Origin of the sequence: Methylobacterium organophilum (assembly GCF_022179465.1) — a bacterium.
Taxonomy (GTDB): domain Bacteria; phylum Pseudomonadota; class Alphaproteobacteria; order Rhizobiales; family Beijerinckiaceae; genus Methylobacterium; species Methylobacterium organophilum.
Genome location: NZ_BPQV01000002.1, coordinates 223,767 through 336,940 on the forward strand (window position 1 = coordinate 223,767; position 113,174 = coordinate 336,940).

A 113,174-nucleotide genomic window follows, 5' to 3' on the forward strand; every position below is an offset into this window, starting at 1 on the left:
GCGCCATCCGCGGGCCGGGATCCCGATCTGCTGCTTGAGGATCATCCCCGGCAGGGAGCGGCTGCGCAGGCACCGCACGGGATGGGGCGCCAGCCGCTCCGGGGCGAACAGGTCAAGGGCGACGCGCTCGAGTCCCGTCACGTGCCCGCGCACATGGCTGAGATCGAGCAGGACGGGCCGGGGCGGGGGCGCCGCGCTCATGGGGCCCCCGTCAGCCGCCGCCGCGCCAGGGCGGCGAGGTAGAGCCCGCGGCGCAGGGGCAGGGGCAGGCGCTCGCCGAACAGCCGGCGCTTGAGGCCGCGCAGGCGGCGCAGCGGGGCCGGGGAGGGGGCATCGACGGTGCCGGTCGCCCCCGGATCCCGCTCCGCGGCGAAGGCGAAGCGGGCGAGCAGCTCCGGCCCGAACACGAGCCGCCCGTCCCGGGTCAGAGCCGGTCCCGCGCCCCAGTCCCGCAGGGCCTCGTGCAGGGAGAGCACGGCCGCGGCGTGGCTGTGCCGGCTCTCGAACAGCAGGCGCGCCGTGGCCCCGTAGCGCGCCCGCGCCGCCCCGTCGGCGATCAGGGCGTTCAGCGCCCGCGCCAGCGCCCCGGGCAGGGGCTCGGCGCAGAGCCCCGTCACCTCGTGCAGGACGGCGGAGGTCAGCCCCGTCGCCCGGTAGGCGACACTGGGCAACCCGCACAGGCCGGCCTCGATCGCGGTCTGGCCGAGGGTCTCCAGCCGGCTCGCGGTGAGGTGGATGTCGCAGGCGGCCATCCATTGCGCGAGGCGGCCCTCGTCCGCCACCGGCCCGGCGAGATGCAGGTTGGCGACGCCCAGCGCCGCCGGATCGTCGAGCCGGCCGAGGGCGACGAAGCCCACGCCCGGCCGGGCGCAGGCCTGCAAGGTCGCGGCGAGGTCGGCAAACCCCTTCTCCGGCGCGTCCGCGATCACGGCGCCGAACACCACCAGCACGTCGTCCGGCGGCAGGCCGAGCGCCCGGCGCAGGGCCGCCCGGTCCTGGGGGCGGAACACCCCGGTGGGCAGGGCGAGCCGCAGGGGCGCGCTCACGGCGCCGGGGGGCGCCAGCGCCTTGGCCCGGCCGAGGGTCCAGTCGGAATTGGCAAGCAGCAGCAGCCGCTCGCCCCGGGCCAGCACGGCGCGCTTGCGGGCATGGATCCCGGCGATGCGCCGCCGGCCGAGCTGCGGATACTGGTCCGGGGAGGGGCAGCGCGCGTCGCAGCCCGTCGCGATCAGGCCGCATGCCTTGGGATGGGCGCAGCGCCCGGTCAGCGCGAACAGGTCGTGCAGCACCAGGGCGGTGGGCACGCGCTCCACCACGCGGCCGAGGGCGTCGAGGCTGCGCGTCGCCCCGTGCAGGTTGCCGGCGAGGACGAGGTCGTAGGCCGGGGCGCGCCCGGCGATCCGCGCCTCGGCCCGCGGGAAGACATCCGTCCATTCCGCCGCGGCGCTCGCGGAGTCCTCGTCCAGGCGGACGGGTTCGGCCGCGTGGCCGCAGAGGGCCAGCGCCTCGGCGAGGCGCCTTTGGGCGATGCCCGCCCCGCCGCGGGGGCCGGAATCGGTGAGGATGGCCAGGGCGAGGGCCGGCCCCGGCTCCGGCGGCCGGGCCGGCGTGATCCGCACCGGGCGGCCGATCCGCGTGGAGGGCGCACCGGACACGGCGAGGCGGGCGATCAGGGCCGGGAGATCGCGGGGCGCGGGCTTGTCCCCGCCGAGCGCCGAGCGGAGGGCGCGCCGGTCGACGAGGCAGCCGCTGCCGTCGCCGGGCCCGGCCAGGGCCGGCTCCGCCAGCAGGCAGAGGGCGCGCGGCGCCGTGTCCGCGTGCAGGGTCAGGCCGAAGGTCAGGGCGGCCCCGGTCATCGCCCGCGCGAGCACCAGGGCCGCGAGCGCCCCCGGCACCAGGGATTCCCCGGCTTCGAGTAGCAGGAGGGCCTCGGCCCGCTCGTCCGCCAGCAGCGCGGAAAGCTGCGGCGCGTCGCCGGGGGCGAGCCGGATCAGGCGCAGCTCCGGATAGGCCTCGGCGGCGACCGAGGCGGCGGCCGCCTCGCCGCCGGGACCGGCCGGGACGAGGACGGCGAGGCAGGGCCAGGCGCGTCCGCCCGGCAGGCGATCGGGCCGGGGATCGCAGTGGACGGCCTCGGTCCGGGGCCAGCCGCCGAGGCCATGGCCCGACCGCCCGTGCTGGCCGTCCGGACCGATCGAGGAGGAGGAAGGGATCTGCAAGGAGCGCCGCCGTGACCGCCTGGGACCACGCCACGATTTCTCGTGACGGCGCAAGCCGTCGCGCTCGACGCCTCGTGATCGCCCGCGACGCGCCCCGATCCACACGACAACGAGATCGGAAAAACAGGAATTTTAGATCTAAGTAACAGAGAGCGATTAGCGTTCCTATTCAGTGAAAAAGAAAAGAGCCTGATAAGAACAGGCTCCATACCTCACCCGTGCAATGGCATCGGACTACTTACCTTAAGTTGTGTCGAACCGATCCGGTACTTCGTCCGATGAGCAAGACCACCCTCGGCCATCGACTTCTGAGCGGGCTTCGCGCCCCCAGGCCCGGCGACCGGATCGCCGCCCAGCAGCTGGCGGGGCTGCAGAAGCAGGTTCAGTCGCTCTACGCCCTGCTCTGCATCAACGCCCTCGTCCTGGCCTTCACCCATCGAGACGTCGCGCCGACGATGCTGACCCTCTGGGTTCCGGTCGCGCTCGTGATGTTCTGTGGCCTGCGCGCCTTCAAGTGGTGGCGCCTGCGCCCCGAAACTCTGACCGAGGCGGAGGCCGTGCGTCACCTGCGCCACACGAGCCTGCTGAGCGTCGTGATGGCGCTCGCCTTCGTGAGCTGGGCCCTGCTCCTCGACGTCTATGGCGGTCCCTACGAGCGCTCGCACGTGACGATCTTCGCGGCCGTCACGATCATGGCCTGCATCTTCTGCCTGACGCACCTGCCGGTCGCCGCATTCGCCGCCACCGGGATCGTCGTCAGCATCTACTTGATCCATTGCTTCGCGAGCGAGAACGAAGTGTTCATCGCCATGGGCCTGAACATCGCCTTCGTCACGGCGGTGATGGTGCGCGTGCTCACCACCAACTTCCTGGTCTTCATTCGCCTGATCGAATCGCAGGCCGAGACGCAGCGGCTCCTGGAAGAGAACGCCCATCTCGCTCATACCGACAGCCTGACCGGCCTGCCCAACCGCCGCTTCTTCTTTCAGCGCCTCGACACGCTGATCGCGGCCTCCGCCCGGGACGGCAGCACCTTCGCGCTAGCCATCTTCGATCTCGATCGGTTCAAGCCGATCAACGACACCTACGGCCACAATATCGGCGACCGGGTGCTGGCCGAGACCGGCCGCCGGCTCGCCACGTTCGCCGGGCCCGAGGCGATCGTGACGCGGCTCGGCGGTGACGAGTTCGGCCTCCTCCTCCGCAAGTGCGGATCGGCCGCCCAGGTCACCGGCTTCTGCAACCGCATCTGCGAGGCGCTGCATGCGCCGATCCGTCTCGGGGAGATCCAGGTCTTCACGGGCTGCTCCGGCGGCCTCGCCCTCTATCCGAGCGGAGGGCGCCAAGCCGATGCCCTGTTCGACCGGGCCGATTACGCGCTCTATCACTCCAAGGAGCATCAGCGCGGGGTCACGACCCTGTTCTCGCACGAGCACGAGGACGCGATCCGCGCCGAACGCGCGGTGGAGACCACGCTTCAGAGCGCCGATCTCGAGGCCGAGATGAGCGTGCACTACCAGCCGATCCTGGACGCGGCGAACGGCACGGTCGCCCTGGTGGAGGGGCTCGCCCGCTGGACGAGCCCCTCCCTCGGCCCGGTGCCGCCCGACCGCTTCATCGCCGCCGCGGAACGCTGCGGCATGATTCACACCCTGACCACCCTGCTCCTGCGCAAGGCGCTGCGCGAGGCCGCGCGACTGCCGCCGGGCGTCGGCCTGTCGTTCAACCTGTCCTCGCAGGATCTCGTCTCACCCGAGACGGTGCTCGCGATCCTCGCCATCGTGCGCAACAGCGGGATCGATCCGCAGCGATTGACCCTGGAACTGACGGAGACGGCGGTGATGGGCGATTTCGAGCGGGCTCGGCAATCGATCGCCACGCTGCGGACGCTCGGCATCAAGATCGCGCTCGACGATTTCGGAACCGGCTATTCCAGCCTCGGCTACGTGCATCGCCTGCCGTTGGACAAGATCAAGATCGACCGCAGCTTCATGGCGGACCTCGATTCCGAGCTCGGCCGCAGCGTGGTCACCACGATCATCGACCTGTGCCAGAATCTCGGGGTCGACGGCATCGCCGAGGGGATCGAGACACAGGATCAGTTCCAGGCGGTGCGCCGCTACGGCTGCCGCTACATCCAGGGCTACCTGATCGGCGCCCCGATGCCGATCGACGCGCTGCTCGAGCGGATCGAGGCTATCACCGCCGCCCCCCCCCAGCGCGCGGCGCTCGGTGGAGTCCTCTGAGGCGCACCCGACGAAGGGGGCCGGTTCGTCGAAAGAACCCTTGCCGAAAGGCGGGCATGGAGGTGCCGGCCCCAGCAGCCGGGGCGGACACGGCGCGGCGCCCCGCCCCGGTTTCCGGGACGAGGGGCCGGGCTTTCGTTGCGATCAGGCCTCGCCGGGCTCGAGATCGTCCTCGGTGGGCTGCGCGTTCTCCAGGATCCGGTCGGCGACGAGGCCGGAATTCTGGCGGATCGAGGCCTCGATCTTGGCCGCGATGTCCGGGTTGTCGCGCAGGAAGCCCTTGGCGTTCTCGCGGCCCTGGCCGAGGCGCTGGCTCGAATAGGAGAACCAGGCGCCCGACTTCTCGACGATGCCGGCCTTGACGCCGAGATCGATCAGCTCGCCGACCTTGGACACGCCCTCGCCGAACATGATGTCGAACTCGACCTGCTTGAAGGGCGGCGCGACCTTGTTCTTGACGACCTTGACGCGGACCTGGTTGCCGATGGCCTCGTCCCGGTCCTTGAGCGTCGAGACGCGGCGGATGTCGAGGCGCACCGAGGCGTAGAACTTGAGCGCGTTGCCGCCGGTGGTCGTCTCCGGGCTGCCATACATCACGCCGATCTTCATCCGGATCTGGTTGATGAAGATCACCATGCAGTTCGAGCGGGAGATCGAGCCGGTGAGCTTGCGCAGGGCCTGGCTCATCAGGCGGGCCTGGAGGCCGGGCTGGCTCTCGCCCATCTCGCCCTCGATCTCGGCCCGGGGCGTCAGCGCCGCCACGGAATCGACCACGAGCACGTCGATCGCGCCGGAGCGGACCAGGGTGTCGGTGATCTCGAGGGCCTGCTCGCCGGTATCGGGCTGGGAGATCAGCAGGTCGTCGAGATTGACGCCGAGCTTGCGCGCATAGACCGGATCGAGGGCGTGCTCCGCATCGACGAAGGCGCAGACGCCGCCCTTCTTCTGCGCTTCCGCGATGGTGTGGAGCGCGAGCGTGGTCTTGCCGGAGGATTCGGGGCCGTAGATCTCGATGACGCGGCCGCGGGGCAGGCCGCCGACGCCGAGGGCGATGTCGAGGCCGAGCGAGCCGGTCGAGATCGTCTCGACCTCCTGCACCTTGTCGGCCTTGCCGAGGCGCATGATCGAGCCCTTGCCGAAGGCCCGCTCGATCTGCGTCAGCGCCGCTTCGATCGCCTTCGACTTGTCCTTGTCCATGGTCGAAGGTTCCACCATCTTGAGCGCGGCCTGGGCCATCCGGGGCTCCTTATGCATGGGGTGGGCGCCGTTCTCAACGCCCCTGTCTCCGGATTTTTGTACGCCTTTTGTTCTCGTTTTGCAAGCGTTCCGTTCGCATTTTCCGTGGCGGCTCGACTCCTCAAGCCGCCTCGAAGCCTTCGGCCCGGGGCTTCGGAGCCGAAGGCCAGCGGCCTCGGAGCCCCGCGGTGGGGACAGCCGCCAGCCTTTCCCGGAGAGGGGCGCGGAACGGACCGGGTCAGCCGGCCCGGATCAGCCGGCCATGGTCTTCTTCACGGTCTCGACGAGCTGCTTCAGGCTGAAGGGCTTGGGCAGGAAGTTGAAGGTCTCGCCCTCGGGCAGGTTCTTGCGGAACGCGTCTTCCGCATAGCCGGAGACGAAGATCATCTTCAGGTCGGGCCGGCTCTTGCGCATCTCCCGAAGCAGAGTCGGGCCGTCCATCTCGGGCATGACCACATCCGACACGACGACATCGATGACGACGTCCTCCTGTTGGATCAGCTTCAGCGCCTCTATTCCGGAGGCCGCCTCGAGAACCGTATAGCCGCGGGCGGACAACGCACGGGAATTGACCGCGCGCACCGGATCCTCGTCCTCCACCAGCAGCACGGTGGCCTGGCCGGTATGGTCGGCTCCGACCTTGACCGGGGGCGGGGCGGGGGGTGCCGGGGCGGCCTCGGCCCCTGTGGGCGTAAGCGCTTGATCCGGAACGGCTTCCAGCGCCGGATCGGCCCGCAGCAGCACCGCCTGGGCCGGCTTCTGCGCCGACCGGCCGGCCTCGCCGGCAGGCTCCTCCGCCGGCTCGTGCCGGGGCAGGTAGATGCGGAAGGCCGTGCCCTCGCCGACCTTGGACTGGACGTCGATGGTGCCGCCCGACTGCTTGACGATGCCGAACACCGTCGAGAGCCCGAGTCCGGTGCCTTTGCCGATTTCTTTCGTCGTAAAGAACGGCTCGAAGATCTTCTCCATGACGTCCGGCGGAATACCTTCGCCGGTGTCGAGGACTTCGATCAACACGTGATCCCCTTCGGGCACGCCGACCGGGCGCTCGCTTCCCTTGGCGACATTTGCGGTGCGGATCACCAGGCGGCCGCCCGAGGGCATCGCGTCCCGGGCATTGACCGCGAGGTTCACGATCACCTGCTCGAACTGGTTCACGTCGGCCTTGATCGGCCAGATGTCGCGCCCGTGCTTCAGGTCGAGATCGACCCGCTCGCCGAGCAGCCGCTTCAGGAGCAGGGTCAGGTCGGAGAGCGCCTCCCCGACATTCATCACCTCCGGTCGCAGGGTCTGGCGCCGGGAGAAGGCGAGCAGCTGGCGCACCAGGCCCGCGGCCCGGTTCGCGTTCTGCTTGATCTGCATGATGTCCTGAAAGACGTGGTCCGTCGGCTTGTGGCTCGCGATGAGCAGGTCCGAATAGCCGATGATCGCCTGCAGCACGTTGTTGAAATCGTGGGCGATTCCGCCGGCGAGCTGGCCGACCGTGTCCATCTTCTGGGTCTGGGCGATCTGCTGCTCGAGCTGGCGCTGGGCGGTGGTGTCCAGGGCGTAGAGGATCACCCGCTCGCGGTCGCCGAGCCCGTCCTCGGCGGAGCCGGAGGAGCCCTCCGAACCGGCGGCGCTCAGCCAGACCCGGGCGGAGCGGTTGCCGGCCCCGACGAGGCCGACCTCGATCGGCTCGGCCTCGCCGAAGCCCCCCGTCGCCCGGGCGAGGGCCGCGTCCACGGTGCCCCGGTCGCGCTCGATCACCGCCTCGCGCATCACCGGCTCGGCGAAGCCGTCGCCGTCCTCCGTGGGCTGGCGCGGCATGCCGCCGAACAGGCGCACGAAGGAGGCGTTGGCCCGGGCGATCCGCCCGGTCTGGTCGAGGGTGGCGATGGCGATCGGGCTGTTGTTGAGGAAGCGCGCGAGCCGCACCTCGGCCGCCCGCTGCGGCTCGTCGCTCTCGGCGCCGGCGGAGCGGTTGAGCACGAAGGTACGCGACGGCCCGGGCTTGCCGTCCTGGCCGAAGGCGACCCGGTGATAGAGCCGTGCGGGGAGGGGATGGCCGTTGCGCCGGCGCAGGTCGACGTCGAAGCGGTCGGTGCGCACCTCGCCCGCAAGCCCGGCGGCGCCGATGAACACGTCGGCGCCGGGCGCGATCTCGGTGAGGCGCAGGCCGCCCGAGCCCACCGTGGCGAGGTCGTAGCCGAGCCAGGAGGCCAGCGTCGCATTCATGTAGACGATCGACCCGGCCGGATCGATCGAGAGGAAGCCGGCCGGGGCGTGGTCGAGATAGTCGATCGCGTGCTGGAGCTCCTGGAAGACGTTCTCCTGGCGCTCGCGCTCGTGGGTGATGTCGCTCACCGTCCAGAGCACCGCCGCCCGCCGCGTCCGGGCGATCGGGCGCACGGAGATGCGGTACCAGGCGAAGTCGCGCTCCGGCGCGCCGCCGGGCGGGGGCGACATCCGGATCTCCTCCGTATGCGCGCGGTCGTCCCGGGCGGCCTGGGCGAGGCGATAGACCGCCTCCGACACCTCCGGCGCGCCCACGAAGATGCGCTCCACGGAGCGCAGGGTGCTGAAGCTGTCGCCGCCGGAGAGGCGCATATAGGCCTCGTTGGCGTAGATCAGCCGGCCGCCCTCCTCGACGACGACGGTGCCCTCGGGGGCCGCGTCGACGATGCCGCGGGTGATGTCGTCGCGGGCCGAGGGGCCGGCAAGCTGAAGCGCGCCGATCGCCAGGGCGAAGAGGAAGAACACGCCCGCCATGGCGAGCAGCGCCAGAAGCCCCAGGATGAGGGGCTGCGCCTGCTCGTTGGCAACGAAGGACAGGCCGACGGCGGCGCCGACCAGCAGCCCGGCCAGCATCAGCAGCAGGCCGACCCGGCCCGGCCGCTCGGATCGATCGATAGAGCCCACCGCCGGAACCGGCGCTCCGCCCGCCTCAGCCATCAGTCATCATCCATCCGGCGCGCCGTCCGGCCGGCCCGCACCCTGTCGCGTCCCGGCCCGAGGGGGGCAAAGCGCCCGATATCGCTCGCAAAAAAAGGTGCATAAACCGTGGCGTCCGGCCGTTCCGGCCTCACGCGGCCCGGCGACGCAGGCGAAGCACGAAACCAATCACCTCCGCAACCGCACGGTAGTGTTCCGCCGGGATCTCCTCGCCGACCTCGACGGTGGCATGCAGGGCGCGGGCGAGGGGCGGGTTCTCCATCACCGGCACGTCGTGGTCCTTGGCGAGGGCCCGGATGCGCAGCGCCAAGGAATCGACGCCCTTGGCGACGCAGATCGGTGCGGGCATGCCGGGCTCGTAGCGCAGGGCCACGGCGAAGTGGGTCGGGTTGGTCACGACCACGGTGGCGGTCGGCACGGCGGCCATCATCCGCTTCTTCACCCGCGCATTGCGCAGCTGCCGCAGGCGTCCCTTCACCTCGGGATTGCCCTCGCTCTCCTTGTGCTCCTGCTTCAACTCCTCCTTGGACATGCGCAGGCGCTGGCGCCAGCGGTAGCGCTGGTAGAAGGCATCCCCGAGCACGATCGCGAGATAGGCCGCGAGCATGCCGCCCATCATCCGCAGGCTCAAGGACAGGACCGCCTGGAGCAGGCCGCCGGGTTCGAGATGGGCGAAGGATTCGAGCCGGTCCCGTTCGCTCCAGAGCAGCGTCCCGGCCACCGCGCCGACGACGATGAGCTTGGCGAGGCCCTTGCCGAACTGGAACCAGGCCTCCATCCCGAAGATGCGCTTGATACCCGAGAGCGGCGAGATCCGCTCGAATTTCGGCATCAGGGTCTCGGCGGTGAAGACCGGGCGATGCTGGAGGAAACCCGCCGCCAGCGCCGCCACGCCGGCCACGCCCGCCGGAATCGCCAGCGCCTGCAGCACGATCAGGAAGGTGCGGCCGGCGATGCCGGCATAGGCATGCTCGTCCGAGGGCACGGCATGGGCATTGGCCAGGAAGCCCCGCATGTCGAAGAGCAGCCGCCGCGCCACGGGCGAGGCGGCGACCAGCAGCACCAGGGTGAAGGCGCCGAGGATCGCGAAGGTGTTGATCTCGACGCTGGTGGCGACGTCGCCGCGCTCGATCGCCTGTTCCAGACGCCGCGGGGTCGGGTCTTCGGTCTTGTCTTCCTGCTCGGCGCCCTCGGCCACGACTCACACCTCCCCGACGGGGCGTGTCAGCGCCCGAGGAAATCGCCGAGATAGCGGCCGAGATCGTCCAGGAAAACGCCCATCACCACCCCCAGCGCCCCGAGCAGGATCAGCATGCCGATCAGGATCGAGGCGGGGACGGCGACGAAGAACACCTGCAATTGCGGCATCAGCCGCGACAACACGCCGAGCCCGAGATTGAACAGGATCGCGAAGGCGATGAAGGGCGCCGAGATCTGCAGGGCGAGGGCGAAGCCCCGCGCCATGGCCCTGAGGGCGAGCTGCGCCGCCTCCCCCAAGCCCGGCACCCCCTCGGGCGGGAGCAGGGTGTAGCTGCGCCCGACCGCCTCCAGGGCGAGATGGTGCAGGTCGGTGGCGAAGATCAGCGTCACCCCGAGCAGCGTCAGGAAGTTGCCGAGCGCCGCCTGCTGGCCGCCCATGGTCGGGTCGACGGTCATGGCATAGGACAGGCCGAGCGCCTGCGAGATCACGATGCCCGCCGTCTGCAGGGCGGCGAGCACCATGCGCACCGCGAGCCCCAGCACGAGCCCGACCACCAGCTCGCCGAAGAGCAGCGCGATCAGCCCGGGGCCCGCCAGGGCGCCGTTCGTCGCCGGCAGGAGCGGCCGGACCATGGGGAAGAGCAGGAGCGCCACCAGCAGGGCGAAGGCGAGCCGGATCCGCGCCGAGACGAGCTGCTCGCCGATTCCCGGCATCAGCATGATGAGGGTGCCGACCCGCGCGAAGGTGAGCAGGTAGGCCGCCGCGATTCCCGGCAGGAGCAGGTTCATGGCCCGTCATAGCAGGGGACCGGCCAAGGTTAACCGCCGGATGCGATCCGGGCGGCGATGCGGGTCATGTAGCCGGCCAGCGCGTCGCCCATGAACGGCAGCATCAGCAGCATGGCGCCGAACACCGCGACGATCTTGGGCACGTAGATCAGCGTCTGTTCCTGGATCTGGGTGAGCGCCTGGAACAGGGAGACGGCGAGGCCCACGAGGAGGGCCACGATCATGAGCGGTCCGGCGACCTTCAGGAAGGTGAAGATGCCGTCGCGGGCGATGTCGAGGATGGCGAGGCCGGTCACGGGCGAAGTCCTCAGATCGGCATCCGCATGATCTCTTCGTAAGCCGAGATCACGCGGTCGCGCACGGCGACGAGGGTCTGGAGGGCGGTCTCGCTCTCCGCGACGGCGGTGACGACGTCGACGACGTTCGCCTTGCCCCCGGCGACGGCGAGCGCCTGCCCGTCCGCCTTGGCGCCGGCCTGGGCGATGTTGTCGAGGGTCTGGGTCAGGAGGGCCGAGAAGCCGCCGTCCGAGCCGCTGGTCTGAAGCGGCTTCTGGACGGCGCCCGTGCGCCCGACGGACTGGGCGGCGGCGTAGGCGCCGGCGGCGAAAGCGGAGGTGGCCATGCGCGTCACGCCTTCAGGATTTCGAGGGTGCGGGAGATCATCCGCCGCGTCGCGGTGACCATGTTCAGGTTCGCCTCGTAGGAGCGCTGGGCCTCGCGCATGTCCATGTTCTCGACGAGCGCGTTCACGTTGGGCAGGCGCACCTCGCCGCGGGCGTCGGCGGAGGGGTTGTTGGGATCGTACTTCGTGCGGAACGGGCTCTGGTCGCGGCGCACGCGGCCGGTCTCGAGCACGTTCGCGCCGAGCTCGCGGTCGAAATGCTGGCTGAAGGTCGGGATCTTGCGCCGATAGGGCTCGCCGCCGGCATTCGGGGAGACCGAATCCGCGTTGGCGATGTTCTCGGCGATGACCCGCATGCGGCCGGACTGGGCCTTGAGGCCCGAAGCGGCGATCGCCAGCGTCTTGATGAAATCCATGGCCGCCTCGCGTCAGGATCGTCAGCGCTTGCCGACGGCGATCTTCAGGGCCTCAAGGCTCTTCTGGTAGAGCGAGGCGGCGAGCTGATAGTCCGACTGGTTGTCGCCGGCCTTCAGCATCTCCTCCTCGAGATTCACGCCGTTCCCGCTCGGCCGCACCTCGAAGCCCTGAAAGCGGCGGGGATCGGCCCCCGCGCCGGAGGCCGCCGCCAGCCCGATATGGTTCGGGCTCGTCCGGGCGAGGCCGTCGCTGCCGATCTCGGCGGAGGCGGGCGCGGCGAGCCCGCGGATCTCGTTGGGACTCGGCATCGACAGATCGCGGGGCTTGAAGCCCGGCATGTCGGCATTGGCCACGTTCTCGGCGAGGAGCGACTGGCGCGCCTGGTGCCAGTGCATCTTGGTGCGCAGCATCCCGAGGATGGGCAGGTCGGTCAGAGACATCGGATCCAGAGCCCTCGGCGCGGTCAGGGCCGCTCCCCGCCGGCCGCCCCCTCGGGGAGCGGGGCCGGTGGGCAAAATCTGCCGCCTGCATGGTTAATGGAGCGTTAAGCGATCCGACCGCGGGACGCGTCTCGGCGTGCCGGCCGCTGGGGCGCCCGGGGAAACTGTTAACGAAATCCTTCCCTTGATTGCCCAGGCCGCTTCGGGCGGCGATACTGTTCCAGGTGTAATGCGTAGGGCCTTTCTGCGGCCCTGAACCGAGAGTGTCGGGTCTTGCAGTCCTTTTTCAGTTCGGACGGCTCGTTCCTCCTTCAGTTTCTGGTCGTCTTCCTCGTCATTCTCGTCCTGTTGATGGGCGCGGTCTTCCTGTTCCGGCGGCTCGTCGGGCGGGGGATGTCGCTCTCGTCCAAGACGACCCAGCGCGGGCGCCAGCCGCGGCTCGGCATCGTCGACATCTACGAGCTCGACCGGGCCCGCCAGCTCATCCTGCTGCGCCGGGACAATGTCGAGCACCTGCTCCTCGTCGGCGGCCCGAACGACGTGGTGATCGAGCGCAACATCCAGCGGGGCGCCGGCACCCGGCTCGGCCCGGAGCTGATACGGCCCGAGCTCGCCCCCGACGCCGCGCCCGGCGCGGAGGGAGAAGGGCCGAGCCTGGATTCGCCGCAGGCGGAACAGTCGCTGTTCGCGGAGCCGGTCTTCGCGATGCCGACCGTCGTGGAGACCCCGCCGCCTTCGCTCGCGCCGAAGGCCGCGCAACCCGAGCCGTCGCTTCCGGATCAGGGGCTCTTCGTTCCCGAGCCTCCCGCGGAGGAGGCGTCGACGCCGCAGAGCCGCACCAGGGCCGCCCTCTCGACGGCGAGCCGGGTCGTGATGCGGCGGACCCCGCCGCCGCTGGTCACGCCCAAGCTCGAACCGGCCTCCGAGCGCCAGCGCGACAAGCCCGACCTGTCCGCTGCGGAATCCTTCGGGCCGCCCCCCGTGCTGCCGCCGGGCGAGACGCGCCCGGTCGACCCGGCGGTGCTCTCGGACATGGCGCGCCAGCTCCAGGATGCCCTGCGCCGGCCGTCCTCCGCCGTGACCCCGGCCCCGGCCCGGCAGGCCGGGCTCGGGCCCGTCCTCCCCACCGGCATTCCGCCCGCGCCGGATTCCAGCGCCTCCGCCTCGCTCCCCGGACCGGATCCGATCGCGGCCGGCATGGCGGCCTCCCAGGCTCTGAACCCGACGCCATCGCCCGAGGACGCGCCCGCCCGTCCGAACGCACCGGAGAGCACGGAGAATCCGGCGGCGCCCGTCGCCGCTTCGAAGCCGGCACCGCCTCTGCCTCCGAAGCCGGCGCCCCTGGCTTCGAAGCCGGAGCCGGGGACGCTTCGAAGCCCCCCGATCCCCGTTCCGCCGCCGGCCGCCGTCGCCGGGCCGGAAAAGCCCGCCGAGCTTGCCGCCGATCCGAAGCCCGCCGCCCCCCAGCCCGGCGCGGCGCCGGCCTCGCCCAATCCCTTCTCGGTGGAGGAGATCGAGGCCGAATTCGCGCGTCTGCTGGGGCGTCCGATCGACAAGAAGAACTGAGACCTGCGGGCGCATTCGGCGGAGGGGCGTGGCTTCGCGCCGCTTGCCGGAGGCGGAGCCCCGACGCAGGTTGCCCGCGCCATGAGCCGGCCGAATCACTTCCTTTCCAGACGTCTCGCCGGCCTCGGCCTGGGCTTCCTGCTCCTGGTGGGCGGTCCGAGCCTCGCCGTCGCGCAGAGCCTGACCGTCGATCTCGGCACGGGCGGAGCGACCGAGCGGGCGCTCCAGCTTGTCGCGCTGATCACGGTGCTGGCGCTCGCGCCCTCCGTGCTGGTGATGGCCACCTCCTTCACGCGGATCGTGGTGGTGCTGTCGATCCTGCGCTCGGCGCTCGGCACGCAGACCGCGCCGCCCAATGCCGTCATCGTGAGCCTGGCGCTGTTCCTCACCGCCTTCGTCATGGCCCCGACGGGCCGGGAGGCCTACCGCGCGGGAATCGAGCCCCTGGTGGCGGGGCAGATCAGCCAGTCGCAGGCCTTCGAGCGGGCCTCGGCCCCCTTCAAGACCTTCATGCTGCGCAATGTGCGGGAGAAGGACCTGAAGCTCTTCCTCGACATGGCGAAGGTGCCCACGCCCTCCGGGCCGGAGGCGGTGGGGCTGGAGATCGTGACGCCCGCCTTTATGATCTCGGAGCTGCGCCGGGCCTTCGAGATCGGCTTCCTCCTGTTCATCCCCTTCCTGATCATCGATCTGGTGGTCGCCTCGGTGCTGATGGCGGTCGGCATGATGATGGTGCCGCCCGCCACCGTGGCGCTCCCGTTCAAGCTGATCTTCTTCGTGCTCGTCGACGGCTGGACGCTGGTGGCGGGCTCGCTGATCCAGAGCTACGGCGCCTGAGCGCCGCGGCCCTGCCCAACCAGGAATTGACTCCGCCGCGCCGTTGCAGGCGCAGTGACGCTGCGGCGCGACAATCGGCGGCCGCGGGAAGACGAGGACGATGGCATCATGGGCGTCGAGACGATCACTGCGACCTGGGGTCCGCGCATGCTCAGCATCCTGCGGATCGTCTCGGGGCTCGTCTTCATGGCGCACGGCACCCAGAAGATCCTGGGCTTCCCGGCGAGCGCCATGAACCCGCCGATCCTGTCGATGCCGGGCATCGCTGGCCTGCTCGAGCTTGTCGGCGGCGCCCTGCTGATCGTCGGCTTCCTCAGCCGCCCGGTCGCCTTCATCCTGTCGGGCGAGATGGCGGTCGCCTATTTCCTCGCCCATGCGCCGAAGAGCTTCTTCCCGGCGCTGAACGGGGGCGATGCCGCGATCCTGTTCTGCTTCGTCTTCCTCTACATCGCAGTGGCCGGCCCCGGCCCCTGGAGCGTCGATGCGCAGCTGCGGCGCGGCACCGCTGCCGTCTGATCGTCAGCCCGGCGGCGGGGGCTGGGGCGCCTCGGCTCTGGTCTCCGGCGCAGGCTGCGCCGGAGACCCGGCGCCCGCCTCGGGCTTGCCGCGCTCGGGCACGGCACTGTCCGGATAGCGCTTGCGGTACTCGGCCAGGAAGGAGGCCAGCGTCTCGGCCGAGGTGGCGCGGCGGGCGATGTCCCGGAAGGCGGTGGTACGCGGTGCGTCGCTCCGGGTCAGGAGAGTGAAGGTTCGCGCATCCGACGTCTCCGCCATGCCGGCCGAGAACTTCGCCTTCAGGCGCTCGAGCCCGAGGCTTTCACCGGACAGGCCGTAGGCGATCGCCGCGCGGATCACGTCGCCCCGGGCCGCGTCGTCGAGGGGACGGCCGCTGCGCCAAGCCTCGCCGAGGAGCCCCTCATGCGCCTCGCCCGCCTCACGCCAGCGCCGGGCGGACCACAGGATGTCGGCGCGCAGGCGGTCGATATCCGGCCCCGTCTCCCCTTCGATGGATTCCAGGGCGAGGTCCGTCCGCGTCAGATCGGAGAGGGCACGGGCGCGCAGCAGGGAGCGGGCCCGCCGCAGATCCTCCGGCAATTCGGGGAGATAGGTTGCATCCAGCGTCTGAAGGGCATCGAGGGGCTTGCCCTCCATCAGCCGCACCGTCGCGAGACGCGCGGCGACGCTCGACCGGGCAGGGCCGGTCAGACGATGGTTGACCTGATGATCCAGGAGCTCGTCGGCGGAATCGAGCAGGTCGAGGGAGACGAGCCGGTCGGCCAGGCGGCGTACGATCTCGTCCGCCCGGCGGCCGGCGGGGGCGAAGTCCTTGAAATCGAAGTAGAGAGACAGCGCCTCGATCGCGCCGAGCTTGTCGGCGCGTTCTCCGAGATAGAGATCCTCGAAAAGCTTCAAGGCGGCATCGTTGAGGGTCCTCGTCGCCGGCGCGTCCGGAGCGAGGGCATTGGCCCGCCGTGTCATGGTGAAGACGGCGCGCCACCGCCCGACCTCGGTATAGAGGCGGCCGAGCGCCCCCATGGTCTCGATCTCGGTATTGCCCCCGTGCCAGGTCAGGACCAGCACCTCCAGCCGCTCGATCACCTCGGCGGCCGCCATCTTGCCCATGGCATTGGCGACGAGCGCCGCACGCAGGGCGGCGGCGGCGGCGACCGGCCGCACGGCGTTCGCACTCAGGGCTTCGTAGGATTCCAAGGCCGCCGCCGTACGGCCGGTCGCCTCGTCGACCTTGGCGCGCAGATAGGCCATCCGATCGCGGATCTCCGGGGTGGCTTCGCGGAGGGCGGCCTCGGAGGCCTGGGCGGCGGCGTCCCAATCGGCGATCTCGACCGCCGCCTCCGCCGACGCCGCCTGCAGAACGGAAACCAGATCCTCGGGATAGCGGGCGAGGACGGATTCGCCGGCGCGCAGATCCGCGTCCGCATCCTTCCAGCGGGACGCCTGAACCTCCGCGAAGCCGCGCCAGAGACGCGCTTCCGGGTTGATGAGGAGGGACGGTTGCGACAGCAGCTTCACCGCCTCCTCGGCACGCCCGAGGCGCGCGGCGAGGATACCGCGCATCAGCACGGTCATCTTGTCGTTGTCGAGAACGGGGTCTTCGGCCGTCGCGGCCGCGAGGACGCCGACCGCCTCGGCATCGAGCCCATTGGCCATCATCGCCTTCGCAAGGGCGACCCGCGCCGCCGGCCGGTCCGTGCGCTCCGCCGCCACTACGGTCGCGAACCGCTCGCGCAGGGTGCTGCGCACGGCGCCGCGCCGCGCAGCGTTCCAGGCGGCGCTGTCGATCACCAGATCGGCAACGGGCCCGACGGCCGCGTCGGCCGGGCGCGAGACCGAGGACAGGGCGAGTCCACCGATCCGCCCGATCGTGACCCCGTCGAGATCCGGCCGCACGTTGAGATCATCCGCAACAGCCAGGACCGCGAGCCCGACGCGGCTCGGGAGCAGCTCAAAATCGACGAAGCGCTGCGCCTTCGGGATCCCCATCTGCCGGCCCGCACCGGCGGTCACGACCGCGACACGCTCACCATCGAGCGTGAGCCAGTGGGCCCCTCCGGGAGCCGGCAGGGGCACGGTGATGCCCATGCGTCCTCCGGAGCCGGCCTGACGCTCCGGGATCAGCGATTCGCTGGGCGTCAGGTCGTCTCCCGCCACGATCTCCCAGCCGTCCGGCTCGCGCACGGGAACGAGATCGACCAGTCTCCCGGGCTGTTTGGCGTAGCGCACCAGGGCGAAACGGCCCGATCGTTCGACGCCGCCGATCGCCGACAATCCGGCCAGCTGCTTCTGCGGCGCGATGACGGGCTCGTCCGTCTCGAAAACCGCCGTGAGAATGCCCGCCCGCTCGAAGAAAGCCGCCTTGACCGGGGCTTTGAAGGGAAAGACGAGGCCCGTCCCGGCGCGCCGTCGCGGCGTCGCCGAGGCAGGCGGTTCGGCGGTTCTGACGGTAGGAGGGGGGCCTTTGGTACTCGGGTTCGGCGGTGATCGTCCCGCGGCGCCGGCAGGGTCCGCGGCCGCCTCGTTCTTCGTCGCCTTGTCGAGGATGGTCTGGGCAAGCGTCTCTGCGGCCTTTTCGGGGGCCGGACCGGGCGGCTTGGTCAGCAGGTCGATCGCCAGATCGGCCTCATCCCGCACGATTTTCGTGGAGACGCCTTGAGCCGGCGTCGCGACGAGGCGAGCCCCCTTCTCGTCGTTCTCGACCGATATCTTTCCGATCTTGGCATCGAGGCGCCCGCGGATCGCACGATCGTCGATGTGCCAGGCGCCGGGCAGCGAGAGGCTCGTCGCGCCGCCGTTCTCCGTGACGTTCGGTACGGCTTCCGAAGGCAGCTTCAGGCTGAGTCGAGCCCGGCCGGGCGTCAGGGCGAGTTCGACGGCGAGCGTCTTCGGTGGCGGAGCGGCGTTGCGCGCCTTCAGGGCGGCCTCGGCGCGCTCGGCACGGCGGGCCAGCTCGGCGACGACCTCGGGGGGCAGGGGCGGCGGAAAACCGGTCCAGCTTTCCGGAAGCAGATCGATATAGACCTGCTCACCGGCCTCCTGGACGCTGATGCGATAGGGTTTCTGCAGGGCGAGCCGCAGCGCCGATCCGTCCGGGTCTCGGCGGACCGCTGTGACGAAGTCGGGCATGCCCGTGGCGATCCGCTCGGGCCCGGCGGAGACGCGCTCCCCGTAACTGAGCACCAGCACCGTGCCGGAGATTCGTCCCTTGACCGGGACCGGTGTGTCGAAGCTCAGGATGATCCGGCCGAAGCCTTGGGGCTGACTTCCGATGGCGGAGAGGAGCTTCGCGGCTTGGGCGGAAATAGGGGCGGCGACCATGCCGGCCGCCAGAAGAACGAGCATACGCGCGGCCCGTCGGACGCGCCGTAGCGGCTTCCCTGTCTCGGCCCCGACTTTCATCGCGCCCGTTCGAACCTCCTGCCGCCGAGATCGGGGCGGCATCGGCCCCACGCCTCATCAGGCCCCGAGTCTTGCAGAATGGGGTGAACGTGGATTTAACCTCCTCTCCCCCAGTTCAGCGACGCGTGCGCCGATGCGCCATGCCTCCGATCGCCTCTGGCGAGCCCGCGGCATATCAGGTTGCTTCTGTGGATCGGTTCCCTTACTGCCGCATTCCAGCGGCGCGACTGGTGAAATGGTAGCCACGCGAGACTCAAAATCTCGTGCTCGTGAGAGCGTCCCGGTTCGAGTCCGGGGTCGCGCACCAGTTCGGGGCAGGCTGCCTGCTTGGTCCACGGACCGGTTTCGCTCCGTCGTCCTGACGAGATCGGCGGAGGCTATCGGCGCGATCCTCAGATTCGCCTCTTTTCTAAGGCTCGAAAGGGCCGTGCCCGCCCGTGCAGCGGTCGGGCATGGGGCGGCGTGGCACTCACCATCCATGGCACGGGGCAGCGGTTCTTGATCCGGTTCGAGAACGTCACGAAGATCTATCGGGTCATGGGCCAGCGCCGCACGGTGCTGGAGCGGGTATCCTTCACCCTCAGGCCGGGCATCAGCTACGGAATCCTCGGCATCAACGGTGCCGGCAAATCCACGACGATGCGGATCATCGCGGGTACCGAGGAGGCGAGTCGGGGACGCGTTCATCGCGGCCTCCGCGTGTCCTGGCCCCTCGGCTTCGGTGGCGGCTTCAGCCCCAAGATGACCGGCCGCGACAACGTCGTCTTCGTCGCCCGGATCTATGGCGAGGATCCCCGCCGGGTTCTCGATTTCGTCGCCGACTTCTCCGAGCTCGGCAGCTATCTCGACATGCCGGTGGGCACCTACTCCTCCGGCATGAGCGCGCGGCTCGCCTACGGCATGAGCATGGCGATCCCCTTCGACACCTACCTGATCGACGAGACGCTGGCCGTGGGCGATGCGCGTTTCGCCAAGCGCTGCCGGGACGTGTTCGACAAGCGGCGTGAGAATGCCGACGTGATCCTGATCTCCCACTCCATGGAGACGATCCGGGAATATTGCAGCCAGGCGATCATCCTCGTGAACGGCCACGCCATCGTCTACGAGCAGGTCGACGAGGCGATCGAGGCCTATCGCCGCCTGAATCAGTGAGACACGCGTCGGTCCGGTCCTGATCGGACACGCTTTTGCCGCGCGAACAGGCGAGAGAAAGGGCAGCACGGACGATCGGGCATGGCCGAACGTCCTGACCGAACGGAACCGCGGACAGCATGTCGATCGAGACCCCCGTTCCCCAGGGACAGCCGCTGACCACGGCGGATCGCTCCAGTGCCGTCGCGGAATCCTTGCGGCAGATCGCGCGCGTGACGCGCTACGTCGACCGCAAGAAGGGCATTCGCTCCTACCAGACGCACGTGAAGCGGGACCCCTGGATCGGGATCCTCTTCGCCCTGCTGTTCGTGCTGCCCTCGGCGACGAGCCTCGTCTATTTCGGCCTGATCGCATCCGACCGCTACGTGACCGAGTTCCGTTTCGCGATACGCCCGGCGATCGGCGGCGCGGACAAGGCGGCCGGCGGCGACAAGGAGGATGTCGGCACGAATTCCGGCGTGTCCCAGGCCATGCTGACGCAGGATACCCTGATCGCTTCGGAGTACATCAGCAGCCGGCCGATGATCGAGGCGCTCGAGAAGCAGATGCCGGTGCGGGAGATGTTCTCGCGCTCCGACATCGACTGGTTCTCGCGCTTCAACCCGGAAAAGCCGATGGAGCGCTTCGTCAAGTATTGGCGCTGGCGCATCAAGCCGACCATCGACAGCAGCTCGGGCATCATCGCGGTGACGGTCGAGGCCTTCACTCCCGAGGAATCCTACGCCCTGGCCAAGGCGATCCTCGCCGAGGCCGAGCGCATGACCAATGACCTGAGCATGCGTTCCCGCGAGGATGCCCTGGCCGAGAGCCGGCGAGAACTCGGATACGCCGAGGAGCGGATGGCGAAGGCCCGCGTGGCGATGCGGGATCTGCGCAACCGCGAGGGCGTCCTTGATGCCGACAAGGCGAACGAGGCCAATCTCACCGTCATCAGCAAGCTGCGCGAGACCAAGATCAACCTCGTCGTCCAGCTGAACCTGATCGCGAAGGACCTCTCCCCGGACAATCGCCGGATCCTCGATCTGAAGGCTCAGATCCGGGATCTCGACGAGAACATCGACCGGCTCGAGCACGAACTGGCGAGCCAGACGCCGGAGCGCCGCAAGGTGCTGGCCAATGCGATGACCCAGTTCGAGGCGCTGACCAACGAACGCAAGGACGCCGAACTCTACTACGTGAAGGTGCTGGCGGCCTCCGAGAAGGCGCGCATCATCGCAGCCCGCAACATCGAGTTCTTCAGCCCGATCGTGGTGCCGATCATGCCGAACTCCGCGGATCAGCCGAAGAGCCTGCTCTGGATCAGCACGACGATCGGCGGCTCCGCCCTGGCTTTCGCCCTGGCCTACGCGCTGCGCAAATTCTCGACCTGATCCGGGGCGCGTGTCCTCCCGGCCCTAAGGCCGGAAGCCCTCGAACACTATCTGATCCGCATGCGCGGCCGCGAGGGCCCGCTGCGACTCCGTGCGCACGGTCCAGGTCATCACCGGCATCTTGCCGAGATGGCGGCACAGATACGGGACGGCTCCGGGCAGATCGTCCACCCGCCAGGACAGGAAGGTCGGCCGGCTCTCGTGCAGGTGCAGCAGGTCCGAGAGCGCAAGCCGCTCGCGGGGCGGCAGCTTGGCGTAGGACGGGTCGTCCTGCCGCTTCTCGGCGACGATCCCCCGGGGTAGCTCCGGTGCGAGTTCGGCCAGCGCACCGACGATCCCGGGATCGAAGGACTTCAGCGCGATCGGCCCTCGATAGGCGTTCGCGATCTCGGCCACGCGCCGCGTCAGCGTGAGGTCCCCGTTGAACTGCGTCTTGATCTCGACGATCAGCGGCGTGCGACCGGTGATGCACGCCAGGAACGCCGACAGGGTCGGGATCCGCTCCTGCGTGCCGGCGACTTGCAGGGCGGTCAGCTCGGCGGTGGTCCGCGAGGCGGTCGGCTCGCTGATCTCGGTCAGCCGGCCGAGGGCCTCGTCGTGGAACACCAGCGCCTCGCCCTCGGCGCTCGGCTGCACGTCGCACTCGATGGCGTAGCCCCCGGCGATCGCCGCCTCCGCGGCGGCGATCGTGTTCTCCGGGATGCCGGCCGCGTGGTCGTGCAGGCCGCGATGGGCGATCGGCCGGGCGGTGAGCCAGCCCGGGACGCCCACCCTCAGCGCACCTCGAACATCGCTTCGACCTCGACCGCCGCGTCGAGGGGAAGCTCGGCGACGCCCACGGTGGAGCGGGCATGGCGGCCGCGATTGCCGAGGATCTCGACCATCAGGTCGGACGCGCCGTTCATGATGGGCGCGAGGCCGGCGAAGCTCGGCACCGCATTGATGAATCCGCCCAGGCGCAGGCAGCGCTCGACGCCATGATCGAGATCGCCCACCGCGGCCTCGACCTGGGCGAGCACGTTGAGGGCACAGAGGCGGGCCGCCTCGATGCCCGCTTCGTTGGAAACCTCGGCGCCGAGCTTGCCCTTGTGGCGCTCGGCGAGCTTGCCGTCCGCCCCGAAGCAGATCTGGCCGGAGATGATGACGAGATTGCCCGCGCGGACGAAGGGCACGTAATTGGCCACGGGCGCGGCCGCCTTCGGCAGGCTGAGCCCGAGGGCCTGCAGCCGCTCCTTCACCGAACTCATCGCATATTCCCCTGATTGGCCTCGACGGGCGGCCTCAGAGCACGCCGGGGGGAGTCGTGCAAGCGGCGCAGGGGCGCCAGCCCGGCCCAGATTGACAGGGCAGCGGCAATCCATGGTAATCGCGCGCATGCCGCCCGACGCAATCGAGGCGGCACTTTCGTTTCTGGCAGGCGCGAAGGGAAGCCGGCTTCCTTTTTCGCCGCCGCACTTGAAGGGATCGCGCCCGCCGTGACCTCCGCTCTTCTGCCGACCTACGCCCGTGCCCCGCTCTCCTTCGAGCGCGGCGAGGGGGCCTGGCTCGTCGCGAGCGACGGGCAGCGATATCTCGATTTCGGCGCCGGCATCGCCGTGAACGCCCTCGGCCACGCGCATCCGCATCTCGTCTCGGCGCTGACCGAGCAGGCGGGCAAGATCTGGCACACCTCGAACCTGTTCCAGATCCCGGAGGGCGAGCGGCTCGGACGCCGGCTCGTGGACGCGACCTTCGCCGACGTCGCCTTCTTCGCCAATTCCGGCGCCGAGGCGAACGAGGCCGCGATCAAGATGGCGCGCAAGTACCATGCGGCCGGCGGCCAGCCGGAGCGCTACCGGATCGTGACCTTCGAGGGCGCCTTCCACGGACGCACCCTCGCGACGATCGCGGCCGGCGGCCAGCAGAAATACATCGAGGGCTTCGGCCCGAAGGTCGACGGCTTCGATCAGGTGCCGGTGGGCGACTTCGAGGCGCTGGAGAAGGCGATCACGTCCGAGACCGCGGCCTTGATGATCGAGCCGATCCAGGGGGAGGGCGGCATCCGCATCATCCCCGGCGAGATCCTGCGGCGCCTGCGCGCGATCTGCGACGAGAAGGGGCTCCTCCTGATCATGGACGAGATCCAGACCGGGGTCGGGCGCACCGGCAAGCTGTTCGCGCATGAATGGTCGGGCATCGCGCCCGACATCCTGAGCGCGGCCAAGGGGATCGGCGGGGGCTTCCCCTTGGGCGTCTGCCTGGCCACGGCCGAGGCCGCCCGGGGCATGACCGCGGGCACCCATGGCACGACCTTCGGCGGCAACCCCCTCGCCATGGCAGTGGGCAATGCCGTGCTCGACGTGGTGCTCGCCGACGGTTTCCTGGAGCATGTCCAGAAGGTCGCCCTGGCGCTGCGCCAGAAGCTCGCCGAACTCGTCGACCGCCATCCCGGCGTCTTCATGGAACTGCGCGGGCAGGGTCTGATGCTCGGCCTGAAGCTCAACGTGCCGAATACCGACTTCGTCGCTGCCGCACGGGGCGAGCATCTCATCGTGATTCCGGCGGGCGATAACGTGATCCGCCTGCTGCCACCGCTGATCGCGAGTGAGGCGGAGGCGGCGCAGGCCGTGGACCGCCTCGACGCCACCGCCTCGGCGCTCGAAGCGCAGATCCGCGGCGCGGCCTGAGCCTGCGCGACCCGCTATCCGGGCGGGTCCGCGAAATGTGTCGTAAAGTCTTGTCGCGGCGCGATTTGTTCAGGACGAACTGTTGCTACCTCGCTGGAAATTGCCCTAAGCCACAAGATAATTGCAAAGTAAGAATCGATGACGGTGACAGCCAACGGTGCCGGCCCGGGTGTTCGGCATTTTCTCGATCTGAAGGATTTCTCCGGCGAGCAGCTGCGCCGCGTGCTGGACTCCGCCGCCGCGATCAAGGCGCGCCGCGTGAAGGGTCAGCTCGCATCTGAGCGTCCGCTGACCGGCAAGATGCTGGCGATGGTGTTCGACCGGCCCTCCACCCGCACCCGCGTCTCCTTCGACGTGGCTATGCGCGAGCTCGGCGGCGAGACGCTGATGCTGACCGGCAAGGAGATGCAGCTCGGACGCGGCGAGACGGTCGGCGACACCGCGAAGGTCCTGTCGCGCTACGTCGATGCGATCATGATCCGCATCCTCGACCATCAGCTCATGCTGGATCTCGCGCAGAGCGCCGAGATCCCGGTGATCAACGCGCTGACCAAGGTCTCGCATCCCTGCCAGATCATGGCCGACATCATGACCTTCGAGGAGCATCGCGGGCCGATCCGGGGCCGCACGGTGGCCTGGTCGGGTGACGCGAACAACGTTCTGGCGAGCTGGGTGCACGCAGCCGCGAAGTTCGATTTCACCCTCAACGTCGCCGCCCCCCGCGAACTTTCCATGCCGCCCTATCTCGTCGACTGGGCCGCGCGCGAGGGCGCACGCGTCAACGCCACCACGGATGCCTATGCGGCCGTGGAAGGCGCGGACGTGGTGGTGACGGATTGCTGGGTCTCGATGGGCGACGACGACGAGCATTACCGTCACAACCTGCTCTCGCCCTATCGGGTCGATTCCAAGCTGATGAAGGCCGCCGCCAAGGACGCGATCTTCATGCATTGCCTGCCCGCGCATCGCGGCGAGGAGGTCACGGCGGAGGTGATCGACGGGCCCCAGTCGGTGGTGTTCGACGAGGCGGAGAACCGCCTGCATGCCCAGAAGGGCATTCTCGCCTGGTGCCTCGGCGCCGAGGCCGCTTGAGGCCGCACCAACCCGCTCGTCTCGAAGCGTTTTCGCCAGGGCTGCGCGCTGCTCGATGCAGACTCGCAGCCCTGGATCAGAGCCCGTGACCTCCTGGGGCGTTGTGGCGGCCTCAGGCCTCGCTCAGCGACTGGTTCATCGCCAAGAGGACGCCGAACGGGTCGCGTAGCTGGCCATACAGATCGCCCCAGAACATCTTGGCGACGGGGACGACCGGCTCGGCCCCGGCAGCCACGGCCCGATCCCACCAGGCGGCGATGTCGTCGACGGGGAGCATCAGGTTGAAGGCCTGGGGCTTCACCAGCGGGAAGCCGTGCTCGGGGTAGGGGTCGCCGAGCATCAACGATGTGCCGTTGAGATGCAGGTGCACATGCATGGTGCGGCCCTGCTCGTCTGGAGGTATCGTCCTGACCACCGTCGCCCCGAAGGCGCGCTCATAGAACGCGGCGGCCTTCATTGCCCCATCGACCTGAAGATAGGCGACGATGCCGCCCTTGGTCTCCGGGGACGTACCCACTTCGCTTTCACGCGACATCCACTTCTCTCCTCGCCAGGGGCGCTCTGCCCGTGCCTCCGGAAGGACGAACCCGTGTGGAGCCTGCCGACAGGGCAGTGGACATTTTTTGTGATGCCGGGGCGATCGATCCTCTCGATCCAGGCTTCACGGGGCCGGCTGGCCGGCAAGTGATCAACGTTTGTCCCGCGTCTCGCCCGGTCCCACCCCGGAACCTTCCGCTCTACGCTCCCGTTCGGCATCCACTTCAAGCAGCAGCATGTCGAGAAGGACCCGAAGCCTGAAGGATCCGCTCTGTCCAACTTTACCGCGGAGCAGGCTGCACAATTCAGCCAGCTCCTCAAGGCCGTCATCCGTAGGCTCCAACATCGATCAGCCTCTGATTGTCGGATCAGGGATTAGACTGAGACTGTCAATCGAGACAAAGCATTGTCACTCTGGCAAAACTTTTCGGCCCTAACTTGCGGCCGCTAGAAATAGTCCGACTTGTGTCTTATTTTGGATCTAGCGCATTTGCTCTTGATGATATAAACACATCTGCAAACCAAGCCTCTGGTGGACGTTTTATTGATTATACAAATATAGTTGCAATAAAAAACTAGCGCAAATTAATTTATTAAGAAATTCTCCGCTATAAATTAAGCAAGATATTTTGTCTGTTTTATGTAAAATTTAAATTTTATTATTCTGATCATTGCGGGATGTCACCTTCTCAGTCATCGCTTGCGCAATTATTATATTGTTTGATTAAATCATTTGCAGATTGATTTATAGTAACGGAGCGAATTCATGATGCACGGCCAAGTGGCACGAACGTTGCGGGCAATCCGAGGGCGAACGCATTCCGGGGACCTCCCGACCACCTGAAGATCAACGCTACCCGCGACCCTCGAGGCATGCCGCTCTTCTATTTCAACATTCATCGGCCGGAAGTGTCCTTGCAGGACCAAGAAGGAGCCGATTGCCCCGATTGCGGCATGGCTTTTCGCAAGGCCAAGCAGATCATCGGCCGCATTCGTGACGAGGAGCAGCTTTCTGACGACGTCGTGGCCAAGACGTTTCTTCAGGTCACCTATGTCGACGGCAGCGAGCTTTTCTTTCTACCCTTCAATTTGAGACTCTAACTTTTCAGATCGCTTCAGATGAGGCGGAGCCGGACTGATTTGATCTGATCGGATCAGACTCCTCGGAGGAGGTCTGTTGTTTTTCGGCCCGATCTTCATCCCCTGCAAGATCGTCGCACCGCCCGGAAGACGGAACGATACCGGGGCGGTCGGGTTGGGACGCCAGCCGATCGCGCCGCGGACCGCCCAGGCCCCGCGATCCTGGAGAGGACGACGATGGATCTTGGAATCAGGGGGCGGATCGCCGTGGTGACAGGCGGCGATTCCGGGATGGGTTTCGTCAGCGCGCAATATCTTCTGCGCGAAGGCGTGAAGGTTGTCTTGTCCGATGTGAAGGAGGACGAGTTGCGCAGGGCGGCCGCGGAGCTGGCCGAGCTCGGTCCGGTCGAGGCCTGTCAGGCCGATCTGAGCAGCGAGGCCGGAGCGCTCAAGCTGCGCGACTTTGCCGATGCCGCCTTCGACGCCAAGCCCTCGATCCTGGTCAATGCCGCCGGCGTCACGGGGGCGACGGGGGATTTCCTGGAGATCGACGACGCGGGTTGGCTCTCGACGATCCAGGCCGACCTGATGGCGGCGGTGCGGGTGGCCCGCGCTTTCCTCCCCGGCATGCGCGCCCAGAAATGGGGACGGATCGTGTTCTTCACCTCCGAAGACGCCGTTCAGCCCTATGTGGAGGAACTGCCCTACTGCGCGGCCAAGGCGGGCCTGATGAACCTCGCCAAGGGTCTGTCCAAGGCCTACGGCGCCGATGGCGTGCTCGTGAACTCGGTGGCTCCCGCCTTCGTGGCGACGCCGATGACCGACGCGATGATGGAGAAGCGCGCGAAAGAGCTCGGCGTGTCGTTCGACGAGGCCGTCGAAAGTTTCCTCGACGAGAAGCGCCCAGGGATCGTCGCCAGGAGGCGGGGACGGCCGGAAGAGGTGGCCGCGGCCGTCGCCTTCCTCTGCTCGGAGCAGGCGAGCTTCATCACCGGGGAGAACCTGCGGGTCGACGGGGGTGCCGTGATGACCATGGCGGCCTGATCGACGCCGGCAGGAAGGGCGGGAAGGAGGAACGATGCGCGAGGCGGTGTTCGACGTCGCTGTGATCGGAGCGGGCACGGCCGGCATCGCCGCCCACCGCGCCGCGCTCGCCGCGGGCGTCCGATCGATCCTGATCGAGCGGGGGCCGGGCGGCACCACCTGCGCCCGGGTCGGTTGCATGCCCTCCAAGCTGCTCATCACCGCCGCCGACACGGCCCGACAGGTGCGCGATGCCGGGCGATTCGGGATCACGGCCGGTCAGGTCGGCATTGACGGGGGCGCCGTGCTCCGCCGGGTGCGATCGGAGCGCGACCGCTTCGTCGGCGGCGTCTTCGATGCCCTCGACGCCTTGCCCGACGAGTCCCGGATGGCCGGCCATGCCGTGTTCGAGGCGTCCGACCTGATCCGGGTCGACGACCACACGCGCATCCGGTTCAAGGCCGCCGTGATCGCCACGGGGTCGAGCCCGAGCCTACCCCCGCCGCTGCGGGGATTGGAGGATCGCGTGCTCACCACGGACACGCTCTTCGAGATTCCCGATCTGCCCGAGAGCCTCGCGGTGCTCGGCGGCGGCCCGGTCGGTCTCGAACTGGCGCAGGCCATGGCACGGCTCGGCGTGAGGACGAGCCTGATCGAGGCCGGTGACGCCGTCGGTGGCTTGAGCGCGCCGGATCTGGCGGAGGCCGCCCGCGACATCTTCGCCGGTGAACTCGACCTCCATCTCGGGACCCGGCTCGACTCGGCGGGGGCGGCCGATGACGGTCTGGTGCTGCACTGGACGAAGGGGGACCGCAAAGAATCCGGCCATTTCGCGCGCTGTCTCGTGGCGGCGGGCCGACCGCCGAACCTGAGCGGCCTCGGGCTCGAGAGCACGGGCCTGCATCTCGACGACAAGGGCAGCCCGGATTTCGATCCGCGCTCCCTTCTCTGCCGCGGCGTTCCGATCCTGATCGCGGGCGATGCCAACCAGGACCGTCCAGTGCTGCACGAGGCGAGCCGGCAGGGGCGCATCGCCGGGCGCAACGCGGCACGCCTCGCGCAAGACGGGCCGGAAGCGATCGAGCGACCCGGGCGCTGGGTCGATCTCGCGATGGTGTTCAGCGATCCTCAGATCGCGCTGGTCGGGGGCGGTTATCGGGCGGCATCTGAGGATGCGGTCGTCGGTTCCGCGGATTTCGGCGACCAGGGCCGCGCCCGCGTTGCTGGGCGCAATCGGGGCGGGTTGCGCCTCTATGCCGATCGGACGGGGCGGTTGACGGGTGCGGAGATGATCGGCCCAGGGATGGAGCATCTGGCCCATCTCGTCGCCTATGCCGTTCAGGACGGGCTGACCGCTGCACAGTTGCGCGATCGCCCTTTCTATCATCCGACTCTGGAGGAGGGCCTCGAGACGGCCCTGTCCGACATCGAGAGCAAGCTAGGCTGAGTTCAGCAGCGTAGCAGTATCACCGATTGTATCAGTTTAGACACTTTTCCTCAGAAGATTGCGATGAAGGCCGAACGATGCGAGGGCCTATACTCACTTCAGGAAAACCAGGGATTGCGGATCCGGTGATGCGCCTTCATACCGATCCTGCATGAGCGATCCGCCTCATATGGAAGTCCGGGAACCGACCCTAGGCCTTGCCAACCTCGACGCTCTGGCCGCGGAAGCGCTCGACCGCCTCGATCAGGGGGTGATCCAGCTCGACGCGATGGGGATGGTCCACGGATTCAACGTGGCCGCCTCGAAGCTTCTCGAGATGGCCTCCGAAGCTGCGATCGGCCGAAACTTCTTCCGCGATCTGTTCCCCAGCACGGCGGTTCCGGCTTTCTATGGGCGCTTCCTGCATGGGGTGCGTGGGAAGGTCGCGAGCGAAACCTTCGAGTTCGTGTTCGGCCGCATCCCGCGGGCGATGCGGACGCGCGTCCACCTTCAGAGGGCCGCCGACGCCCAGAGTTGGTGGCTCGTGATCCAGCCGATGGAGACGATCGGTGCGGGGGCGCCCCGCGACGCGGTCCTGGCGGCGATCGATCAGCGCACCCGCGCCGAGCCGGTCGATCCCAGCCTGTGCGAGCGCGAGCCGATCCACATTCCCGGGTCGATCCAGCCCAATGCCGTGATGATCGCGGCCGACGTGGCGAGCCTCGCCGTGATCGCTTTCAGCGCCAATGTCGCAGAGATCCTGCCGCCACAGATCCTGCCCCTCGACGGCACGCCGCTGTCGGCCATCCTGCCGTCGGCCTTCCTCGCGGCCTTGCGCGGCGCCCTCGCGGCCGGGACGCTGACCGACGGGCGCTCGATGCGCCAGACCCTGCGCTTGCCGGGTCGTGACGAGCAGGCTCTCTACGCCACTGCCCACGCGCATCTCGGCCGGCTCATCCTCGAATTCGAATTGGCGCCCGAGCGGCCCGAGGATTTCCGCGCGGCGAGCCCCCTTGACACCGAGCTGGCGGCGACCCGCCTGCGTGGAGCGGAGACGCTCACGGAGGTCGCGCAGATCGCTGCGCTCGAGATCCGTGCCCTGACTGGCTTCGATTCCGTACTCGTCTATCGCTTCGATACCGATTGGAACGGCGAGGCCATCGCCGAGGACATGACGCCGGACTGGCAGCGCCCGCTGATCGGGCTGCGCTTTCCCGCTTCCGACATCCCGGCCCAGGCTAGGGCCCTCTACACCAAGGCCAAGAGCCGCTTCGTGATCGACCGGGACTGCGTGCCAGTGCCGCTCGTCTCGAGTCGGGAAGCCGGAAACGGGCCGATCGACCTCACCTTCGCCCAGAACCGCACGCTCTCGCCGATCCATCTGGAGTATCAGCGCAACCTCGGCGTCGACGGCTCGATGTCGATCTCGATCATGGTCGAGGAACGTCTCTGGGGCCTCATGATCGGGCATCACCGCCGCCCGCATTACGTGGCGCCGGAGACTCGGGCCGCGGCCACCATCCTGACCGATGCCTTCGCCATGCGGGTGCAGGAGGTCGAGACCCGCGGACGCTGGGCCGAACAGCAGATGCATCTCGACGTCGAGGGGCGTCTCGTCCGGCGCCTCACTCGCTCCGACGATTTCGTACAGGCGCTGACCTCCGGCGACACGACGCTGCTCGACCTGTTCGGCGTGACGGGCGCCGGCATCGTCTCGGGCCAGGGGGTGCATCTGATCGGGACGACGCCCGATGCGCAGCAGGTCCTCGCCATCGCCGAATGGGTGCGGGGCTTCCTCCCGGCGGATCGGACAAGCTTCGTCACCGACGCGCTCTCCCTCCACCATCCGCCGGCCGCGGCCTATGCGGACTCGGCCAGCGGCCTGCTCGCGGCCTTCGTCGATCGGCAGCGGCGGCACCTGCTCCTGTGGTTCAAGCCGGAGGTGCCGAGCACGGTGACCTGGGGCGGCGACCCGCGCAAACCCGTGCTGTCCGGTGGTGGTCCCGTCGCCGTGCTGCCACGCCGCTCCTTCGAACGCTGGGTCGAGGAGCGCAGCGGGTTCTCGATGCCCTGGGCCCCCTGGAAGGTCGCACTTGCCGAGCAACTGGCGGATGCCGTCGAGGGCGTCGTGCTGCGCCAGCGCCGCAAGATCGACGAGCTGACCGGGCTCCTGGCCGACAAGGAACTGCTCCTGGCGCAGAAGGATCTGCTGACCCGGGAGATCGACCACCGGGTCAAGAACTCGCTCCAGATCGTGTCGGCGTTCCTGCAGATGCAGCGCCGGCAGGTCACAGACCCGGCCGCGCGCCAAGCTTTCGCCGACACCTCGGCCCGCGTCATGAGCGTCGCCCGGGTGCATGACAACCTGTACCAGGCCGATAGCCCGGAGGAGGTCGATCTCGGCCAGACCATCGAGAAGATCTGCAACGACCTGGTGGGGGTGGCGGGCGGCGAGCACAGCATCGACCTGACCGCGGAGCCGGGTCTGATGGTGCCCTACCGCAAGGCCGTCGCCCTGTCGCTGATCGCCACAGAGCTCGTCACGAACGCCTTCAAATACGCCAAGAGCGACGGCGGAGCGCAGGTCTCGGTGACGGTGGCCGGCGAGCAACGCGGCGGCGTGCGGCTCAAGGTCTGCGACGACGGGGTGGGGCTGCCGGACGGGTGGGAATCCGCGCGCTCCAAAGGCACGGGGCTCGGCATGAAGCTGATCCGGGCGATGCTGGACCAGATCGAAGCGCATCTCGAGGTCGAGAACGCGCCGGGTGCCTGCTTCACCGTCCGCGCGTGAGAGGCATCTTGCACGAACGGCTGCGCGCAGCGACAGCCCCGGCTCACGCCGCTCTGGAGCGCGACCTGAACTGGGAGGCGCAGATCGCCACGCTGCCGGGCTATCGTGGGCTGCTGGAGCGGCTGCGCGGCTTTCATGACACCTACGAGACCGCCATCGGGGCAGCGCTCGCGGACGAGGCCTTCTTCGCGCCGCGGCGGCGTCTGGCCCTGCTGGATGCGGATCTTGCCCATCTCGGCCTCGACCCGGGCCGGATCCTCCGGCTGCCCGCGCCCGCTGCCCCGGCATGGACCGGTTCCGCTGCCGCGATGGGAGCGCTCTATGTTCTCGAAGGCTCGACCCTGGGCGGTCAGGTGATCGGCCGCAGCCTCGCGCAGAGGCACGGCTTCGCCTCCACTGGCGGAGCCGCCTATTACGGCACCCACGGCCGGGCGATCGGTGCGATGTGGCGCAGCTTCCTCGAACGGCTCGAGTCCGGGCTACAACGCGAGAGCTGCCGCGACGCTGTGCTCGCCAGCGCGATCGAGACCTTCGAGGCGATGCGAACCTGGCTCGTACCGCCGCGCCGCTGACCTGCGAGCGGGACCGGCATCAGCCGAAGGCCCGCTCCTTCTTGCCGGCCGAGGCGGCTTCCACGAGGCGCCGTGCGAGCGCCGCGCTCCGGCCGGGTCGACGGGCTTTGCCAGCGTTGTCCCCAGCGAGATGCGGGAACTTTCCGACCGTCGCGTCCATAGCGTGCAATCGGGTTTTGCGCGCCGACGGGAGGCGCTCAGCGATCCGGCGGAAGCACCGTGGCGCGCCGCGCTTCCAAGGTCTGCCACGCCACCAGGGACGGGAGACCCAGGGCGACGTCCGGCACACGCTTGATCAGCGACAGGGCGAGCGCGGTGTCGGCATCGATCCCGAAGAGCGAACCCACCACGACGAAGCCGCCCTCCTGCACCCCGAGGCCGCCCGGCACGGGAAAGGCCGCCGACTTGATCGCCTGAGCGAGCGACTCGATGACCAGCGCCTCGAGCGGCCCGATCGCGATGCCGATGCAGGCGAGCGCGAGCCAGATCTCGGCGGCGCCCGCGATCCACGCCATGAGGTGGAGCAGGAAGGACTGCGCGATGCGCCCGCGCCGGGCACGTGCCCAAAGCGCGTCGAGACAATCCTGAACGCTCTGCGTTCCGCCCGGCAGCGTGCCGGAAGCGGTCGGAGCGGCCTCCCGCATGAAGCGACGGCCAAGACCGGCGAGCTTGCGCTCGACGATGCGGGCGGCGCCGAGACGCTGAACGGCGAAGAAGGCGGCGAGGGCAAGCAGGGCGAGGCCGGCGATGTGGAGCGTCAGGTCCGCCATCGTGGCGGCCCGCTCCCCCTCGACCTGCCGCAGAAGGCCCACGCCGATGAGGGTGAAGACAAGCTGCGTCGCCACCTGGATCAGCATGTCGACGAGGAGGGAGGCGGCGGCCAGGGCGCCGGATACGCCCCAGAAGGTCAACAGCCGGCCGCCGACGAACTCGCCCCCGACGGAGGCCACCGGCAGGAGGGTGTTGATGCCCTCCCGCACGAACCGGAGCAGGATGCAGGGAGCTGCGCCGATCGGGGCGAGGCCTTCGAGGGGGCGTGCCCAGGCCAGGCCGCAGGTGGCGACGAGCATTGCCCGCCAGAGCACGATGGCGAAGAGCCCCGCAGGCCCGACCTTGGCGAAGGCGGCGCCGACCGCCGCCAGATCGTTCGTCGCGACGAGCCAGATGCCGAGCCCGAGGCCGAGGATGGTCCCGAAAAGGGGAAGGCGACTCAGCAGCGTGCGTCGGACCTCCCGGCCCGACACGGGCCGGCGCCTCTCGATCTCGCCGTGACCGGGCGTTCCCGCCACGTTCGCCCCCGCCCGTTTTTGTTCCGCTCGTGCTGCCGATGCCCTATCGTGAAAGGGGCGATCCGGGCAATCTCCAGTCTCGCTTCGGCCCGTGCCGAGGTGGTCGACGCCTTAAATTCGGCCGAAAAACGCGGGACTTCGGACCTCGTGCTGCCCGGGGCGGAGACGGTGCGAGATCGGCGCGGCCTGCGGACGCTCCCAGGTCGCGACGGCCGGGACTCAGGAAACCGACTGGATGATCGTCGACGAGACCAAGCCGCCTGAGACGAAGACAGGATCGGGCGTGCAGGGCTTGATGAAGCTTGCCCGCCGTTCCCTGCCCGAGCTGCGGCGCAACGCCGAGACCATCATCCCGCTTCGGGAGGGCGGCGAGCGCTCCTTCCTGGACCGCACGCGGCGCAAGCTTGCCTGGACGCGCCTGCCCGGATTGGTGCCCGCCGATGCGCTGCCGGACGAGCGGCCCTCCGTGAAGCTGATGCGCAGCTTCGTGACCTTCGTGCTGCTCCCGACCGCGGTGATCGCGACCTATCTGTTCGTGTTCGCCTCCGACCAATGGGTCGTGGAATCCGAGTTCGCCGTGCGCGGCGCCGTCGAGCCGATGGAGGACATCGTCCTCGGCCCGACGACCCAGCTCCTGCAGAAGCACAACAGCCAGGACAGCTTCATCGTCCGCGAGTTCATCCGCAGCCGCCCCCTCGTGGAGGCGCTCGAGAAGGACATCGGCGTCGTGAAGATGTTCTCGCGGCCGGAAGCGGATTTCTGGGCGCGCTTCAATCCCGAGCGGCCGATCGAGTACCTGATGCGCTACTGGCGGCGGCAGGTCGAGGCACGGATCGACACGCTCTCGGGCGTCATCCACCTGAACGTGCGGACCTTCGCGCCGGAGGATTCGATGACGATCTCGCGGGAGATCATCGCCCGCACGGAGATCTTCATCAACGAGCTGTCCCGGCGGGCGCAGGCGGACATGATCGCCCACTCGCAGAAGGACTTCGACGCCTCCTCCGAGCGCCTGAAGAAGGCCCGGGTCGCGTTGCAGGAGTTCCGCAACCGCTGGGGCATCATCGATCCGCTGGCGACCGCGAAGGCGACCGCGACGACCATCGAGTCGCTCAAGAAGGACAAGCTCACCGCGGAGAACGATCTGCGCGTCCTGCGCAGCTCGAATCTCGAGGAGAAGTCCCGCAGCATCCAGACCCTGGCCGCGCGGGTCGCTGCGCTCGACGCCCAGATCAACCAGCTCCAGGGGCGTCTGACCACGGCCGGGCTCAATTCGGACGCGGCCAACAACCTGACCCAGGCCCTGCTCGAATACGAGCAGCTGATGATCGAGCAGACCGTCGCCGAGAAGATCAACGCGTCGACGCTGTTCCTGCTCGACCGCGCCCGGGTCATGGCCCGCAAGCAGCAGATCTTCCTGGCGACCTTCGTACCGCCGGCCCATCCGACCATGTCGCTCTACCCGGAGCGCTTCAACGCGACCTTCATCGCATTCTTCTGCTTCCTCACGATCTGGAGCTCGGCGAGTCTGATCGCGGCGGGCGTGCGCGACTCGCAGGTCTGACGGAGCGGCTCAGGTGTCGAACTTCACCGATCTGGTCGCCCGGGCCGTGCATCCGGGCATGAACCGGGAGGAGCGGGAAAAGGTCTACGACGTGGTGCGCGCCGCCGTGCTGCGGCTGCAGGAGCGCGAAGGGCTGGACGCCGGCGATCCGCGGTCGGCGCTTCAGCACCATCTCGTGGAGGAGACCATTCGCGACGTCGAGTTCGACATCGTCCGCGTCACCACCCTTGAGGCGCTCAAGAGGGCGAAAGCGGCTCAGGACGCGGAGGCCAGCGGCCGCAAGAGCGGCCCGGGCTAGACCCGGCCCTCTCTCGCAAAGAGCATAACGGATCCGACGAGAGCCCGGGCGCTGCCGGGCTCCAACTCGTCTGCGTCAGCCGTAAGCCGCCATCGAGCGCACGCTGCCCGGCTCGGCGACGCTGATGCCGGCATCGACATATTCGTTCAGCTTGTTGCGCAGCGTCCGGATCGAGATCCCGAGGATGCGCGCCGCATGGGTGCGGTTGCCCAGGCAGTGGTCCAGGGTGTCGAGGATCAGGTCGCGTTCGACATCCGCCACGGTGCGTCCGACCAGCCCCCGGGTCGCGGCCTCCGCCGCGATCACCGCGCGCTCGGCAGGCCCGGCGGCCGACGCGATGGCGTCGCCTTCGGGGGTGAGGACGGCTTCGGGGCCGATCTCGCTGCCGGAGGCGAGGAGCACCGCGCGGTGGAGCGTGTTCTCCAGTTCGCGCACGTTGCCCTTCCAGGGGCTCTTGGCGACCAGGGACATCGCCTCGCGGGATAGCGGACGCACCGGCAGCCCGTTCACCTCTGCATATTTGCGCGCGAAGAAGCCCGCGAGCTCGAGGATGTCGGCCGGTCGCTCGCGCAGGGCCGGCAGGCGCAGGTGCACGACGTTGAGCCGGTAGTAGAGGTCCTCCCGGAAGGTGCCCTTCTTCACCTCCTCCGCCAGATTGCGGTTCGAGGTGGCGAGGATCCGGATGTCGACCTTCACCGGGGCCGAACCGCCGACCCGGTCGATCACCCGCTCCTGAATGGCCCGCAGAAGCTTGGATTGCAGGCGGACGTCCATCTCCGAGATCTCGTCGAGGAGCAGGGTGCCGCCATTGGCCTCCTCGAACCGGCCGATGCGCCGGGCGACGGCACCGGTGAAGGCGCCCTTCTCGTGCCCGAACAGCTCGGACTCGAGCAGCGCCTCGGGAATCGCCGCGCAGTTCACGGAGACGAAGGCGCGGTTCGCCCGGTTCGAGCGGGCATGGACGTGGCGGGCGAGCACTTCCTTGCCGGTGCCGCTCTCGCCGGTGATCAGCACGGAGGCCTCGGAGCGGGCGACCTGTTCGGCGAGCTTGACCACGCGCTCCATCGCGGGATCGCGCCAGACGAAGCTGCGGCCATCGGCGGCCACCGCTTCCAGCACCGCGGCGATCATCTCGGGATCGGGGGGGAGGGGGATGTATTCCTTCGCGCCGGCCTGGATCGCGGCCACCGCGGCCTGCGTGTCCGGGGAGGTGCCGCAGGCGACGACGGGGGTGCGGATGCGCTCCTCGCCGAGCGCCCCGACGAGGCCGCGGATATCGAGGCTCACCTCGACCATCACTAGGTCACCGCCCTTGGCGCGCAGGCTCGCCAGACCCTGCTCGACGCTGTCGGCGTGAGTCACGGCCGCGCCGCGGTTCATGGCGATCTTCGAGGCCGTGACGAGCGCGCCCGAGAGCCGTCCGATGATGAGGAGCCGCATGGCTTGGGTTCCGTTCCGCAGGTTCATCGTTCAGGCCCGGCGCCGCCGGGCCTGGGACGTCAGTGGTCGTTCTTGATGATCTCGGTCATGGTGACGCCGAGGCGTTCCTCGACCAGCACCACCTCGCCGCGGGCGACGAGCCGGTTGTTGACGAAGATGTCGATCGCCTCGCCGACCTTGCGGTCGAGTTCGAGCACGGCACCCGGCCCGAGCCGCAGCAGGTCGCCGATCGGCATCCGCGAGGAGCCGAGCACGGCGGAGACCACCACCGGCACGTCGAAGACCTGCTCGAGATCGGCCGCCGTCTTCGGCGTCGTCGGCACGTCGCGGACCGATTCGGGACCGAGGTCGTCGAAGGAGACGTCGTCTCCGTTGAGCTGCGGCAGATGGAAATCATCGGTCGACATGGCGCGCTCGCGGCTCAGAGGTCGGGAAAGGCGGACAGGCCGAGGGCTTCGAGCACCGCGGCTTCGATACGGTCACGCTCGCGGGTGATGCCGCCGTCCGCCCATTCGATACGGGCATCGCCGACCGGCATCTCCGGTTCGCCCATCACCACGAGGCGGCCTTCGAACCCACGCTCGCGGGCGAGCCGCTTGATCAGGGCTTCGGTCTCGTCGACCAGGCTCTCGTGCACCCGCACGACGAGATGCGGCACCCCGCGCAGGTGCTGGAGCGCCGCACGCGCCGCCTCCTCCACCCCGGCAAGGGGCTTGGCGGCGAGGGCATCGCCCGCGAGCTTGCGGGCGAGCAGAAGGGCGAAGGCGGTCGCCTGCTCCTCGCGCTCCGCATCCCGCGCGTCGGATTGCGACAACAGGCCGGCCGTGGCGAGGCCGAGGCGTGTCAGGGCATCGGCGAGACGGGCCTGAACCTGGGCCTGGGCCTCGGCGCGGCCTTCCTGCAAGCCGCGGGCATATCCGCGCGCTTCGGCCTCCGAGGCCGCCACGGCCTCCCGGGCGGCAGCCTCCTTCTCGGCCGCCGTCTCGCCCTTCGGGCGGCGGAAATCGTTGTCGAAGAGGAAGGGACGGGCGCTCAATAGACCAGCTCCTCCTCACCGCCGTTCTTGGCAATCATGATCTCGCCCTTCTCCGCGAGGTCCTTGGCGAGTTCGGTCATCTTGGCCTGCGCCTCGTCGACCTCCTTCAGGCGGATCGGCCCCATGGAGCCCATCTCGTCCGTGAGGTTCTTGGCGGCGCGGGTCGACATCTGGCCCATGAAGAAGCTGCGCACGCGCTCGTCGGCGCCCTTGAGCGCACGGCACAGGGTCTCGTTGTCCACCTTGCGCATCAGGGTCTGCACGGAGCCCGGATCGAGCTTGAGCAGATCCTCGAAGGTGAACATCAGCTCGCGGATGCGCTTGGCCGAACCGCGGTTGGCCTGATCGAGGGCGGCGAGGAAGCGGGCCTCGGTCTGGCGGTCGAAGGCGTTGAACACGTCCGCCATCAGCTCGTGGGCGTCGCGGCGCGTGGTCTGCGCGATGGTCGAGACGAACTCGACGCGCAGGGTCTCTTCGATGTGACGGAGGGCTTCCTTCTGCACGGTCTCCATCCGCAGCATGCGGGTGAGAACGTCGATCGCGAATTCCTCGGGCAGGATGGTCAGGACCCTGGCCGCGTAGTCGGAGCGCACCTTCGAGAGAACGACGGCGACGGTCTGGGGGTACTCGTTGCGCAGGAAGGCGGCGAGGATCTCCGGGTCGATCTGGGTCAGGCTGCCCCAGACGCGCTTGCCGGAGGCGCCCTTGATCTCCGCCATGATCGCGGAGACCTGCTCGGGCGGGAAGATCTTGAGCAGCAGCGATTCCGTGCGCTCGAAATTCGAGGTGATGCCGCCGCCGGTGGACAGGCGGGAGACGAAGTCGACGATCAGGCGCTCGACGGTCTCGGCCTCCAGCGAGCCGAGCTGCACCATGGCGTGCGAGACCTTCTTGACCTCGTCCTCGTCCAGCATCTGCCAGATCGGGGCGCCCTCCGAATCGCCGAGCAGAAGAAGGAGGGCAGCCGCACGCTGCGGCCCGGGCATGGACGCGAAGCCGGACGAAGCGATCGCCTCTTCCGCTGCCTTGAAGTTCACGCCCGCCGACATGTCCGGTTCCTAAATCCTCTCCGATCCCAACTTTCCCGCGTCTTTCCCTGTGTCTCAGCCGTCATGGATCCAGTTGCGCAGCACCTCGACAGTCTCGGTCGGGCTGGAGCGCACCATCTCGACGACGCGCTCCACGGTCTCCGCCTGGATCTTGCCGGTGAGCTTGGCACGCTCGAGGAAGGCGGCGGCGGGGCTTTCCGGCGGGGCCGGCGCAGCCATTCCCTCCGGCCCCGCGACGGCGAGGGCCGCGGCGGCCCCGGCGGGCAGCGCCACCAGGGGGGCTTCCGATTCGAGGACCCGGCGCAGCAGGGGACGCACCACCGTCAGCAGCACGATCACGGTCAGCAGCGCGAGCACGCCGAGCTCGACCAGACGCATCACGTCTTCCTTGGTCGGGCTGAGCAGGGATTGCAGCAGGCCCGGCTCCGCGAAATCCACCGGCGCGGGCGTCTCGGCGAAGCGGAGGTTCACCACCTCCACCTGATCGCCGCGGGCTTTGTCGAAGCCGACCGCGGTGCGCACCAGCGCGGTGATGCGCTCGAGCTCGGCCGCCGGCCGCGGCTGGTAGGCGGGCTTTCCGTCGGCGCCCGGCGCGTAGAGGCCATCGACCAGCACCGCGACCGAAAGGCGCTTCACGCGGCCGCCTTCGAGAACCTCGGTCTTGGTGACGCGCGAAATCTCGTAATTCGTGGTCTCCTCGTTCTTCTGCGAGGAATCCTTCTGGCTCTGGTTGCCCTGGGGCTGGTTCGCGCCGGGCAGTTCGTTGCCCACCGATACCTGGCCCTCGCTGCCCCCGGTGAGGGCGTTCTCGCTGCGGGTCTGAGAGGAGCGCACGACACGGCTCTCGGGATCATAGGTCTCAGAACGGCTCTCGACGCGGTTCAGGTCGAGCTCGGCCGAGACCTGCACGCGCGTCCGGCCCGGGCCGACGATACCGGCGACGATGTCCTCGATCTGGGAGCGCAGGCGGCGCTCGATTCCGGCCTGCTTCTCCTCGAAGGCGGCGGCACCGTCCGCCTCCTCGCCACGGGCGCCGTCCGCCAGGAGCCGGCCGCGCTCGTCGACGATGGAGACCCGCTCGGGTTTGAGGCCCTCTACGGAGGAGGCGGCGAGGTGGCGGATGGCGCGGACCTGGCCGGCATCGAGCTCGCCCATGAGCTTGAGCACGATCGCCGCGCTCGGGGCTTCGCGGTCGCGCTCGAAGAGGCGCCGTTCCGGAAGCACGAGATGGACCCGGGCGGCCTGGACGCGGCCGATGGCGCGGATCGAGCGGGCAAGCTCGCCCTCCAGCGCCCGCAGGTGATTCACGTTCTGGACGAAGTTGGTCGAGGAGAAGGCGTCGCCCTTGTCGAAGATCTCGTAGCCGATGCCCCCTTGCGAGGGCAGGCCCTTGCCGGCGAGGTCCATGCGCAGGCGCGCGAGGTCGGGGCGGGGCGCCAGAATCGTCTGCCCGGCATCGCCCCGGGTCTCGTAGACGATGCCGCGGGCGTCGAGGTCGCGGATCACCGCGGCGGAATCCTGCATCGACAGGTCCGCGAAGAGCACGCCCATGTCGGGGCGCGAGACCCGGGTGATCACGACCGCGAAGAAGCCGATCAGGATCATCGTCACCGCCGCCATGGCGGCGAGACGGGCCGGTCCGAGCTTCGTCACCAGATCGAGAACGGCCTTCACGATACGCGCCCACGCAAACGAGTGCGGCCCGCCCCGGACCGCTCGGCAAAAATTGCCCGGTGCGTGGTTAGCGGGTCGTTAACGCCGGGCCTGTTCGCGTGAACGAATGCGTGAAACAGCGAAGGCCGCGCACCGCTTTCGCGGGCGCGGCCTTCTGGCCGAAACGAGTCCCCGAGGGGGCGGGAAGCTCAGTGTCGGTAGTGCTGGATCCGGGTGGTGCGCAGGCCCGCGAGCCCGTGCTGATCGATCGAGTACTGCCAGCTGAGGAATTCCTCGGTCGTCAGCGTGTAGCGCTGGCAGGCTTCCTCCAGGCTGAGGAGGCCGCCGCGAACCGCGGCCACGACTTCCGCCTTGCGGCGGATCACCCAGCGGCGGGTGGAGACCGGCGGAAGATCCGCGATCGTCAGGGGGCTGCCATCGGGCCCGATCACGTACTTCACTCGCGGGCGAGGTGTCTCGGTCATGCTACGCTCTACACTCGACTGACCTGTCGAGTTCGGACGCTACTTGCGCCCGCTTAAAAGTTCTTGAAGCGGGTCGTTCGAATGTGATTCGAAATTTTCCCGCGGCTGTGGACAACCGCGACCGCAACCGTCTCACGACGCGCTCCCCAGCGTCTTCACCTTGCTGACGCCGACCTTCTGATTGCCGATCACCAGCACCGGTTCGCTGCCGCTCAGGTCGATTCCGTCGACGGTGCCCGTGACCGAGGTATCGACGGTGACCTTGCTGCCCGTGGCATCCGTCGCATCGACCGTGATCGAGTAGGTGCCATCGTCGGCCACCAGGCCCGTCGTCGAGGTGCCGTCCCAGGTGAAGCTGTTCTTGCCGCTCGCCAGCGTCGTCGTCTTGGTGGCGACGGTGTTGCCGTCCTTGTCGGTGATGGTGACGACCGCCTTGGTCGCGGCACGGTCCGCGGTGAGCGTCCAGGTCGCGGTGCCATCCGAGAGCTGGGACTGGGTCCCGTCCGCCGTCACGGTCTTGCCGAGGAAGCCCGGGGCCGAGCCGGAGGCGGCGGCCTTGGCACTCGTCAGGATCGAGCCGAGCTGGTCGTTGGTCTTGAGCTGCTGCTCGACGCCGGCGAACTGGACGAGCTGCTGCGTGAACTGGTTGGTGTCCATCGGGTCGAGGGGGTTCTGGTTCTTCAGCTGCGTGGTGAGCAGCGTCAGGAACTGCGTGAAGTTGCCCGCGATGGTGGCCGCATCCTTCGAGGCACTCGACGAGGTGGAGGCCGAACTCGAGATGTTGGAGATGCTGGTCATGGGGGCGCCTGCCTAGATTCGGATATCGATGCCCGAGAGGCCGCGCAGGCTGCGCAGCATGGCCTTCTCGACGGGAGCGGATTCGGGCTCGTTGGATGCGATCGACCCACGGGACGGACGGGATGCGGAGCCGTTGCCGTTGTTGCCGCCTTCGCCCGCGCCGCGGCCGGACGGGTCGCGCAAGGACAGGTCGAGGGCGGTGCTGCCGGGATCGAAACCGGCCTGGGTCAGGGCCTGCTGGAGACTGTCGGCATCGCGCCGGAGCAGGGCCAGGGTCTCCGGCCGGTCGACGACGAGCTTGGCGCTCACCGCGCCGCCGTCCCCGTCGATGTCGAGGGTCACGTCGATGCGGCCGAGATCGAGCGGGTCGAGTCGGATCTCGAATTGGCTGGAGCCCTTGAGGGAGCGCAGCCCGATCGTCATGGGCACGGCGGCGATGGGGGCCTGGATCACCTGCGCAGTCGGCGCGGGAGCCTGCGGCGGGGCGGCAGCGGCTGCCGCCGTCTTGTCCGGGGTCGGAGAGCCCGACGGGGGGGCGCCCTGCAGGGTGCCCGCTTCCGGCGCGGGCGCGGCGGGCGTGCCGGCCTCGGCCAGGGCCACCGCGAAGGAGCCCGTCCCGTCGAGTGAGACGGCGGCCTCCGCAGAGCCGCGATGCGACGGCGCGGCCTCCGAACCGGCGATGGAAGAACTGGTCCTGGAGGCGGCACCCGCGGCCTCCCCTTCCGAGGCGGCCTCCGTCTTTGCGGATGCCGCCGCGCCGGGCGCCAGGGCAGCGGCCGCCACGGCAACGGGGAGCACGGGCACGGGAGACGTCGCGACGGTTGCCTCCGGTGAGACGGGCGGCACGGCCACGGCGTCTCCCGAGGCGCTCTCGCCGCCCTGTTTCGTCTCCTCGACCGAGGCGGCTGCCTCGGTGGCCGCGGCTTCCGCCGGGGGCTCGAGAGCGGACGAGAGCGAAGGATCGGCTGCGGCCGGCGCCTCCGTGTCGCCCTTCACTGCCTTGGCGTCCGTCCGGGCCTTGGCTCCCCCACGCTCCGGGACGGCCTTTGCGGGCCGAGGCGAGGATTCGGCCCTGGCTGTGCCCGTCGACGACGGCGCATCGCTGCCAAGGGCAGACGACCGGTTCGTGGACCGATCCCCAGAGGCGTCCTGGGCTTCTTCGGTCCCCGCGCTCGCGCCGGCGGAGCCGAGTTTCTCGTTCGCGCGCGTCTTGAGATCGGCCTCCGTTCTCTGCTTCTGCGTGAGCGCATCGTGCCGGGCTGGCAGCGCAGCCTTGCCGGATGCCCGCACCGAGGTGCCGGTGGCGGAGCCGGCCGACTGGGCGGCCCTGTCGGGAGAAGACCTCTCATCGGAATCGGGCGGAAGGGCGAAAGTGTCCGTGCGCGTCGTCTTGCGCGTGACGGTCTCGTGAGACGACCGCACGGTCCCGCTATGGGCCGTCGAGCCCGTGCTCCCTGCTCTCACCGTGTATCCCGCATGCGCCATGGCGAAGCTCCTGCCTCAGCCACGGAGCAATGCGCGAGCCAGATCGATGCCCGCGCAAGCCGTTGGAAAGTCTAAGAGATTTCTGGACGCTCAGAGAGGTGGAGGCCGGCCCCGAGCCGTTCCTGCCGCCCGGACGGCAGAAATTGCCGAGGCGGATCGACCGCGACGCGTGTCATCGCGCAGTCACGCATCCGGCGCAGTCTCCGGAATGCAGATCGTCGCGTGCAAGTTCACGCACGTACGCACGTGTATTTTGTATGCGAATCTGCTAGAGCTTGGTCAGCCCGTTCCCCGAGACCACGGGCCCCCTTATCAGCGCGTCCGTTTAGGGCGCGCTTTTTTCTTTCCCGGATGCCGTCACGCCGCTCGGCCGAAGCGCGCTTCGTGCCAATCGCGCAGGGCCGGGACCGTGACGCGGCCCTCGGGCCATTCGAGGCCGGCGATGTGGCGGTGGGGATGCCCGGGCTCGCCGAGATCCGAGACCGCCGAGAAGGCGCCGTCCAGGCGGTGGCTCTCGGTATAGAGGCTGCGGGTCGCCACCACGGGCAAACCCGCATCGAGGGCCGAGCGGATGCCGGCGGCGGAATCCTCGAAGGCGATGGCCTCGGAGGGCGTGATGCCGAGGCGGCGGACGGCGATCTCGAAGATGTCGGGCGCGGGCTTCTTGTGCTCGGCCTCGTCGCCGGCCGCGATCACGTCGAAGGCGCGTTCGCCCTCCGGAAAGTTGATGCGCAGGAGCAGATCGATATTCGGCCGGCTCGTGGTGGTGGCGACGGCGAGCGCTAGCCCGGCGCCGCGCGCCTCGCGCACCAGCCGCGCCACCCCCGGACGCAGGCCGAGATGGCCGCTCTCGATCAGTTCGCCGTAGATCCGCGTCTTGAGCCCGTGGATCTCGGGCATGCGCGCGCGCAGCGCGGGCGCGTCCTCGGCATGGTCGCGGGCGATGTAGTGGAGCAGACGCTCCTTGCCGCCCATCACCTTGAGAAGCTCGGCATAGTCCTGCGGCGACCAGTTCCAGGGCAGGCCGAGGGCGCCGAAGGCCCGGTTGAAGGCCTGCCGGTGAAGGTCCTCGGTCTCAGCGAGCGTGCCGTCGACGTCGAAGATCAGCGCCTTCAGCATCGCAGGCCGGTCTCCGCATCCGCGCGCTCGCGGATCGCCTCGATGTTGCGGGCGTAACGCGCCTCGCCCTGGCCGAACACGGCCGAGCCCGCCACGAACACGTTGGCTCCGACCTTCGCCGCCGCCGCCACGGTCTCGGGGGTGATGCCGCCATCGACTTCGATGTCGATGCCGCGTCCGGCCGTCATCGCCTTCACCCGCGCCACGGTCTCAAGCGTCGAGGGAAGGAAGCTCTGCCCGCCGAAGCCCGGATTGACCGTCATGCACACGACGAGATCGACCATGTCGAGGAGCGGCTCGACGGCGCTCGCGGGCGTGCCGGGATTGAGTGCGATGCCGGCCCGCTTGCCCAGCGACCGGATCGTCTGCAGCGAGCGATGGATGTGAGGCCCGGCCTCGACATGCACGCTGATCGTGTCCGCCCCCGCCTCGGCGAAGGCGGCGAGATAGGGATCGGCCGGCGCGATCATGAGATGGACGTCGAAAGGCTTGTCCGTGTGCGGGCGCAGGGCCTTCACCACGGCGGGGCCGAAGGTGATGTTGGGCACGAAATGCCCGTCCATCACGTCGAGATGGATCCAGTCGGCCCCGGCCTCGGCCACGAGGCGCACCTCTTCCCCGAGCCGGGAGAAATCGGCCGACAGGATGGAGGGGGCGATGATCGTCATGTCGTCTTCCTTCGGACGGACCGGCGAGGGCCGGGCCGCCCGGCCCATTACCCGAACGGCGCGTCCGGGGTTAGCGCGTTCTCGCAACGCAATGTAGAGGCCCCATGCCCGGGCGACAGGGCAGCGCGTCAGGCCAGCCGCCGCTTGCGCTCCACCAGCTGCATGATGATCGGCGTCAGGATCAGCTGCATGGCGAGGTCGAGCTTGCCCCCGGGAATCACGATGGAATTCGCCCGGGACATGAACGAGCCCTGGATCATCGAGATCAGGTACGAGAAGTCGATGCCGCGGGGATCCTTGAAGCGGATCACCACCATCGACTCGTCCGCGGTTGGGATCCAGCGGGCGATGAAGGGGTTCGAGGTGTCGACGGTGGGCACCCGCTGGAAGTTGATGTCCGTCCAGGAGAATTGCGGGCAGACCGTCTGCACGTAGTCGGGCATCCGGCGCAGGATCACGTCGGTCACGGCCTCGGTGGAATAGCCGCGGGTCGAGCGGTCGCGGTGCAGCTTCTGGATCCACTCCAGATTGATCACCGGCACCACACCGATCTTCAGGTCGGGATAGCGGGCGAGGTCGACGGCGTTGTCGACGACGCAGCCATGCAGGCCCTCGTAGAACAGGAGGTCCGAGCCCGGCTGGAACGCCTCCCAGGGGGTGAACTGCCCCACGGGCACGCCGTAGCGGGCGGCATCCGCCTCGTCATGGGCGTAGGCCCGGGTGCGGCCGGTCCCGGTCTCGCTGTAGCTGCGGAAGACCTGCTCCAGCTCGGGCAGCAGGTTGGCCTTGGGCGAGAAATGGCTGAGCGTCGGCTCCTTGGCCATCATCGCCCGCATGGTGTCGCGGTCGAAGGCGTGGAAGCCGTCGCCCTCGATATAGACCGCGCTCACATCCTCCCGGCGGAAGATCTGCTCGAAGGTGTTGCGCACGGAGGTCGTGCCGGCTCCCGAGGAGCCGGTGACCGAGATGATGGGATGACGCGCCGACATCGCTGCTTGACGAACCTGGAACCCTGCGGGCGCGGCCTGACGCTCAGCTGCGCATCAGCCCGCGCTGGCCGAAGAGCGGCGAGCGCCCAGCCGCGGGCTGGCGCCCCTCATAGTACTTGGCGACGCATTCGACCTCGTCGACCGAGCCGAAGACCAGCGGCGAGCGCTCGTGGATCTTCGTGGCCACGATGTCGAGGATGCGGGACTGCCCGTCGGTTGCCGCCGCCCCGGCCTGCTCCATCAGGAAGGCGATCGGCGCGGTCTCGTAGAGCAGGCGCAGGCGGCCCTGGGCGTAGCCCTTCCGGTTGTCGCCCGGATAGAGGAATACGCCGCCGCGGATCAGCACGCGCTGGGCGTCAGCCACCAGGGCGGCGGTCCAGCGCATGTTGAAGTCGCGGTCGCGGGGGCCTTCGCTGCCGCGCAGGCAATCCTCGATGAAGGCGCGGATCGGCGTGTCCCAGTGCCGGCCGTTGGAGGAATTGATCGCATATTCGTTGGCGCTCGGCACCACCGTGATGGCGTCGTGGGTGAGGCGGAACGTCTTGGTCGAGCGGTCGAGGGTGAAGATCCGGGTGCCGTTGCCCAGCGTCAGCACGAAGGTCGTGGCCGGGCCGTAGACCACGAAGCCCGCGCCGGTCTGGGTGGTGCCGGGCGTCTTGAATGAGGCGTTCGGATCGCTCGGATCCGACACGACGGGGCGGATGCCGAAGATGGTGCCGACCACCATGCCGACCGCGATGTTCGACGAGCCGTCGAGGGGGTCGATCGCCACGGCGAGCGGCGCGCCCGGGTTGAGGACCATCACGTCCTCGGCCTCCTCGGAGGCGACCTCCGCCACAGGCGCCGCCTGCAGGGCCTGCGTGAAGCGCTTGTGGGCGATCACGTCGAGGGCCTTCTGCACGTCGCCGTCGCTGTTCTGCTCGCCCTGGGCGCCGAGATCGCCGGCGAGATAGCCGCGGCCCACCACCTCGCTCACGTCGATGGCGGCTTCGGCAATCGCCGCGACGGTCGCGGCGGTGTCGGCGAGGCGTGCATCCCGCGCGACCTCCGCGGACAGGTGGTCGGCGAGAGAGGATCCGATCGGCTGCGTCATCGTGGTGGCCGTTTCCTTCCCAGGCGCTCGTGAATCGGTTACGGCCACGCTCCGCGCGCCTCCGCTCCCGCCCATGTTATCCTGCGCCATAACCTGAGCACCAGCCGGCGCAAGCGGGTGGTGGAACGAATTCTAAAAAACTTGTGGTGCCGTGCAAAAAAACTAAAAGCAGGGCATGCGGAACTTGTCCCTGAAGCAGCTCCAGGCGGTCGCGGCCGTCGCCCGGCTCGGCACCATGACCCGGGCCGCCCAGGAGCTCAACGTCACCTCGGCCGCCCTCTACGCCCGCATCCGCCAGCTCGAGGAGGAGGCGGGGCTGCTGCTGTTCGACCGGACGCCCACGGGGCTGAAGCCGACCGATGCGGGCCGGGAGATGCTCTGGGCGATCAACAGCATCAACACGGTGCTCGAGACCTGCACGGACCGGCTGCGCACCCTCAAGGGTGGCGGCGGCGGCCGCGTGGCCATGGGCGTCGTCTCCACCGCCAAGTACTTCGCCCCGGCGATGATCGCGGGCTTCATGGAGCATCACCCGCAGGTCGAGGTCAGCCTCACGGTCGGCAACCGCACCGGGACGGTCGACGCCCTGCGCAACTACGAGATCGATTTCGCGATCATGGGGCGCCCCCCGCGGGACTTCGCCATCGAGGCGGAGATGTTCGGGCCGCATCCCCTCGTGCTGATCGCCTCGCCGGAGCATCCCCTGGCGGGCAAACGCGGCCTCGACCGCGGAGACATCGCCAATGAATCCTTCCTCGTGCGCGAGGAGGGCTCGGGCACGCGCTCGGTCTTCGAAGAATTCATGAACGGCGTGATGATCCGGCGGGCCAAGCTCGGGATCGACGCCGGCTCCAACGAGACCCTGAAGCAGGCGGTGATGGCCGGGCTCGGCATCGCCCTGCTTTCCGCCCACACCGTCGCCTCCGAGGTCGCCGCCGGCCGCCTTGTCCTGCTCGACGTGCAGGGCCTGCCTGTCCGGCGCGACTGGTACATCGTGCGCCGCTCCGACAAGGTGCTCGGGCCGGCGGCGGATGCGTTCTGGGACTACCTCGTGAAGGAGGGCGCCCGCTTCCTGCCCGATCTCGATATGGCGATGGCAGAGGCTGCACGATGAGCACAGTGGGGATCGTCGTCGTCGGCGCCGGCCAGGCCGGCTTCCAGGCGGCCGCCTCCCTGCGCGAGGCGGGTTTCAAGGATCCGATCACGCTGATCGGCGAGGAGACGGCGCTGCCTTACCAGCGGCCGCCCCTGTCCAAGGCCTATCTCGCCGGCAAGACGGATGCGCAGGGGCTGCTGCTGCGCCCGGCGACCTTCCTGGCCGAGCACGCGATCGGCCATCGCGCCGGCGCGCGCGCGGTGGCGATCGAGCGCGAGGCCCGGCGCCTGCGGCTCGCCGACGGCGAGAGCGTGGCCTACGACCACCTGATCCTGGCCACCGGCGCCCGCAACCGTCCCTTGCCCGTCCCCGGTGCGGATCTCGCGGGCGTCCACCAGCTCCGCTCCCTCGACGAGGCGGACGCGCTGAAGGCGCCTCTCTCCGCGGCAAAAGAGGTCGTGGTGATCGGGGCCGGCTTCATCGGGCTCGAATTCGCCGCGGTCTGCGCTGGGCGTGGCCTCGCCGTCACCGTGATTGAGGCGGCGGAACGGGTGATGGCGCGGGCGGTCTCGCGGGAGACCTCTGAAGCCTTCCGCGCCGCCCACGAGGCGGCGGGCATCGCCTTCCGCTTCGAGGCCGGCGTCACGGCGATCGAAGGGGAGGGGGGGCGCGTGCGTGCCGTCCTCCTCAAGGACGGCACGCAGCTTCCCGCCGATATCGTCCTCGTCGGCATCGGCGTCCTGCCAAACCAGGAACTTGCCGCGGAAGCCGGGCTCGCCGTCCGCGACGGCATCGAAGTCGATGCCCTGCTCGCCACCGCCGACCCGGCGATCTCGGCGATCGGCGATTGCGTCCGCTTTCCCACGCGCTACGCCGCGGGTTTCCCGGAAGGCGACCGCGTGCGGATCGAATCCGTGCAGAACGCCGTCGATCAGGGCCGCTGCCTCGCCGCGCGGCTGACCGGGCGGCCTGCCGCCTACGACGCGGTGCCGTGGTTCTGGAGCGACCAGGGCCCGCAAAAGCTGCAGATTGTCGGTCTCGGTCTGCCGGGCGACAGCGCGGTGACGCGGGGCGCCGGTGCGTCCCTCTCCGTGTTCCGCTTCCGCGACGGTGGCCTGAGCGCCGTGGAATCGATCAACCGCCCCGCCGACCACATGGCCGCACGGCGCATCCTGAGCGCGCGCAAATCCCTGAGCCCGGAGCAGGCGGCCGATCCGGGCTTCGACCTCAAGGCGCTGGCGATGGCGCCCTGAACGGGCGCCTCAGCGATCGTTCTCCGTGGTCAGGTCGTCGGCCCTGATGCCCTCGCCCCGACCCTGATCGGACAACCTGACGCCGGGCGAGCCGCCCTCGTTGGTGAAGACCACGCCCGCATGCATCAGGGCGCTGCGCAGGGCCTCGATCTGTCCGCTCGCGGGATCGCCCGTGCCCGCCTCGAAGCTCCGCACGAAGGAGGCGTCGAGGCCGAGCTTCTTCGCGAGATCCGCCTCCGACCAGCCGAGCAGCCCGCGCGCCGCCCGCGACTGGGAAGGTGCGATGGTGTTCGCCACATAACCGCTCGGCCCCGCCTCGTCCGACCCCGTCACGCCGTCTCTCCCTGTGATGTGGCTCTGCTCAAGCTAACCGCGCAAGCGGCGGGATCGTTGCAGGCCCGCAACGCGACGGCGGTGCCCGGATGCTCTTTCCCCGTGGAAGCATTCGCGCGGAGGACGCGCCATGCTTGACCACATTAAAGCTTGAATCTTATCCGATCCGCATGCCGTCGGAACCCGGTCCCGGGCTCCGGCGACATCCATTGCGACGCGATCGACGCGCGGAAGAAGGGGGTCTGACGATGAGAAGGATGCTGCTCGCCGCGCTGGCCGGCGCGTTTGCGATGGGCGCTGCGACGTCCGCGCAGGCGCAGATGAACCCGAGCGGGTTCGGCCAGGGCGGCCGCCAGGAGAAGAAGCCGCAATACGTGCCGCAGGCCAAGCCTCAGGAGAAGATGTTCCCCCTGGGCTCCACCTGGACGGCGGTGAGCCTCAACGGCAAGCCCTTCACCGGCTCGGACCGCCCGAGCTTCATCATCGATTCCCAATACCGCGCCCGCGGCTATGGCGGCTGCAACACCTTCGCGGCTACCGCCTTCCCTCTGCGCGAGCAGCACCTCGCGGTCGGTCCGCTGGCGATCAGCAAGAAGAGCTGCGACAAGGCGATCAGCGCCGTGGAGCAGGCTTTCTTCGTGGCTCTGCGCACCGCCGGCGCCTGGGACATGGTGGATTCGCAACTCGTGATCCGCAGCCCCAACGGCGAGCTGCGTTTCGACCGCGCCCTGTAAGCGTCGCTCCACACGACCGTTCTCTGCGACAGCGCGGCCCTTGTGGCCGCGTTTTGCGTGTTCGGCTTTACCCTTCGTTGACGACGATCCGCGATCGGCGGCGCAGGTTCATTCTTCTTCATGCCCCGACCGGCTCTCTAAGCCCCGCGGCCGGCGCGACCGGCCTTCACCGGCGGGAGCATCGGCATGGCGCGGGCGGATTCAGGGTCGGTGGCGCGGCTCGCCCCCCGGGCCGGTCGATTCGCCGAGAGCGGCTATGTCTACCTGCGCGGGTATGACCAGCGCGCCGCCTGGATCGCTGCGGGCATGCCCCTGCTCGGCACGCTGGCCCTGGTTTTCTCCGCCGTCTTCCTTGCGCGATGAAAAAACACGCTCGTTTCCAACACGAAGTCTTTGTCGCGCAGATGCACCGAATCATAGAAGAATATTCCAAGAGGCGCGATAGGCCGAGAACGCTCTGTTCGGGCGATCGTCGGACGCCAGGGCGGCACGGCGACCGGTAAACCTTTGCGATACCGTCCGGATTTGCTCCGGCCTCGACGGCTATCCGGAAATCCGCTAGGCGTCCCCTGCGACGGCATCCGGCGCGTGCGTGCGGCGCCCTGAAGCGGCCCGCGGAGCCCGCGCGATGCGGCCCAGGGAGTTCCACGAGATGGCTGACACAGCGACACAAACCTCCGACACGGCGCGCAAGCTCGGCCACGGCAGGATCTTCGGTTCGATCACGGAGACCATCGGCAACACGCCGCTGGTCCGCCTGAACCGCCTGACCAAGGAGCGCGGCGTCGAGGCCGAGATCCTGCTCAAGCTCGAATTCTTCAACCCGATCGCGAGCGTGAAGGACCGCATCGGCGTCAACATGATCGACGCGCTGGAGGCATCCGGCCGTCTGAAGCCCGGCGGCACCCTGGTGGAGCCGACCTCCGGCAATACCGGCATCGCACTGGCCTTCGTCGCGGCGGCCCGCGGCTATCGCCTGATCCTCGTCATGCCCGAGACCATGTCGATCGAGCGGCGCAAGATGCTCGCGTTCCTCGGCGCCCAGCTCGAACTGACTCCCGGCCCGAAGGGCATGAAGGGCGCCATCGCCCGCGCCGAGGAGCTGCTCGCCGAGATCCCGGACGCGGTGATGCCGCAGCAATTCTCGAACCCGGCCAACCCGGAGATCCACCGCAAGACCACCGCGGAGGAGATCTGGAACGACACCCATGGCGAGCTCGACGCCTTCGTCGCGGGCGTGGGCACCGGGGGCACGGTGAGCGGCGTCGGCCAGGTGCTGAAGCCCCGGCTGCCGAACCTGCGCGTCGTGGCCGTGGAGCCGACCGACTCTCCCGTGATCTCCGGCGGCCAGCCCGGCCCGCACAAGATCCAGGGCATCGGCGCCGGCTTCATTCCGGACAACCTCGACCGCTCCGTGATCGACGAGGTGATCACGGTCTCGAACGAGACCGCCTTCGAGACCTCGCGCCTGCTCGCCAAGCTGGAGGGCATCCCCGGCGGCATCTCGACGGGCGGCAACGTCGCGGCCGCGCTGGCGCTCGGCAGCCGGCCGGAGTTCCGCAACAAGCGCATCGTCACGGTCGCCTGCTCCTTCGCCGAGCGCTACATCTCCTCGGCTCTGTTCGAGGGCATCTGAGAGAATATGCCGCCTGCCGGAGCGGACATCCCTCCGGCGGGCCGGCGGCACCGGACAAGATTTTGAAAGGGGCGGAGCATCTCCGCCCCTTTTCGTTGGCCCGGACGGCCCGTCGCCGCAGTCGGCAACTTGCCCCATGAGGCGGGGTTGTCCCTCCAGACACGGAGGACAACCATGACGGAAGACCGCGAACGGCCGAACCTGAAGAGATTCGACGCCTATGCCGACCGCAACGGCCAGGATCTCGGCGGCGAGTCACCTCTGGATGTCGGCATCCCATCCCGGACCCAGACGGACCTGGCGAGCGAGCCGGACGGCCCGGCCGAGACCGCGCGCCTCGCTTCGGGCAAGCCGCGCCAGGATGCGACCGACCAGACCGAGGCCGAGACGCCGAACGATACGGTGCAGCGCCTCTCCGACCCGAGCAGCGGGAAACCGGGCGACGGGGCGACATCCGAGGCAATCGAGCGCGCCACCGCCGCCGTGGGCAAGGAGGACTGACGCCATGCCGGAGCGCCACGCGCCGACGGAAACCGTCACCCGCAAGCCCGACGACGTGGTCGGCAGCCGGGCCGACCACCGCAAGGGCGACGCCCAGACCGCGGAGCAGGCGGCGATCACCCAGCAAGGCACGGGCGGCCGCAGCGATTCCGAACGTCGGGGCGAGTGGGAGAAGAGCGCCCACGCCCCGGGCCGGCCCCCGCCCGCCACCGGTGGCGCCTCGGGCGGCCATGCCGACCAGAAGGCCGCTTCCGGCGGGGACGGCAAGGTCGCCGCCGGCCACTACAAGACCGAACGCGCCGAACGCTGAGGCAAGCCGGCACGCCTCAGCGTTCCTTCCAGGCCTTCGCCACCTGATCGGTGAGGGGCTTGGTGAGATAGGAGAGCACGGAGCGCTCGCCGATGCGCAGATAAGCCTCCACCGGCATGCCGGGCACGAGACGGAGGGCGCCCAGGGTCTCCTGGGCGCCGTCGCTCAGGCGGATCCGGGCGGTATAGAAGGGCTGACCCGTCTTCGGATCCTGGCTGACATCGGCGGAGACGCGGGCCACCTCGCCCTCGACCTCCGGTGTCGTGCGCAGGTTGAAGGCGGAGAAGCGCAGCATCGCCTTCTGGCCGAGGCGCACATTGTCGATATCCTGAGGCTGCACCCGGACCTCGACGAGGAGCTGGTCCGCCTCCGGCACGATCAGCATGGCCGGCTCGCTCGGCACCACGAGCCCGCCCACCGTATGCACACTGAGCTGATGGACCACCCCGTCCTGAGGGGCGCGCAGGTCGATGCGCTTGAGTTGGTCCTCCGCGGCGACCCGCTTCTCGGTGAGCTCCGACCAGCGGCCACGGATCTCGGCGAGGTCCTTGCCCACCTCGGTGCGCATGTCCTGGTCGATCTGAAGGATCTGCAACTCGGTCTCGGCGATCTTGCCGCGGGCGGAGGCCGTCGCGGCGACGAGCTGGCCGCGCTCGCCTTCGAGTCGGGCGGCGTCCCGCTCCAGCACGGTGACCCGGGAGAAGGGCACGAGATTCTTTGCGAAGAGCTCGCGCACGCCCTTCAGTTCCTGGCCGATCAGGGTGATCTCGCGATTCTTGGCCTCGGCCTGCTGGGTCAGGCCGCCGATCTCCTGACGCAATTGCTGGACGCGCTCGCGCAGCTGCGCCTTCTGGCCCTCGCGGGCCGAGACGCGCGACGCGAACAGCCGCCGCTCGCCATCGACGAGATGGGCGACGGTCGGGTCGCCGTCCGTGCGGGCGAGCAAGGCCACGGGGAACGGGATCGCCGCGGCCCCGTCGCGCTCGGCCTCGTCCCGGGCGCGACGGGCGGCGAGCTCGTCGAGAGCCTTCAGCAGGATGTCGAGATTGGCCCGGGTCTGGGTCTCGTCGAGGCGGACCAGCACGTCGCCGGCCTTGACCCGGCTGCCCTCGCGCACCCGGATCTCGCCGACCACGCCCCCGGTCGGATGCTGCACCTTCTTCACGTCGGATTCGACCACGAGCTGGCCGGGCGCGATCACCGCTGCCGAGATGTCGGTCAGCGTCGCCCAGCCGCCGATGCCGAGGACGAGCACCAGCCCGAGCCCAAAGGCGAGAGCGAGATGGCGGCGGATCGCAGGCAGCGCGATCGGCGGCGGCGCGAGGGCCGCCGCCAGGGGCGGTGCGGGGAACCGGCTCATCACGCGCTCTCCCGCAGGGCCGCCGCGGCGGTCATCGGGGCCGGCACGGGGGCCGGCGGAGTCCGCAGGACACGCCGCAGCACCTCCTCCTTCGGCCCGAAGGCCTGGATCCGGCCTTCCGCCATCACCAGCACCGTGTCGACGGCCGCGAGGGCGCTCGGACGGTGGGCGATCACGACACAGATGCCGCGGCGGCGGCGTATGCCGAGGATCGCCTCCGTCAGCGCGGCCTCGCCCTCGGCGTCGAGGTTGGAATTGGGCTCGTCGAGCACGACGAGGAAGGGATCGCGGTAGAGGGCGCGGGCGAGCCCGATGCGCTGACGCTGGCCCGCCGACAGGCCGGCGCCGGATTCTCCAATCCTGGTGTCGTAGCCCTCGGGCAGCCGGAGGATCAACTCGTGTACGCCCGCGGCCCGGGCGGCGGCGATTACGGCCTCCGACGAGGCTTCGGGCTCGAAGCGGGCAATGTTCTCCGCTACGCTTCCGGCGAACAGCTCGACCTCCTGCGGCAGGTAGCCGAGATGGGCGCCGAGCGCCGTGCTCGACCATTGGTCGAGGGCTGCGTCGTCGAGGCGGATCTTGCCACGGACCGGCGCCCAGACCCCGACGAGCGCCCGGGCGAGGGAGGACTTGCCCGAGGCGCTCGGCCCGATCACCCCGAGACCCTGGCCGGCGGAGAGGGTGAAGCTCGCCTCCTGCACCACGATGCGCTGCACGCCGGGGGGCGCCAGGCTCACCGCCTCGACGCCGAGCGTTCGGACGGGCGCCGGCAGAGCGTGCGGCACCGGCTCCGCGGGGAGCCGCGCGAAGAGATCGGCCAGGCGGTGCCAGCTCTGCCGGGCGGCGACGAAGCCCTTCCAGTGGGCGATGGCGAGTTCGGCCGGGGCAAGGGCCCGGGAGACCAGGATCGAGCTCGCGATGATGATGCCGGCGGTGGCCTCGTTGTGGATCACGAGCCAGGCGCCGAGCGCCAGCACGCCGGATTGCAAGCCGGTGCGGAAGACCTTGGAGCCGGCTCCGAAGCCGCCGGTGACGTCGGCGGCCTGCTGCTGGGCCTGTCCGTAGTCGCGGTTGGCGCGCGCCCAGCGCCCGCCGATCCGGTCGCGCATGCCCATGGCCGCGAGCACCTCGGCATTGTGCCGGGCGGCCTCGGCCAGGGCGTTGCGCTGCTGGGCATGGGTGGTGGCGCGCCGGGTGGGCTCCCGCGTCGCCCGGTCCGTGAGGACGGTGAGCGCCACGAGCACCAGCATGCCGGCCAGCGCGGCCACGCCGATCAGCGGATGGAACAGGAAGCAGATGACGAGATAGACCGGCATCCAGGGCAGGTCGAACAGGGCCGAAGGGCCGCCGCTGGCGAGGAAGGCACGCAGCTGGTCGAGATCGCGTAAGGGCAGCAGCCCATCCCCGCCGATCCCCCCTCTGAGCGGCGCGCGCAGGACCACGTCGAGGACGCGCCCGCTCAGGGCCTCGTCGAGCGCCGCACCGATCCGGGCGAGCACCCGCGTGCGGATCGCCTCCAGCACGCCCTGGAACGCGTACAGCACGAAGGCCAGCACGCAGAGCCCCACAAGCGTCGGCACCGACCGGCTCGGAATGACCCGGTCGTAGACCTCCAGCATGAAGAACGAGCCGGTGAGGTAGAGCAGGTTCACCAGTGCGCTCATCAGAGCAACGCCGACGAACGCAAAACGACACCGGTCAAAGGCCGAGGTGAGCTCGGAGGAACCCGTTCTTGCAGTCACCACAGGAGCGTCCGGCGATGTCAGGAGAACCGGAACGACGACGCGCCGACGCTGCGTGCATCCTCGTTTCCGTGTCATCCAGTGTGATTTCGCATCAGCCTGGGCGAAATGTCTTAAGGATCTGCGAGGGAAGACGGCACGATTACTGAAGCCGGCTCTCCTTCATCCCGCAGAGGCTCGTGCGCGATCACGGGCGCGGTTTCCTCCCTGCCGTCCTTCGGCCGGTGACACGACGACCCCATAGAAGACGGCGATCGTCACGAGAAAGACGGCAGATCCCAGCCAGGCCGCATAAGGCCCGAAATCGGGTCCCACCAGCGCGAGGGACGAACTACGGCCCGTGACGGTGTCGGCCCCCGCCAGGACCACGCCGACCACGCTTTCGCCCACCAGAAACCCGGAGGACAGCAGGACGCCGCGCCGGCGCGCCAGCGCGGATCTCTCCTCCGCCTCGTCCGGCCCTGCCTTCATCCGCTGTAGCCGGTGCTGCGTGAGCCAGCCCAGCACCCCGCCGATCGCGATGGTCACCACCACCTCCAGCGGTAAATACATGCCGATCCCGACCGTCAGTGCCGGGAAGGAGCGCCCTCCTTTGCGCAGCCGCGCTTCCAGAGCCACCAGGACGATGCCGAGCCCGGCACCGATGAGCACCATTCCCCAGGGCAATTCCCCGCGCACGATTCCGCCGGCGATCTGCGTCATCAGGGCGGCCTGGGGAGCCGGCAGGGCGTTGCCCGCTTCCATGCCCTCCCGCGGCAGGACATCCCCGAAACCGTAGGCATTGAAAAGCAGTTCGAGCAGCGGCGCGATCACCAGGGCGCCCACCGTGACGCCGATGGCGAGCGCCACCTGCTGGCGCCAGGGCGTGGCATCGACGAGCTGTCCGGTCTTGAGATCTTGCAGATTGTCGTTGGCGATCGAGGCGGTGGTAACGATGACCGCAGCGATCAGCAGGGAGAGGGCGATGACGAAGCGCTCGCCTTCCGGCCCCGCCGCGCGGCCGATCAGCAGCGGCAGCAAAACGGCGCAGAGAAGCGTCGTCAGGATGCCGATCCCCGAGATCGGGCTGGAGGAGGAGCCGAGCAGACCGGCGAGATAGCCGCAGGCCGCGGCCATCAGGAAGCCGAACAGCACCGCGAACAGACTTGCGGCGGCGACGAGCACCAGGCGCAGGCTGCCGAGCTGCGCCTCCGCGCTGAAATCGGAGAAGAGCCAGGCGAGCGGCAGGGCGAGCAGAACGGCGCTGCCCGCGACCCAGGTGATGGGCAGGTCGCGCTCCTGGCGCGGCAGACTCCGCATCGACCCGCCACCCTTCGCGGCGCGCAGCGCCGAGCGGATGCTGCCGAGGATCTGGCCGCCCAGGGAAACCACGGTCCAGACCGTGCCCACCGCGATGATGCCGGCGCCCATCAGGCGCACCTTGTCCGACCAGACGGCGCGGGCCACAGCCTCCGGGTCGCCGGTTCCGTTCCCGTGGCCGAGGGCGGTCAAGACCGGCACGGCGATGCCCCAGGCGATCGCCACGCCTGCGAGCAGGGCGAGGCAGGCGCCGAGCCCGACGAGATAGCCGATGCCGACCAGCGCCGGAGAGAAGCCGGTGGCAAGCCGCAGCAGGGCGGCACCGAAGCTCAGGGTCGCATGGGCCCCGTCGGCGAGCACGCGCAGACCCGTGGTGGCGAGCCCGATCGCGCCGCCGGTCCCGGCCGCGCCGAGCAGGAGGCGCAGGCCGCCGCTGTCACCGGCCTCTCCGGCCTTCAGCACCTCCGCCGCGGCGACGCCCTCCGGGAAGGGAAGGCCCGCCTCGAGGACGAGCGCCCGGCGCAGGGGGATCGAATAGGCGAGCCCGATCAACCCGCCGATCAGGCAGACGGCGGTCGTCTGCCAGAACGGGAAGCCATGCCAGTGGCCGATCAGCACGAGGCCCGGCAGCACAAGGATCACGTTGCACAGGGTGCCCGCGGCCGAGGCCTGGGTCTGGACGATGTTGTTCTCGAAGATGTTGGCGTCCCCGAACACCCGCAGCAGGCCCATCGAGAGCAGCGCGGCCGGGATCGAGGTCGAGAAGGTGATGCCGGTCTTGAGGCCCATATAGAGATTGGCCGTCATGAACAGGACGGTGATGACGGTGCCGAGGGCGAGGCCGCGCAGCGTCAGTTCGGCGGCATGCCCCGTTGCGGAAGCGGGGCGTGAATCGGGGCGGGCATCCAAATCGGCGGTCTCCGTGTCCGCCCGATTCCGGTGGAATGAGGCCTCGCCCCGGGAACCACGCCGCGCCTGCCCCAGATCCCTTGTCGCGCTTCCTACGGGCGCGAGCAGGAGAGATGCGTTCATGAGCCAGCCGGTGCGCCACGAGATCCCGCCCCGCTCCGGGGCGGCTTTTACCCTGGAGCGCGGCCAGCGGCTCACGGTGATCGATCCGATGGGCGAGCAGGTCGCCGACCTCGTCGCCTTCCGCCGCGACGACCTCGACGAGGTGATCTCCTCGGGCCGCAGCATCGACTACGCCTCGCGCATCTTCCTCACCAAGGGCGACCCGATCTACTCGAACCGCTCCAGCGTGCTCCTGCGCATCGTCGAGGACACGGTCGGGCGCCACGACTTCCTGCTCACGCCCTGCTCGGCGGACACCTTCCGGATCATCTACGGCGAGGAGCATCCCCATCGGGGCTGCCACGGCAACCTCGCCGCCGCCCTCGCGCCCTATGGGATCGGCCCCGATCGCATCCCCGTCGCCTTCAACGTGTTCATGCATGTGACCGTCGACGGGCAGAGCGGCGAGATCGCCGTGCGGCCGCCCCTGAGCCGGGCGGGCGACCGGGTCACCTTCCTAGCGGAAGCCGACCTGATCGTTGGGCTCACCGCATGTTCAGCGCCGCAATCGAACAACTTCTCCTTCAAGCCGATCCACTACCTGATCGAGGCGTGAAGAACCTGCGACAATGCAGTGCAGATTTTGCACGTCACCGCGCCTCTATGCCGCGCCTCATCAAGAAGATTTTCCAGAGAAAGCGGAAGCGTAACCTGGTGGACAATCCTGCCTCGGCCGGAACAATACCAAAACCACGTGGTTCCCTGGCAGATCATCTGCGCTGAACGTTGGGTGACGCGCGGTCGACTGTCGCTTCTTCTGAAACCATCTTCATCGGGCCGCGCTGCTGCCGGACCTGCGGTCTTCGCTTGCCCGCGTCATACGAGGTGTCATGCTGCTGCCTATCGACGACGCCCGTCACCCGCTCGCCGAGCGCTTCCGGCATTTCATCCGGCAACAGCCCTTCCCCTGCGTCGGCGCCAAATCGGCCCTCTCCCGTGGCCGGTTGAGGGTCATCGTCGCCCGCGATATCCAATCCGGCGGCGATGACAGCCGCATCTACCCCGCGCTGCTCGCCTTCATCAGCCGCTACCGCGAGCGGCGCGAGCTGTTCCAGAGCTTCGCCGTGGTGTTCGAGACGGCGCAGAAGCTCTCGGAGGAGGCTTTCGAGGCGGCGCTTTGGGCGCGCATGCAGGCGCTGTCGGATTACGACAGCGGCATCGGCCACCGGCACGACCCGCGGGTCGCCGCCGACCCGGCCGACCCGCATTTCTCGATGAGCCTGGGCGGGGAGGGGTTTTTCATCGTCGGGCTGCATCCGGGCGCGAGCCGCAAGGCGCGGCGCTTCGAGGCGCCGGCGCTCGTGTTCAACCTGCACGATCAGTTCGAGCGCCTGCGCGAGGAGGGACGCTACACGCGCATGCGCGAGTCGATCGTCGAGCGCGACATCGCCTGGTCGGGCTCCCCCAACCCGATGCTGGCGCAGCATGGCGAACGCTCGGCCGCCCGCCAGTTCAGCGGCCGGGCCGTCTCGGACGACTGGGTCTGCCCCTATCGCCGCCGGGAGGACGGCGCGACCTGGGACGCGCAGCAGGTCGCCGCCGACCTGCGCTCGGGGGCCTTCCTGGCCGACCAGATGGAGAGCTGAGGATGCTGCAGACCGAAGCGAGGATCACCGGCGCCACCACGCTCGAGACCGGCTCCCGCGACGAGGGTCGGCAGGACGCGCTCCTGGACTTCGTCCGCGCGGTGCGCGCGAGCGGCTACACCTTCACCACCGTGACGCCCGCCACCCACGCCCGGGTCAATGCCCGGCCCGAGAATGCGACCGCCCGCTCCCTGCGCGACGTCCTCGGCTGGAGCCGGCCGTTCCGGCCCGAGCTGCTGCCCACGGAATTGACGCGGCTGATGGACCAGGCGGGCGTGCTCCGGCGCGGACAGGGGCCGGACGGCGCCCTGCTGAAGGCGGCCATTCGCCTGTCGAGCCTCGACGGTGAGCTCTTCCTGCACGCCGCCTATCCGTCGCTCGCCGCGGATTCCGTGTTCTTTGGCCCCGACACGGTGCGCTACGCGCAGGCCGTGCTCGACCACCTGGAGGTACGGGCGCGCGCGGGTCTGCCGGCGCCGCGGCGGATCGTCGATATCGGCTGCGGCTCCGGCGCCGTCGGCATTCTGGTCGCCAAGCGCCTGCCCGAGGCAGAGGTGGTCCTCGTCGACATCAACCCGGCGGCCCTGAGCGCCGCCCGCGTCAATGCCCGCCTTGCCGGGGTCGAGAATGTCCGCCCGGTCCACAGCGACATGCTGCGCGACGTGGAGGGAGCGTTCGATCTCATCGTCTCCAATCCGCCCTTCATGGTCGATGCGGGCGGGCGTGCCTATCGGAACGGCGGCGGCATCCTGGGGGCGGGCCTGCCCCTGCGCGTGGTCGGGACGGCGACGGAGCGCCTCGCCCCCGGCGGCAGCCTCGTCCTGTTCACCGGCTCGGCCATCGTCGACGGGCGCGACGGCTTCCGCGAGGCCGCTCGCGGCCTCTGCGAGGAGGCCGGGCTCGACTGGTCCTACCGGGAGCACGACCCGGATGCCTATGGCGAGGAACTCGACGACCCGGCCTATGCAGAAGCGGAACGCATCGCCCTCGCCGTGCTCACCGTCACCCGGAAGGGGCCTTGAGATGGCGGAGCCTGCGATAGGCGTAGCGGGGGCCTTCCTCCGCGACGCACTCGACGGCCTCACCCGCGATCCGAAGACGCTGCCCGGAAAGTATCTCTGGGACGATACGGGCTCGGACCTGTTCGACCGGATCTGCGCCCATCCCGACTACTACCCGACGAAGCGCGAGATGACGCTCCTGCCCGGGGTCGCCGCGGAGGTAGGAGCAATCATCGGCGCGGGAGCCAGCGTGATCGAGTTCGGGGCGGGGGCAAGCCGCAAGATCCGCACCTTGCTCGATGCCCTGGAGGCCCCGGAAGCCTATGTCGCCCTCGACATCGCAGGCGACTATCTGGAGGCCGCGATCGCGCGCCTTGCGCCGGACTACCCTTCCGTCGCCATGACGCCGGTCCGCGCGGATTACTCGAAGCCGATCCGGCTGCCGGCAGGACTGGCGGGCCCGAACGTGCTGGGCTTCTTTCCCGGCACCAGCATCGGCAACTTCACTCCGCGGGAGGCAACGGCCTTCCTCGCCCGGGCCCGGGACACGCTCGCGCGGGAGACGCAAGGGAGAAGCCGCTTCCTCGTCGGCGCCGACCCAACCCGGGATCCCGGCCGCCTGCGGCGCGCCTATGGCGAGTCCGGCGGCCTGATGGCCGCGCTCCACCTCAACCTGCTCGCCCGCCTGAACCGGGAGCTCGGCGCCGATTTCGATCGCGACAATTTCCATCACGAGGCGCGGCTCGCCGAGGATCCGTTCCGGGTCGAGGCGCATCTCGTGGCGCGGAAGGCCGCGACCTATCGCCTGGGCGGCCAGGCCATCGCCTTCGCGGCCGGGGAGAGCATCCGCACCGACACCTCGCACAAATACGCGCCCGAGGCCTTCCAGGCGCTGGCCGGAAGCGTCGGATGGACCGCCGAGCGGCTGTGGCTCGATCCGGAGGGCGGATTCAGCCTGCATCTGCTGAGCGGCTGACGCTCAAGGTACGGCGCCGAGGCCCAAGGAACTTGTTCGGCTGCCGATGGATCTCCCGAGACCCGAAACCACGACAACGATTGGCAAGCTATGACGATCGATACGCGTGAGATCTTTGTCACCGCGCTCAAGAACACGCATGCGCTCGAGTTGCAGGCGCTGCAGATCATGGAGCGGCAGGTCGAGCGGCTACAGAACTATCCCGAGATGGAGGATGCGCTGCGCCGGCATATCGAGGAGACCCACGGGCAGCGCGACCGCCTGGAAGAGGTGCTCCAGAGCCTCGCCGAGAGCCCCTCGCGCCTCAAGGAGGGCGTGCTCGGCTTCGTCGGCAACGTGATGGCGCTCGGTCACACCCCGGCTCAGGACGAGATCCTGAAGAACGCCTATGCCAACCACGCCTTCGAGAATTTCGAGATCGCAGCCTACACCTCGCTCCTGGCCATCGGCGAGGCCGCGGGTCAGCCCACCCTCACCGGCCTCCAGCAATCGCTGAAGGAGGAGGAAGCGATGGCGAAGGTGGTGCGCGACCTCGTGGTCCCGACCACCCGCCGCTACGTCGAACGCACAACGGCCGGCGAGAAGGCCGACCGCTGATTCCATCGCGAGCCGCCTCTCCCGCGCGGCACGGGGACCGGACGCTTCAGGAGCCAGGATGCCGGAGACGATCGCGGAAGGGAGCCGGGCTCCGGCAGGGCAGGAGGCCACGATCGCGCACATCGCTCGGCCATCGCTCCCGAACGGGCAGGGCAGGTTCGCCCTGGTGTTCGGGGGCGGCAACGCCCTCGGCGCCTATCATGCGGGCGCCTATGAGATCCTGGAGCGGCAGGGCTTGCAGCCGGACTGGGTCGTCGGCGCCTCGATCGGCGCCGTCACCGCCGCCATCATCGCCGGCAACGCCCCCGGAGAGCGCGTCGCCAAGCTGCGGCGATTCTGGCACGAGGCTGCCCAGCACACGGCGCCGAACCTGATCGACGCCCTGAAGCCGCGCCAGTTCTACAACGGCCTGCACGCGCTCCTGGCTTTGCTCTACGGCCGGCCGAGCCTCTATCAGCATCGCTTTCCCGGCCTGTGGTCTGCCCTGCCGTGGCTCCCGAACGATGTCGCGCTCTTCGACAATCGGCCGCTCCTGCGTACCCTTGCGGAGCTCGTCGACTTCGAGCGGCTGAACAGCGGGAAGATCCGCCTGACCGTCGCCTGCGTCGATATCGAGACCAGCGATGAGGTCACCTTCGACAGCACGTGCCAGGAGATCCGGCCGGAGCATATCCTGGCGAGCACCGCGATCCTGCCGGCCTTCCCGCCCGTCGAGATCGAGGGACGCCAGTTCTGCGATGCCGGCTACGTCAACAACCTGCCGCTCGATCCGGTTTTCGCGAACGAACCCGACGACGATCTCCTTTGCATGGCGCTCGAGCTGTTCAGCCCGCGGGCGCCGCGTCCCGCCTCCCTGGATGCGGTTCTGGAGCGGGCCAACGACATGATCTTCTCCAGCGCCGGGCGTCGCAGCATGGCTGCGCTCGCGCGGGAATATGCGCTGCGGCAGAGGCTCCAGCCGGACGGGCCGAAGGTGCGGCTTCTCCACCTCGCCTACCGTGCAACCGCTGACGAACTCGCCGCCAAGAGCTTCGAGTATTCGCCCTCCTCGATCCGCGACCGCTGGGAGGCCGGCGGGCGCGACATGGACCGCGGCCTCGCCCTGCTCCTGGAGAGCCGCCCGTCGGAGAACCGCTTCGCCTACCTGCCGCTGACCTGACGCGCCGGAGCCGGGGGATCACCGCCAGCGGTCGAGGATCTCGTCCGTGGTCAGCATCTCGACCTGATGGCCGTAGCGCATCCGATAGATGACCATCAGCGCGTCATGGGCCTCGTCGCAGGAACTGCACAGGGCATCGCCCGCGAGCAGGACGCGGTAGCCGAGATCGATGGCCCCGAGCACGGTGGCCAGGACGCAGACCTCCGTCTCCGCCCCGGTGACGACGAGGGTGTCGACGCCCCGGGCCTGCAGCGCGGCGTCGAGACCGGTGCCGATCCAGGGCGAGTAGACGCGCTTGTCGAGGACCCTGGCCGGGGGCACGAAGCGGGCGAGATTCGGCACGAGGTCGATCATGCCGGGGTCGAGGTGATCGCGCGTCATCGACGCCCAGCGCTCGTAATAGCTCGCCCAGGTGCCCCGTCCCTCACCGGGATGAGCCGCCGGCACGAACCGGGTGAAGACCGTGCGCTCGGGATGGGCCTCCACCAGGCGGATCACGCTCGGCAGGATACGCGGAAGCCAGGATGTCTCCCAGTCGGTTTGCTCGGCGAACATGCGCTGCATGTCGATGCAGAGATGCACGCATCGCTCCGCGAGGGGGCCGAGGTCCTTCCGCTCGCCGCCCGAGGCGGAAGGGCCGATCAAGGGAATTCGGGTCGCGTTCATCGCCTCTGCCCGGCGCCGGAAATCCGCGGCGCCGTCTTTCGACCTGTTCTGGGTGCACCGAGAACCATGGGCGACAGGGCCCCGTTCCGGTCTTCCAGGAGACGGAAAGATCGGTTTCGGACGGGCCGCGCCTCACGCGCCGCCCCCCAAAACAGAGGCGCCCGCCGATCCTTCAGCGGGCGCCCGAGATGATCACACCTGTGCGATGCAACAAGATGAAGTGTCTAGTGGAAGACGCCGAAGACCCACAGGAGCAAGATGATCGGCAGCGGAATCCCGATCAGCCACAGCAAGCCACCCTTGAGCATGGTTTCCTCTCTCTCGTTTCGGTCGAGGGCCACGATGCGCCTCTTCGTCAGGAATGACGAACGAGGCCATGAAATCGTTCCCTCGCTCTTGCCCCGCTTCGCACATCATCATGTGGATGCTTGAGAGGCCTGACCAAAAATCTTCCTGTCTTATGCTCCGAGCCTACCGTCACACGCATGCGATCAGCTTGCCGCGCCGACCGTATCCGCCATGCGGGCCTCGCGCTCGCCGAGGGGCCGAGGGTGCCCGACGGTCGTGTCCTTCGCCGTCTGGTGCTCCATCTCCGCGTTCACCTGCGCGCCCAGCAGCACGATCGTGGTCGAGATCCAGATCCAGGTCATGAAGCCGATCGCGGCGCCGAGGGACCCGTAGGTCTGATTGTACTTGCCGAAATTGGCGACGTACCACGAGAACAGCAGGGAACCCGCGAGCCAGAGGAAGGCGGCGAGCATGCCCCCCGGTGTCACCCAGCGCCAGCGCGGCGCGTCCCGGCTCGGGCCGTAGCGGTAGAGAAGCGCGAGACCGCCCATCACCACCAGGAACAGGACCGGCCAGCGCAGCAGCGCGAGCCACCACGCGTTCTCGCTGAGGCCGATGGTCTGCAGGATGATCGGCACCGCGACGATCGAGCCGAGCGCACCGAGGACGAACAGCAGCGCCCCCGCGGTGAAGCCGAGGGAGATCAGATTGAGGATGATGAAGTTCCGCTTCTCGCGCTCGTTGTAGACGATGTTGAGCGCGTCGAAGACATGCTTCATCCCGCCATTGGCGCTCCAGACCGATAGCCCGACACTGACCAGCAGGGACAGGCCGAGGGTCGTGTTGCCCTTCTCGTTGAGGCGCTTCACCTGCTCGCCGACGATCTCCAGGGCGCCCGAGGGCAGCACGCCCTGGAGCGAGGCCAGGTTGTCGTTGATGGTCGAGGCATCGGCGATCAGGCCGTAGAGCGACACCAGCGCCGCGATGGCCGGAAAGATCGCGAGCAGGGCGAAGAAGGTGACCCCGGCCGAGACCAGCATGAGGCGGTTCTCGCCCACGTCGCGATAGGTGCGCATCGCCACGTCCTTCCAGCCCAGGCGCGGGATCTCCGTGGGGCTCTCGGCGCGGCGGCCCCGCTCGGGTTCGGACCGTGCCACGTGATGCGCCCGCGCCCCCTCGACGGAGGGAGAGGGCTTGTGTGGGCCCTCGGAGGCGCTTCGGGGCGGTCGGTGGTCGGCTGGGGCGCGCCGAGGCCGGAACGCGATCCCGATCAGCGCCACGGCGGTCGCCGCGGTCCAGAGCAGGGAACCGGCCCCACTGGGCTCCTGTCGATCGATGCTGTCCTCTGCCGCGCCGGCCATGGCTTCCTCGGTCACACCTCGTTGCGTCCCATCAACCCGGCTGGCCACGATTTGTTTGCCGCGCGTCGCCACGCCGATGGCGAGAGCGAGACGCCTGCAAACTTGACGATAAAAGGCAGGAACAAAGATCCTCGCCGGGAGCTTTCACCAGCACTTTCTCTGAATTCAATTCATTTGATACAGATCAATATCACAGAAATAACATAGGTTTTTATCATAAATCATTTTTATTTTGTCGAGTGTCTTCCCGTGAATTTGTCTGACATCATTGGAGACGTCGAGCGCATATGAAAAACCTCGCTCTGATCACAGGAGGGGCCGGCTTCATCGGCCGGCATCTGGCGGGCGCTCTTCTTCGGATAGGGTATCGGGTCCGCATCCTCGACAGCCTGATCGACCAGGTGCACGGCGATCGGGCCGCGCCCGCCGCCTTCGATCCGGGTGTCGAGTTCGTAGAGGGCGATATCCGTGACGGAGAAGCCGTGGCCCGCGCGCTCGCCGGGGCGACCCATGTCGTGCACCTCGCCGCCGAGGTCGGCGTCGGCCAGAGCATGTATGCTGTCGAGCGCTACGTCTCCGTCAACGATTGCGGCACCGCCACCCTGTTCCAGGCGCTGATCGACGCGCCCGTCAAGCGCGTGGTCGTCGCCTCCTCCATGAGCGTCTACGGCGAGGGGCTCTATCGCACGGACGATGGCGGGATCGTCGAGGACGCGGTCCGCAAGCCGCGCGGACCCGGAGAGCCCTGGGACCCGCCTGACGCGGCCGGCCGGCCGATGCGGCCCCTGCCGACGCCGGAGAGCAAGCGCCCGGCGCTCGCCTCGGTCTACGCGCTCACCAAGTACATGCAGGAGCGCCTGACCCTGACGCTCGCCCCCGCCTACGGCATGGAGGGCGTGGCCCTGCGGCTCTGGAACGTCTACGGCCCCGGCCAGGCACTCTCGAATCCCTATACCGGCGTTCTCGCCATCTTCGCCGCGCGGCTTCTCAATGGGCAGCCGCCGATGATCTTCGAGGACGGCGCCCAGCGGCGGGACTTCGTCCATGTCGAGGACGTGGCCCGGGCCTTCGTGCTGGCGCTAGAGCATCCGGCCGCAGCAGGGCAGGTCTACAATGTCGGATCCGGGCAGGACCGGACCGTCGAGGAGGTCGCCCGCCTGCTCGCCCGGGCGATGGGCCGGGAGGACATCACCCCCCAGATCACGGGCCAGGCGCGGGCCGGCGACATCCGCCACTGCGTCGCGGATATCGGCAAGATCCAGCGTGAGCTCGGCTACGCGCCGCAGCGCGATTTCGAGCAGGGCCTGACGGAGCTCGCCGCCTGGGTCGCCGAGCAGCAGGCGGTCGACCGCGTGGCCGAGGCCCGCCGCGAGCTCGAAGCGCGGGGATTGGTGGCGTGAGCGGGGTCCAGACACGTCTCGAGACCCGTCCCGTCCTCGTCACCGGCGGCGCCGGCTTCGTTGGCGCCAACCTCGCCGACCGGCTGGCCAGCGAAGGGCGCAGCGTCATCGTCTACGACCTGCTGGCGCGCCCGGGCGTCGAGGCGAACCTCGCTTGGCTCACGGAGCGACATGGCAGCCGGATCCAGCCGGTGATCGCGGATATCCGCGACGGCGCCGAGCTCGCCCGGGCGGTGCGCGAAGCCTCCGCCGTGTTCCACTTCGCCGCCCAGGTCGCGGTCACGACGAGCCTCGTCGCGCCGCGGGAGGACATGGAGGTCAATCTCGGCGGCACCCTGACGCTGCTGGAGGCCCTGCGCGCTCGCGGCGGCGCGGTGCCGCTCCTCTTCGCCTCGACCAACAAGGTCTATGGCGGCCTGCCCGACGTGGCGCTGGCGCAGGAGGGCGACGCCTATGCCCCCATGGAGCCCCGCCTGCGGGCGCACGGCATCGGCGAGGACCGGCCCCTGGATTTCCACACGCCCTATGGCTGCTCCAAGGGCGGGGCAGATGCCTATGTCCTCGATTACGCCCGCAGCTATGGTTTGCCAACGGTCGTGATGCGGATGAGCTGCATCTACGGCCCGCGCCAGATGGGCAACGAGGATCAGGGCTGGGTCGCCCATTTCCTGATCCGGGCGCTGCAGGGCAGGCCCGTCACCGTCTACGGCGACGGGCGGCAGGTACGCGACATCCTCCATGTCTCCGATGCGGTGGCCGCCTACCGGGCCGCGCTGGCGCGGATCGATCAGGTCTCCGGCCATGCCTTCAATCTCGGCGGCGGGCCTGAGAACGCAGTGAGCCTGCGCCGGCTGCTCGCCCATCTCGGCGCGCTGATCGGCCGGGAGGTCGCGGTCGAGTGGGGCGACTGGCGTCCCGGGGATCAGCGCTACTACGTGTCCGACACCCGCCGCGCCACCGGGGCGCTCGGGCTCGCGCCGCCGCTCTCCTGGCGGGAGGGCGTGGCGGATCTCGCCGTGTGGCTCTCCGAATGGCTGGGGCAAAGGGAAGAGGCCATACCGGCTCGCGGGCGTGTGCAGGAGGCGGTGCTATGAGGGTCGCCCTCGTCAACCCGCCCTGGGACTACCGCAACAGCATCTATTTCGGCTGCCGCGAACCTCATCTGCCGTTGGAGCTCGGCTATGCCGCCGCGCTGCTGGAGGCCGCCGGCCACGAGACGCGAATCGTCGATTGCCCTCTCGAAGGCCTGAGCGCCGAGGAGGGCGCGGACCGCGTCGCCACCTTCGCCCCCGGCATGACCGTGGTGACGACGGCACCCACCTATCTGTTCTGGCGCTGCGCCCCGCCGGAACTTCGGGTGCCCCGCGCCTTCCTCGATGGTCTGGGCCTTCGAGGCGGCCGCACGGTTGCGGTCGGCCCGCATGGTTCGGCCACGCCCCGCCCGACCCTCGACAAGCTCGGCTGCGATGTCGTGGTCCGGGGGGAGTGCGAGGAGATCGTCGCGCAGCTCGCCGATGCCGAAGATCCGCGCGAAGTGCCGGCCCTTGCCTTCCGGGACGGTGAGGCGGTCGTGGTGACCGGACCGCCCCATGCGGGCCGCTTCACGGACCTGCCGGCGTTGCATTGGCCCGATGCCTGGATCGCCCGGCACCGTCACCACCACCATCGCTTCGACGCCGCGCCGGACGGCCCCGGCGCGGAGGTCGAGGCCTCGCGCGGGTGCCCCTATACCTGCAGCTTCTGCGCGAAGATCGATTTCCGCGACAAGTATCGCCGCCGCGACCTTGGCATCGTCCTCGACGAGATCGAGCATCTGATCGCGCAAGGCGCGACCTATCTCTATTTCGTCGACGAGATCTTCCTGCCGCAGAAGCCGCTGCTCGAAGCCTTGATCGGGCGGCGCATCCGGTTCGGCATCCAGACCCGGATCGACCTCTGGAAGCCCGACATGCTCGACCTCCTCGGAGCGTCCGGTTGTGTCTCCATCGAGGCCGGAATCGAGAGCCTGACCGAGGAGGGCAGGGCGGCGCTCGACAAGAAGTGCCGCGCCTCGACCGACGACCTCGCCGAGCGGCTCATCCATGCCCGCCGCTCGGTGCCCTTCGTGCAGGCGAACCTGATCGCCGTGGCCGGCGACGATCCCGGTCTCGTCGCCGCATGGCGCGATCGCCTGCGCCGCCAGGGCGTCTGGGCGAACGATCCCGTGCCGCTCTACCCCTATCCGAGCTCGCCCGATTACCGGCGGCTCTGGGGGGAGCCCGACGATACGGCCTGGGAGCGGGCGCATGCCCATTATCTCGGCCAGTTCGAGCGCTTCAGCGACATCCAGGAGGAACGCCCGCTGCCCCTCCGAGAGCTGGAGGCTGCCTGCGGATGCCGCTGACCTCCCCCTTCATCCTGATGAGCGCCGACGCCCTCGGCGGCGTCTGGCAATACACCCTCGACCTCGCCTCGGGGCTCGGCCGCCGGGGTGCGCGCGTCGGCATCGCCCTCATGGGGCCGCCGCCCGCGGCGGAGGTGATCGCCCACGCCGAAGCCGAGAGCGGCGCCCGCATCCTCGCCACCGGCCTGCCCCTCGACTGGACCGCGTCGAGCGCCGCCGAGGTGGAGCGGGCCTCCGCGTCGCTCGCCCGGCTCGCCTGGGCAGGCAGCGCGGATCTCGTCCACCTGCACAGCCCGGCCCTGGCCCTCGCCTCGTATCCCGCACCGGTCGTGGCGGTCTGCCATTCCTGCGTCGCGACGTGGTGGGCTTCGGTGAATTCGGGGCCGCTGCCGGCGGATCTGGCCTGGCGGCGGGACCTCGCCGCAGAAGGCTGCCTTCGTGCCGACAGCCTGATCGCGCCGACCCACGCCTTCGCCCGGGCAACGCAGGCGGCCTATGGCCTGCGCCAGCCGCCCGCGGTGGTGCGCAACGGGCGCCGGGCGCCCGCGATTCCGGGCGACGCGGAGACCGCCGCGCATGTCTTCACCGCCGGCCGCCTCTGGGATCCGGCCAAGAATGCTGCAGCGCTGGATCGGATGGCTGCACGCTTGTCCCTTCCTGTCCTCGCCGCCGGTCCTGTCGCGGGGCCGACCGGCCAGCAGGTCGCGCCGCATACCCTGCGCCTGCTCGGCCGCCTGGACGAGGCGGGCATGGCCCGCGAGCTCGCCCGGCAACCGATCTTCGTGTCGCTCGCCCGCTACGAGCCCTTCGGCCTCGCCGTTCTCGAGGCGGCGCAGGCGGGCTGCGCTCTGGTGCTCTCCGACATCGAGAGCTTCCGCGAACTCTGGGACGAAGCGGCTCTGTTCGTGCCGCCGGACGACGACGCGGCCGCGGCCCAGGCCGTGGAGCACCTCGCCGCCGATCCCGCCCGCCGCGCCGCGCTCGGCCAGGCCGGTCAGACCCGCGCCGCCGCCTACAGCGTCGAGGCGATGGTCGAGGGCGTGACGGCCGTGTTCCGCAGCCTGCGCCCCGCACGCGACGAGGCCGCGGCATGAGGATCGTCTATTTCACCCATTCGCTGGCCTCGTGCTGGAACCACGGCAACGCCCATTTCCTACGCGGCGTGCTGCGCGAACTCGGCGCCCTCGGTCACGGGGTCGAAGCCTGCGAGCCTGAGGAAGCCTGGAGCCGCGAGAACCTTCACCGCGACCACGGTCAGGCCGGGCTCGATGCCTCGCTCGCGGCCTATCCGGAGTTGTCGCCGCGCCGCTACCGCACGGTCGAAGCGGCTCTTGAGCGGGCGGAGGGCGCCGATCTCGTCATCGCCCACGAATGGAACGCGCCCGCCCTGATCGTGGCCCTGGGCAGGGCGCGGGCACGCGGCGCCTTCGGGATCCTGCTGTTCCACGACACCCATCACCGCGCGGTCAGTGCACCCGACGAGATGCGCCGCTTCGACCTCTCGGCCTATGACGGCGTGCTCGCCTTCGGGCAGGCGCTCGCGGAGGTCTATCGCCGCTGGGGCTGGGGCGGGCGTGCCTTCACCTGGCACGAGGCCGCGGATACGCGCCTGTTCCGGCCGCCCGACGTGGAGGAGACGCGGGACGGCCTCGTCTGGATCGGCAATTGGGGCGACGGCGAGCGCACGCAGGAACTCGAGACATTCCTGTTCCGCCCAGCCTACACCGCCGGCCTCTCCCTGGACATCTACGGCGTGCGCTATCCCGAGGCGGCGCGGGCGACGCTCGCAACCTACGGCGCGCGCTACCATGGCTGGGCAGCCAACGCAGCCGCGCCCGGCCTGTTCGCGAAGGCCCTCGCCACCGTGCACGTGCCGCGCCGCTTCTACGTGGAGGCCCTTCCCGGCATCCCGACGATCCGTGTCTTCGAGGCGCTCGCCTGCGGCTTGCCGCTGGCCAGCGCCCCCTGGACGGATGCGGAGGGGCTGTTCACGCCGGGCACGGATTACCTCGTCGCCCGGGACGGGGCCGAGATGGAGCGCCACCTGCGCACCCTCCGCGCCGATGCGGAGCTGCGCGCCGCGCTCGCCGCCCACGGCCTCGCCACGATCCGGGCCCGCCACACCTGCCGGCACCGCGCCGACGAGCTCCTGGCGATCCACGCCGTTCTGAACACGCCCGCCCGCATGGAGGCCGCCTCTTGAGAATCGCCTTCTACGGCTCCTCGCTGCTCTCCTCCTACTGGAACGGGGCGGCGACCTATTACCGGGGTCTACTCCGCGACCTCGCCGGGCGGGGCTATCGGATCACCTTCTACGAGCCGGACGCCTTCGAGCGGCAGAGCCACCGCGACATCGATCCACCGGACTGGGCGCAGGTGCGGGTCTACGCCGCTACGCCGGAGGCGATGCGGGCCGTCGCCGCCGAGGCGGCGGAGGCGGATGTGGTGGTGAAGGCGAGCGGCGTCGGGGTGTTCGACGACGCGTTGCTGGAGGGCGTGATCGCCGCCACGCAGCCGCACGCGATCCGCGTCTTCTGGGATGTCGACGCGCCCGCCACCCTGGCCGAGATGCGCGGCGATCCGGGCCATGCCCTGCACCGGGCCATGCCGGATCTCGACCTCGTCCTGACCTATGGCGGCGGGCCGCCGGTGATCGCCGCCTATGAAGGCTTCGGCGCCCGTGCCTGCATCCCGGTCTACAACGCCCTCGATCCCGACACCCATCACCCCGTCCCGGCGGATCCGCGCTTTGCCGCCGACCTCGCCTTCCTCGGCAACCGCCTGCCCGACCGCGAGGCGCGGGTGGAGCAGTTCTTCCTCGTCGCCGCGGCGCGCCTGCCGGAGCGGCGCTTCCTCCTCGGCGGCAGCGGCTGGGAGAGCCGCGGATTGCCGCTGAACGTGCGCCATCTCGGCCATGTCTCGACCCGTGACCACAACGCCTTCAACGTCTCCCCGCTCGCGGTGCTCAACATCGCCCGCGAGAGCATGGCCGCAATCGGCTATTCGCCCGCCACCCGCGTCTTCGAGGCGGCCGGCGCCGGCGCCTGCCTGATCACCGATGCCTGGGAAGGCCTCGACCTCTTCCTCAAGGAGGGCGCGGAGGTGCTCGTCGCCCGCGACGGCCGCGATGTCGCCGATCATGTGGCCGCCCTGGATCCGGAGCGCGCCCGCGCCATCGGCGCGGCGGCCCGCGCCCGCATCGCCGCCGAGCACACCTATGCCCGGCGCGGCGCACAGGTCGACGCGATCCTGAGGGAAGCGGCGGCGCGCAAGCGGGCCGAGCCGGCGGGCGCCCCGATCCGACGGAGCGTCGCATGAGCGGTTGCTCCCTCCGCCTGGTGGTGCTGGGTCTCAGCCTGTCCTCGTCCTGGGGCAATGGCCACGCCACCACCTACCGCGCCCTGCTGAAGGCCTTCGCTGCCCGTGGGCACGAGGTGCTGTTCCTGGAGCGGGACGTGCCCTGGTACGCCGCGCATCGCGATCTTCCCGAGCCGGATTTCTGCCGGCTCGCCCTCTACGGGGATCTCGACGGCCTCGACGCCCATCGCGACGCCGTCGCGCGGGCCGATGCGGTGATCGTCGGCTCCTATGTGCCCGAGGGAATCGCCGTCGGGCGGCGCGTGCAGAGTTGGGCGACCGGGGTGCGGGCCTTCTACGACATCGACACGCCGGTGACGCTGGCGGGCCTCGAGGCCGGCGCCTGCGCCTATCTCGCCCCGGCGCAGATCCGGGACTACGACCTCTATCTCTCCTTCACCGGCGGCCCGACTCTGGAGCGGTTGGAACGGCGCTACGGCGCGCCGGCCGCCCGCACCCTCTACTGCTCGGTCGATCCCGAGGCCTATCCCCCCCTGTCCCGCGAGCCCGCCTACGACCTCAGCTATCTCGGCACCTACAGCCTCGACCGGCAGCCGACCCTGGAGCGGTTGCTGATCGAACCGGCGCGCCGCGCGCCGGACCTGCGCTTCGCGGTGGCCGGGCCGCAATACCCGGCGGCGATCGACTGGCCGGCGAACGTCACGCGCATCGAGCACCTGCCTCCGCGGGCGCATCCGGGCTTCTATGCGCAGAGCCGCTACACCCTGAACGTGACCCGCGCGGACATGATCGCCGCCGGCTGGAGCCCCAGCGTGCGCCTGTTCGAGGCAGCCGCCTGCGGCACGCCGATCCTCAGCGACCGCTGGGACGGCCTGGACGCGATCCTGGCGCCGGGCCGCGAGATCCTTTGCCCGGACACCGCCGAGGCCGTGCTCGCGATCCTGCGGGAGCGACCTGAAGCGGAATGCCGCCGGCTCGGCGAGGCTGCCCGCCAGGCCGTGCTTGCCCGGCATTCGGCCGCCCAGCGCGCCGCGGAACTCGAAACCCATCTGCGCGAGGCCGCGAACCGGCGCGCCGCCCCCGAACGCCTCCTTGAAGCGCTCAGCGAGTGAGGAACCGAGCGATGAACCGACAGACCGAACGGGTGCTGGTGGCAGGGGGGGCAGGCTTCATCGGCTCGCATCTCGTCGACGCGCTGCTCGCGCAGGGCGCCCACGTCACCGCCCTCGACAACCTGCTCACCGGCCGCCGGGCGAACCTCGCCCATCTGTCCCGCGAGCCGCGGTTCGCTCTGATCGAAGCCGACATCACCCGGCCGCTCCCGCCGATGCCGCGCTTCGACAGGATCTTCAATCTCGCCTGCGCGGCCTCGCCGCCGCATTACCAGGAAGACCCGATCCACACGATGATGACGAGCGTGGCCGGCACGCTCCATTTACTGGAAAGGGCGAAGGCGGACAGCGCACGCTTCCTCCAAGCCTCCACCAGCGAGGTCTACGGGGATCCGCTCGTACATCCGCAGACCGAATCCTACTGGGGGAACGTGAACCCCACCGGCCCGCGCGCCTGCTACGACGAGGGCAAGCGCGCGGCGGAGACGCTCGCCTTCGATTTCGCGCGCGGTCATGGGCTCGACGTGCGGGTCGCGCGCATCTTCAACACCTACGGTCCCCGGATGCGGGCCGATGACGGGCGCGTCGTCTCGAACGTGATCTGCCAGGCGCTCGGCGATGCGCCGATCACCGTCTATGGCAGCGGCGAGCAGACCCGCTCCTTCTGCTACGTGGCGGATCTCGTCGCGGGGCTGATGCGGCTGATGGCCCATGACGGCGCCCCCGGCGGCCCGGTCAATCTCGGCAATCCGCGCGAGATGACCATCGCCGAACTCGTCCGCCTCGTCTCGGGCATGACCGGCACCCGCTCGAAGGTGGTGCGCCGCCCCCTGCCGGCCGACGACCCGCAGCGCCGCCGCCCCGACATCACCCGCGCGCAGGAGCTGCTCGGCTGGTCGCCGCAGGTGTCCCTGGAGGAGGGGCTCGAAGCCACCATCGCCTGGTTCGCCCGCGAAGTCCGCGCACCGTCGAGGGGCGCGCCTCCGCCGCGACCGGCCGCCCGGCGCGCGCCCTCGGCGGACGCCCCCCTCGAAGCCCTCGCGCAGCAGGCAAGCCGATGAGCCCCGCTCCGATCCGAGTCGGGCTCGTGGGGGTGGGCAATTGCGCGTCCTCCTTCGTGCAGGGCCTGCGCCATTACCGCGAGACCGGTCCCGGAGAGACCGTGCCCGGCCTGATCTCGCCCGACCTCGGCGGCTACCGGATCGGCGACATCGAGGTCGCCTGCGCCTTCGACGTGTCCGCGCGGAAGGTCGGCCGGGACCTTGCCGAGGCGATTTTAGCGGAGCCCAACAACACCCACCGCTTCGCCGCCGTGCCCACGAGCGGCGTCATGGTGCGGCGCGGGCCGACCCTCGACGGGATCGGGCGCTACCTCCAGGGCATGATCGAGGAATCCTCCGAGGCCGTCGCCGATGTCGTGGCGGAACTGGAGCGCAGCCGCACGCAGGTGCTCGTCTCCTACCTGCCCGTCGGCTCGCAGGTTGCGAGCGAGTTCTATGCCCGCTGCGCGCTCGATGCCGGCTGCGCTTTCGTCAATTGCATCCCCGTCTTCATCGCCTCGGATCCGGGCTGGCGGCAGCGCTTCGCGGAGCGCCGCCTGCCGATCGTGGGCGACGACATCAAGAGTCAGGTCGGCGCCACCATCGTGCACCGGGTGCTCGTCAACCTCCTGCGCGAGCGCGGCGTGAAACTGGAGCACACCTACCAGCTCAATTTCGGCGGCAATGCCGACTTCCTGAACATGCTGGAGCGCGAGCGCCTGGAATCGAAGAAGCTCTCCAAGACCCGTGCCGTCACGAGCCAGCTCGCGACGCCCCTCGCCGAGGGGGACATCCATGTCGGCCCGAGCGACCACGTGCCCTGGCTCGCCGATCGGAAATGGGCGCATATCCGCCTGGAGGGCACGGGCTTCGGCGGCGTGCCGCTCAACCTGGAGCTGAAGCTCGAGGTCTGGGATTCGCCGAATTCGGCCGGGGTTGTCGTGGATGCCGTGCGCTGCGCGCGCCTCGCCCTCGACCGCGGCATCGGGGGCGCCCTGCTGGGGCCGTCCGGCTGGTTCATGAAGTCGCCTCCGACGCAATTCACCGATGCCGAGGCGCAGGCCCGTACCCGGCGCTTCATCGCGGGCGAGGCGGAGGCATGAGGCGCGTCCTGCTGGTGCGCCACGCGCGCCACGACCGGCTCGGGCGGATCCTGTGCGGGCGCATGCCCGGCGTGTCCCTGAGCGAGGCCGGCCATGCCGAGGCCGAAGCCCTGGCCGGGGCCCTCGTCGACCGGATCGGCGGCGTCGCGCAGGTTCTGTCGAGCCCGCAGGCCCGCACCCGGGAGACCGCGGCCCCGATCGCGCAGCGGTTCGCCGTGAGCGTCGAGACGACGGAGGCTCTCGACGAGATCGATTTCGGCGATTGGACGGGCCGGCCGCTTGCCGCGCTCGAGGGCGATCCCGCCTGGACAGACTGGAACGCGTCGCGCGCCTCGGCCCGCCCGCCCGGCGGCGAGGGCATGGGTCGGGCCCAGGCCCGGGCAGCGGCGCTCCTCGACCGGCTCGCCGCCCAGGACGCTCCGCCCGCGATCCTGGTGAGCCATGGCGACGTGATCCGCGCCGTCCTGCTCGGCCTGCTCGGGCTCTCCCTCGACGCCTATGATCGCCTCGTGGTCGCGCCCGCCTCCTGGAGCGAGCTTGCCCTCTGGCCCGATGGCGGCCGGATCGTGTCCCTCAACGAACGGGTGGCCCCGTGATCGCCACCGACGCGGATATCACCGGTCTCCGCCGGGAGGCCGATGCCCTCGGGCCGTGGTTCCACAACATCGATCTCGGCGAAGGCATCTGGACCGCGCCGGACCATTTCCTCGGCGACTATCCCGGGGTGAAATGGCGGCGCTTCGCCCAGGCGCTCCCCGCCGACCTCACCGGGAAGTCCGTGCTCGATATCGGCTGCAACGGGGGCTTCTACGCGATCGAGATGAAGCGCCGCGGGGCTGCCCGGGTCCTCGGCCTCGATTCCGACGAGCGCTACCTCGCCCAGGGCCGATTCGCAGCGCGCCGCCTCGGCCATGACATCGAGTTCCGCAATCTCTCGGTCTACGATGTCGGACGCCTGGGCGAGCGCTTCGACGTGGTGCTGTTCATGGGGGTGCTCTACCATCTGCGCCATCCGCTGCTCGCCCTCGACCTGATCCACGAACACGTGGCCGGCGATCTCCTCGTCTTCCAGTCGATGCTGCGCGGCTCGCCCGGCATCGAGCCGATCGCGGGCGACTACGACTTCTGGGACATCGATGCCTTCGAGCGGCCGGGCTACCCGCGCCTGCATTTCGTCGAGCACGCCTATGCCCACGACTGCACCAACTGGTGGATCCCGAACCGGGCCGGGATCGAGGCGATGCTGCGCTCCAGCGGATTCGCGATCGAGAGCCGACCGGAGGCGGAAGTCTATCTCTGCCGGCGGGTGGCGGCCCCCTATGGCGCGGAGGCGGTCTATCCGGCCCGGGCGCGGCAGGGATCCGACGGCGAGGAGGGCCGATGATCGAAGCGGTGATGCTCTGGAACGAGCCCAACAACAAGTCGCACTGGGACCCCGTCATCGACCCCGACTGGTTCCTGTTCGGGGAGATGGTGAAGGAGGCGTCGCGGGCGATCCGAGGGGAGGCGCCGGACCTGCCGCAGGTGCTCGGCGGCATCTCGCCGATCGACCCGCACTTCATCCGGCGCATGGAGGCGCAGGGCATCCTCGACGGGCTCGACGCCGTGGCGGTCCACGGTTTCCCCCTCGACTGGAATCTCTGGCAGATCCACGAATGGCCGGCCAAGATCGCCGAGATCCAGGCCGTCACGCCCCTGCCGGTCTGGGTCTCCGAGGTCGGCGTGTCGAGCTTCGGTGCCGAGGAGGTGCAGGCCTGGGGCTGCCGGCGCACCGCCGAGTTGCTGGCGGGCGCGGCTCCCCGCATCCACTGGTACAGCCTCTACGACCTGCCGCGGGAATGGGAAGCCACCACCCGCCACAAGGAGGCGGAGGGCTCCTCCTATTACCGCCACTTCCACATGGGCCTGCTGCGCGAGGACGGCACGCCGAAGCTCGCTCTCGAGGAATTCGCCCGCCATACGCCGGATTTCGGCCTGTGCCAGTGGTTCCACTTCGAGGATCACCGGCTCGACGAGGCGGTCGCCTGGATGAGGCGCCTCGGGGTCACCCATCTGCGCACCGGGTTGTCCTGGGCCGACAGCTTCCGGCCCGATGCCCTCGACTGGTTCGACCGCCAGATGGCGGCACTGGCGGATTTCGCGGTCACGGTGACCTTCTGCTTCACGCCCGAGCACCGGGGCATCGCGGCTCATCACACCAGCGCGCCGCTCGTGCGCGAGGAATTCGCCGCCTTCTGCGCGGAGATGGTGCGGCGCTATGCTGGCCGCTCGGCGATCCGTGCGGCCCCTGTGCCGGTTCCGGAAATGCCGGCCCTCTGACGAGAAGGCCGCCGGGATCATGAAAGCGATCCCGGCGGCCTCTCGTTCGTAGCGTGCCGTAACGGCCGTCAGTTCCGCTGCGGAGCGGTGCCGCCGAGATGGAATACGCGGTGCGGCACCAGTTCGCCCCGCTCCACATCGCCCACCGCGACGAGGATGCCCCCGCAGGTAGCGAAGGCCTTGCCCTCGACCGGGGCGTCACGCCCGCGCAGGATGACCGGCTGGCCGCGCATCAGGCGCAGGGCCATGTCGCGGGAGACCGGCACGGAGGGGACGCCGTCGAGCGCCGTGTCGACGGGCTGCAGATGAGGCAGCACGCCCTCCGGGCCCGCCTCTTCCAGGGCGGGGATGTTGCAGGCATTGGCCTCGAGGAAGGGGCCGACGCGGGTGCGGCGCAAAGCCGAGACGTGGCCGTGGCAGCCCAGCAGGCGGCCGAGATCGCGCGCCAGCGCCCGGACATAGGTGCCCTTGCCGCATTCGGCAGCGATCACCGTGCACTCCCCGTCATGCTCGACGATGGAGAGGTGGTCGATCTGCACGGGACGGGCGACGAGCTCCACCGTCTCGCCATCGCGGGCGAGATCGTAGGCGCGCTCGCCCTGGATCTTGATGGCGGAGTAGCGCGGCGGCACCTGCTCGATGGAACCGATGAAGTTCGGCAGCGCCGCCTCGACCTGCTCGCGGGTCGGCCGCGCGTCGCTGGTCGCGACCGGCCGGCCCTCGGCGTCGTCGGTATCGGTCTCGACGCCCCAGGACACGGTGAAGCGGTAGGCCTTGCGGCCATCCATCACGAAGGGGACCGTCTTGGTGGCCTCGCCGAGGGCGATGGGCAGGATGCCGGAGGCGAGCGGGTCGAGCGTGCCCGCATGGCCGGCCTTCTTGGCGTTGAACAGGCGCTTGATCACCGCGACCGCATGGGTCGAGGTCATGCCGACGCCCTTGTCGAGGATGACCCAGCCGCTCACGTCCTTGCGCTTGGGACGGTCCGGGCGCGGACCCCGCTGCTGCGGACGGCGCGGGCCGCGGCCCTCGTCGGCGCGGCGGGGCTCCGGGGGCCGACCCTGCGGCGCGGGACCGCGCTCGAGGGGGGATTCTTCCTGCTGCATCATCGGTCCTTGGTCACGGGTTGCGGCAGAGTCCGGCACCGCTCGGGCACCGGTCGTCTTGAAACGCCGCGGCAATGTCGGTCGGGGGGCTCGCGCAGCCGTGTCCCGGTTCAAACGTCGGAGGCGCTCTCCGGTTCGTCACCCGCCTCGGGGTGATCGAGGTCGCGCTGCACCTTGTCGCTCCGCAGGAGCGCGTCGATGCGGGCGGCCTCGTCGAAGGTCTCGTCCCGGCGGAAACGCAGCTCGGGCGCGTATTTCAGGTTCACGCGCCGGGCCACCTCCTGGCGCAGGACGCGCTTGTTGCGCTCCAGCGCCTGGATCACCGGCGTCTCGTCCTGGCCGCCGAGGGGCATCACGTAGGCGGTGGCGAGCTTGAGGTCCGGCGACATCCGCACCTCGGGGATGGTGATGACGTGCGAGGCGATCACCGGATCCTGGAGGTCGCCCCGCTGAAGCACCTCGGCCAGGGCGTGGCGCACGAGCTCGGCCACGCGCTGCTGGCGCTGCGAGGGACCGGACGGGGTCTGCTTCTGGGCCATGGTCTATCTGAGAATCGGATCGATGTCGGGAGCCTCGCGACTCCAATGCCAACGGAACGGGGCCGCAGCTTACGCCGCGGCCCCGCGCCGAGAAGAAACGGGTGGGCGCCGCTCAGAGCGTGCGGCGGATCTCCTCGACCCGATAGCACTCGATGAAGTCGCCCGCCCGCATGTCCTGATAATTCTCGAAGGACATGCCACACTCGTAGCCGGCGATGACTTCCTTGGCGTCGTCCTTGAGGCGCTTGAGCTGGGCCAGCTTGCCCTCGTGGATCACCACGTCGTTGCGCAGCAGGCGGACATGGGCGCCGCGCTGGACCACGCCCTCCATGACGCGGCAACCGGCGATCTTGCCCACCTTCGACACGTCGAAGATCTGCAGGATCTGCGCCTCGCCCAAGCGCTCCTCGCGGAGCGTCGGCGGCAGCATGCCCGACAGCGTGGCTTTGATATCGTCCACGAGGTCGTAGATGATGCTGTAGTAGCGCAGCTCGGTGCCGTCGCGCTCGGCCGCGTTGCGCGCTTCCTTGTGGGCGCGCACGTTGAAGCCGATCACCACCGCCTTCGAGGCGTTGGCGAGCGTGATGTCGGACTCGGTGATGCCGCCCACGCCCGAGAGCAGGATGCGGACACCGACCTCGTCGTTGCCCAGCGCGCCGAGCGCGCCGACGATCGCCTCGACGGAGCCCTGCACGTCGCCCTTGATGACGACCGGCAGCTCCTTGCGGCCGCTGCCCTCGCGGGCCTCGCGCATCATGTCGACGAGCGAGCGGTTGGCGCCGCCGGTGCGGGCGGTCAGGCGGTCGCGCTTGATGCGGGCGCGGTACTCGGTGACCTCGCGGGCGCGGGCCTCGTTCGGCACCACGATCACGCGATCGCCGGCATCCGGCGTGCCGTTGAAGCCGAGCACCTCGACGGGAACGGACGGACCCGCATAGGGGACGTGCTCGCCCTTGTCGTCGATGAGGGCGCGGATGCGGCCCCACTCGGCGCCGGCCACGACAATGTCGCCGGCGAACAGCGTGCCACGCTGGACCAGGACCGTGGCCACGGGGCCGCGGCCGCGGTCGAGCTGAGCCTCGATCACCGTGCCTTCGCCGTCGCGCTTCTCGTTGGCGCGCAGGTTCATGATCTCGGCCTGGAGCTGCAGGCCCTCCAGCAGCTCGGGCAAGCCCTCGCCGGTCTTGGCCGAGACCTCGAATTCGAGGGTCTCGCCGCCCATCGACTCCACCTGGATGTCGTGCTGCAGGAGCTCCGTGCGCACCCGCTGCGGGTTCGCGTCCGGCTTGTCGATCTTGTTGATGGCGATGATCATCGGCACGCCCGCGGCCTTGGCGTGCTGAATCGCCTCCACCGTCTGGGGCATGACGCCGTCATCGGCCGCCACCACGATCACGACGATGTCCGTCACCTTGGCGCCGCGGGCGCGCATCGAGGTGAAGGCCGCGTGGCCAGGGGTGTCGATGAAGGTGATGAGGTCGCCCGAGGGCGCCGCCACCTGGTAGGCGCCGATATGCTGGGTGATGCCGCCGGCCTCGCCCTCGACCACGTTCGCCTTGCGGATCGCGTCGAGCAGCGAAGTCTTGCCGTGGTCGACGTGGCCCATGATCGTGACGACCGGCGGACGGGGATCGAGATCCTCCTCCAGATCCGGCTCGTCGGAGGTGAGGCCCTCCTCGACGTCGGATTCGGCAACGCGGCGCACCGTGTGGCCGAGCTCCTCGGCGATGAGCTGCGCCGTGTCCGAATCGATCACGTCGGTGATCTTGTGGATCTGGCCCTGCTTCATCAGCAGACGGATCACGTCCACCGCCCGCTCCGACATGCGGTTGGCGAGCTCCTGGATGGTGATCGTCTCGGGAATGGTCACCTCGCGCGAGATCTTCTCCTTCGGCTCCTCGTTGCGGTGTCCGCTCATCCGCTGCTGGCGGCGGCGGAAGGAGGCCACGGAGCGCGTGCGCTCCTCCTCGCCCGCCGTGGCATTGGCGATGGTGAGACGGCCGCGGTTGCGGTCGCCGCCCGGCGACTTCGGGGTCTTCGGCGGCGTGATGATCTTGAGCGGCATGCCGGGACGGCGGATCACCCGCTTGGTCTCGGTCTCGTCATCCGGGAGCGCGGCGGCGCTGCGCGGCCCGGGCCGGGCGCCGGCCGCATCGGACGGCCGGGCGACCGCCGCGGTCGTGGCGGTCGTGGCCGCGGGCTTCTCCGGCTCGGGGGCCGGACGGGCCATGAAGTTGAGGTCGCGCGGCTTGCGTGGATCGGCGGTCAGCACGCGGCGCGGCTCGGCCGGCGGGGCCGGGCGCGGCACCGGAGCGGCGGGACGGGCCGGAGCCGCCGCCGGACGAGCCGACGCGGCGACAGGCCGCTGGGGCGCGGCGGGAGCGGCCGGGCGGGCCGGGGCCACAGGCGCGGCCGGACGCGGAGCCACGGGAGCCGCCGCAGCGGGAGCGGGGGCGGCAGGCGCGGGGGCGGCAGGCACGGGGGAGACGGCCGGCGGCGCGGCGGCGGCCGCAGCCTCCTCCTCGGCGCGGCGGCGCGATTCCTCGGCGGCGCGGCGGCGGTGCTCGTCGTCCTGGCGGCGACGCTCCTCCTCCTCGCGGCGACGGGCCTCGGCGGCCTCCCGCTCGCGGCGGTCGGCTTCCTCACGCTCGCGGCGGGCGCGGATCTCCGCCTCCGCCTTGGCGCGGGCGTCGGCCTCGCGGCGCTGCGCATCGGCCAGGGCGTTGGCGCGGGCATCCCGCTCCTGATCGCTCAGGGTGCGCAGCACGACGCCCGAGGCGGTACGGCCCGCCGGCCGTGTCGCCGTCGAGGGCGCAGAGGGCGGGGCAGGGCGATTCGCGGGGGCGGGTGGGGCCTCGCGCGGCGCGACCGTGCCCGGCGCAGCGCCGATGGTGCGGCGCTTCACCGTTTCGACCACGACGGACTTGGACCGGCCGTGGGAGAAGCTCTGACGCACAGTACCCTGCTCCACCGGCCGCTTCAGCGTCAGCGGCTTGGCGGGGGCACGATTCTGCGTCTTGTCGCCCGTGTTGTTCGTATCGCTCATTCAGTCCGAACCCTGGGGGTATCCATCGTCCCGTCGACCGGCGTCCCGTCGCGCGCCGGGCCGGTCCATCATCTCGTCGTCGTGCAGATCGGAGGCGGCCGTGCCGGCGCCGGTCGGCTCCGCCGTCCCGGACGCCGCCGCCGTGCCCTCGAAGGCTCGGAGCCGACGCCAACGCGCGAGACAGCCGGTAGTGCCGGCACCCGCGACGAGGGCAGCGTGTATCACATGATCCCGGCCCAAGGCCACGTCCAATTCGGCACTGGACAGGTCATCGACAGCCGGAATGCGGAATATGTCATCGCCATAGCGCCTGCGCAATGCCGCGGCGAGCTTGCGCCGGCCATCCGCACTGGCATCGGAGGCGTGAATCAGGGCGGCGACACCCTCACGACCGCCGATCTCCGCCTCGACCTTGCTGAAGCCGGTGACGAGGCAGCCCGCCTTGTTGGCCAGAGCGATTCCCTGGCGCAGGTCGGCCCGCAACGCCTCGGCAATGCGGTCGGCCAGATCCGGCGCAGCCTTGACCGCGCTGGACTTGAAGGCGCGCTGGAAGGCCTTGCGCTTCACCGCCTGCTCGACGAGGGCGCGACTCGCGCCCACCCAGGCCCCGCGGCCCGGCAGCTTGGCGCGCAGATCCGGCACCACCTCGCCCTCGGGGCCGAGGACGAAGCGCAGCATCGCGTCCGGCGACTGCACCGTGCGGGTGACGATGCAGGTGCGCGCAGCATTGGCCCGGCCCCGGCCGAGGCCGGGGTCGAGATCCATCTCCGCATCCTGCGTCACCGGCTGCATGATTCCCGAGCGTCCTTCCGATCTCAGGCGTGCTGCGGCTCGCCTTCGGCCGGGGTCTCGGCCTCGCCCTCGGCGGCCTCTTCACCCTCTTCGGCCTCCGGCTCGGGCAAAGCCTCGATCCAGCCGGCCTTCAGGCGGGCGGCCATGATCAGGGCCTCGGCCTCGGCGCGGGAAAGATCGAAGCCGTCGAGGAAGCCGGCATGGCGCACGGCCTCGGGGCCGCGGCCCTCGGTGTAGCCGACGAGGTCGTCGGTGGCGCAGCCCGCGAGATCCTCGACGCTCTTCACGTCGTTCTCGCCGAGCGCCACCATCATCGGCGTGGTGATGCCGTCGATCTCGCGCAGGGCGTCCTCGACGCCCAGCGCCTGGCGACGCTCGTCGAATTCCTGCTCGACCCGGGCGAGGTAATCCTGGGCGCGGGCCTGGATCTCGGCACCGGTCTCCTCGTCGAGGCCCTGGATGTTCGAGAGCTCGTTCGTCTCGACGTAAGCGATCTCCTCGACGGAGCGGAAGCCTTCCGCGGCGAGCAGCTGGCCGACGGTCTCATCGACGTCGAGGGCCTCCATGAAGGTCTGGCTGCGCTCGGCGAATTCCTTCTGGCGGCGCTCCGATTCCTCGGCCTCCGTCAGGATGTCGATGTCCCAGCCGGTAAGCTGGGAGGCCAGACGCACGTTCTGGCCGCGGCGGCCGATGGCCAGCGAGAGCTGGTCGTCGGGCACCACCACCTCGATGCGGTCGGCCTCCTCGTCGAGAACCACCTTCACGACTTCCGCCGGCTGGAGGGCGTTGACGATGAAGGTCGCCTGATCCTGCGACCACGGGATGATGTCGATCTTCTCGCCCTGCAGCTCGCCGACCACCGCCTGGACGCGGGAGCCGCGCATACCGACGCAGGCGCCGACCGGGTCGATCGAGGAATCGCGCGAGATCACGGCGATCTTGGCGCGGGAGCCAGGATCGCGGGCGACCGCCTTCACCTCGACGATGCCGTCGTAGATCTCCGGCACTTCCTGGCCGAACAGCTTGGCCATGAACTGGGGATGCGAGCGCGACAGGAAGATCTGCGGACCGCGCACCTCGGAGCGCACGTCGAACAGGTAGGCGCGGATGCGGTCGCCGGGGCGGAAGGTCTCGCGCGGGATCATCTCGTCGCGGCGCACGATGCCCTCGCCGCGGCCGAGATCGACGATGACGTTGCCGTACTCGACGCGCTTCACGACGCCGTTGAGGATCTCGCCGATGCGGTCCTTGTACTCGTCGTACTGGCGGGCGCGCTCGGCGTCGCGCACCTTCTGCACGATCACCTGCTTGGCCGATTGCGCGGCGACGCGGCCGAAATCGAAGGGTGGCAGGGTGTCGGAGATCACGTCCCCGACCTGCGCGGCCGGGTTGTAGCGGCGGGCCTGGTCGACGGTGATCTCGCGGGCGTCGTTCTCGACCTCCTCGACCACGAGGAGGTGGCGCGACAGACGCAGGGCGCCGCTCTTCGCGTCGATCTCGGCATGCACGTCGGTCTCGGCGCCGTAGCGGGAGCGGGCCGCCTTGGCGATCGCCTCTTCCATCGCCTCGATGACGATCTGGCGGTCGATGACCTTCTCGCGGGCGACCGCATCGGCGATCTGCAGGAGTTCGAGCCGGTTGGCGCTGACGACGGCCATGGTCTTGGTCCTTCTTCGGTCGGTCGTGTGTTCGGCGTGACGGGCTGTCGGGGCAGTGTCAGTGGAGGGTGTCGCGGTTCTTCAGCCGGGCGGCCTTGGTGACGACGCCGCCCTTGGCGGGCTTCGCCCCGGGCTTGGCAGCCGGCTTGGCCCCGGCCTTGGCCTTCACGGGCTTGCCGCCCTTCTTGGGTCGCTGCGGCTGCGGGATGACGCGGTAGACGGGGGCCTCTTCGGCCTCCTCTTCGGCCTCCTCTTCATCGTCCCCCTCATCCGGATCCTCGTCCTGGGGCGGGGCGGAGCCGCGGCGGAGGGATTCGCGGATCAGCTCATCGGTGAGGACGAGATGGGCTTCGCCGAGATCGGCGAGCGGCAGCTCGATCCGACTCGGCAGGCCCTCCTTCACGTCGGGCAGGTCGATCGGCACCGTGGTGCCGTCCGGGCTCGGGACGCCGAGGATGCCGCGGAAGCGCTTGCGCCCGTCGAGGGGGCGGGCGAGCTCGACCTTGGCCTCGTAGCCGGCCCAGCGCTCGAAATCGGAGACGCGCACCAGCGGGCGATCGATGCCGGGCGAGGAGATCTCGAGGTAATAGGCCCCGCCGATCGGGTCCTCTAGGTCGAGGATCGGCGAGATGGCGCGGCTCACGGCCTCGCAATCGTCGACGCTCATGGTGCCGTCCGGCCGCTCGGCCATGATCTGCACCGTGCAGCCCTGCGTGGTCGAGATCTTCACCCGCACGAGGCGGAAGCCGAGGCCCTCGATCGGCCCCTCGACCACCTGAGTGACCCGTGCGGCGACGCCGCTCTCCACGACAAGACGCTTCTCGGTGGTCTCCGCCATGCCTGCGCTCGGCCGTTCGTCCGTATCAGTAAGTTGAACGCTCTGGAGCCGTGCCCCATCGGGCCCGATCCCAAATCATCGCTTCGCCGCGCGCAGGGACGCCGAAGGGGAATCCGTTCGGCGAAGCGCGCGCCGGCTACGGCCAAGGCTCGCGGGAAATAAAAAAGAGCGGACCCGGTGGGGCCCACTCCCGCAAGCAGTCTAACGACCGCAACCAGAATGTAGCGCTTCAGGTAGCCCCCTTCGCGCTTCGATTCAAGGGCTTTGCGCACGCCGCCCGCATCGAGCGGGCGGAACGCGGCGGTATTGCTTGCCCGGGGCCGGCCCCTCCGGTTCAGAACTTGTAGGTGATGCCGCCGCCGAAGATCCACGGATCGATGTCGATCCGGCCGCGCACCACCCCCGCGCTCAGCTTCACCTTGGTGTCGAGGAAGAGCTTCTTCACGTCGAGGTTCACACCCCAATGTTCGTCGAGCATGTAGTCGAAGCCGGCCTGCAGGGCGGGCGCGAAGCTGTTGCTCAGGCGCAGGCCCGTGAAGCCGCCCCGCGCCTGTTCGTCGAAGAAGATCGAGTAGTTCACGCCGGCGCCGAGATAGGGCTTGAACGGGCCGAATCCGTCGAAGTGATACTGCAGGGTCAGCGTCGGCGGCAGGATCCAAGTGGTGCCGATGCGCGTGTCCGCGAGACTTCCAGCCCCCTGGATGCCGTGCCGCGTGACGCCGAGGATCAGCTCCGCGGCGACGTTCTTCGTGAAGAAGTAGGAGATGTCGAGTTCGGGGATAACCGTGTCGGTGATGTCGACCCCCGCGCCGGCGAGGGGCACCCCACCCGCCGAAAGACGGGCACCCGCGTCGGGCCTCACGTCGAGGACGCGCAGGCGCACCATCCAGGGCGACCACGGAGCCGGGAGGGTGACAGCGACGGGCTCGGCGCGGGACGGCAGATCGGCGGAATGGGCGGCTGGCGCCATGACACAGAGGCCGGCGGCCACGGCAAGGGCGTTGATCCTGGTGGACATGGGGAGTCGTCGATCCGTACGTCGCGTGAGGAAGGCACCGGCAAGCCGGCCTCCCTCAAGAACGTCGTCCGTCGAGCCCCCTCCTTGATCCGGATCAAAGGCCGAGCTTACCGCGGCGCGCGCCTCAGCCCGGCAGCACCGGCGGGTGATAGGGCAGGGTGAAAGCCAGGGCCCAGAGCAGGAACAGCACCACCGGCAGGTGGAAGATCAGCTGCAGGAAGCTGAAGCCGACGATATCGCGCGCCTTCAGGCCGAGGATGCCGAGAAGGGGCAGCATGAAGAACGGGTTGATCAGGTTCGGCAGCGCCTCGGCGGCGTTGTAGACCTGCACGGCCCAGCCGAGATGCACCTTCAGCTCGTTGGCCGCCTGCATCACGTAGGGCGCCTCCAGCAGCCACTTGCCGCCGCCCGAGGGGATGAAGAAGCCGAGCACGGCCGAATACACGCCCATCGAGAGCGGGAAGCTGCCCGCCGTGTTCAGCGAGACAAAGGCGTGGGTGATGACGTCGGCCACGCTGGTGCCGCCCGTGTTCTTGGCGCCGGTGAGGATCGCGGCGATGGCGGCGTAGAACGGGAACTGGATCAGGATGCCCGAGGTCGCCGGCACGGCCTTGCCGAGCGCCCGCAGGAAGCGCTTCGGCCGCCAGTGCAACACGAAGCCGAGCATCAGGAACAGGAAATTGTAGGTGTTGAGGTTGGAGATCGCGATCTTCCAGTCCTGCCGGCCGAATTCCTGGATCAGCCAGCCCGCGGCGAGGGCGCCGATCAGCAGGGTGAGGACGGGGGCGTGCTCCAGCCACTCGCCGGGCTGGCGCGGCGGCTCGACATCCGTGCTCTCGGGCGTGGGGTCGATCCCGAGATCCTGCGCCGTCACCGCGCTCTCCCGGCTCGGGGCGGAGGCGACGGCGATCACCGTCGAGATCACCACCAGGACGAGGGCGATCAGCATCGACTGCCAGAGGAAGATGGTCTCGCTGAAGGGGATCACGCCGGTGATCGGCAGCAGACTCGGCGGCAGGCTCTTCGGATTGGCCTGGAGCTGGGCCGCGGAGGAGGACAGGCCCATTGCCCAGGTCGCCCCGAGGCCGAGATAGGCGGCCGCGCCGGCCGCGCGGTAATCGACACGCAGATCCGCGCGCCGGGCGAGCGCCCGCACCAGCAAGCCGCCGAAGATCAGGCTCAGGCCCCAGCTCAGGAGCGAGGTGAGCATGGTCACGAGCGCCACGAAGCCAATGGCGGCGCGCTCGCTCTTCGGCACCACGGCGCAGCGCTCGATCAGGGCCTGGACGGGCGCCGAGGTCGCCACGACGTAGCCGCCGATGGTCACGAAGACCATCTGCATGGTGAAGGGGATCAGGCTCCAGAAGCCGTCGCCGAAGCTCTTGGTGACGCTTTGCACCGGCGCCCCGTTCAGGAGGGCGGCGGCGGCGACGATCACCACCGCGACCGCCACGAATACGAAGGCGTCCGGGAACCACTTCTCCGCCCAGTCGGTGAAGCGCAAAGCCCAGCGGGCGAGCGTCTTGTCTTCCTGCCGGCTCGTGTCTGGCGTCATCGGACCCGTTCGCTCCCTGTCCCGGAGCTTTTGGCCGCCCCGTGGGTGCCATGGTGGCCAAGACCAGCCCCGGCTCAAGGGCCACGGCCACCTCAGCCGGGACGAACCTGCAGGAAATCCACTGCCTGTAGCGCCCCCTCGACGAACACCCCCGCCGTCAGGGCGCCCCCATAGACGGCGCCCGTATCGAGGTTGGTGCGGAAGCGCCGCAGCTCCGGCCGGCCGCGCGTCTGCGGCGTATGGCCGTGGACGACGTGGCGGCCGAAATCATGGTCCACGCTGAGGAAGGGCTCGCGGATCCAGAGATGCGTCTCCGCATCCGATTCGGGCGGTGGCCGATCCGGCCGCAGGCCCGCATGGACGTACCAGTGCCGCTCGTCCGCATGCAGGGTCGGCAACGCCTCGATCCAGTCGAGCACGTCGCCGGAGATCTCCTCCGGGCCGCTGACGCCGAAGGATTCGAGCGTCTGCGCCCCGCCGTTGGAGACCCAGTGCCCGAGGGCGCCGCGCTCGCGCAGCGTGTCGCGCAGCATGGCCTCGTGATTGCCCATCAGGCAGGTCACGGCCTCGGGCTCCCGCCATTGCAGCTTGCGCAGGGTCTCGATCACCCGGGCGCTGTCGGGGCCGCGGTCGATGTAGTCGCCGAGGAAAACGAGCTTCCTGGCCCGTCCCGCCGTATGGGCCTCGATGCGGTCGAGCAGCCCGTCCAGCAGATCGGCGCAGCCGTGGATGTCGCCGACGGCGTAGGTGAGCGTCTCCCCGGTCATGGCATTGTTGTCGGGGGAATCTCGCCGGGGGGCAAGGTCGGGAGAGGCACAGGGGGCCAAGGGCCACCCGGTTCGCCTCACCCCCTCCCGAAGAGGGGGCGCCTAACCCGAAAGAGACGGGTGCCGGCGAACGGGGCGCCGCGTTCGTTTCCCAGGACTGCCCTTCGGGATGCCGGCCGGCTCGGGCCGCAGAACCGGCGTACGTGGAGGGCGGGATCGCAGCAGCACGCGCGGGGCATCCGAAAGGTCGGCTTCCATGCGGATCGCATTCGCAGCCCTCGTCGTCACCATGTCGGCCACGATCTTGGCCCCCACCCCGGCCCTTGCCCAGGACGGCGGGAAGGCCGCGCTGGACCGGCTGAAGGCCGCCCCCGTGCCGAGCCAGCAGGGGGATCTCGACACGATGGGCTTGGCCTCGGCCCATCGCGAGCGGGCCGAGAGCATCGATCAGCGCACCTCGGGGCTGTGGCAGTCCTGGCTCGTCTCGATCTGCGAGGGCTGCGGCCCCGAGCGGCATCTCTACTCGGACAGGGACACCCAGGACTTCATGCGACGCCAGAGCCGCCGCGCCGCCGAGAAGGGCGACGCGAAACCCGACGGGACGGCGGAGGGCAAACCCGAGGGGAAGGCACGGCGCTACGTCTATTTCCCGCCCGCCGGGATCGTCCGGGTCGGCGCGTCGGGCAGCCTCTACAACGACCTCTCGAACCACAACATCGATCAGATCCGGCGCGACCCGAACCGGTGAGCGCGGCCCGATAAACCGGGAAGCCCGGGCGCAACCGCGCCCGGGCTTCCCGCGACCGGATCAGTTCAGCGTCGCCCCCAGCGGGCGGCGCTCGGCGGCGACGTCGCCGATCATCAGGCCCATCGGCCCGAGCCGCACCGGCACCGTCTCGCCGTCGTGGATCTGCCCGGAGAGCAGCGCCTCGGCGAGGGGATCCTGCACGTTCTTCTGGATCACCCGCTTCAGGGGACGCGCCCCGTAGGCGGGATCGTAGCCCTTGTCGGCGAGCCAGTTGCGGGCCTCCTCGTCCAGGTCGAGGGTGATCTTGCGATCCTCCAGGAGCTTGGCCAGCCGCCCGAGCTGGATGTCGACGATCGCCCCCATCTCCGAGCGCGCGAGGCGATGGAACAGGATGATCTCGTCGATCCGGTTCAGGAATTCGGGCCGGAAATGGCTCCGGACGACGCCCATCACCTCGTCGCGCACCGCCTCGGTATCCTGACCCGCCGGCTGGTTGACCAGATACTCGGCCCCTAGGTTCGAGGTCATGATCAGGAGCGTGTTGCGGAAGTCGACCGTACGGCCCTGTCCGTCCGTCAGGCGCCCGTCGTCGAGCACCTGCAGGAGGACGTTGAACACGTCCGGATGCGCCTTCTCCACCTCGTCGAACAGCACGACCTGATAGGGCCGGCGCCGCACCGCCTCGGTCAGGGCGCCGCCCTCCTCGTAGCCGACATAGCCCGGAGGCGCGCCGATGAGGCGGGCGACCGCGTGCTTCTCCATGTACTCGGACATGTCGATGCGCACGAGCGCCGTGTCGTCGTCGAACAGGAAGCCGGCGAGCGCCTTGGTCAGCTCGGTCTTGCCGACGCCGGTCGGCCCCAGGAACATGAACGAGCCGATCGGCCGGTTCGGATCCTGCAGGCCGGCCCGCGCCCGGCGGACCGCGGTCGAGACCGCCTCCACCGCCTCGCGCTGGCCGACGACGCGCTTCGCGAGCGCCTCCTCCATCGCGAGCAGCTTCTCGCGCTCGCCCTCCAGCATCTTGTCGACGGGCACGCCGGTCCAACGGGAGACGACACCGGCGATGTGGGCGGGCGTCACCGCCTCCTCGACCATGCCGTCGCGGGCCACCGCCGATTCCGCCGCGGCCTCGATCTCGGAGAGCTGCTTCTCCAGCCCCGGGATCACGCCGTAGGCGAGCTCGCCCGCGCGCTGGTACTGGCCCTGACGCTGGGCGGCAGCGAGCTCGTTGCGCGCCTCGTCGAGCTTCTTCTTCAGCTCGGCGGCGGCGCCCAGCTTGTCCTTCTCCGCCTTCCAGCGGGCGGTGATCGCGGCGGACTGCTCCTCGAGATCGGCCAGCTCCTTCTCGAGCCGCACGAGGCGGTCGCGGGAGGCAGTGTCGGTCTCCTTCTTCAGGGCCTCGGCCTCGATCTTCAGCCGCACGATCTCGCGGTCGATGTTGTCGAGCTCCTCCGGCTTCGAATCGACCTGCATGCGCAGGCGCGAGCCGGCTTCGTCCACCAGATCGATCGCCTTGTCGGGCAGGAAGCGGTCGGTGATGTAGCGGTTCGAGAGCGTCGCCGCCGCCACCAGGGCCGAGTCCTGGATGCGCACGCCGTGGTGCTGCTCGTACTTCTCCTTGATGCCGCGCAGGATCGAGACCGTGTCCTCGACGGTCGGCTCGGAGACGAAGACCGGCTGGAAGCGCCGGGCCAGCGCCGCATCCTTCTCGACATGCTTGCGGTACTCGTCGAGCGTGGTCGCGCCGACGCAGTGCAGTTCACCGCGGGCGAGGGCGGGTTTGAGCAGGTTCGAGGCGTCCATCGCCCCGTCCGCCTTGCCCGCACCGACCAGCGTGTGCATCTCGTCGATGAACAGGATGATGCGCCCCTCCGCGGCGGTGACCTCGGAGAGCACGCCCTTCAGCCGCTCCTCGAACTCGCCGCGATATTTCGCGCCGGCGATCAGGGCGCCCATGTCGAGGGCGAGCAGGCTCTTCTCCTTGAGGGATTCAGGCACGTCGCCGTTGACGATGCGCAGGGCCAGCCCCTCGACGATGGCGGTCTTGCCGACGCCGGGCTCGCCGATCAGCACGGGATTGTTCTTGGTGCGCCGGGAGAGCACCTGGATCGTGCGGCGGATCTCCTCGTCGCGGCCGATCACCGGATCGAGCTTGCCCTCGCGGGCGGCCTCGGTGAGGTCGCGGGCATATTTCTTGAGCGCGTCATAGGCGTTCTCGGCGCTCGCATTGTCGGCGGTGCGGCCCTTGCGGAGCGCATTGATCGCCCCGTTGAGCGAGGCCGCGGTGACACCGGCAGCGGCCAGGATGCGGCCGGCTTCCGTGTCCTTCTCGACGGCGAAGGCCAGCAGCAGCCGCTCGACGGTGACGTAGGAATCGCCGGCCTTCTCCGCGGCCTTCTCCGCGGTGTCGAACAGGCGCACGAGGTCGCGCGTCGCCTGCGGCTGCGCCCCGCCGCCGGACACCTTCGGCTGCTTGGCGAGCCACTGCTCGACCTGGGCATGGGCGACCCGCGACTGGCCGCCAGCGCGGTCGATCAGGCCGGCGCAGAGGCCCTCGGGATCGTCGAGGAGCACCTTGAGGAGGTGGCCGGGTTCGAGCTGGGGATTGCCCTCGCGCAGGGCGAGCGTCTGCGCCGCCTGGACGAACCCGCGGGCGCGCTCGGTGTATTTTTCGAAGTTCATGCGTCGTTTCCTTTCCCGGACCGGACGTCCCGCCCGCCTCGACGGCACGGCGCGCCCGACACGAACGCCCGCGGTCTCCCCGCCGGGCGGCCGGCGCTCTCCGCGAGCCGCCGGCTCCGCTGATCTGGTGTTGCAGATCGGTTACACAAGGGGGTGCCGAAGCTTTGCATGACCGCTCCGCAGGGCCGACACACATGCGTGTCCCGCTAGCCGCCTGACCTTGATCTGGCGCATGGTCGCGCCCGCGACAGCGTCCCTCCTGCAAACCTGTCCGGAGAGCCATGAGCCCCACGCCGCAGATCCACCTCGCCGCGCTCTACCGCTACCCGGTCAAAGGGCTCTCGCCCGAGCCGTTGGAGACCGCCGATCTCGAAACCAGCGGCTATTTCCCGGGCGACCGGCTCTACGCCATCGAGAACGGCCCCTCGGGCTTCGACGAGGCCGCGCCCCGTCATCTCTCCAAGCTCGCCTACCTGATGCTGATGCGCGACGAGGCACTGGCCCGGCTCAGGACCCGCTACGACGAGGCCGGCCACCGCCTGCGGATCGAGCACGATGGCGTGGTCGCGGTCGATGCCGACCTGCGGGAGGCGGAGGGGCGGGCGGCGGTCGCCAGCTTCCTGAAGGGCTTCCTGCCGGCCGAGGCCCTGCGCGGGGAGCCGCGGCTGCTCACGGCGCCGGAGGGCTACCGCTTCACGGATTCACGCATCGGCTTCGTCTCGCTCATCAACCGCGCGAGCGTCCGCGCCATCGAGGATTTCGTCGGCGCCCCGGTGGATCCCCTGCGCTTCCGCGGGAATCTCTACGTCGAGGGCCTGGAGCCCTGGGCCGAGCTGGACATGTCCGGCCGCGTGCTGGAGGCGCCGGGCGGCCTCCGCCTGAAGCTGACCACGCGGACGCTGCGCTGCGCGGCCACGAATGTCGACCCCCAGACCGGGATGCGCGACCTCGCGATCCCCCGCGCGCTGATGCAGCATCTCGGCCACGCCGATTGCGGTATCTACGCCGAGGTGATCGCAGGCGGCACGTTGAGGGCCGGCGACGCGCTCACGCCGATCGGCTGAGCGACCTCAGCCGGCCTCGCCGAGCTTGAACGGCCGGGGCGGCTCGGCCATCGCGTGGCGACGCTCGCAGGTGATCTTGAGATAGCGGCCCTCGCCCCCGGGCAGGCCCGCCGCGGCCGCGGTGGCCTGGGCGTGCATCACGCATTCCATCGGCGTGCGGGCGGGAGAGACGATGACGTCGAGCGCCGTGTCGCGGGAGCAATCGACGGAAGCCAGCGACGACGCACAGACAAGGGCGACGGCGAGAAGTTCGGACATGACGGACCCCATTTTCGTGTTGCGAAAAGGTCCGCGGGGTTGCTCCGGCGTGCGAGGCACCGCGTGATTATTGCCTGAGCGTTTCCCTTGATTTGATTTGCTCGCAATCAACGCACGCGACATGCCAGTTTGAAGCGGGGCGGTCGTCAGCTCAGCCTTGCGTTGCAAGCATGTCGCACTCCAACCCTCGTCCGTATCCCTGGCGGGACGGCCTCAGCCCCGGGCATTGAGCCAGAGCGGCTCGGGCTCGCAGGAGGGCAGCAGCGCCGCCACCGCGTCGAGATCGACGATGTAGCTCTCCGTCAACCGGTGCCAGACCTCGGAGGAGGTGGCCGCCGTCCGGCCGAGCGCCTCGAGCGTGCTCGCGAGCAGGTTCGGATTGGTGAGGGTCGGGCGCGGGGTGAGGGGATCAGCGTTGAGCATGGGCGAAGAATCCCGTCTGAACAGGACGATGATCCTTCACCTTGGTTAATAGGGCATTAAACGCGATCCCACGACACGGGATGCAAAGCCGGCGAAATGCCCGCGACGCTTCGGGAAATTCCGTCCCGACCACGCACAGGCGGTTCGCAGGAGCGCCGCCTTGCGCTAGAAGCGCCGCCGCGTCCGGGATCGCGCCCCGGGCCCGGGCCACGGAGACCAACACCGCGATGACAGATTCGCTGCCGAACGTGCATGTGCGCGCCGAGATCCTGACCCAGGCGCTGCCGCACATGCAGCGCTACGATCAGGAGATCGTGGTCATCAAGTATGGCGGCCATGCCATGGGCGATCCGGCGGCGGCCGAGGATTTCGCCGAGGACATCGTGCTCCTGGAGCAGTCCGGCGTGAAGCCGATCGTCGTCCATGGCGGCGGTCCCCAGATCGGCAAGATGCTCGGCCGGCTCGGCATCGAATCCGAGTTCCGCGGCGGCCTGCGCGTCACCGATGCCGCCACCGTCGAGGTGGTCGAGATGGTTCTGGCCGGCTCGATCAACAAGCAGATCGTCGGTTGGATCTCGGCCGAGGGCGGCCGCGCCATCGGCCTCTGCGGCAAGGACGGCAATATGGTCCGCGCCAAGCGGGCGCTGCGCACCATCAAGGATCCGGACAGCAACATCGAGCAGGCGATCGATCTCGGCCTGGTCGGCGAGCCCGAGCATGTCGAGCGCGGCGTGCTCGACGCGGTGCTGAAGGCGGAGCTGATCCCGGTTCTGGCGCCGGTCGCCTATGGGGCGGACGGAGCGACCTACAACGTCAACGCGGATACCTTCTCCGGAGCCATCGCCGGCGCCCTGCGGGCCAAGCGCCTGCTGCTGCTGACCGATGTCCCGGGCGTCCTCGACAAGAACAAGAAGCTCATCCCCGAACTCTCCATCGAGGATTGCCGACGTCTGATCGCCGACGGCACGATCACCGCGGGCATGATCCCGAAGGTCGAGACCTGCATCTACGCCATCGAGCAGGGCGTGGAGGCCGTGGTCATTCTCGACGGCAAGGTTCCGCACGCGGCGCTGCTGGAGCTATTCACCGATTACGGTGCCGGCACCCTCATCCGCCGCGGCTGACCTGACGCGCATGGGAAGAGAGGGGTGATCGCTGCGACGCGATCACCCCGGAGCGTTAAGCTTCCTTTCGCAACGCAATGGTCTATTTGTAGAGGGTGGGCGTTCCGCCCATCCTCATCCCCCCGAGGCCTCTTGTTCCTTCCGGGCAAAAGCCACTTCACCGCCGCCGATTCCCGCGGTTTCGATCATGTCGACACCTGGGTGTTCGACCTCGACAACACGCTCTACCCGAGCGAGGCCATGGTCTGGCCGCAGGTGGACGAGCGGATCACCCTCTACGTGATGCGCCTCTACGGGCTCGATGCGATCTCGGCCCGCGCCCTGCAGAAGCATTTCTACCACCGCTACGGCACCACCCTGAAGGCGCTGATGGTGGAGGAGGGCGTCGACCCGCACGACTTCCTCGATTTCGCCCACGACATCGATCACTCGACGATCAAGCTCGACGACGCCCTCGGCGCCTCGATCGAGCGGCTGCCCGGGCGCAAACTGATCCTCACCAACGGCTCGCGCCGGCACGCGGAGAACGTGGCGCGCAAGCTCGGCATCCTCGACCATTTCGAGGACGTGTTCGACATCGCCGCCGCCGATTTCGTGCCCAAGCCCGAGCGCACCACCTACGAGCGCTTTCTCGACCGGCACGGCGTCGACCCGGCCCGTGCCGCCCTGTTCGAGGACATCGCCCGCAACCTCCTAGTGCCGCACGATCTCGGCATGTCCACCGTGCTGGTGGTGCCGCAGACCCCGGACCCGTTCCGCGAGCGCTTCGAGCAGGAGGCGGTGAAGGAGCCGCATATCGACCACATCACCAACGACCTCGCCGGCTTCCTGCGCGACTGCGTGCAGCCGGTCGCGACCCTCCCCACCGGCAAGTGACCGAGGCCGGCTTCGACTGGGGAGAGCGGCGGGCCCCGAGCCTCGCCGAGATCGAGGCCCTCGCCGACGCGGCCTATGAGCGCCTGCCCGAGGCGTTCCGCCGTCTCTGCGACGGTTTGCGCATCCATGTGGACGATTTCCCCGACGAGGAGACGCTGACCGAGATGGATTGCGAGACCGCCTTCGATCTGCTCGGGCTGTTTCGCGGCGTCGGCCTCGCGCAGGCAGGCATGGTGGCGACGGGGCAGATGCCCAACGCCGTCTGGCTCTACCGCCGGCCCCTCCTCGACTACTGGGCCGAGCACGACGAGACGCTGGGCCACCTCGTCGCCCATGTCCTCATCCACGAGATCGGCCACCATTTCGGGCTGTCTGACGAGGACATGGCCGCGATCGAAGCCGCGGCCGCCGATTAGGCGGCGACGGGCCTCAGGCCTCGGCGCGGGGACGGATGGGCAGCCTCACCTTGGGGCGGCGGGTACGGAACTGGCCGCGCTCGATCGCCACGAACACGAGCACCGCCAGCGCCAGGGAGGTCAGCCACCAGATCACGGTGACGCCGACGCCGCAGCAGGCGATGGCGAAAGCGGTCACGAAGGCCGCCGTCGTCCCGGGGGCGAGCAGAGCGGAATCGCGCCCGGCGCGGCGGATCGCGTTGTGGAGCGCGAAGGCCAGGGCGAAGGCGCCCACGATGCCGAGTTCGTACCAGATCCCGAACAGCAGGGTGGTCGGCGCATTCGGCGGCAGGACGCCGAAGATGCGGCCGCGCAGGGCGGATTCGAGGCCATGTCCAGTGATGAGGCGCAGCGGCTCGGTGGACACCACCTTCTGCCACGCCTTGAGGGACAGCACGCCCGGCGAGAGCGGGCCGAACAGCACGGCGCCGAGCGGCCGGGCGAGGAAGGGGATCACCGGCGCCAGCGCGATCAGGCCAGCCGTCACCACCGCCGTGATTCGGACGCCGAGCTGCTGCCAGCGGGTGGTGATGGCGAAGGCGATGGCGCCAGCGGCCAGGGCGAAGAGGGGGATCGGCCCCGGCGCGATCAACAGAGCGGCGGCCACCAGGATCACCGTGACCAGGGCCTCCACGTCGCGGCGGCGCGAGCGCAGCCACGCCACCGCCGGCCAGGCGAGCAGCGCGAGCAGGACTGCGCCGCGTTCCAGGGTGCTGTCCCCCTCGGCGGCCTCGGTGAAGCCGGCGGAGTCGCTGAGCGCGGCGAGCGCCATCACCACCGCCGCGGCGCCGACTCCGAGGGGGAGCAGATAGAGGTTGGCCGAGCGCATCCGCTCGGGCAGAGCGAAATAGCCGAGCAAGGTCAGGCCGATCGCCCCGAACAGGTTGGCGACGCGCTCCGCCGCGGGGCCGGGGAATGGCGTCCAGACCAGCGAGACCGCCGACCACAGCACCACCAGCAGCCCGGCGAGGAACGCGGGGGCCTTGAGGAGCCGCGATAGGCTCGGGGCCACCTTGCGCTGGCGCCCGTCGATGGCGCTGGCGATGACGAGGAGCACGACGCCGATCGGCGCGAGCACCACGAGGGCCCGGCGCGAGACCTGGGCGGCGATCGGCGTGATGACGAACAGCCCGAAGAAGCCGATCCGGCGCAGGAGCGCCGCGGCATCGAGCGCGGGATCGTCGGTTTGGCTGGAGGCGCGCACCATGGTCGGAAGAAGGCCGTGACCGGCGCGACGAGGGAATGCGGGCGCCACGGAATGTCCTCTAGCGGAGGCCCTTGCGGCGGGCTGTAGGCGGGCTGCAACACCGCAACCGCAAGCGGCAAGCGCGCGCCATGCGGTCAGACCGGGGTCGTTTCCGTGCCCCGCCGCACCCGCCAGGACGATCGGCGGCCGAGGAGGCGCCCGGCATCGGCCAGCAGGCGCCAGCCGGCCCAGGTGGCGAGGAAGCCGACGAGACCGGCGATGAGCCCGTCCGCCGTGGTCGGCACCGCCGGCTGGTAATCGCGATAGGCGGCGCGGGCGAGGCCCATATCCGGCGAACGCATCACCACTAGGAGGCGGCCGAGCGGGCTCGCCGCCTCGTTGAGCGCGGTCTGCTGCGCCTCCAGCGCCCTCAGCCGCTCGATGTCGTAGCGGGCCGCCTCGCCCCGGCGGGCGACCAGCGCGTCGGAATTCCGGCGCAGCCGCTCCAGGGCGGCATCCCGGCTCTGCCCGGTCGCCTGGGCATCGCCGTCGAGGGTGGCGACCTCGCGGCGCAGCTCGTCCACGGCGCCGCCGAGGCGCTGGGCGTATTGCTGCGCGTATTCCGGTCCCTGCGCCGCCACGGCGCCGCCGAGAACCCCGAGCGCGAGGCCGAAGGTACGGATCACCCGGAGCACGTCGCCACCTCCCGTAAAGCTCACAGGACAAGAGCGGGATGCGGGCCGACGTTCCCGGCTCCGGCCTAGCTTCCCGCAGAATCCGCGTTCCGGAGCGCTTCGGCCACCGCGTCCGCCGTCACCTCGGCCGCCGGCCTGCGGATCTTGAGGGCGCGCGTCGGCCGGCCCGGCACCTGCACGAGGATCACCGTCTCGAAGCCGGGGCAGGCCGGATCGGCGCAGGCGATCTCGCTGACCTTCACGACGACATCCTCGGCGAAGCCGCCGGCCGCCCGGGTCCAGGCCGCGATCCGCCCGCGGACCGGCTCGTCCGCTCTGGGTCGTCGGAAGCCGAACAGGCCCATGCGGGGCTCAGCCCGGCAGGGTCAGGATGCCGGCCTGGCCATCCCCGCAGCCGAAGGCGAGGCGGCTGCCGCGGGCGTCCCAGGCGAGGGCCGAGACGGCGCTGCCCCGCACGGCGGGGCGAACCAGCAGCTCCGAGGCGTCGGTGAAGCGCACGAGCAGGATGCAGCCGTCCTCGTAGCCGACGGCGAGCACCGGCGCCTTGGGATGGAAGGCGACGCGGGAGACCCGGGCCGGGCGCACGCCGCATTCCCGCGGGGCCTTGCCGGTCGGACCTTCCTTGGAATCGAAGGGCCAGATGATCGCGGCCTCGGCGCCGCTCGTGGCGAGCCAGTTCCCGTCATGCGACCAAGACAGGGAGCGGACCTTGGCCGGGTAGCCGGACATGCGCATGTGGCCGCGATCCGGCTGCAGGCGCCAGCCATGCAGGGCGTTCTCCTGCATCGTCGAGACGACGAACCGCCCGTCGGGCGACCAGGTGACGTCGAGATGCGAGCCCTTCCACTCGACGAGCTCGGGATCGGTCTCGAGATTCGGGTACCAGAGGCTCACGCCGTTGTAATGCGCCACCGCGAGCCGGTAGCCCTTGGGTGCGAAGGCGAGGCCGCGGGCCGTGGTCGGCACGGTCAGGGTGCGCTCGCGGCCCTTGGCATCCCGCGCCGTCACCGTCTTGCCCGCCGACCAGGCCAGGGCGCCGTCGGGATGCAGGGCGATCGCGTCGATCCAGGCCCCCCCCTTGGCCGCGCCGAGCTCAGCGCTCTCCCCCGAGGCGTCGGTGGCGACCACGCGGCCGTCGTCGCCCCCGGTCACGATCCGCGTCGCGTCGCCCGCGCTGACCAGGATGCCCGCCTCGGGATGGGCCGGCGCCGTCTGCTGCGCGCCGTCGCGCAGGAGCAGCACGCCCCCCTCGGCGCGTGCCAGGGCCAGCGTGTCCTTCAGCCAGCAGGCGGCGGCGACATGGGTGCCGGCGTCCACGGCGGTGACGTAGGTGGTCAGGGAGGGGGCGGCGCTGGCGCTCATGCGGCGGAGGACCTTCTCGGGGGCGTCAGGACGTGGGTCGCGGGCGGCTTAGCAGAGTCACGACCCCGGCGGCCACGGCAAGGAGAGCGGTCAGCACGGCGGGGATCGCGAGCGCGGTGATGTCGAGATGTCGATGCGCGACCGTTCCCGCAACCGCGCCGAGGAGCAGCGACAGCCAGACGACGCAGTCGCCGACCCAACCGAAGCGCGGCCCCTGGCCGGCGAGCGCGAGGGCGAGCTTCTGCCCAAAGGCGAACAGGGCGCCGGTCACGAAGGTCGTGCCGGCCCGGAAGCCCTGGACCTGGGCCAGCACCGCGTTCTGGCTGCCCATGGCCAGGGCCAGGAACAGCGAGGCGATGCCGATATGCGTGGCGGCCTCCGCCGCGGCGAAGGCGGCGCAGAGCGCCAGCGCCTCAAACAGCAGGATCGCCGCGCTCGACCAGCGCGCCGGGGCCAGGGCCGTGAGCGCGCCGCCGATCACCGAGCCGAGCAGGAACACGGCGATCAGCAGGGTCGGCAGCACCGCCGCGCCGGCATCCGAATGCCCAGCCGCGACGGCGAGCTGCGTCGTGTTCCCGCTCATGAGCGAGGTGTAGAGGCCGCCGAGCCGGATGAAGCCGAGGGCGTCCACGAAGCCGGCCAGGGCCGTGAGCAGCACGCCGAAACCGATCTGCCAGCGGCGGCTCATCGGGCCGCGCCCCCCGGGCCGCGACGGTTAACGGTCCGTTGACCATTTCGGCGCAAATCGAAGCAAACGCGGTGAACGCCGGTCCGCGAGGCCTCGTTGGTCCTGCGATCCGGAAGCTGAGCCGTTGCTCTTCTCCGGGTGAGTAGGAGTAGCGTCATGATCCCCTTCGCCTGCGCCCCCGCCGCCTTTCCCGTCTTCCGCTACGACGGCCAGATGGACACGGTCCTCGTGGTCGAGGACGAGATGGCCGTCTGCGAGCTGGCTGCCGAAGCACTCTCCGACGAAGGCTATCGCGTGCTCACGGCCGCGGATGCGAACGAGGCGGAGGCGATCCTGGAGGGAGAGCGCGTGGACCTGCTCTTCACCGATATCGATCTCGCCCGCAATACCAATGGCATAGCCCTCGCCCACAGCGCCCGCCGGCGCCGCCCGGACCTGCCCGTGGTGTATACCTCCGGCGGCTGCGGGAGCCTCCTGCCGAACCAGGCCGTTACGCAATCCGTGTTCGTGCCGAAGCCCTATCGGCCGAGCGACATCGTCGCCCTGACGAACGGGATCCTCGGGCGGTCGGAGCGCCGCCCGGCCTGAGGGTTCCGCCCCTCCAGCGGTTCCCGGAGCCCTTCACCGATGCGCGCCCTTCTCCTGACCCTGCCGATCCTCGTCGCCGCCTGGCCGGCCCACGCGGCTTGCGACGTCAAGGATGCGAAGATCGAGGAAGCGATCGCGGCCAAGAAGGAGCTGCGGGACGCCGAGAACAAGCAGATGGTCCGGGATCTGCGCACCCTGCGCGACGCCGCCATCGTGCTCGACAGCTACAAGCACGGCGCCGAATGCGAGCGCCTCGTCGCCATCGTGAAGGCGCTCATCGCCAATCCCGAGAAGTCGATCGAGCAGAGCGGCGACACGGACGAGGAGAAGGCGGAGGAGGTCGAAGAGGCCCGGGAGCCCAAGGCCCCCGCCGCGGTCGCCCCGGCCGAGAAGGCGCCCAAATAGGGCGCCCCGCAGGGCGTCCGTCCGATCGCCTCAGCGCCGCGCCCATCTTGCGTGCGAGAAACAAGCCAGAACACCGCCCTTTTCCGAAGGGCCGTGTCGCCGGATTGCTGCAGCTCCGCCCGCGACGACGGGGTGATGGGCTGACTGGGCGCGTCCTCAGCGCTTCTCGGGCTCTGGATCGTGCTCCGGCGGCGCGTCCGCCTGAGGCCTGCGATGGGAACCCCGCGTGTGCGTGACGCGGGCGAGGGCCGCCGCGATCTGCTGGCGCAGGGATTCCGACAAGTCGATATCGACGAGCCGCCAGCTGAAGCCGCGCAGGCGCAGGCGCAGGCGGAACTGGTCGTCGCGCGGCGCCCGGGGCGGCACCGCGATCACCGTGGCCCGGAACCCGCGCATGTCCGAGGCGGTGTAATAGGTCGTCAGCGCGCGCAGGTTCGGGATCGAGAGGGCGGGGCCGGCGGGCCGGTCGCCCCCCGGCAGGTCCAGGCCCTGCGGCCAGCCATCCTGCAGCAGATCGATCACCATCTGCGGCGTCACCAGTGCATCGACGATCGGCGTGGCGAGGGCGACGGCGGCATCCGCAAGGCGCTGTTGCTCGCGGCTCTCGCTCGCGGCGGCATTCGCCCGGATCGTCGCCGCGAGCTGCCGGGTCAGCGACAAGCGCAAGGTCCGGAAGTTCACATGGCGCTCGATGTAGTCGACGTCATGGGCCTGCACGGCCCCGGCGAGCCCATAGAGGGCCCAGAACGGCGTCAGCGTGTAGGCGAACCAGCCGAGCGTGAGGACGATGGGAATCGACCACCAGCGCATCACGACATCCGGACGGCAGAGGGAAGGACGGTGTTCACGCCGGGCTGCGCCAGCCGGCGAGCCCGGAAAAGGCCGCGACGACCCCTTCGTAGACCGCTCGCTTGAACGGCACGACGAGCCCGGGCAGCGTCTCAAGCGGCGCCCAGCGCCAGGCCTCGAATTCGGCGGCGTGCTGGCCGCCGCCGGGAGCGGCCACGTCGATCTCGTCCTCCGCGCCGGTGAAGCCGAAGGCGAACCATTTCTGCTTCTGCCCGCGGTAACGGCCGATCCAGGAGCGCTTCATCACATCCGGGGGCAGGTCGTAGGCCAGCCAGTCGCTGGTCTCCCCGAGGAAGGTCACCGAGTCGGAGGAGACATTGGTCTCCTCGTAGAGTTCGCGCAGAGCCGCCTCCCGGGGCGCTTCGCCCTCGTCGATGCCCCCTTGCGGCATCTGCCAGGCATGGTCGCCCGTCTGGCGGCTGCGGTGCCCGATGAAGACGAGGCCATCGCGGTTGAACAGCGTGATGCCCACACAGGGCCGATAGGGCAGGCCGGCCGCGGCGCGGCCTTCGGGGATTCGGGCAAACTCACTCATGAGCGGGACCATAGGCCGTCGTTTTGCTCGACGGCAACGCGGGGCGGGTGCGTTGGGAACAAGGCTCCCTGCGCTTGTCGCTGGGCTCAGGGCGCAGCGCTCGACAGGCGGGTGCCGGTGCCGGCGGCGCGCAGAGCCGCACTCACCGGGACGAGCCGGATGCCGCGGGCCTCGAGCCCCTCCGCCCAGCGGGCGATACGGTCGATCGTCATCGGCAGGGCGGCACCCGAGGCGAGCGCCAGACCCTTCTTCCGGGCCAGCTCCTCGAGCTTGGCGAGTTCGCGGTCGATCGCCTCGGGCCGCGGCTGCGCGTCGAGGACGAGATCGGCCCGAGCCGCCGGCACCTTGGCCCGAGCGGCCAGGGTCGCGGTGAGCGAGCGCGGCGAGGTGCCATCGTCGAAATAGCCGAGCCCGCGGGTGCCGATCTCCTTCAGCACCGGCTCGAAGGCCGCGGCGTCGCTCGTCAGCCGGGCGCCCATGAAGTTCACCACGCCGACATAGCCGGTGAAGCGGCTCATGGCCCAGGCGAGCCGGTCGAGATTCTCCGGCGGCCGCGAGCTCGCGAGCAGCGTCTGCGGCCCGGGATCGCTGTCGGGGTAGTCGAACGGCTCCATCGGCGCGAGCAGGAAGATCTCGTGGCCGGCATCGCGGGCGCGGGCAGCGGTCTTCTCCAGGTCGGCGCCGTAGGGGGCGATGCCGAGGCTGACAGCGGAGGGCAGCCGCGCGATCGCGGCAACCGTCGCGGACTGCCCGACGCCGAGGCCGGAGACGAGGATCGCGATGCGGGGACCGTTGCCCCCCTCGGCATCGGGCCGGGCATAGACGTCGAGGGGACGCAGCCGCCCCTCGCCCAGGCGGGGCATCGGCCCATGCCGGCCGCGCTCGACGATGCGCGGATCGGGCGCCGCGGCGAGGCGCACCTGCGGCGCGTCCGGAACGCGGATGATGACGGGGCCCTCGGGGGCGGCGGCGCCCTCGGGCCGGTGCACGGTGACGCCGGAGGCCTGTTCCACGTCCCGGGCCGAGGACAGGTTCGCACCCGGCTTGCCCGCGCCGGCCGCGGAGGCGACGGTCTCCCCGGCAGGGATGGCCTCGCGGATCTCGATCGCAGCCGTAGCCCGAGGCTCGCCGCCGTGCGGATCGCCGAGCAGCGCCAGGGCGACCACGAGAGCGACGAGGCTGCCGCCGGCGAGACCCGCGACGAGCGTCCCGGCATGACCGGCGAGCACGAAGCGGCGGCGCGCCTTCGGCGGCTCAATCCCCAGCGGCCGGGTCAGGATATCGTCGGAACTCTCGTCCACCCGTCTTCTCGCACCCGTCTTCCGGCAAATCTGCGATTCCCGGGACCGCGAGCTTAGGGCGCTTCTGAAACGGAATCGGCCCGCAGCGTCGGTCTGAGCCGACATTGCGGGCCGTCATGGTTAATCTTTCCCTAAAGGCCGGGCGCCCTGCGGTGCCCCGCGTCGAGAAAGCGCATCAGTTCTGCGTGGCGGGCTTCGTCACGTTGGCGGCGCCCTTCTGGATGCCGTGCAGGAAGTCCACGGCAGCGATGAGCTGCTTGTCCTTGGCCGGGTCCGGCGGGATGTAGGCCGAGGAGCCGCCGCGCTCTTCCGTGTCCTTCTGCTTGAGGTGGCCCTTCAGGCCGGCCTCGCCCTTGGTCTCGTCCTTGCCCTTCAGGTCGTCCGGCACCTCCTGCAGGACCTCCTGATCCGGCTCGATGCCCTTGGCCTGAATCGAGCGGCCGGACGGCGTGTAGTAGCGCGCCGTGGTCAGGCGCAGGGCGCCCTGGCCGCCGAGCGGGATGATCGACTGCACGGAGCCCTTGCCGAAGGAACGGGTGCCCATGATGGTCGCCCGCTTATGGTCCTGCAGGGCGCCGGCCACGATCTCCGAAGCCGAGGCCGCGCCGCCATTCACAAGCACCACGATCGGCTTGCCCTTGGCGAGATCGCCGGCCTTGGCCGAGAAACGCTGCGTCTCGTCCGGATTGCGACCGCGGGTTGAGACGATCTCGCCCCGGTCGAGGAAGGCGTCGGAGACCATCACCGCCTGGTCGAGCAGGCCGCCCGGATTGTTGCGCAGGTCGAGCACGTAGCCCTTGAGCTTGTCGTTGCCGATCTCGCTGGAGAGCTTGTCGATGGCGGTCTTCAGGCCGTCATAGGTCTGCTCGTTGAACTGGGTCAGGCGCACGTAGCCGACGTCGCCGCCCTCGACCTTCGAGCGCACGGGGCGGATCTTGATCACGTCGCGGTTGAGCGTGACGTCGATCGGGTCCTTGGCCTCCTTGCGGGTGATCTTCAGTTTCACCGCAGAATTGACCGGGCCGCGCATCTTGTCGACGGCCTGGTTCAAGGTCATGCCCTGCACCTGGTCCTCGTCGATCTGGGTGATGATGTCGTTGGCGAGGATGCCGGCCTTCGAGGCGGGGGTGTCGTCGATCGGGGAGACGACCTTGATCAGGCCGTCCTCCATCGTGACCTCGATGCCGAGGCCGCCGAACTCGCCGCGGGTCGTGGTCTGCATGTCGCGGAAGGCCTTCGCGTCCATGTAGCTCGAATGCGGGTCCAGCGAGGTCAGCATGCCGTTGACCGCGGCCTCGATCAGCTTGGCCTCGTCGGGCTTCTCCACGTAGTCGGTACGCACCTTCTCGAACACGTCACCGAACAGGCTGAGCTGCCGGTAGGTCTCGGCGGAGGCCGCGACCGCGCTGGTGCCGGAGAGCAATTGCGTCTGGGTCGCGACCACCGACCCACCGACGCCCAGGACCGCGCCGAACAACACGAGGGAAATCTTGCGCATTACCCGCGGACCTTCTCGCTGGGGCTCTTCGCCCACCAAGGCTCCGGATCGATGGAGCCGCCGTCTTTTCTGAACTCGACGTACAGGACGGGATCGCCCCGATCATCGTCCCTCGATGACGCACGCGTCGTTGGAGCCTGCGAAACCTCCGCCGATCCGCCGTCACCCATCGTCGCCACAGGCTCACCCGCCAGCACGAACTGCCCGACCTCGACGCTGATCTGGTCCATGCCGGCGAGCAAAAGATAGTAGCCGTCGCCCGCGTTGATGATCAAGAGACGGCCATAGGACCGGAAGGGTCCGGCAAAGGCCACCCAGCCATCCGCGGGAGAGGCGACGACCGCCTTCGGCCGTGCCCGGAGCGAGATGCCGCGGGTGGTGCCGCCATTCCCGTCGGGCTGGTTGAAGCCGCGGGCGAGCACGCCGCTGACGGGCCTCGGCAGGTCGCCGCGCAGTTCGGCGAACTTGATCTTCGGCGCGAGGCGGGCCGGATCGCGGGTGCCCGCGGCAGCGAATTTCTCCTGCGTCGCCCGCGCCTCCTTCTCCTGCGCCGTCCTGGCCGCCTCCTCGGCGCGGCGGACGGAGGCGACCTGGCCCTCCATGCGGTCGACCAGATCCTTCAGGGACTTGGCCTGGACGCCGAGTTCGGCACTGCGCTGGCGCTCGGCCGCGAGGTTGCTCTCGACTTCGGCGAGCCGCGCCTTGCGGGCGGTGACGAGGGCGTCGAGCCGCTGGCGCTCCGCCGCCCAGCCGGCGAGATCGTTCTTCAAAGCTTCGCGATCGGAGGCGATCAGCCCGCGCACCCGCACCAACTCGGTCAGGTCGCCGGCAAGCGTCTCGGCCTCCCCCCGCAGTTCCGGCACCACTGCGCCGAGCAGCATCGAGGTGCGGATGACCGCGAGCACGTCCTCGGGCCGCACCAGCACCGCCGGCGGCGGGCGCCGGCCCATGCGCTGGAGCGCGGCCAGCACCTCGGCGATGACGCCGCGGCGGGCATCGAGCGACTTGCGGATCGCCGCCTCGCTGTCGGTGAGCGTGCGCAGGCGCTCGTCGAGGCGGCTCATCCGGTCCTCGGTCGCCTGGGCCTGGCGGGCGGCGTCGAGCAGGGCGGTGTTGAGCTTGGCCCGGTCGCCGGCGATCGCCGCCGCTTCCTTCTCCATGGCGGCGCGGCTTCCAGCGCTCGCGGCGAGCGCCTCCTCGATCTGCTTCAGGCTCTCGGCGCGCCGGTTCCGCTCCTCGGTGGCGCGCTGGATCGCCTCGGCAGGGGCGGGGGCCTCCTGCGCCGCGGCCGCCCCGGCCAGGGCCGCGCCCGCGCAGAGGAGGCCGGCCGCGAGGAGCCGGCGCGGGGATGTCGAAGACCGGAGATGCACCCTCAAGGCTCGCCGCGGTGATAGGGATGACCCGCCAGGATCGTGAGCGTCCGGTACACCTGCTCCAGGGCGAGCACGCGCACAAGGCCATGGGGCAGTGTCGCCGCCCCGAAGGCGAGAATGAGGTCGGCGCGTGTCCGAACGGCGTCGTCGAGGCCGTCCGCGCCGCCGATGGCGATCGCCAGAGCCGGCTTCGAAGCATCGCGCCAGACCCCGACCCGCTCCGCGATGCGCTCGCTGGAGAGATCGGAACGCCCGCGCTCGTCATAGGCGATCAAGGCCGCCTCCGCCGGGACATGGCCGAGGATCGCCGCCGCCTCCTCGGCGCAGCGGTCGGGGGCCCGCCGCGCCCGGCTCTCCGGAATCTCGACGAGGTCGCAGGCGGAGACGCCCAGGCTTTTGCCCAGGGCGAGGGCACGCTCGCGATAGCGGGTGGCGAGGTCGCGCTCCGGGCCGTTCTTGAGCCGGCCGACGGCGACGAGGAGAAGACGCAAGGGGAGGGCTGTCCGGATTATCGCTGACCGCACGCCCTTAGCACGAGACGGCTTTTCGTCTCTCGCGCAGCGTGGTCTACCGCAAGCCCCCCGGACGGTCCCCGGCGGCCCAGGCCAGCGCCTGCTCCAGGCGGTCGTTGCCCCAGAACAGTTCGCCATCCTCGGTGAGGAAGCTCGGGGCACCGTAGATACCCCGGGACCTCGCCTCCTCGCCCGCCACCTTGAGGCGGGCCTTGTTCACCTCAGAGGTCGCAGCCTTGAGGATCGCCGGTCCGTCGAGGCCGAGGCCGTCGAGGATCGCGGCCACGGCCGAGGGTTCGGCGATGGAGCCGCCCCTGGCGAAGGAGGTGGCGAACACCGCCTTCGAGAAGGGCACCAGCCAGTCGAAATCGCTGCCGTAGATCGCGGCGCGGGTGGCGGCGAGGCTGTTCTGCGGGAACGGGTTGGGGCGCGTCACCGGCGGCAGACCGGCCCGGGCCGCCTCCCGGTCAAGGTCCCGCCACATGTTGCGGCCCTTGGCCGGGTACAGATTGAACGGCGAGTTGTTCCAGCCCTGGGCCAGGAAGATCGGCCCGAGCAGGAAGGGCCGCCAGCGTAGGGCGACGCCGGCCGCCTCGGCGAGGGCCTCGACGCGCATCGCCGCGAGATAGGAGTAGGTCGAGGCGAACTCGTACCAGAACTCCAGGGTCGGGCGGCGCGGCATTCGTCAAAGCTCCGGGATCGAAAGTGACACTACGCAGAACCCACCGCGAAGGTTCATCCGCGACAGCCATGCTTTCCGAGGAGGGCAGCCTCGCGCGACCGCGCGCCGTCCCTCTCCTGCAAGCCGGCAGGGCGCATGCGGTTGCGCGGGGCGCAACTCCGCTGTTAAGCGACGCGGCATCCCGGCCGCTGAACGAAGCCTTCCCCGATGTCCGCTCCCTCCGCTCCCAAGTCCGTCAAGAAGGTCGTGCTCGCCTATTCGGGCGGCCTCGACACCTCGATCATCCTCAAGTGGCTGCAGACCACCTATGGCTGCGAGGTCGTGACCTTCACCGCCGATCTCGGCCAGGGCGAGGAGCTGGAGCCGGCCCGCAAGAAGGCGGAGCTGCTCGGCATCAAGCCGGAGAACATCTTCATCGAGGATCTGCGCGAGGAATTCGTCCGCGACTACGTCTTCCCGATGTTCCGGGCCAACGCGGTCTACGAGGGCGTGTACCTGCTCGGCACCTCGATCGCCCGGCCGCTCATCGCCAAGAAGCAGATCGAGATCGCCGAGAAGGTCGGGGCCGATGCGGTCTGCCACGGCGCCACCGGCAAGGGCAACGACCAGGTTCGGTTCGAGCTCGGCTACTACGCCCTCAAGCCCGACGTGACGGTCATCGCCCCCTGGCGCGAATGGGACCTGCGCTCCCGCGAGCAGCTCATCGCCTTCGCCGAGCAGCACCAGATCCCGATCGCCAAGGACAAGCGCGGCGAGAGCCCGTTCTCGGTGGATGCCAACCTCCTGCACGCCTCCTCGGAGGGCAAGGTGCTGGAGGATCCGGCGGTCGAGGTGCCGGACTACGTCTATTCCCGCACCCTCTCGCCGGAGGAGGCGCCCGACCAGCCGACCGTGATCACCATCGGCTTCGAGCGGGGCGACGCGGTCTCGATCGACGGTGAGGCGCTGTCGCCGGCCACCCTGCTCGCCAGGCTGAACGAGCTCGGCCGGGCCAACGGCATCGGCCGGCTCGACCTCGTCGAGAACCGCTTCGTCGGCATGAAGAGCCGCGGCATGTACGAGACCCCCGGCGGCACCATCCTGCTGCCGGCCCACCGCGCCATCGAATCGATCACGCTGGACCGCGGCGCCGCCCATCTGAAGGACCAGCTCATGCCGCAATACGCGGAGCTGATCTATAACGGCTTCTGGTTCTCGCCGGAGCGCGAGATGCTCCAGGCGCTGATCGACAAGAGCCAGGAGAAGGTCACCGGCACCGTGCGGCTGAAGCTGTACAAGGGCGGCGTGCACGTGATCGGCCGCGAGAGCCCGCATTCCCTCTACGACCAGGACCTCGTCACCTTCGAGGAGGGCGCCGTCGCCTACGACCACCGCGACGCGGCCGGCTTCATCAAGCTCAACGCGCTTCGGCTGCGGACACTCGCCCAGCGCAAGAAGCGCGAAGGCTGAGTTCGCGCGCGGATGCTCTCCCCTCGTCCCGCTCGCGGGCGAGGGGAGGCACGCCCGCCTTTTTCAAGCGATCTGAAGCGGGTTCATCCCTCCTGCTCCGTGACCCCGAGCAGAATCTCGGTCACCGCATCGGAGAAGGACCGTAGGCGCCCGTCGTGCACCACACCGCCGGAGCCCGCCGGGTCCCGGCTTGCGGCGGGCATGCCGTGGGCGAGTAGGGCCTCGGCGCATCCCGCCCAGTCCCCGCCGTCCTCGGGTTCGTTGAGGGAAGCCCAGGACAGGGTGCCGCTCACGTCGTCGCCGTAGCCATGGCGTTCCCGCCAGTCGGCGCCGTGCTCCAAGAGAAAGCGGGTCAGCCCGGCATCGCCCCGAAACACCGCATGGTTGAGGGCCGAGCCCTGCCAATCCCCGCCCGGGATCGCGACCGGCCAGCCGAGCCGCACCATCAGCCGCACGGCCTGCCCGCAGCCGAGCGCGGCGAGCTCGGGCAATTGCCGCAATTGCACCTCGGACAAGGATCCCGGTAGATCCGGTTGGAGGGATCGGATCCGCTCCGCGGCCGCCCCATCCCCCGCCGCGCAAGCGGCGAGAAAGCGCTCCGGGTCGGACATCGCCGCCGCCGCACCGGCCTGCTCCAGGCGGGCGGCGACCTCCGGCAGGCCGAAACGCCGCGCCAGGACAAGGGCGCCGGTGCCGTCCGGCGTCCGCGCGCTCGGATCGGCCCCGGCGGCGAGCAGGGCCTCGACATGGGCCAGAGACCGGCGCCGCCGGATCGCCCAGAGCAGGGGCGTGCCCCAGGCCGAGGTCGGAAGGCCCGGCGGCGACTCCTCCGGATCAGCCCCATGCGCGAGCAGCAAACGAAGCGGCTCGGCATCGGCGAGGTCGAGGGCACGGTAGAGCGCATTGGTGCCGGCAACGCGGGCGCCCGCCTTGAGGAGCAGCCGGGTGCACTCCGGTTCCTCCAGAGAATGATACAGGGATTCCCCGTCATTCGGGTTCGCCCCCGCTTCGAGGAGCAGGCGCGTCAGTGCGGGATCACGGTTCTGCCCGGCCGCGCCGTAGAGGGCCGAGAGCGGCGTGCCCGGCGCACCGCCCCAGCGGCTGGGAACGGCCTGATCCGGATCGGCTCCTGCCTCGAGCAGACGCCGCGCGCAGGCGATCAATCCGTCGCGGTAGCGCGGCAGCCGCAGCAGGCTCGAATGCGTTACGGCCACGAGGGGCGGCAGGTTCAGTGGCCCGCCTGGGCGATGGACCCAACCGGGATCCGCATCGATCGCCGCGTGCAATACGGTCTCCTGGCCGACGGCGCAGGCGAGAGGGGCTTCGCCGGCGAGGAAACCCGGATCCTCCTCGATCAGACGCGCCGCCGCGGTGGGACTCGCGCGGCCTATTCCTCCCGCGATGTCGCCGGCATAGGCGAGGCGCAGCCATTCCTGAATCCGGCGTGCGGGGTCGGCAGCCCAGGCGCGGCGGGCCAGGACGAAGCGGGCCAAGTCCGGCCAGGACGGGAAGCCATAGGCACGGGCGAGGGCGAACTGCGCCGCATGAAGCCGCAGATCCGGCTCAGCACCGCGGGCGGCGTCGCGAAAGAACGCGCGGGCGGAAGCGTCGCCCGCCCGAGCGCGGGCGAGCAGGCCCTTGGCCTGCCGTTTCAGATGGTCGAGATCGGGCTGATCGGGGAGCCGCTGCATGGAACCTCCGTGCATGAAGCGCCGATGACCCGCATCTCCGGCTGCACAAAGGTCTGCTGTCGTCGAAAACTCGGCGGCAAGTGGGCTCAACCCTTCCCGCGGGTCCGGGGGCGGCTTGCTCCGCACCCGGACATTAAGGCACCGCTTCCACGAGGGTCAACGCGGCTCCGCTCTCAGGCGTAATCGCCCGGGGCGATGTCGGCGTAGCGCAGGAAGATCTGAAGGGCGGGCTGCAGGGCGTGGTGCAGGCGGATGAGGTCGGTCTCCCGGCCGCCGAGATGCCGACGCATCGAGGCTTCGAGGTCGGCGCCGCCGTAGGGAGCGGCCGGATCGACCAGGGGGATGCCGCGGGCCTCGTCCCAGGCCACCGCCAGATGCGGGATCAGGGCGAGATGCTCTTCCCCGACATCGAAGGTGATCTGCTTCGGGGCGGCGCCCGCCTCGTCGCGGAACACGTCGCCGACGCCGGCGAGATCGAGCTTCACCAGCGGGTTGTGATAGGTGAAGCGGCCGGGCTTGAGCGTCGCGTGCCGCACGAAGGCCGCGAGCGCCGCGCCGACCGCCCGGTGCTCCTCCTCCGCGCCCTCGTCGTCCCCGGTGACGTTGGCGATGTCGCCGTCCCGATCGGTGCTGCCATAGGGCGCGTCGGGATGGATGATCGGCGCGCC

Annotated in this window: 107 protein-coding genes and 1 tRNA gene (2 of these 108 cut by a window edge); 49 read left to right on the forward strand and 59 right to left on the reverse strand. The window is 69.7% G+C overall.

The window, feature by feature from the left end:
* Both MFF21_RS03705 and MFF21_RS03710 read right to left on the reverse strand, forming a co-directional pair.
* Positions 1–201, reverse strand: the 5' portion of a protein-coding gene (locus tag MFF21_RS03705; protein ID WP_238309855.1) for a glycosyltransferase. It extends 897 nt beyond the left edge of the window; 201 of the gene's 1,098 nt are visible here — the first part of the coding sequence; its start codon is at positions 199–201; its stop codon lies off the left edge, out of view.
* On the reverse strand, positions 198–2,219 hold the full coding sequence (locus MFF21_RS03710; protein WP_238309856.1) for a glycosyltransferase: 2,022 nt from the start codon (positions 2,217–2,219) through the stop codon (positions 198–200). Before MFF21_RS03710 ends, MFF21_RS03705 begins: the two co-directional genes overlap by 4 nt.
* A gap of 278 nt (positions 2,220–2,497) precedes the next feature.
* Between MFF21_RS03710 and MFF21_RS03715 the strand changes: the two genes are divergently transcribed.
* Positions 2,498–4,465 carry a putative bifunctional diguanylate cyclase/phosphodiesterase gene (locus MFF21_RS03715; protein ID WP_238309857.1) on the forward strand — a complete coding sequence of 656 codons (1,968 nt, stop codon included), beginning with the start codon at positions 2,498–2,500 and terminating at the stop codon, positions 4,463–4,465.
* Between the two features lie 144 nt (positions 4,466–4,609).
* Here the strand turns inward: MFF21_RS03715 and recA are convergent, their stop codons facing one another.
* The 8 genes from recA to flgB form a co-directional block, all read right to left on the reverse strand.
* Entirely contained in the window at positions 4,610–5,701 is a 1,092-nt protein-coding gene (gene recA / locus MFF21_RS03720) for a recombinase RecA (RefSeq protein ID WP_238309858.1), read from the reverse strand.
* 252 nt (positions 5,702–5,953) lie between these two features.
* Positions 5,954–8,635: a cell cycle histidine kinase CckA gene (gene cckA, locus MFF21_RS03725; protein WP_238309859.1), complete on the reverse strand. Its 2,682-nt coding sequence runs from the start codon at positions 8,633–8,635 to the stop codon at positions 5,954–5,956.
* A 130-nt stretch (positions 8,636–8,765) separates the two neighbouring features.
* Positions 8,766–9,833 (reverse strand): flagellar biosynthesis protein FlhB, encoded by a 1,068-nt coding sequence (gene flhB / locus MFF21_RS03730; protein WP_238309860.1) that lies wholly within the window; start codon positions 9,831–9,833, stop codon positions 8,766–8,768.
* A gap of 26 nt (positions 9,834–9,859) precedes the next feature.
* A complete protein-coding gene (gene fliR / locus MFF21_RS03735; protein WP_238309861.1) occupies positions 9,860–10,624 on the reverse strand; it encodes a flagellar biosynthetic protein FliR in 765 nt (254 codons plus the stop codon).
* Between the two features lie 29 nt (positions 10,625–10,653).
* Positions 10,654–10,920, reverse strand: coding sequence for a flagellar biosynthesis protein FliQ (gene fliQ, locus MFF21_RS03740; RefSeq protein ID WP_276518052.1), 267 nt, complete (start codon positions 10,918–10,920; stop codon positions 10,654–10,656).
* 11 nt (positions 10,921–10,931) lie between these two features.
* On the reverse strand, positions 10,932–11,246 hold the full coding sequence (fliE, locus tag MFF21_RS03745) for a flagellar hook-basal body complex protein FliE (RefSeq protein WP_238309862.1): 315 nt from the start codon (positions 11,244–11,246) through the stop codon (positions 10,932–10,934).
* Positions 11,247–11,251: 5 nt separating this feature from the next.
* Positions 11,252–11,662, reverse strand: a complete 411-nt coding sequence (gene flgC / locus MFF21_RS03750) for a flagellar basal body rod protein FlgC (RefSeq protein WP_238309863.1) — start codon at positions 11,660–11,662, stop codon at positions 11,252–11,254.
* 21 nt (positions 11,663–11,683) lie between these two features.
* Entirely contained in the window at positions 11,684–12,103 is a 420-nt protein-coding gene (gene flgB, locus MFF21_RS03755) for a flagellar basal body rod protein FlgB (RefSeq protein ID WP_238309864.1), read from the reverse strand.
* 273 nt (positions 12,104–12,376) lie between these two features.
* Here flgB and MFF21_RS03760 point away from each other — a divergent pair, with 273 nt between their 5' ends.
* From MFF21_RS03760 to MFF21_RS03770, 3 genes are all read left to right on the forward strand, one after another.
* Entirely contained in the window at positions 12,377–13,669 is a 1,293-nt protein-coding gene (locus MFF21_RS03760) for a hypothetical protein (RefSeq protein WP_238309865.1), read from the forward strand.
* An 81-nt stretch (positions 13,670–13,750) separates the two neighbouring features.
* Complete coding sequence (gene fliP, locus MFF21_RS03765) at positions 13,751–14,506, forward strand: flagellar type III secretion system pore protein FliP (RefSeq protein WP_238309866.1); 756 nt, start codon at positions 13,751–13,753, stop codon at positions 14,504–14,506.
* Between the two features lie 108 nt (positions 14,507–14,614).
* Positions 14,615–15,022, forward strand: coding sequence for a DoxX family protein (locus MFF21_RS03770; protein WP_238309867.1), 408 nt, complete (start codon positions 14,615–14,617; stop codon positions 15,020–15,022).
* Between the two features lie 3 nt (positions 15,023–15,025).
* Here the strand turns inward: MFF21_RS03770 and MFF21_RS03775 are convergent, their stop codons facing one another.
* Positions 15,026–18,364 (reverse strand): dihydrolipoyllysine-residue succinyltransferase component of 2-oxoglutarate dehydrogenase complex, encoded by a 3,339-nt coding sequence (locus tag MFF21_RS03775; protein WP_238309868.1) that lies wholly within the window; start codon positions 18,362–18,364, stop codon positions 15,026–15,028.
* A 278-nt stretch (positions 18,365–18,642) separates the two neighbouring features.
* Here MFF21_RS03775 and MFF21_RS03780 point away from each other — a divergent pair.
* From MFF21_RS03780 to MFF21_RS03790, 3 genes are all read left to right on the forward strand, one after another.
* Positions 18,643–18,728, forward strand: a tRNA-Leu gene (locus tag MFF21_RS03780).
* Between the two features lie 191 nt (positions 18,729–18,919).
* A complete protein-coding gene (locus MFF21_RS03785) occupies positions 18,920–19,573 on the forward strand; it encodes an ABC transporter ATP-binding protein (protein WP_238310186.1) in 654 nt (217 codons plus the stop codon).
* Positions 19,574–19,692: 119 nt separating this feature from the next.
* Positions 19,693–20,943 (forward strand): KpsE/RkpR family capsule polysaccharide export protein, encoded by a 1,251-nt coding sequence (locus MFF21_RS03790; RefSeq protein WP_238309869.1) that lies wholly within the window; start codon positions 19,693–19,695, stop codon positions 20,941–20,943.
* 24 nt (positions 20,944–20,967) lie between these two features.
* On the opposite strand, the gene MFF21_RS03795 is transcribed toward MFF21_RS03790, so the two are convergent.
* Positions 20,968–21,714 (reverse strand): glycerophosphodiester phosphodiesterase family protein, encoded by a 747-nt coding sequence (locus tag MFF21_RS03795; protein WP_238309870.1) that lies wholly within the window; start codon positions 21,712–21,714, stop codon positions 20,968–20,970.
* A 2-nt stretch (positions 21,715–21,716) separates the two neighbouring features.
* Positions 21,717–22,190: a RidA family protein gene (locus tag MFF21_RS03800; RefSeq protein WP_238309871.1), complete on the reverse strand. Its 474-nt coding sequence runs from the start codon at positions 22,188–22,190 to the stop codon at positions 21,717–21,719.
* A 228-nt stretch (positions 22,191–22,418) separates the two neighbouring features.
* On the opposite strand from MFF21_RS03800, the gene MFF21_RS03805 reads away from it, so the two are divergent.
* Both MFF21_RS03805 and argF read left to right on the forward strand, forming a co-directional pair.
* Positions 22,419–23,609 carry an aspartate aminotransferase family protein gene (locus MFF21_RS03805; protein ID WP_238309872.1) on the forward strand — a complete coding sequence of 397 codons (1,191 nt, stop codon included), beginning with the start codon at positions 22,419–22,421 and terminating at the stop codon, positions 23,607–23,609.
* A 138-nt stretch (positions 23,610–23,747) separates the two neighbouring features.
* On the forward strand, positions 23,748–24,701 hold the full coding sequence (gene argF / locus MFF21_RS03810; RefSeq protein ID WP_238309873.1) for an ornithine carbamoyltransferase: 954 nt from the start codon (positions 23,748–23,750) through the stop codon (positions 24,699–24,701).
* Between the two features lie 112 nt (positions 24,702–24,813).
* Here the strand turns inward: argF and MFF21_RS03815 are convergent, their stop codons facing one another.
* Positions 24,814–25,236 (reverse strand): VOC family protein, encoded by a 423-nt coding sequence (locus MFF21_RS03815; protein ID WP_238309874.1) that lies wholly within the window; start codon positions 25,234–25,236, stop codon positions 24,814–24,816.
* Positions 25,237–26,111: 875 nt separating this feature from the next.
* Between MFF21_RS03815 and MFF21_RS03820 the strand changes: the two genes are divergently transcribed.
* The 5 genes from MFF21_RS03820 to MFF21_RS03840 all read left to right on the forward strand — a co-directional run bounded on the left by MFF21_RS03820 (position 26,112) and on the right by MFF21_RS03840 (position 32,130).
* Positions 26,112–26,339: a DUF6894 family protein gene (locus tag MFF21_RS03820; protein WP_238309875.1), complete on the forward strand. Its 228-nt coding sequence runs from the start codon at positions 26,112–26,114 to the stop codon at positions 26,337–26,339.
* Between the two features lie 216 nt (positions 26,340–26,555).
* Positions 26,556–27,362, forward strand: a complete 807-nt coding sequence (locus tag MFF21_RS03825) for an SDR family NAD(P)-dependent oxidoreductase (protein WP_238309876.1) — start codon at positions 26,556–26,558, stop codon at positions 27,360–27,362.
* Between the two features lie 34 nt (positions 27,363–27,396).
* Positions 27,397–28,788 carry a dihydrolipoyl dehydrogenase gene (locus MFF21_RS03830; RefSeq protein WP_238309877.1) on the forward strand — a complete coding sequence of 464 codons (1,392 nt, stop codon included), beginning with the start codon at positions 27,397–27,399 and terminating at the stop codon, positions 28,786–28,788.
* A gap of 151 nt (positions 28,789–28,939) precedes the next feature.
* Positions 28,940–31,558 carry a histidine kinase dimerization/phosphoacceptor domain -containing protein gene (locus tag MFF21_RS03835; RefSeq protein WP_238309878.1) on the forward strand — a complete coding sequence of 873 codons (2,619 nt, stop codon included), beginning with the start codon at positions 28,940–28,942 and terminating at the stop codon, positions 31,556–31,558.
* Positions 31,555–32,130 carry a biliverdin-producing heme oxygenase gene (locus MFF21_RS03840; protein WP_238309879.1) on the forward strand — a complete coding sequence of 192 codons (576 nt, stop codon included), beginning with the start codon at positions 31,555–31,557 and terminating at the stop codon, positions 32,128–32,130. The genes MFF21_RS03835 and MFF21_RS03840 overlap by 4 nt, the downstream gene beginning before the upstream one ends.
* 197 nt (positions 32,131–32,327) lie before the next feature.
* Here MFF21_RS03840 and MFF21_RS03845 read toward each other — a convergent pair whose 3' ends face one another.
* Positions 32,328–33,419 carry a flippase-like domain-containing protein gene (locus MFF21_RS03845; protein ID WP_373324912.1) on the reverse strand — a complete coding sequence of 364 codons (1,092 nt, stop codon included), beginning with the start codon at positions 33,417–33,419 and terminating at the stop codon, positions 32,328–32,330.
* Positions 33,420–33,654: 235 nt separating this feature from the next.
* Between MFF21_RS03845 and MFF21_RS03850 the strand changes: the two genes are divergently transcribed.
* Together MFF21_RS03850 and MFF21_RS03855 are read left to right on the forward strand one after the other, a co-directional pair.
* Positions 33,655–34,983 (forward strand): KpsE/RkpR family capsule polysaccharide export protein, encoded by a 1,329-nt coding sequence (locus MFF21_RS03850; RefSeq protein WP_238309880.1) that lies wholly within the window; start codon positions 33,655–33,657, stop codon positions 34,981–34,983.
* Positions 34,984–34,996: 13 nt separating this feature from the next.
* A complete protein-coding gene (locus tag MFF21_RS03855) occupies positions 34,997–35,281 on the forward strand; it encodes a hypothetical protein (RefSeq protein WP_238309881.1) in 285 nt (94 codons plus the stop codon).
* Between the two features lie 75 nt (positions 35,282–35,356).
* Here the strand turns inward: MFF21_RS03855 and flbD are convergent, their stop codons facing one another.
* The 12 genes from flbD to MFF21_RS03915 all read right to left on the reverse strand — a co-directional run bounded on the left by flbD (position 35,357) and on the right by MFF21_RS03915 (position 47,096).
* Positions 35,357–36,721 carry a sigma-54-dependent transcriptional regulator FlbD gene (flbD, locus tag MFF21_RS03860; RefSeq protein WP_238309882.1) on the reverse strand — a complete coding sequence of 455 codons (1,365 nt, stop codon included), beginning with the start codon at positions 36,719–36,721 and terminating at the stop codon, positions 35,357–35,359.
* 59 nt (positions 36,722–36,780) lie between these two features.
* Positions 36,781–37,128 (reverse strand): flagellar motor switch protein FliN, encoded by a 348-nt coding sequence (gene fliN, locus MFF21_RS03865; protein ID WP_238309883.1) that lies wholly within the window; start codon positions 37,126–37,128, stop codon positions 36,781–36,783.
* Positions 37,129–37,142: 14 nt separating this feature from the next.
* Complete coding sequence (locus tag MFF21_RS03870) at positions 37,143–37,757, reverse strand: FliH/SctL family protein (RefSeq protein ID WP_238309884.1); 615 nt, start codon at positions 37,755–37,757, stop codon at positions 37,143–37,145.
* A complete protein-coding gene (locus MFF21_RS03875; RefSeq protein WP_238309885.1) occupies positions 37,754–38,806 on the reverse strand; it encodes a flagellar motor switch protein FliG in 1,053 nt (350 codons plus the stop codon). Before MFF21_RS03875 ends, MFF21_RS03870 begins: the two co-directional genes overlap by 4 nt.
* A gap of 54 nt (positions 38,807–38,860) precedes the next feature.
* A complete protein-coding gene (gene fliF / locus MFF21_RS03880) occupies positions 38,861–40,480 on the reverse strand; it encodes a flagellar basal-body MS-ring/collar protein FliF (protein WP_238309886.1) in 1,620 nt (539 codons plus the stop codon).
* Between the two features lie 188 nt (positions 40,481–40,668).
* A complete protein-coding gene (sciP, locus tag MFF21_RS03885) occupies positions 40,669–40,944 on the reverse strand; it encodes a CtrA inhibitor SciP (RefSeq protein ID WP_056238806.1) in 276 nt (91 codons plus the stop codon).
* Between the two features lie 132 nt (positions 40,945–41,076).
* A complete protein-coding gene (locus MFF21_RS03890; RefSeq protein ID WP_238309887.1) occupies positions 41,077–41,742 on the reverse strand; it encodes a flagellar hook assembly protein FlgD in 666 nt (221 codons plus the stop codon).
* Between the two features lie 12 nt (positions 41,743–41,754).
* Complete coding sequence (locus MFF21_RS03895) at positions 41,755–42,738, reverse strand: flagellar hook-length control protein FliK (protein WP_238309888.1); 984 nt, start codon at positions 42,736–42,738, stop codon at positions 41,755–41,757.
* 846 nt (positions 42,739–43,584) lie between these two features.
* Positions 43,585–44,346: an HAD-IA family hydrolase gene (locus tag MFF21_RS03900; RefSeq protein ID WP_238309889.1), complete on the reverse strand. Its 762-nt coding sequence runs from the start codon at positions 44,344–44,346 to the stop codon at positions 43,585–43,587.
* Positions 44,340–45,014 carry a ribulose-phosphate 3-epimerase gene (gene rpe / locus MFF21_RS03905; protein WP_238309890.1) on the reverse strand — a complete coding sequence of 225 codons (675 nt, stop codon included), beginning with the start codon at positions 45,012–45,014 and terminating at the stop codon, positions 44,340–44,342. Before rpe ends, MFF21_RS03900 begins: the two co-directional genes overlap by 7 nt.
* Positions 45,015–45,142: 128 nt before the next feature.
* Positions 45,143–46,003 (reverse strand): phosphoribulokinase, encoded by an 861-nt coding sequence (locus MFF21_RS03910; protein ID WP_238309891.1) that lies wholly within the window; start codon positions 46,001–46,003, stop codon positions 45,143–45,145.
* Between the two features lie 43 nt (positions 46,004–46,046).
* On the reverse strand, positions 46,047–47,096 hold the full coding sequence (locus MFF21_RS03915; RefSeq protein ID WP_238309892.1) for a class 1 fructose-bisphosphatase: 1,050 nt from the start codon (positions 47,094–47,096) through the stop codon (positions 46,047–46,049).
* Between the two features lie 175 nt (positions 47,097–47,271).
* Between MFF21_RS03915 and MFF21_RS03920 the strand changes: the two genes are divergently transcribed.
* Both MFF21_RS03920 and MFF21_RS03925 read left to right on the forward strand, forming a co-directional pair.
* Complete coding sequence (locus MFF21_RS03920; RefSeq protein ID WP_238309893.1) at positions 47,272–48,210, forward strand: LysR family transcriptional regulator; 939 nt, start codon at positions 47,272–47,274, stop codon at positions 48,208–48,210.
* Positions 48,207–49,445 (forward strand): NAD(P)/FAD-dependent oxidoreductase, encoded by a 1,239-nt coding sequence (locus MFF21_RS03925; RefSeq protein WP_238309894.1) that lies wholly within the window; start codon positions 48,207–48,209, stop codon positions 49,443–49,445. Before MFF21_RS03920 ends, MFF21_RS03925 begins: the two co-directional genes overlap by 4 nt.
* A 9-nt stretch (positions 49,446–49,454) precedes the next feature.
* On the opposite strand, the gene MFF21_RS03930 is transcribed toward MFF21_RS03925, so the two are convergent.
* A complete protein-coding gene (locus tag MFF21_RS03930; protein ID WP_238309895.1) occupies positions 49,455–49,778 on the reverse strand; it encodes a helix-turn-helix domain-containing protein in 324 nt (107 codons plus the stop codon).
* A gap of 248 nt (positions 49,779–50,026) precedes the next feature.
* On the opposite strand from MFF21_RS03930, the gene MFF21_RS03935 reads away from it, so the two are divergent.
* The 5 genes from MFF21_RS03935 to MFF21_RS03955 all read left to right on the forward strand — a co-directional run bounded on the left by MFF21_RS03935 (position 50,027) and on the right by MFF21_RS03955 (position 52,959).
* Entirely contained in the window at positions 50,027–50,512 is a 486-nt protein-coding gene (locus MFF21_RS03935; protein ID WP_238309896.1) for an META domain-containing protein, read from the forward strand.
* 186 nt (positions 50,513–50,698) lie between these two features.
* A complete protein-coding gene (locus MFF21_RS03940; protein WP_238309897.1) occupies positions 50,699–50,875 on the forward strand; it encodes a hypothetical protein in 177 nt (58 codons plus the stop codon).
* Between the two features lie 289 nt (positions 50,876–51,164).
* Positions 51,165–52,148, forward strand: coding sequence for a cysteine synthase A (gene cysK / locus MFF21_RS03945; RefSeq protein WP_238309898.1), 984 nt, complete (start codon positions 51,165–51,167; stop codon positions 52,146–52,148).
* A 174-nt stretch (positions 52,149–52,322) separates the two neighbouring features.
* Entirely contained in the window at positions 52,323–52,649 is a 327-nt protein-coding gene (locus MFF21_RS03950; protein WP_238309899.1) for a hypothetical protein, read from the forward strand.
* Positions 52,650–52,653: 4 nt separating this feature from the next.
* On the forward strand, positions 52,654–52,959 hold the full coding sequence (locus MFF21_RS03955) for a hypothetical protein (protein WP_238309900.1): 306 nt from the start codon (positions 52,654–52,656) through the stop codon (positions 52,957–52,959).
* Positions 52,960–52,975: 16 nt separating this feature from the next.
* On the opposite strand, the gene MFF21_RS03960 is transcribed toward MFF21_RS03955, so the two are convergent.
* From MFF21_RS03960 to MFF21_RS03970, 3 genes are all read right to left on the reverse strand, one after another.
* Positions 52,976–54,319: an HlyD family type I secretion periplasmic adaptor subunit gene (locus MFF21_RS03960; protein WP_238309901.1), complete on the reverse strand. Its 1,344-nt coding sequence runs from the start codon at positions 54,317–54,319 to the stop codon at positions 52,976–52,978.
* Complete coding sequence (locus MFF21_RS03965) at positions 54,319–56,064, reverse strand: type I secretion system permease/ATPase (RefSeq protein ID WP_373324913.1); 1,746 nt, start codon at positions 56,062–56,064, stop codon at positions 54,319–54,321. The genes MFF21_RS03960 and MFF21_RS03965 overlap by 1 nt, the downstream gene beginning before the upstream one ends.
* A gap of 159 nt (positions 56,065–56,223) precedes the next feature.
* Complete coding sequence (locus tag MFF21_RS03970) at positions 56,224–58,269, reverse strand: OPT family oligopeptide transporter (RefSeq protein ID WP_238309903.1); 2,046 nt, start codon at positions 58,267–58,269, stop codon at positions 56,224–56,226.
* Between the two features lie 121 nt (positions 58,270–58,390).
* Here MFF21_RS03970 and MFF21_RS03975 point away from each other — a divergent pair, with 121 nt between their 5' ends.
* The 6 genes from MFF21_RS03975 to MFF21_RS04000 all read left to right on the forward strand — a co-directional run bounded on the left by MFF21_RS03975 (position 58,391) and on the right by MFF21_RS04000 (position 63,750).
* A complete protein-coding gene (locus MFF21_RS03975; RefSeq protein ID WP_238309904.1) occupies positions 58,391–58,987 on the forward strand; it encodes a DUF1989 domain-containing protein in 597 nt (198 codons plus the stop codon).
* A 274-nt stretch (positions 58,988–59,261) separates the two neighbouring features.
* Positions 59,262–60,017, forward strand: a complete 756-nt coding sequence (gntA, locus tag MFF21_RS03980) for a guanitoxin biosynthesis heme-dependent pre-guanitoxin N-hydroxylase GntA (protein WP_238309905.1) — start codon at positions 59,262–59,264, stop codon at positions 60,015–60,017.
* Positions 60,018–60,019: 2 nt separating this feature from the next.
* Positions 60,020–61,039: a class I SAM-dependent methyltransferase gene (locus MFF21_RS03985; RefSeq protein WP_238309906.1), complete on the forward strand. Its 1,020-nt coding sequence runs from the start codon at positions 60,020–60,022 to the stop codon at positions 61,037–61,039.
* Position 61,040: 1 nt separating this feature from the next.
* A complete protein-coding gene (gene egtD / locus MFF21_RS03990) occupies positions 61,041–61,994 on the forward strand; it encodes an L-histidine N(alpha)-methyltransferase (protein WP_238309907.1) in 954 nt (317 codons plus the stop codon).
* Between the two features lie 90 nt (positions 61,995–62,084).
* Entirely contained in the window at positions 62,085–62,591 is a 507-nt protein-coding gene (locus tag MFF21_RS03995; protein WP_238309908.1) for a ferritin-like domain-containing protein, read from the forward strand.
* A gap of 58 nt (positions 62,592–62,649) precedes the next feature.
* The gene (locus tag MFF21_RS04000; protein ID WP_238309909.1) at positions 62,650–63,750 is read left to right on the forward strand and encodes a patatin-like phospholipase family protein; all 1,101 of its coding nucleotides are present in this window, start codon (positions 62,650–62,652) and stop codon (positions 63,748–63,750) included.
* 18 nt (positions 63,751–63,768) lie between these two features.
* Here the strand turns inward: MFF21_RS04000 and MFF21_RS04005 are convergent, their stop codons facing one another.
* Both MFF21_RS04005 and MFF21_RS04010 read right to left on the reverse strand, forming a co-directional pair.
* Positions 63,769–64,416, reverse strand: a complete 648-nt coding sequence (locus tag MFF21_RS04005; protein WP_238309910.1) for a cysteine hydrolase family protein — start codon at positions 64,414–64,416, stop codon at positions 63,769–63,771.
* A 491-nt stretch (positions 64,417–64,907) separates the two neighbouring features.
* Positions 64,908–66,065 carry a YihY/virulence factor BrkB family protein gene (locus MFF21_RS04010; protein WP_238310188.1) on the reverse strand — a complete coding sequence of 386 codons (1,158 nt, stop codon included), beginning with the start codon at positions 66,063–66,065 and terminating at the stop codon, positions 64,908–64,910.
* A 287-nt stretch (positions 66,066–66,352) separates the two neighbouring features.
* On the opposite strand from MFF21_RS04010, the gene MFF21_RS04015 reads away from it, so the two are divergent.
* From MFF21_RS04015 to MFF21_RS04070, 12 genes are read left to right on the forward strand one after another with little or no spacing between them, the layout of a single operon-like run.
* Positions 66,353–67,465 carry an NAD-dependent epimerase/dehydratase family protein gene (locus MFF21_RS04015; RefSeq protein ID WP_238309911.1) on the forward strand — a complete coding sequence of 371 codons (1,113 nt, stop codon included), beginning with the start codon at positions 66,353–66,355 and terminating at the stop codon, positions 67,463–67,465.
* Complete coding sequence (locus tag MFF21_RS04020; RefSeq protein ID WP_238309912.1) at positions 67,462–68,559, forward strand: NAD-dependent epimerase/dehydratase family protein; 1,098 nt, start codon at positions 67,462–67,464, stop codon at positions 68,557–68,559. The genes MFF21_RS04015 and MFF21_RS04020 overlap by 4 nt, the downstream gene beginning before the upstream one ends.
* Positions 68,556–69,848 (forward strand): TIGR04295 family B12-binding domain-containing radical SAM protein, encoded by a 1,293-nt coding sequence (locus tag MFF21_RS04025; protein ID WP_238309913.1) that lies wholly within the window; start codon positions 68,556–68,558, stop codon positions 69,846–69,848. Before MFF21_RS04020 ends, MFF21_RS04025 begins: the two co-directional genes overlap by 4 nt.
* Positions 69,839–70,942 carry a glycosyltransferase family 4 protein gene (locus MFF21_RS04030; protein WP_238309914.1) on the forward strand — a complete coding sequence of 368 codons (1,104 nt, stop codon included), beginning with the start codon at positions 69,839–69,841 and terminating at the stop codon, positions 70,940–70,942. The genes MFF21_RS04025 and MFF21_RS04030 overlap by 10 nt, the downstream gene beginning before the upstream one ends.
* Complete coding sequence (locus MFF21_RS04035; RefSeq protein WP_238309915.1) at positions 70,939–72,051, forward strand: CgeB family protein; 1,113 nt, start codon at positions 70,939–70,941, stop codon at positions 72,049–72,051. Before MFF21_RS04030 ends, MFF21_RS04035 begins: the two co-directional genes overlap by 4 nt.
* Positions 72,048–73,166 (forward strand): CgeB family protein, encoded by a 1,119-nt coding sequence (locus MFF21_RS04040; RefSeq protein ID WP_238309916.1) that lies wholly within the window; start codon positions 72,048–72,050, stop codon positions 73,164–73,166. The genes MFF21_RS04035 and MFF21_RS04040 overlap by 4 nt, the downstream gene beginning before the upstream one ends.
* The gene (locus tag MFF21_RS04045; protein ID WP_238309917.1) at positions 73,163–74,278 is read left to right on the forward strand and encodes a CgeB family protein; all 1,116 of its coding nucleotides are present in this window, start codon (positions 73,163–73,165) and stop codon (positions 74,276–74,278) included. Before MFF21_RS04040 ends, MFF21_RS04045 begins: the two co-directional genes overlap by 4 nt.
* Positions 74,279–74,289: 11 nt before the next feature.
* Complete coding sequence (locus MFF21_RS04050; RefSeq protein ID WP_238309918.1) at positions 74,290–75,339, forward strand: UDP-glucuronic acid decarboxylase family protein; 1,050 nt, start codon at positions 74,290–74,292, stop codon at positions 75,337–75,339.
* Positions 75,336–76,421: an inositol-3-phosphate synthase gene (locus tag MFF21_RS04055; RefSeq protein WP_238309919.1), complete on the forward strand. Its 1,086-nt coding sequence runs from the start codon at positions 75,336–75,338 to the stop codon at positions 76,419–76,421. Before MFF21_RS04050 ends, MFF21_RS04055 begins: the two co-directional genes overlap by 4 nt.
* The gene (locus MFF21_RS04060) at positions 76,418–77,017 is read left to right on the forward strand and encodes a histidine phosphatase family protein (protein WP_238309920.1); all 600 of its coding nucleotides are present in this window, start codon (positions 76,418–76,420) and stop codon (positions 77,015–77,017) included. The genes MFF21_RS04055 and MFF21_RS04060 overlap by 4 nt, the downstream gene beginning before the upstream one ends.
* Positions 77,014–77,805 carry a TIGR04290 family methyltransferase gene (locus MFF21_RS04065; RefSeq protein WP_238309921.1) on the forward strand — a complete coding sequence of 264 codons (792 nt, stop codon included), beginning with the start codon at positions 77,014–77,016 and terminating at the stop codon, positions 77,803–77,805. Before MFF21_RS04060 ends, MFF21_RS04065 begins: the two co-directional genes overlap by 4 nt.
* Complete coding sequence (locus MFF21_RS04070) at positions 77,802–78,740, forward strand: glycoside hydrolase 5 family protein (protein ID WP_238309922.1); 939 nt, start codon at positions 77,802–77,804, stop codon at positions 78,738–78,740. Before MFF21_RS04065 ends, MFF21_RS04070 begins: the two co-directional genes overlap by 4 nt.
* Positions 78,741–78,808: 68 nt before the next feature.
* Here MFF21_RS04070 and truB read toward each other — a convergent pair whose 3' ends face one another.
* From truB to MFF21_RS04115, 9 genes are all read right to left on the reverse strand, one after another.
* Complete coding sequence (truB, locus tag MFF21_RS04075; protein ID WP_373324930.1) at positions 78,809–79,846, reverse strand: tRNA pseudouridine(55) synthase TruB; 1,038 nt, start codon at positions 79,844–79,846, stop codon at positions 78,809–78,811.
* 110 nt (positions 79,847–79,956) lie between these two features.
* Positions 79,957–80,385: a 30S ribosome-binding factor RbfA gene (gene rbfA, locus MFF21_RS04080; protein WP_238309924.1), complete on the reverse strand. Its 429-nt coding sequence runs from the start codon at positions 80,383–80,385 to the stop codon at positions 79,957–79,959.
* A 112-nt stretch (positions 80,386–80,497) separates the two neighbouring features.
* On the reverse strand, positions 80,498–83,431 hold the full coding sequence (gene infB / locus MFF21_RS04085) for a translation initiation factor IF-2 (protein WP_238309925.1): 2,934 nt from the start codon (positions 83,429–83,431) through the stop codon (positions 80,498–80,500).
* On the reverse strand, positions 83,432–84,223 hold the full coding sequence (locus MFF21_RS04090) for an RNA-binding protein (protein WP_238309926.1): 792 nt from the start codon (positions 84,221–84,223) through the stop codon (positions 83,432–83,434).
* Between the two features lie 23 nt (positions 84,224–84,246).
* Entirely contained in the window at positions 84,247–85,881 is a 1,635-nt protein-coding gene (gene nusA / locus MFF21_RS04095) for a transcription termination factor NusA (protein ID WP_238309927.1), read from the reverse strand.
* A gap of 58 nt (positions 85,882–85,939) precedes the next feature.
* The gene (rimP, locus tag MFF21_RS04100) at positions 85,940–86,719 is read right to left on the reverse strand and encodes a ribosome maturation factor RimP (protein ID WP_238309928.1); all 780 of its coding nucleotides are present in this window, start codon (positions 86,717–86,719) and stop codon (positions 85,940–85,942) included.
* A gap of 334 nt (positions 86,720–87,053) precedes the next feature.
* A complete protein-coding gene (locus MFF21_RS04105) occupies positions 87,054–87,737 on the reverse strand; it encodes an OmpW/AlkL family protein (RefSeq protein WP_238309929.1) in 684 nt (227 codons plus the stop codon).
* A gap of 124 nt (positions 87,738–87,861) precedes the next feature.
* Entirely contained in the window at positions 87,862–89,292 is a 1,431-nt protein-coding gene (locus tag MFF21_RS04110) for a short-chain fatty acid transporter (protein WP_238309930.1), read from the reverse strand.
* Positions 89,293–89,384: 92 nt separating this feature from the next.
* On the reverse strand, positions 89,385–90,059 hold the full coding sequence (locus tag MFF21_RS04115; protein ID WP_238309931.1) for a metallophosphoesterase family protein: 675 nt from the start codon (positions 90,057–90,059) through the stop codon (positions 89,385–89,387).
* 256 nt (positions 90,060–90,315) lie between these two features.
* Between MFF21_RS04115 and MFF21_RS04120 the strand changes: the two genes are divergently transcribed.
* A complete protein-coding gene (locus MFF21_RS04120; protein WP_238309932.1) occupies positions 90,316–90,807 on the forward strand; it encodes a hypothetical protein in 492 nt (163 codons plus the stop codon).
* Between the two features lie 60 nt (positions 90,808–90,867).
* Here MFF21_RS04120 and clpB read toward each other — a convergent pair whose 3' ends face one another.
* Complete coding sequence (gene clpB, locus MFF21_RS04125) at positions 90,868–93,492, reverse strand: ATP-dependent chaperone ClpB (protein ID WP_238309933.1); 2,625 nt, start codon at positions 93,490–93,492, stop codon at positions 90,868–90,870.
* A gap of 281 nt (positions 93,493–93,773) precedes the next feature.
* On the opposite strand from clpB, the gene MFF21_RS04130 reads away from it, so the two are divergent.
* A complete protein-coding gene (locus tag MFF21_RS04130) occupies positions 93,774–94,556 on the forward strand; it encodes an MOSC domain-containing protein (RefSeq protein ID WP_238309934.1) in 783 nt (260 codons plus the stop codon).
* A gap of 6 nt (positions 94,557–94,562) precedes the next feature.
* On the opposite strand, the gene MFF21_RS04135 is transcribed toward MFF21_RS04130, so the two are convergent.
* Both MFF21_RS04135 and MFF21_RS04140 read right to left on the reverse strand, forming a co-directional pair.
* On the reverse strand, positions 94,563–94,814 hold the full coding sequence (locus MFF21_RS04135) for a hypothetical protein (RefSeq protein ID WP_238309935.1): 252 nt from the start codon (positions 94,812–94,814) through the stop codon (positions 94,563–94,565).
* Between the two features lie 213 nt (positions 94,815–95,027).
* Complete coding sequence (locus MFF21_RS04140; RefSeq protein WP_238309936.1) at positions 95,028–95,237, reverse strand: hypothetical protein; 210 nt, start codon at positions 95,235–95,237, stop codon at positions 95,028–95,030.
* Between the two features lie 227 nt (positions 95,238–95,464).
* Here MFF21_RS04140 and argB point away from each other — a divergent pair, with 227 nt between their 5' ends.
* The 3 genes from argB (at position 95,465) to MFF21_RS04155 (ending at position 97,653) form a co-directional block, all read left to right on the forward strand.
* Positions 95,465–96,361, forward strand: coding sequence for an acetylglutamate kinase (argB, locus tag MFF21_RS04145; RefSeq protein ID WP_238309937.1), 897 nt, complete (start codon positions 95,465–95,467; stop codon positions 96,359–96,361).
* A 132-nt stretch (positions 96,362–96,493) separates the two neighbouring features.
* Positions 96,494–97,237 (forward strand): pyrimidine 5'-nucleotidase, encoded by a 744-nt coding sequence (locus MFF21_RS04150; RefSeq protein WP_238309938.1) that lies wholly within the window; start codon positions 96,494–96,496, stop codon positions 97,235–97,237.
* Positions 97,234–97,653, forward strand: a complete 420-nt coding sequence (locus MFF21_RS04155) for a metallopeptidase family protein (RefSeq protein ID WP_238309939.1) — start codon at positions 97,234–97,236, stop codon at positions 97,651–97,653. Before MFF21_RS04150 ends, MFF21_RS04155 begins: the two co-directional genes overlap by 4 nt.
* 13 nt (positions 97,654–97,666) lie before the next feature.
* Here the strand turns inward: MFF21_RS04155 and MFF21_RS04160 are convergent, their stop codons facing one another.
* The 5 genes from MFF21_RS04160 to MFF21_RS04180 all read right to left on the reverse strand — a co-directional run bounded on the left by MFF21_RS04160 (position 97,667) and on the right by MFF21_RS04180 (position 101,623).
* Positions 97,667–98,899, reverse strand: a complete 1,233-nt coding sequence (locus MFF21_RS04160; protein WP_238309940.1) for a peptide ABC transporter permease — start codon at positions 98,897–98,899, stop codon at positions 97,667–97,669.
* A 134-nt stretch (positions 98,900–99,033) separates the two neighbouring features.
* On the reverse strand, positions 99,034–99,573 hold the full coding sequence (locus MFF21_RS04165) for a DUF2937 family protein (RefSeq protein ID WP_238309941.1): 540 nt from the start codon (positions 99,571–99,573) through the stop codon (positions 99,034–99,036).
* Positions 99,574–99,638: 65 nt separating this feature from the next.
* Positions 99,639–99,917, reverse strand: coding sequence for a hypothetical protein (locus MFF21_RS04170; RefSeq protein WP_238309942.1), 279 nt, complete (start codon positions 99,915–99,917; stop codon positions 99,639–99,641).
* Between the two features lie 7 nt (positions 99,918–99,924).
* Positions 99,925–100,935, reverse strand: a complete 1,011-nt coding sequence (locus MFF21_RS04175) for a WD40 repeat domain-containing protein (protein WP_238309943.1) — start codon at positions 100,933–100,935, stop codon at positions 99,925–99,927.
* Positions 100,936–100,960: 25 nt separating this feature from the next.
* The gene (locus MFF21_RS04180) at positions 100,961–101,623 is read right to left on the reverse strand and encodes a YoaK family protein (protein WP_238309944.1); all 663 of its coding nucleotides are present in this window, start codon (positions 101,621–101,623) and stop codon (positions 100,961–100,963) included.
* Positions 101,624–101,779: 156 nt separating this feature from the next.
* Between MFF21_RS04180 and MFF21_RS04185 the strand changes: the two genes are divergently transcribed.
* Positions 101,780–102,211: a response regulator gene (locus tag MFF21_RS04185; RefSeq protein WP_238309945.1), complete on the forward strand. Its 432-nt coding sequence runs from the start codon at positions 101,780–101,782 to the stop codon at positions 102,209–102,211.
* A 39-nt stretch (positions 102,212–102,250) separates the two neighbouring features.
* On the forward strand, positions 102,251–102,616 hold the full coding sequence (locus MFF21_RS04190; RefSeq protein WP_238309946.1) for a photosystem reaction center subunit H: 366 nt from the start codon (positions 102,251–102,253) through the stop codon (positions 102,614–102,616).
* Positions 102,617–102,772: 156 nt separating this feature from the next.
* On the opposite strand, the gene MFF21_RS04195 is transcribed toward MFF21_RS04190, so the two are convergent.
* The 7 genes from MFF21_RS04195 to MFF21_RS04225 form a co-directional block, all read right to left on the reverse strand.
* Positions 102,773–103,426 carry a DUF2939 domain-containing protein gene (locus MFF21_RS04195; protein ID WP_238309947.1) on the reverse strand — a complete coding sequence of 218 codons (654 nt, stop codon included), beginning with the start codon at positions 103,424–103,426 and terminating at the stop codon, positions 102,773–102,775.
* A 34-nt stretch (positions 103,427–103,460) separates the two neighbouring features.
* Complete coding sequence (locus MFF21_RS04200) at positions 103,461–104,000, reverse strand: RNA pyrophosphohydrolase (protein WP_238309948.1); 540 nt, start codon at positions 103,998–104,000, stop codon at positions 103,461–103,463.
* An 86-nt stretch (positions 104,001–104,086) separates the two neighbouring features.
* A complete protein-coding gene (locus MFF21_RS04205; RefSeq protein ID WP_238309949.1) occupies positions 104,087–105,301 on the reverse strand; it encodes a divergent polysaccharide deacetylase family protein in 1,215 nt (404 codons plus the stop codon).
* 175 nt (positions 105,302–105,476) lie between these two features.
* Positions 105,477–106,799, reverse strand: a complete 1,323-nt coding sequence (locus MFF21_RS04210) for a S41 family peptidase (protein ID WP_238309950.1) — start codon at positions 106,797–106,799, stop codon at positions 105,477–105,479.
* Entirely contained in the window at positions 106,799–108,169 is a 1,371-nt protein-coding gene (locus tag MFF21_RS04215; protein ID WP_373324917.1) for a murein hydrolase activator EnvC family protein, read from the reverse strand. The genes MFF21_RS04210 and MFF21_RS04215 overlap by 1 nt, the downstream gene beginning before the upstream one ends.
* 2 nt (positions 108,170–108,171) lie before the next feature.
* On the reverse strand, positions 108,172–108,663 hold the full coding sequence (gene rlmH / locus MFF21_RS04220) for a 23S rRNA (pseudouridine(1915)-N(3))-methyltransferase RlmH (protein WP_238309951.1): 492 nt from the start codon (positions 108,661–108,663) through the stop codon (positions 108,172–108,174).
* A gap of 76 nt (positions 108,664–108,739) precedes the next feature.
* Positions 108,740–109,366, reverse strand: coding sequence for a 2-hydroxychromene-2-carboxylate isomerase (locus MFF21_RS04225; protein ID WP_238309952.1), 627 nt, complete (start codon positions 109,364–109,366; stop codon positions 108,740–108,742).
* A gap of 207 nt (positions 109,367–109,573) precedes the next feature.
* Between MFF21_RS04225 and MFF21_RS04230 the strand changes: the two genes are divergently transcribed.
* Positions 109,574–110,815: an argininosuccinate synthase gene (locus MFF21_RS04230; protein ID WP_238309953.1), complete on the forward strand. Its 1,242-nt coding sequence runs from the start codon at positions 109,574–109,576 to the stop codon at positions 110,813–110,815.
* Positions 110,816–110,898: 83 nt separating this feature from the next.
* Here MFF21_RS04230 and MFF21_RS04235 read toward each other — a convergent pair whose 3' ends face one another.
* Both MFF21_RS04235 and MFF21_RS04240 read right to left on the reverse strand, forming a co-directional pair.
* Positions 110,899–112,506: an ankyrin repeat domain-containing protein gene (locus MFF21_RS04235; RefSeq protein WP_238309954.1), complete on the reverse strand. Its 1,608-nt coding sequence runs from the start codon at positions 112,504–112,506 to the stop codon at positions 110,899–110,901.
* 173 nt (positions 112,507–112,679) lie between these two features.
* On the reverse strand, positions 112,680–113,174 hold the 3' portion of the coding sequence (locus tag MFF21_RS04240; RefSeq protein WP_238309955.1) for a hypothetical protein. 84 nt of this gene lie beyond the right edge of the window; the window shows 495 of its 579 coding nt (coding positions 85–579); its start codon lies beyond the right edge, outside the window; it ends in the stop codon at positions 112,680–112,682.

Bases quoted from the DNA above. Each gene is read 5' to 3' on its own strand.
- MFF21_RS03715 (WP_238309857.1), top strand. From the start codon at position 2,498: ATGAGCAAGACCACCCTCGGCCATCGACTTCTGAGCGGGCTTCGCGCC.
- recA (WP_238309858.1), bottom strand. From the start codon at position 5,701: ATGGCCCAGGCCGCGCTCAAGATGGTGGAACCTTCGACCATGGACAAG.
- cckA (WP_238309859.1), bottom strand. From the start codon at position 8,635: ATGGCTGAGGCGGGCGGAGCGCCGGTTCCGGCGGTGGGCTCTATCGAT.
- fliR (WP_238309861.1), bottom strand. From the start codon at position 10,624: ATGAACCTGCTCCTGCCGGGAATCGCGGCGGCCTACCTGCTCACCTTC.
- fliE (WP_238309862.1), bottom strand. From the start codon at position 11,246: ATGGCCACCTCCGCTTTCGCCGCCGGCGCCTACGCCGCCGCCCAGTCC.
- flgC (WP_238309863.1), bottom strand. From the start codon at position 11,662: ATGGATTTCATCAAGACGCTGGCGATCGCCGCTTCGGGCCTCAAGGCC.
- flgB (WP_238309864.1), bottom strand. From the start codon at position 12,103: ATGTCTCTGACCGACCTGCCCATCCTCGGGATGCTGCGCACCAAGATG.
- fliP (WP_238309866.1), top strand. From the start codon at position 13,751: ATGAGCCGGCCGAATCACTTCCTTTCCAGACGTCTCGCCGGCCTCGGC.
- MFF21_RS03770 (WP_238309867.1), top strand. From the start codon at position 14,615: ATGGGCGTCGAGACGATCACTGCGACCTGGGGTCCGCGCATGCTCAGC.
- MFF21_RS03775 (WP_238309868.1), bottom strand. From the start codon at position 18,364: ATGCTCGTTCTTCTGGCGGCCGGCATGGTCGCCGCCCCTATTTCCGCC.
- MFF21_RS03790 (WP_238309869.1), top strand. From the start codon at position 19,693: ATGTCGATCGAGACCCCCGTTCCCCAGGGACAGCCGCTGACCACGGCG.
- MFF21_RS03800 (WP_238309871.1), bottom strand. From the start codon at position 22,190: ATGAGTTCGGTGAAGGAGCGGCTGCAGGCCCTCGGGCTCAGCCTGCCG.
- argF (WP_238309873.1), top strand. From the start codon at position 23,748: ATGACGGTGACAGCCAACGGTGCCGGCCCGGGTGTTCGGCATTTTCTC.
- MFF21_RS03815 (WP_238309874.1), bottom strand. From the start codon at position 25,236: ATGTCGCGTGAAAGCGAAGTGGGTACGTCCCCGGAGACCAAGGGCGGC.
- MFF21_RS03820 (WP_238309875.1), top strand. From the start codon at position 26,112: ATGCCGCTCTTCTATTTCAACATTCATCGGCCGGAAGTGTCCTTGCAG.
- MFF21_RS03825 (WP_238309876.1), top strand. From the start codon at position 26,556: ATGGATCTTGGAATCAGGGGGCGGATCGCCGTGGTGACAGGCGGCGAT.
- MFF21_RS03830 (WP_238309877.1), top strand. From the start codon at position 27,397: ATGCGCGAGGCGGTGTTCGACGTCGCTGTGATCGGAGCGGGCACGGCC.
- MFF21_RS03835 (WP_238309878.1), top strand. From the start codon at position 28,940: ATGAGCGATCCGCCTCATATGGAAGTCCGGGAACCGACCCTAGGCCTT.
- MFF21_RS03850 (WP_238309880.1), top strand. From the start codon at position 33,655: ATGATCGTCGACGAGACCAAGCCGCCTGAGACGAAGACAGGATCGGGC.
- flbD (WP_238309882.1), bottom strand. From the start codon at position 36,721: ATGCGGCTCCTCATCATCGGACGGCTCTCGGGCGCGCTCGTCACGGCC.
- fliN (WP_238309883.1), bottom strand. From the start codon at position 37,128: ATGTCGACCGATGATTTCCATCTGCCGCAGCTCAACGGAGACGACGTC.
- MFF21_RS03875 (WP_238309885.1), bottom strand. From the start codon at position 38,806: ATGTCGGCGGGCGTGAACTTCAAGGCAGCGGAAGAGGCGATCGCTTCG.
- sciP (WP_056238806.1), bottom strand. From the start codon at position 40,944: ATGACCGAGACACCTCGCCCGCGAGTGAAGTACGTGATCGGGCCCGAT.
- MFF21_RS03890 (WP_238309887.1), bottom strand. From the start codon at position 41,742: ATGACCAGCATCTCCAACATCTCGAGTTCGGCCTCCACCTCGTCGAGT.
- MFF21_RS03900 (WP_238309889.1), bottom strand. From the start codon at position 44,346: ATGCTGAAGGCGCTGATCTTCGACGTCGACGGCACGCTCGCTGAGACC.
- rpe (WP_238309890.1), bottom strand. From the start codon at position 45,014: ATGACGATCATCGCCCCCTCCATCCTGTCGGCCGATTTCTCCCGGCTC.
- MFF21_RS03910 (WP_238309891.1), bottom strand. From the start codon at position 46,003: ATGTCGGCGCGTCATCCCATCATCTCGGTCACCGGCTCCTCGGGAGCC.
- MFF21_RS03915 (WP_238309892.1), bottom strand. From the start codon at position 47,096: ATGACGCAGCCGATCGGATCCTCTCTCGCCGACCACCTGTCCGCGGAG.
- MFF21_RS03920 (WP_238309893.1), top strand. From the start codon at position 47,272: ATGCGGAACTTGTCCCTGAAGCAGCTCCAGGCGGTCGCGGCCGTCGCC.
- MFF21_RS03925 (WP_238309894.1), top strand. From the start codon at position 48,207: ATGAGCACAGTGGGGATCGTCGTCGTCGGCGCCGGCCAGGCCGGCTTC.
- MFF21_RS03935 (WP_238309896.1), top strand. From the start codon at position 50,027: ATGAGAAGGATGCTGCTCGCCGCGCTGGCCGGCGCGTTTGCGATGGGC.
- MFF21_RS03940 (WP_238309897.1), top strand. From the start codon at position 50,699: ATGGCGCGGGCGGATTCAGGGTCGGTGGCGCGGCTCGCCCCCCGGGCC.
- cysK (WP_238309898.1), top strand. From the start codon at position 51,165: ATGGCTGACACAGCGACACAAACCTCCGACACGGCGCGCAAGCTCGGC.
- MFF21_RS03950 (WP_238309899.1), top strand. From the start codon at position 52,323: ATGACGGAAGACCGCGAACGGCCGAACCTGAAGAGATTCGACGCCTAT.
- MFF21_RS03955 (WP_238309900.1), top strand. From the start codon at position 52,654: ATGCCGGAGCGCCACGCGCCGACGGAAACCGTCACCCGCAAGCCCGAC.
- MFF21_RS03960 (WP_238309901.1), bottom strand. From the start codon at position 54,319: ATGAGCCGGTTCCCCGCACCGCCCCTGGCGGCGGCCCTCGCGCCGCCG.
- MFF21_RS03975 (WP_238309904.1), top strand. From the start codon at position 58,391: ATGAGCCAGCCGGTGCGCCACGAGATCCCGCCCCGCTCCGGGGCGGCT.
- gntA (WP_238309905.1), top strand. From the start codon at position 59,262: ATGCTGCTGCCTATCGACGACGCCCGTCACCCGCTCGCCGAGCGCTTC.
- MFF21_RS03985 (WP_238309906.1), top strand. From the start codon at position 60,020: ATGCTGCAGACCGAAGCGAGGATCACCGGCGCCACCACGCTCGAGACC.
- egtD (WP_238309907.1), top strand. From the start codon at position 61,041: ATGGCGGAGCCTGCGATAGGCGTAGCGGGGGCCTTCCTCCGCGACGCA.
- MFF21_RS03995 (WP_238309908.1), top strand. From the start codon at position 62,085: ATGACGATCGATACGCGTGAGATCTTTGTCACCGCGCTCAAGAACACG.
- MFF21_RS04000 (WP_238309909.1), top strand. From the start codon at position 62,650: ATGCCGGAGACGATCGCGGAAGGGAGCCGGGCTCCGGCAGGGCAGGAG.
- MFF21_RS04005 (WP_238309910.1), bottom strand. From the start codon at position 64,416: ATGAACGCGACCCGAATTCCCTTGATCGGCCCTTCCGCCTCGGGCGGC.
- MFF21_RS04010 (WP_238310188.1), bottom strand. From the start codon at position 66,065: ATGGCCGGCGCGGCAGAGGACAGCATCGATCGACAGGAGCCCAGTGGG.
- MFF21_RS04015 (WP_238309911.1), top strand. From the start codon at position 66,353: ATGAAAAACCTCGCTCTGATCACAGGAGGGGCCGGCTTCATCGGCCGG.
- MFF21_RS04025 (WP_238309913.1), top strand. From the start codon at position 68,556: ATGAGGGTCGCCCTCGTCAACCCGCCCTGGGACTACCGCAACAGCATC.
- MFF21_RS04030 (WP_238309914.1), top strand. From the start codon at position 69,839: ATGCCGCTGACCTCCCCCTTCATCCTGATGAGCGCCGACGCCCTCGGC.
- MFF21_RS04035 (WP_238309915.1), top strand. From the start codon at position 70,939: ATGAGGATCGTCTATTTCACCCATTCGCTGGCCTCGTGCTGGAACCAC.
- MFF21_RS04045 (WP_238309917.1), top strand. From the start codon at position 73,163: ATGAGCGGTTGCTCCCTCCGCCTGGTGGTGCTGGGTCTCAGCCTGTCC.
- MFF21_RS04050 (WP_238309918.1), top strand. From the start codon at position 74,290: ATGAACCGACAGACCGAACGGGTGCTGGTGGCAGGGGGGGCAGGCTTC.
- MFF21_RS04055 (WP_238309919.1), top strand. From the start codon at position 75,336: ATGAGCCCCGCTCCGATCCGAGTCGGGCTCGTGGGGGTGGGCAATTGC.
- MFF21_RS04060 (WP_238309920.1), top strand. From the start codon at position 76,418: ATGAGGCGCGTCCTGCTGGTGCGCCACGCGCGCCACGACCGGCTCGGG.
- MFF21_RS04070 (WP_238309922.1), top strand. From the start codon at position 77,802: ATGATCGAAGCGGTGATGCTCTGGAACGAGCCCAACAACAAGTCGCAC.
- truB (WP_373324930.1), bottom strand. From the start codon at position 79,846: ATGCAGCAGGAAGAATCCCCCCTCGAGCGCGGTCCCGCGCCGCAGGGT.
- rbfA (WP_238309924.1), bottom strand. From the start codon at position 80,385: ATGGCCCAGAAGCAGACCCCGTCCGGTCCCTCGCAGCGCCAGCAGCGC.
- infB (WP_238309925.1), bottom strand. From the start codon at position 83,431: ATGAGCGATACGAACAACACGGGCGACAAGACGCAGAATCGTGCCCCC.
- MFF21_RS04090 (WP_238309926.1), bottom strand. From the start codon at position 84,223: ATGCAGCCGGTGACGCAGGATGCGGAGATGGATCTCGACCCCGGCCTC.
- nusA (WP_238309927.1), bottom strand. From the start codon at position 85,881: ATGGCCGTCGTCAGCGCCAACCGGCTCGAACTCCTGCAGATCGCCGAT.
- rimP (WP_238309928.1), bottom strand. From the start codon at position 86,719: ATGGCGGAGACCACCGAGAAGCGTCTTGTCGTGGAGAGCGGCGTCGCC.
- MFF21_RS04105 (WP_238309929.1), bottom strand. From the start codon at position 87,737: ATGTCCACCAGGATCAACGCCCTTGCCGTGGCCGCCGGCCTCTGTGTC.
- MFF21_RS04110 (WP_238309930.1), bottom strand. From the start codon at position 89,292: ATGACGCCAGACACGAGCCGGCAGGAAGACAAGACGCTCGCCCGCTGG.
- MFF21_RS04115 (WP_238309931.1), bottom strand. From the start codon at position 90,059: ATGACCGGGGAGACGCTCACCTACGCCGTCGGCGACATCCACGGCTGC.
- MFF21_RS04120 (WP_238309932.1), top strand. From the start codon at position 90,316: ATGCGGATCGCATTCGCAGCCCTCGTCGTCACCATGTCGGCCACGATC.
- clpB (WP_238309933.1), bottom strand. From the start codon at position 93,492: ATGAACTTCGAAAAATACACCGAGCGCGCCCGCGGGTTCGTCCAGGCG.
- MFF21_RS04130 (WP_238309934.1), top strand. From the start codon at position 93,774: ATGAGCCCCACGCCGCAGATCCACCTCGCCGCGCTCTACCGCTACCCG.
- MFF21_RS04135 (WP_238309935.1), bottom strand. From the start codon at position 94,814: ATGTCCGAACTTCTCGCCGTCGCCCTTGTCTGTGCGTCGTCGCTGGCT.
- MFF21_RS04140 (WP_238309936.1), bottom strand. From the start codon at position 95,237: ATGCTCAACGCTGATCCCCTCACCCCGCGCCCGACCCTCACCAATCCG.
- argB (WP_238309937.1), top strand. From the start codon at position 95,465: ATGACAGATTCGCTGCCGAACGTGCATGTGCGCGCCGAGATCCTGACC.
- MFF21_RS04160 (WP_238309940.1), bottom strand. From the start codon at position 98,899: ATGGTGCGCGCCTCCAGCCAAACCGACGATCCCGCGCTCGATGCCGCG.
- MFF21_RS04170 (WP_238309942.1), bottom strand. From the start codon at position 99,917: ATGGGCCTGTTCGGCTTCCGACGACCCAGAGCGGACGAGCCGGTCCGC.
- MFF21_RS04175 (WP_238309943.1), bottom strand. From the start codon at position 100,935: ATGAGCGCCAGCGCCGCCCCCTCCCTGACCACCTACGTCACCGCCGTG.
- MFF21_RS04180 (WP_238309944.1), bottom strand. From the start codon at position 101,623: ATGAGCCGCCGCTGGCAGATCGGTTTCGGCGTGCTGCTCACGGCCCTG.
- MFF21_RS04185 (WP_238309945.1), top strand. From the start codon at position 101,780: ATGATCCCCTTCGCCTGCGCCCCCGCCGCCTTTCCCGTCTTCCGCTAC.
- MFF21_RS04190 (WP_238309946.1), top strand. From the start codon at position 102,251: ATGCGCGCCCTTCTCCTGACCCTGCCGATCCTCGTCGCCGCCTGGCCG.
- MFF21_RS04195 (WP_238309947.1), bottom strand. From the start codon at position 103,426: ATGCGCTGGTGGTCGATTCCCATCGTCCTCACGCTCGGCTGGTTCGCC.
- MFF21_RS04200 (WP_238309948.1), bottom strand. From the start codon at position 104,000: ATGAGTGAGTTTGCCCGAATCCCCGAAGGCCGCGCCGCGGCCGGCCTG.
- MFF21_RS04210 (WP_238309950.1), bottom strand. From the start codon at position 106,799: ATGCGCAAGATTTCCCTCGTGTTGTTCGGCGCGGTCCTGGGCGTCGGT.
- MFF21_RS04225 (WP_238309952.1), bottom strand. From the start codon at position 109,366: ATGCCGCGCCGCCCGACCCTGGAGTTCTGGTACGAGTTCGCCTCGACC.
- MFF21_RS04230 (WP_238309953.1), top strand. From the start codon at position 109,574: ATGTCCGCTCCCTCCGCTCCCAAGTCCGTCAAGAAGGTCGTGCTCGCC.
- MFF21_RS04235 (WP_238309954.1), bottom strand. From the start codon at position 112,506: ATGCAGCGGCTCCCCGATCAGCCCGATCTCGACCATCTGAAACGGCAG.